Raw genomic sequence first — 115,343 nt, forward strand, 5'->3', positions numbered from 1 at the left:
AGCAAGGTATCCTTTGTTAGGCAGGTTGCATCTAGGGTTCGGACAGATCCTGAGATTGAGCTACTCATTTGTTTCGTATTTCTTTGTTCTTTAGAATAATCTAACTCTTCAGTTATACTTAGTTTTAGCTCTTCTACAAAGTTCGAGGATAGATGTTGACTTATTTTCTTTGGTGCAAATTTAAGAGCATTGTTTAATGCAGAAAATTGTTTTTGTAAGTTCTTCTCTATTTCAGGGTATTGTATTTTTAAGGCGTAGACGTTCCCAGATTCATTTTTAACCTTTATGACACAGCCAATTGATCCAAGTTCAACATGAGACGAAGCGATAGACAAGTTATTTGCATTGCAGACTTCATTTATTCTCTCTCTTAAATTTCTCTCAAGTGAGAGAAAAGGTAGTTGTGTTCTTGTTTTGTAATTAGCTTCATCCTTGTGTTGATTTAGAAACTGTCCAAGCTTTAGGTATAGTCCTTTTTCTCTTGTGAAAATTTCATATAATGAATTTAAAACTTTGTTTCTCTCGAGTGTATCATTTTGATCACTTATGTTGTTGATTTTTGATACACACTTGTAGAGATTAACGTAATTCTTCATGAAGATATCTTATCTCAATTATTGCTGTGTTTGACATTGAGATAATCTTAATTTCTTCTAGTAGTATTAGTATGTACTCAACTATTTTTGGAGACACTTTCGAAAGAGAGGAGAGCTCGGCTACTGTTGTTCTAAAAATACGACCTCTTCTTCTTTTCAGTTCATACAGTGTGTATAAGGCACTTACTTGCTCAGCATTATCTAATAGCCTAACAAAAGATATAAGCTCATTGTTTTTAAGTTCAAAAATTATTGAAAATAGCTTTATATCTTCAAGAAGTTTAAATGCCTTGATACAGGCGCTAACTTGAATGAAATTATCAGTTTGATTAGATAAGTGTTTTTGTAAGGCAATATCTTTTTTATGAAAAGTAAGCATACTCTTACTTCGGTTTTAATTTTTTTCACTCAACCTATTTCACATCTTTAGAATAAATTTAGAATAGATAGGTACTTATTTCTCCGATAGGAAGGCATTGGAGATTAAATGGAAGATGCAATGATAGATGAGTTTTTAATTGAAGCTGATGAGATGTTTGAACTCGCTGAGGTTGGACTTTTAAATATTGATAAAGGTGAGAGCTTTGATGTTAATTTTAATCAAATTTTTCGATCGTTTCATAACCTTAAAGGTGCTGCTGGAATGTTTGGTCTAGAGCTTTTGCAGGAACATATGCATAAGGTAGAAACTTTGTTTGAAAGTACACGCGATATAGGAAAGATTTCAAAAAAAGAAATTGATTTCTTTTTAGATGCTGTTGATGTTGCAAGAGATATTCTTAAGGGTGAAGATGTTGACTTTGTTGTAGTAGATAAATTATCAGATTTAGATCAAGAAGTTACTCTCTCAGTTCATGTGGATAAAATAAAAAAGGTTAAGGAAGCTGTTGAGCATTCTGTAATAAATAAGAATACACCTCTTGTTTTTATAGTTGATGATGAAGAAGAGATTGTTGAAATTCTCAGTTTCGCTCTAGAGAGTGAAGGTTACCGTGTCAAGGGATATACAAATGGTCACGATTTAGTTGAAGATTTAGAGGAAGATCCAGATCTTATTTTAAGTGATATTAAAATGCCTGAAATAGATGGGTTAAAGTTACTCAAAGAAGTTCATGCCGTCCACCCTGAGATACCTTTCATTTTCTTTAGTGGCTTTATTACTAAAGAAGTGATGATGGAGTCTCTTTCATATGGAGCCCAAGGGTTTTTAGAAAAGCCCATCGACCTTGAGTATGTAAAAAAAATGGCTCGCCTTGCAATTAATCGTTACCGTTCAAAAAAACTATTAGAAAAGAGCATAGACTATATTATGTATCAATTTTCAGACTTAGATAAATACCTTGAGGAGTCTGGCAAAGAAAATGTACGTAGAACACTTAAAACAGAATTGGAAATAATTCTAGAACAAAGAAAAAATCTTAAGAATGCAGCGTAAAGGAAGTTATGAAATATAAAATTGTTTGTGTAGATGATGAACTTGAAATTTTAGATATTTATTCGACTTGTTTAGATTCTAGTGAATTTGAAGTTGTTACTTTTTCTGAAGTGGATGAAGCTAAGGAATATGTAAAACTAAATGCTAATTCTATCATTTTTATTTTTTCAGACTTTAGAATGCCCGATCATGATGGTTTCTCTTTTCGTAGAGATATTCTCTCTTATGCAAGTGAAATACCCTTTGCTTTAATTACAGGTTTCTATGATAAAGAGATGGCAATGGAGGGGATGAACTTAAATATATGCACCTTCTTAAAAAAACCAATCGATTTTGATGAGATACATAAACTTATCTCAACTCTAGGGCAAAAGAGACTTTCAGTTTTAAATGAAGATTACGAAATGGTTACTTCATTTATTGAAGAATCGTATCCGATGTTAGATGAAATTGAGAATCTAATATTAAACCTTGAAAGTGACCCACATGATATCAATTCCCTTAATACGTATTTTAGATTGCTTCATACTATTAAAGGGACCTCTTCTTGCGTAGGCCTTCAATCAATCCCTGCATATACTCATCGATATGAGGATCTAGTCACGGCCTTAAAGAATGGCAATATTAAAGTATCTCAAAAAGTCATTAATACACTTCTTGTTGGTCTTGATGAACTTAAGTATATGTTTAACAGTATAAAATCCGGAGGGGAATTTGAGTTTGATGTCTCAGAGAAGCTCAAGGTTTTTGATGAGGATTTCTCGTCTGAAGAGACTATACTCGTCTCTAAAGATGATTCTTCTTCTTCTTCTTCTTCAAGTGCAGGGACCAAGGAGATAAGCAAGACAGAAGAAGAAAAAATTAATGTAAGTGTAGGAGTGTTAGATGAATTTATGGAGTTCAGTGGTGAATTAACTGTACTACGAAGTTCAGTACTTAAGAGTGCAATGAAGCTTGAAGCAAAGTATACGGGAGACCGTGATATAGAGGTTCTATCCGAAACTCTTGATGAAATGCATAAGGTTAGTTCTTTATTACAATTTCAAATCACAGAGCTACGTAAGGTGGATATGGAGTCCATCTATAAACCTTTAAAGCGTGTTATTCGTGATGCTTGTAAATCTTTAAATAAGGATATTGAACTCGTAACAGAAGGTGGTGCTCTTCGGATTGATACAAGTCTTTCTAAGGTTCTCAATGGTGCATTAATCCATTTGATTAGAAACGGTGTTGATCATGGTATTGAGATACCGGAAGTCCGAGTCAAGGCAGGTAAGGAGGCCCAGGGACTTATAACTATTAAGTCCTTTGAAGAAGGAGAGAATGTCATTGTTGAAATTGAAGATAATGGAAATGGGATGGATGTTTCTAGAATCAAGGCCAAGGCATTAGAGAATAATTTATTTACTCAGCAACAGCTAGATCGTATGAGTGATCAAAGAATCTTTTCGTTAATTTTTGAAAGTGGATTTAGTACTGCCGCAGAAGTAACTGACATAAGTGGAAGAGGTGTCGGTATGGATATGGTCAAAAGTTCTGTGACTAATGTTGGAGGAAAGATACATATAAACTCAAAACTAGGTGAAGGCTCTAAGTTTACTTTAGTTCTGCCAATCCCAAGAAGTGTTTTAATTATAAAATCTTTAATGGTCTCAGTTGGCGATCATAATTTTTGCCTAGCTTTAGAAGACGTCGATGAAGTTGTTAATTACTGTGGTGAAAAGGATGGAGAGATCATTCACAAGGTTGAGGGAGGCTCTATTTTACGACACCATGGAGAATTAATCCCTTTAGTTGGTGTAGATAAAATTTTAAATATTGAATCTAATGCGCAAACAAGTGAGATGAATATTGTTATCGTCAAAGGAGAGGGTTTTAAGTATGCAATAATCGTCGATGAAATCCATGATATAGAAGAAGTTGTTTGTAAGAAACTATCTAAGCATCTAAAAGGAATATCTTGCTTTCAAGGTGCTACTTTCGTTGGTGATGGAGAAATGGCGATGGTCTTAGACCTGTGCGGTTTTGCGGAGTATGCAAATATTAAATTGGATGTTGAAGAAGAATTTGAAGAAGAGTTCGTGAACTTTTCAACTGAGCAGGAGTTTATGCAATTTAACTTCAGTGAGAAGTCTAACTATGCAATTCCACTTGAAAAAGTCGTCCGCTTAGAGGAGTTCAAAGTAAGCAAGCTCGAATACACTGGTAAACTTGCGCTAATTAGATATCGTGATAACGTTTTACCAATTATTGATGTTGAAAAAAGATTAGGTTTTTGCCATTCACAAGATAATTTTAGAAATAATGAAGTTCTAAAAGTAATCGTTGTTTCTAAGGGAAGTTCTCAGTATGGATTCGTCGTAGACGATATTAAAGATATTGGAGTAACGGAAGAGGAAATTAACTTCTCTACTTCGGACAGAGACGGAATTAAAGGGACTGTCTATATTAATAATGTGACTGTAAATGTTCTAGATGTTGATCATATTATTGAGAACTATAAGAAGCCTGTTCTAAATGAAATTCTTAAGGATGCTGCTTAATCTTAAGCAGCATCCTTTGCGAAAACACCTTCTACAATTTTTAATTCAAAAGTCTCAACTCCTTTAGAGTCTTCTTTTGTCATTGCCTTTATAAAGTGTTTAACAAGTTCTGGGTCAAATTGTGAACCTGAAAATTCTTCTAGTTCACTAAATGCGACTTCGTATGGAAGGCCTTTTCTGTATGGTCTTGTTGAAGTCATAGCATCAAAGGTATCAGCGATTAATATTATTCGTGAAAAAAGGGGAATATTTTCTCCGGCAAGCCCATCAGGGTAACCTCTTCCATCATATCTTTCATGGTGGTGTTTGGCATATGTTGCTATATCTTGAAAATATTTAAAGTCTGTTAGAATTTCAGCAGTCATACTCGGGTGAGCTTTCATTTTAAGAAACTCTTCTTCTGTAAGTCTTGCGGGCTTCATTAGAACTGCATCAGGAACACCAATTTTTCCAATATCATGAAATAAAGCTGACATTTCTAACTCATACATCTCTTCAGGATTTAACCCTAGTTCCTGGCCAAGAGTTACACTATAGAATGCTACCCTCATACTATGACCGTAAGTATAATTATCCTTCGCATCTAGAGCACGCAGCATAGTTTTAACGGCCATCTCGCACATTTCTCTTTGTTGATCTCGCAACTCTCTAACTTGTTTAACAAGATCAAGCATCGCTACATTAGCGATTACATTTTGTAATGAAATGACGTTATCTTTCTTTTTTTCCATAATATAGCTCTTTGCTCGCATTGAGTTTATTTTATAGCGTGCTTATGAATTATCGTAATATTGAGTAAAAACCTTTAGATTTATCGGTGAGCTTCAAAGGTTTCAGTAGGTTAGGGTGGTCTTGTTATTTTATTTAGTGCCAAAGATTTGGGTCTACTTCTGAGAGTAGAATTTTACCTAACTATTCAAAATTAATGAAGCTTGTTAGACTTAAAGTATCGGAATTAGGTATTAAATTAGAAATAGGAAAATATGAAAAAAATCGTAGTCGTCTCATGTGAAGATGAAATCAAAAAGTACTTTTCAAGTCTCGAAAATAATTACATTTGTGAAGTTATTCCTTTTAACTATGAGCAAAGTCATGTTTTTGAAAACCTATTAAGTGACGATGAGGCGCTGATTATTCTTTCTATTCGTAAGTGGGAAGTTTTCAAAAGTTTTTTAGATAATAATCGAATGAGGATAAACGGTACAATTGTAATCGCTGGTGTAAGTACTGAGTTAGATCAAAAAGTTGTTAAAGACCTTTGCAAGGTTGATCGCTTTATAAAAGGAGTTATTAACACTGATCTCGATATAGAACTCAATTATCCATGGTTCAATCTACTTGTTAACCCTACATTTTCTGGAATAGACCAAGACGAATTAGAAGTCGTTGGTGCCAATATTGATACAATTGTCTCGAGCGCAATTGTTGAACTGGAAAGGCTTAAGACAATTCATGAAAAACTCGTACCTATTAGAGAAGAAAAATTTAAGGGCCTAAGTGCTATAAGTAAGTTTGGAGCTGGTGAAAGTGCTGGAGGGGAATTCTTTGATGTTCTTTCCAATGATAAGGAAGTACTTATGCTTGTTGCTCGTTCGCGGTCTTATCTTGTCTCTAGTATGATAATGGGACAATTTGACGAGCTTAGAAGTGTTCAAAATTTTAATAATGATAAAATTACTGAGTATATTGAAAACGTTCAAAATGAAATTGCACAGGCCAAGCTAAAAGAAGAGAAGAGAAAGTTAGACTTACTCTTTGTTCGAATAGATCTAAAGACTATGAAGGGGCAGGTCTGGCGTTCTGGCGGAAGTCTGCTGCTTAATGATGGAAAAGTTGTCACAGAGGAAAGTTTTACTTTGAATCGAAGCTCAAAATTAATGGTTCTTTCGAGTGGGTTATTAGAAAATTCTCCAGGTAAAGAAGCGTTAATTTCTACAGCAGTAGAAAAAAAATCTGAAACATCACGTGAAATATTAAATGAAGTCTTCTATACTCTAAGAAATGAGAAGAAAGGAATGTTCTTTTCACACGATGCAACTATGCTTGTTTTTGAGGTCGATAAAAATGCAATTCTTCAGATTTAGTATTATTTTCTTATTATTACAAACGAATGGTTTTTCAGCTGAAATGTTTAGTGACATGGAATGTTTGAATTCAAATTTTGATTCGACAGTAGAGCACAAGGCCATGCCTTTTGGACTTTCCAAAAATATTGTTACTGTATCAAAGAGTGAATGTCTTTTAACAATTGCTCACTCTAAACTCAAGTTTATAAAAAGTCATTGGACGATAGATGTCTGTAGAGGCCCTGTTCACATTAAAAAAACTTCAGGTGCTGTAGAAGTGCTAAAGCGTGAAAAAGGGTGTTTAGAAGGTTCAAGTGAGTATTGTAAAGAAGTGAAGAAGATTGAAACGATCTTACAAGATGATGGGTTAATTTTTGCAACTGGACAAAAAGAAGATATTTCAAATGAACATGGAAAAATTTATTGCTCGGTTTTACTTTTAAAGAGATATCTCGGAGATGGGATAATTTTTAATAGAGGAAGTGATTATCAAGGAATTCTACTCAACGGAGTTAATCAAAAAGCTTTAAATAAAGTTAATTCTGATGAATCTACTCCTGTTGAAGATGGTCCTGCTGAGTTTTAATTTATTTTACTGAATTTAGGGCCTGAGCTAGGTCCTGAATTAGGTCATCAACATTTTCTATACCAACAGACAAACGTATCAAGTTATCTTTAATTCCAAGCTGGAGTCTTGTTTCCTTAGGGATTGAAGCATGTGTCATTATGGCAGGATGCTCAATTAGACTTTCAACTCCTCCTAGACTTTCCGCAAGTGAGAATAGGTTTACTTTTTGAAGAAATTTCTTAGAAGTATTTAGATTTCCTTTTAAAAAGAAAGTAATCATTCCACCGGTGCCACTCATCTGTTTCTTTGCAATAGAGTGTTGTGGATGACTTTTTAATCCAGGGTAAAGTACTTTTTCAATTTGAGGGTGAGACTCTAACCACTTTGAAATTTTTAATGCATTCTTTTGATGTGCTTCCATCCTAATGGAAAGAGTTTTAATTCCCCTTAGCACTAACCAGGAATCAAATGGAGACTGGCATGGCCCAAGAGAGTTTTGGAGCTTCCAAAGTTTTTTGTAGAGAGTCGTATCATTTAATATGAGCGCTCCTCCAACAACATCGCTATGACCGTTAATATATTTAGTCATAGAGTGTAGAACAATATCTGCACCTAAGTTGAGAGGGTTTTGGAAGTAGGGACTCATGAAAGTGTTATCGACTAAGGTTTTCACTTTTGATTGCTTTGCTAGAGTTACAACTTTCTTAATGTCTGTAATTTTCAAAAGAGGATTAGTTGGAGTCTCAATCCAGAGTAAGCTTGGTTTGTGCTCTTTTATTTTGCTAGCTAATTCTTTTGTATCAGTAGTATCTACAAAGACAATTTTGTGTAGCTCGTGAAAAACTGTTGTGAAAAGACGATAAGTTCCACCATATACATCATCACCACATAGAATAGTCGATCCGGCCGGAAGAGCATGCATAACTAGCATTGCCGAAGAAATACCACTGGCCGTAACCAGGGCATATTTTCCATTTTCAAGAGCAGCTAAGCACTCTTCAAGTCTTGTTCTAGTTGGGTTATGTGAACGAGTATACTCATAGCCGGAATGCACTCCTGGACTAGACTGCACATATGTTGTCGTTTGATAAATAGGGGGCATTATTGCGCCCGTTTCTTTATCTGGATGTCCACCAACATGTATGCATTTAGATGCCTTGTCTAAGCTTTTGAGAATACTCTTTTTCACTAAATATTACCCTTTTTAGAAAAATATTGAAGAACATCGATTTCAGTTAGGATGTCTTTAAGTTTTCCGTTTTCTGTAATCAGGGCGACTTCTTTCTTAAGAAGTGCCTCTGCAACAGTTTCTAATAGTTCATTTTGATCAACAATTTGAAACTTTGAAGTTGAAGCTAGAGAGATATTATCATCTTTTGCAAACTCACCCATAAGCACAGGCTTAACAAGATTCTTTTCGGCAACTAGACCAACAATTTCTTGTGCAGAGTTGATAACAGGCAATTGCGATACACCGTTAGTATCCATTATATCGATTGCCTGACCAATAGTTGAAGTATCGTTTATTGTGAATATTGAACCTTTTTTTCCAATATCATTAAGTACATCCTTAATTTGAACGTTAAACGAAGCGTCCAGGTAACCATTGTCACTCATCCAATCATCATTGTAGATCTTCGAAGCATATCTATTTCCTGAGTCATGTAAAAGTATCAAAATTTTCTTCTTGGTCTTTTGCTTTTTAGCATATTTTAGAGCTCCGCAAATGGCCGCCCCAGCAGAACCTCCTGCGTAAATACCTTCTTCTTTGAGAAGTCTTCTAGTCATTAAAAAACTTTCCTTATCTCCAACAACTTCGAAGTCATCAATTACATCAAAGTCATAATTTCCAGGAATAAAATCTTCTCCAACACCTTCAAGAACATAGGACTTGGCTTCACAAATTTCACCTGTCTTCTTATAATGAGCTATAATTGATCCTTCACAATCAATTCCAACAATTTCTACATTAGGCATTTTCTCTTTAAAGTACTTTCCACAACCAGTTATTGTTCCACCTGTTCCTACTCCGGCCATAAATACGTCAAAATCTCCAGACGTCTGTTCGTACATTTCTGGAGCAGTCCAGTTGTAGTGAGTATTTCTATTATGAATATTGTCGTATTGGTTTACGTAGAATGAATTTGGTATAGTTTCAGCTAATCTCTTTGAAACACTATAGTAAGATCTTGGGTCATCTGGTTCAACATTTGTAGGACATACAACGACCTTTGCTCCAAAAGCTCTTAGGTTATCGATTTTTTCCTGAGATTGTTTATCAGCGAGCACAAAAATACACTTATATTTGTGAACAGCTGCCCACATAGCTAGACCGACACCTGTATTTCCAGAGGTACCTTCGATAATTGTTCCACCTGGCTTTAAATCACCTTCTTTAACGGCCTGATCAAGCATATATGCGCCAATTCTATCTTTAGTAGAACCACCAGGATTCATAAATTCTAGTTTTACATAAATATCTGAATCTACCTCATTGGCTAGACTATTTAATTTTACAATTGGGGTACCACCGATGGCCTCAACTACATTTGGTTTTGCACCTTTCATCATATTTTGCTCCTTAATTTAATACTTCTTTAATTTCAAATGTACTTGCAAGAGTTGCAAGTCGTGCGACAACGGTATACATCGCTTCTTTAGATTGGAAGTCGCTATTTTCTTTAATTTCACTAATGCAGAACTTTCTAAAAACCATTCCCTTAGAGTTAAGGTTTGAATCAGTTCCCTTGTCTTTATTTACTCTCATAAATCCACCAACACTCTTTCCATCTACTAAGTAGATTGCAACTTCTGCTGGCATATCATCATACTTGATCATTGTTTCAACACCTTCCTGGACTAGAAGAGATGTAAACTTTATTTTATTTTTTCCAATATCCATTTTGTTACGTGCTTTGCGGTTCATAGAGATTATTTCCTCACCTGAAGAGACAACACTAATTCCCATTCCATAAGTACCTTTGGATGCTTTTACAAATACTTTCTTTTCTTCACTTAATTGAGATTTTATTTCATCTACTGCACTTCCTAATCTTTCTAGTCCTTGCTTAGAAGAAAAATCGACATCCTCAACGGCTATAAACTTTGCTTGTAAAATGTCTGGATTAATAGAAAACTCTTTTGCAAACTCTTCAACAACTTTTTTGTAAAAAGCAAAGTGCTTATTCTTTTGTCGTGCGTACCATCCAATAAGCGGAGTAGGATTAATTGGGGTTTTGATTTGATTCCATTCAATATCTATCTTATCAGATTGATCATTATTGAGAATAGCAAAGTCTATCTCAGTATTTTCTGAGAAAAGGATTCCATCTTTAACAGTTACTTTATTTATTTCAAGATCAAAATTTGAGTGAGACACAAGTTCCAATTTATCTTGACCATTGAAGAGATTTTCATCAAAGCTTATAAAGACAACTTCGTAGCCTGCATCTCTAATGGCCTTCCCTAGTATTGCTAAATGATCGAGGTAGAAAAGGTTTTTAGTGTGTGACTCTGGTATAATTCCCACAGTCTTAGCTTGAGGTACAATCGACTTAATTACATTTTCAAAAATTGATGATGAAAAATCCAAATCTAGTGCACATAAATTATTAAAACCTGCAGGATACATATTGTGATCGACTGGAGCTAGTTTTGTTTTGCTCTCTCTTATATCGACACTTGAATAAAGAGGAGTAAAGGCCACTTCAAATTTTGAGTCCAAGTAATCGTTAATTCTATTCCAATGAGAAGTTGTGAATTTTTCAAATTCATCTTTTGTATTAATTTCAAATGACATCATTAACTCCTAGGCCGGAAGAAGTTTCCATCCACTGGCCAGGTCAGTTACATGGACCTTGGGTTCGGAAGATAAGATCTCGGAAAACTCGAGAACTTTTTTAAAGTTGTTGCCGGCAAACATTTTTAACTCATTTTCTCTGGTGAGCATAGTGGATTTAAGTGTTTTTAACTTAGACTCTTGAGGATGCCAATTATCAAGAAACGGTTTTAAGCACTTATTTACTGCAAGATAATTGTCACCATGCATAAAGTCTTTAGCTTCGGTAAATAAACTCATGGCCTCTCCAACTTTATGGTGTTCAGCTGATGAGACTAAGAACCAGTTTGAGAAGTCTTCTTTACCGAGTTCTTTTTGAAAATCTATTGCCGAAGTAAAGTGTTCACGACAGCGATATAATAGACTGACTGCGTCTATGAAGATGTCAACAAAGTCACCACCTGTGACTTTCTCTAGATAGCTAAGAAGTTTTTTTACTCCAGATGAAACGAGTTTTCCTAAGAATTTCTTTGGCGCCGATTCTCCTGAAACTTTCTTTCCAAGAAACTTAAAAATTTCTACAAAACTCTTATCAAAAAAGTGTTCAATTTTTCTTGTTGCGCCTAAGAAGTCTAAGAAGTGCTTACCTGGAGGAGTATCTAAAACAACTGTATCGTAATTTCCTGTTGCTAAGTGAAACTGAACTTCAAGAACTGCCATTATTTCATTCATTCCACCATAAGGTTTGGTCAGAACTTTGAGAATTCTATTGTCTAATTCTTTTTCGAGTCCTTCTGCCTTAGCGATACGCTCTAAAGTATGTGAAGGAGATAGTAGTAAAGCATCAAAAGTATTCTCAACATTATCTTCACTGAAGTTTTGAGTATCTATTTTCTTTAGAATTCCTGAGTCTGAATCTTGAAGCCCGAGAACTTGCTTGAGTCTCTTTGCTGGATCTATGGTAATTAGAAGAACTTTGAGTCCTTTTTCTGAGAGAGCTACAGCTCTAGAGGTCGCTAATGTTGTTTTTCCAACACCACCAGTTCCGCAAAAAATCTCAACTCTCTTATTGGGAATGCTCATATTAGCTCCTCTAAGTGTGAGTTTGAAAGCTCGGTCATAACAGCTTTAAAGTTTGGAGCGAGACAATGAGGAATCTTTTCTAAAATTTTCCCATTAAATTCATTAATAACTGATAGTTCTAAATCTTTCTTTGTTTGCAAAAAACTCGGCAATTCTTCGTCAGTGTTTAAGATAGGCGAGAGACAATCATTTGCAACTAGATGAGTATTTTCAAAATCTAATTTTTTCAAATGGTCAATTACTTCTATAGACTCATTAAGGGCCATTTTGGTTGGAAGTGAGATAATTAAATTCTTTAAAATATCTTTTCCATAAATAAAGTCATGCATTCTCTTGATGTCTTCAACGAGAAGACCTGAGCCAAAAATTTCTTTAAAGTTATGTGAGGACTCAAACATTGTCAAAGCGTGACCGCTTGAAGGTGAGTCTAATACAATTGTTAGGTTAGGATCAGACTCCAGTAGATCTATAATGTGGCCGAGTAAGATCATATGGCCTAGGCCTGGAATCATATTGAATAACGATTTAAAAAATGGAGTTTTCATTATCCAATTTGCAACAAGTTCTGAGTTTAGCTTCTTTCCCATGTAAGTTTTTGCAGACTCAATGAGATCAAAGTGAACAAATGGAATATCTAATTGAGTGCACAAGTCAGATTGGTTCTCCTGGTCAAAGCTATTGTATAGAACCTTGACCCCTCTTTGTGATAGTTTCTTTGCAAGTGAGAGCGCGACTGAAGTTTTACCGACACCGCCTTTACCAGTTACTATGTATAGACGGTGTGCCATATTAGAAAGTGTAGAAGGTGTTCATGAGAAGTTTAAAGTATGACCCTGTTACTTCTGGTTGATTATCTTGTTTCACGTCAAACGGATTGTGGAATGTGGCCATAACTCCAACAGTAAACTTATCATTTAACCTAAGATCAGCACCGGCCCCAAGATGAAATCCAAAAGTAATCTTTTCTTCTGACGGCATAAGTACGCCATTTACATTTCTTTTTACTTTTGGTTGATAAAATCCAAATCCACCCATTCCAAAAGGTGAGAAGTTATCAAAGTTAAACGTCTTGGCCTTAATTCCAAGAGCAAGTCCAGTTAACTTAGCATAGTTTCCCTGGTGGGAATGTTTTGATGAATGGAAGTTTGCTATAAAGTCGAACGAGTGACTAGCTGAATAGTTATAAAATAAATCCCATGTAATCTTGTCTTCGCCATGATCAGAAAAGTCTCCAGCTAGAAAGGTCTGTCCAATACCTATACCGATACTATGTTTTTTTAGCGGATTAGAATTTCTTGACTCAGGTATGGCCTTTTCTACTTTCTTAGCTTTCTTGTCTGAAGTGAGGCCTTTTATGGATTCATTTGCTTTTGAAGAAACACCTGTTGCTAAAAGAGCAACAGGTATTGTGTATATCAGAAATTTTTTAAACTTGTTTTGCATTTTAAGTCTCTAAACTATTGGGGGTTTAATGTACCCCCTTATATTAGTTTAAAGTACTTGGTGTTTCAATAGTTGAGTTTACTTCTGTGTTTTGAGTAAAAGCGTTTAGGCTTTCAGTTAAAGTAGGCTCAACAGTAGTTTCTACAGATGGAGTACCTTCTAGACCTCTGATGTGACCAGTGAAAGTCCCTTCTTCAGATCTAATAACTCTCTTAAGTAATTCAACATCACCAGCTCTAGTCGACTTTTTTTCTTGATCGAAAAGAAGTTGAATTTGAGTCATATAAGTAATGTCATTTTTAGTTTTGTTATCAATAACTTGAATTTCATTACCTTCTCTGATGATTTGTGCAATCTCTTCTAGAGTAACGTAACAGCTTTGGTGTGTGTCATAAAGCTTACGGTTTTGGTATCTCTTGATAATTCTTACGTCGTTCATCTTTTTTTTCCCCTATTTGATATGAGAGATTAGTCTCATTAAAAAACTGAATAACAATTTAACTTCTAGCATCATGAAACCCAAAAGAAACCATTTGTGTATATTTTTTCAATACTTTGCGTCAAAAAGGTTAGGTTAAGCTTAAGAACTTCGTATTTCCAGTTAGTTACCTCTAGTAACTAGGGAATGTCGCGATTCACATAATGCTTTGCTTCGGTTAACGAACAATGAAATAGCAAGCTTGTTAAAAGTGTGTCAATAGAAAATCGGGACAAAATTCTTACAGTGCATTATTTTTATGACTCTTGACGTATATTCAGTATCTTATAGGTTTTTAATCTTGAGGTGGCTTAAGTTTTTCTTAAGGTTGGAGTGACTGCGTCATAGAGTTTGCTGGAAAATTGTTCCGAAAATTACAACCTAAACAAAGCTTTAAGTATTTTCTTCTACTTTACGACAAGTACAGAGGGCTTTGAGAAAATTTAGTCCAAAACCCAAAAGGATAAACATGTTCAATAGAATTTTTTTGATTGTAACTCTTGTGGCATTAACATCATGTGCAAGTGTATCTAATTCAAAGAATGAAATATCTAAAGCTACAGACAGATCAAATGAGCATCGTGACGATGGTCAATCATTGGAAAAGTATCTGGCCAAAGCAATGGTCAATATTGATTCAATGTCCCAAGTAAAGAAGTCTCACCTTGCTGACGAGTTCTATATTAAAGGCTCTGATGCTGCTCTAAGAGGAGACAGTTTAAGTGCAGCACTATTTTTTGAAAAAGTACTGCAAATAAACGGTAAGGATGACTATGTCTCAAAGCGCTATGCCGTCGAGCTTATTAGATTAAATAAGTTGAGTGAAGCAAAAGTGATTTTACAAGACCTTTATAAAAGTGAAACAAGTGAAAATGTTGGATTGATTTTGGCCGGTGTACATACTGCTTTAAAAGAAAAGCGTGCGGCGCAAATCGTATACAATTCATTGCTAGAGAATTATCCAAAGTCTGAAGAAGCGTGTGTTTTTTTAGCCAAGTCATACTCTTTAGAATCAAAGTTTAAGAAGGCCTATAGATTATTATCAAAATGTGAGAAAGAAAATAAGGGCAAAGCTATTTACTCTTTTTATAGAGGAAAGATTGATCTTGCACGTGGACAAAGAAAGTCTGCTTTAAAGTATTTTAAAAAATCCCTGGCAATAGATGAAACATATCAACAATCGGCAATAGCTCTAGGTTCTATCTACGAAGAAGATCAGAAATATGATAAAGCTCTATTAGTATATGAAAAGTTTTTGAAAAAGACTCCACATTCTTATTCAATTCTTAAAAGCGTAATTCAAATATACTTCTCTCAAGGAAAGTACGACAAAGTTATTCCACATGCAGAAGCTCTTTCAAATATTGATCCTAGCGATTTAAACTTAAAAGTTCGTTTAGGAATTCTTTATGCAGATTCGAAAAAATATGAAGATGCAAAAGGTGTCTTTAAAGAGATTTTAACTGTAATTCCTCAGTCAGATAAAGTTCTTTATTACTTAGGTATGCTATATAAAGAAACTGATGAGTATGACAGTGCTGTAGGTTATTTTTCGAAAGTTCCAGAAGAGAGTTCTCTATTTCATGAGAGTAATTTGGAAATAGCAAGACTACTTCTTGTAGAGGCCGAAGAAGATGAAACAGGCGAAAGCGCAAAGAAATTTGTAAGCTTTGTTGAGCAGGCATCATCGAAAGGTGTTGATTTAAAAATAGCTCTCAAAGTTATGCTTGCAGGTCACTATGAAACCATCGGTAGAGTCCCGGCCGCAGTAGATGAAATGGAAGAAATTCAAAATGAAAAAGAGTTTTCAGAGTCACACGAATACTACTTAGCAGCATTGCATGAAAAGAATGGCGACTATAATAAGGCAAAAGATGTAATTGAAAAACTACTTAGTAAAAACCCTGAAAACCCTCATGCTCTTAACTTCTTAGGTTATACTCTTTTAGAAAAAGGTGACGACCTTGATAGGGCTTATATTCTTATAAAGAAAGCTGTGAGTTTAAAACCTAAAGATGGATATATTCGAGATAGTTTAGGCTGGTACTATTATAAAACGGGCAATTATGAAAAGGCCTTAGTTGAAATAAAAAAGGCGTGGTCTCTAGTTAAAACAGATGTTATTGTAACTAAGCACTTGGCCATGGTTTATAAGAAGTTAAAAAAATATGAACTGGCCAAAAAGTTTTATGTGGAGGCACTACGCAATTGCAAAGTCGATTCAGAAAGACAAGAAGTTATGAGAGACTTGAGTGGATTAGAGTCATTGCGACTACCTGCCTCTTCTCAGTAGTTCTTACTTCTTGTTCAACAATACCTAAAGTTAAAGAAGATGATCAACTTGAAAAGATTGTAAAGAATATCTGCGTGAACTCTGCTGGACGAGGTAGAGTGAAGATCTTTAATCAAACAACTCTATTTTCCTTTGAAACTGTAAATACACCTGAAAAATTTTGGAAAATGGCAGTAGATATACCTATCCATGGTGAAGAACTGCTTTCAATTGGTTGGGAAAATGCCGATAAGTCGCAAGTTCAGCTTAAGGGAGGATTTGCGAGAAGATTAATTAATAGTTCAAAAGCTGATGTACGCTCGAAGAAGTATAGTCATTTAATTAAGGGTTTCATGAAAGGCTGGGCGCAAGTTCTTCTGGCAAATGATTTAATTAGAAAGAATAAACCAAGCTTTGAATGTACGGACGGAAAGTGTTTATTTGGTAGTGGTAAATGGCTTACCGGTACTTCTCCAGGTCATTACTTTTTAGACTATGAAATTAGAGAAGGAGAATTACTTCGCTTTGACTTCTCAAACTTTAAAGAAGACTCGCCGCGCAGGGTGTCGATTACACCAGTGGGTCAAACTCTTGAAACTACACCATTTCAGATAGATTTATTTGTAAATACCTGTGAATAACGCTGTGCTCGTGACTCTTTTCCTTAATATCCTAGGAATTCATTAAATAATTTTGTATATATCATAAGTTAAATTGCTAGTTTTTGGTAAACCACTAAACAGAGGGAATTGACTATGATGAAGATAACTTCACTACTTGCGGCTTTGATCCTAACGACGGGATTTGTTAGCTGTACTAAAAAGAACAAAGATACAGGTAAAACGATTAACATCGCTGTTTCTGCACAAATTAAAGGGCTAGATCCAATTTATGCTAACGACCGTTACTCAAGTAATGAAGTTGGGCGTGTTTATGAAGGTCTACTTGAATACCATTACCTAAAAAGACCATATACTTTGGTTCCAAACTTAGCTGAGTCTATGCCAGTAGTTTCTGAAGATGGGCTAACTTATACTTTTAAAATTAAACAAGGTGTAATGTTTCATCACGATGCTGCTTTCCCTGATGGAAAAGGCAGAGAGCTAGTTGCAGAAGATTTTGTTTATTCAATTAAGAGATTAGCTGATCCAAAACTTCAAGGTCTTGGATGGTGGTTACTTGACGGAAAGATCAAAGGATTAAACGAGTGGAGAACAAAGTATGCTGATCTTCCAAGTGTTGATTATACGGAAGTTGTTGAAGGACTTAAGGCCCTTGATAAGTATACTTTAGAGTTTAAGCTAACTAAACCATTTCCACAGTTTCTATATTCTTTAGCAATGCCTTTCACATTTGCTGTAGCAAAAGAAGTTGTTGCAAAGTACGGTGAGGAATTCTTAAACCATCCTGTAGGAACGGGACCATTTATTCTTCCTCAATTTACTCAGACAAAGAAAATTACATATACAAAGAACCCTAATTTTAGAAAGAAATTATATCCTTCTGAAGCGAGTGAAGAGTTTAAGGCCGCAGGATTTTTAGCAGATGCTGGAAAAGAACTTCCACTTGCTGATAAAGTAGTTGTAAATGTAATCATTGAATCTCAACCTAGATGGCTTAACTTCCTAAAAGGTAAAGTTGATTACATTGCAATCCCAAAAGATAATTTTGATTCGGCAGTAACACCAGATAGAAATCTTTCTGACGACTACAAGAATAAAGGAATTGAGCTTTTAATTAATCCTTCTTTAGATGTAACGTACACTGCGTTTAATCATGACTTAAAACTTTTTAAGAATACTGATCTAAGAAGAGCAATCTCTATTGCTTATGATGTAGTTAAATCTAACGAGCTCTTCTACAATAATACTGCTCTTCCTGCGCAATCAGTAGTTCCTCCAGGTATTGCAGGAAATATTAAAGGTTATGTATCTCCTTATAGAGGACCAAATATTGAAGAAGCTAAGAAGCTTCTTGCTAAAGCTGGTTACCCTGAAGGTAAAGGACTTCCAGAGATAACTTATGACTGTCCTTCAAATACAGTATCTAGACAAATTGGAGAGTACTTCAAAAAGCAAATGGCTCAAATTGGAGTTAATATCAAAGTTGTAACTAACCCTTGGCCAGAGCTTCAAAAGAAGATCACTAAGAGACAAGTTATGCTATACGGTATTGCTTGGGGTGCTGATTATCCAGATGCTGAGAACTTCTTACAGCTTCTTTATGGACCAAATAAAGCTCCTGGAGCAAATGGTTCGGGGTATGATAATCCAGAATTCAATAAGCTTTATAAAACAGCTTCAATTATGCAAGATTCTCCAGAGAGAACTGCTCTTTATGAAAAAATGAATAGAATTGCAGCTGAAGAGTCTCCTTGGATTTATGGAGTACATAGACAGAACTTTACACTTAGACATTCTTATTTGAAGAATTACATGTCTACTGACTTTGAAACAGGTCAAGAGCAATATCTAAATGTTGATGTTGCAGCAAAAGCTAAAGCTTTAGAAAAATTATAAAATAATGGCCCTCCTTAATGGAGGGCTTTTTAACTTTTAGGTGGTTCACTCGTGAATTTGTGGCAATATATTTTAAGAAGACTGTTTTACATTATCCCGACTATTCTTGGGGTGGCTTTCATTATCTTCGTTATTTTTAACCTTGTAGCTCCGGACCCAGCTTTAATTATGCTAGGAAAACACGCCAGCGTTCAGCAGATACAAGAATTGAGAGAAGAGTTAGGTTTAAATAAACCAATGTGGGCCCAATATTTGGATATTGTAAAATCGGCTTTTACTTTTGATTTCGGTAGGTCCTGGACAACTAAGCAAGAAATTATATCGATGATTAAGCAAGGTGCAATACCTTCGATGACGTTATCTGTTCCTGCATTTGTATTATCTACAATTATATCAATTTCTATTTCTCTTGTGGTTTCTTTCTATAGAGGAAAATGGATTGATAAGTCAGTTGTATTTGGCTGTGTACTTTTAATGAGTGTAACTTCTTTAGCGTACATCCTCTTTGGTCAATGGCTATTTGCTTACAAGCTTGGATGGTTTGAGATCTCAGGTTATGAGTCAGGCTTTCCTGATTTTCTTCCGTATATCGTTTTACCTGTAATTATTTGGATTATCTTATCGATAGGTCCAGATGTTAGATTTTACCGAACGGTCATGCTAGATGAAATTTATCAAGACTATGTTCGTACAGCTAAGGCCAAGGGCCTCTCTGAAAGAGTTGTTCTTTTTAAGCATGTATTAAAGAATGCTATGATTCCAATTATTACTTTTGTTGTTATTCAAATACCATTTTTAATTTTAGGAGCACTCTTATTAGAAAGCTTTTTTAGTATTCCAGGTTTAGGTGGAATTACCCTAAATGGAGTTTATAACTCTGACTTTCCTGTAATTAAGGCAATGACAATATTAACTGCGATGGCCTATATCATTTTTAGTGTGATTACGGATGTCCTATACACTCTAGTAGACCCTAGAGTACGTCTTAAGTAGGAGATAGGATATGGCACAATCAAATGTACAACCAGTTGAGACAGTAATAATGACAAGTAATACAAAAGATAGAAAATCTAAATCACTATGGGATCACGCAGTTGATAATATGACTCGTGATAAATTAGCAATGACTTCGTTAATAGTTGTTGCTATCTATGCAGTTATAGCAACACTTTCTGCCATTGGTGTAATTGCCTCTGATTGGGCAGTTGAAGTTGGTCCATCTTACGCTGCTCCAAGTTCCGAGTTTTTATTTGGTACTGATATTTTTGGTAGAAGCGTTTTTACAAAAATGATTAAAGGTACTGAAGTGGCAATGTCTGTTGGACTTGTTGCTGCGATAATATCTGTTGTCATCGGAGTTACACTTGGTAGTATTGCAGGTTATTTCGGTGGAAAAATTGATGAGCTAATTGTTTGGTTCTATACTTGCTTTCAGTCTATTCCAACTATCATGTTACTAGTTGCACTTTCATTTGTTATGGGGAGAGGACTTGTTTCAATGTATGTCGCTTTAGGATTAACTTCTTGGGTTAACTTATGTCGCTTAATACGTGGTGAAGTTATGAGACATAAGAATAGAGATTATGTTCAAGCGGCCTCTGCACTTGGTGGTGGACATGCTAGAAAATTAATTAAGCATATTTTTCCAAATGTTTCTCACTTAGTAATAATCAATTTCTCTTTAATGTTTCAAACAGCAATTAAAACGGAAGTTATCCTCTCTTATTTAGGTCTTGGAGTACAAGGTAGACCAAGTTGGGGAACTATGATTGACGATGCTAAGCTTGAGCTTGCACGTGGAGTTTGGTGGCAGTTAGGAGCTGCAACTTTGGCCATGATGATTGTGGTACTTTCTCTAAATATCCTCGGTGATGCTCTTAGAGACGCACTTGATCCAAAGCTGAAGGGAAAATAAAATTAGAATACATGTTTTCAGTAGTTTAGCCTCCTTTTTGGGGGCTTTTTTATTTATTTTTTCTTAATTTAGCTTTAAGTAAATATACTTAATTTCCGAAAAGTATTACGTAAATGGGCCATTTTGCTCATAAAGGACGTAATATTTTGACAGTTGATTCAACAACTCTTACTGAAATTAGTTTTTCTGAACTAAAAGATATTAAATTATCTTATGGTGACCTGTATTGGAAAAAGAAAGATGGTAAGTGTATCCGACTTTTAAATGTGGGAGAAATTGTTGATATAAACAAGCTAGCAAAATTTGAGAAAGTAACAGCATTTTTGTATTTAGATTTAAAGTGTAATAGGTCATATATTGAACAGGGGGTGAAGATCCTAACTTCAATATTAAATAGCACTGACGAGAAAGAGAGGCTTGAATTAAGAAGAAGTTTTTTATCTCATTTATATCCTCTGTATTGGAGTGGTGAGAATGAGGGGGTCCTGCTTGATCTCGTTATGATCTTTCAAAATACTTTTTATTCTTTAGATGAATACTTTGGGAGAGAAATGGATGCCAAGGCGTTGTCATTTTACCAAAGATCATGTCTTGTTTCGACACTTATTACATTGAGTGCTCTTGTTTGTGGCTATACACACGGTGCTTTTCTCAAAGACTTGTATAATACTTGTTACTTTTTTGATTACTCGTATGCAATAACTGATCATAGTTCACTAGAGCTGGAGAAGATTGAAAATGCTAGAGTTAATCATCTTCCTTTTGGTCACGAAATAGAGATGGTTAGAAAATCAATAGAATCTTTCAATTACAAATATTCGCACACAAATCTTTCTAACTTAATTAGGTTTCATCATGAATTTTTAAATGGAGAGGGACTGGTTATAGGCTCTAACCAAGAAGAAATAGGGGAGTTAGAGAAGCTTGTGATTTTTATTGAGGCTTCTGTTGAATTTAATAAAACAGACTATCTAACCAGAGATGCGAGAGGGTTCTTAAAAAAGTTATTTTGTGAACTAGAGTATGACGAATGTGTTATCGAAGAGTCTCTGAAAGAATTATTAGGTAGGGACTTTGAGTCTATATCAACTAAGATGGAGAATGCCGCTTAAATGACTGATGTATTAAAAAAATACATTCTTAATTTATGTTCATCTGATCTTTCAGATCAAATGAATAGTATTCTTGAGCAACAAGAAGTAGAAATAGTTTCTAAGTTTGATGAGACTCAAAAATACGATTTTGTACTGATTGATAGTGATGATACGCAATTACCATGTACTTGTGCTGTGATCTTTATTGGTGAGCCAAAAAATAGAAGTCAGTTTTTTAAAAATAATGGGAAAGCGATAATATCTAAAGAAATGACTTCTGATACAATAGAGTCAATAATTTTTGATCGTCTCTTAGGGAATAGTTCAAGTCTTAGTTTAGAAAAAGCCTTTGATTCTGAAATTGATAGTTGTGGAAGTTTTAAGGTCACTGATCATCTTAATGGAGGTTATTATAGTGACTTGGTTGCTGCTAAGGCCGTGGTGAATGATTTTGACTTTCTTAGAGTTAGAAATAGTTTTTTTAACTTAGTAAATTTCTTTTCTGTGATCATTGACTCTAAGAAAGGACTATTTCCTGTAGATGTTGATTTTGGAATTTCGGACGAAAAATTTATTATCCAATCCCATTTCAATGTGATGGACTTTGGAGGGGAGTATTTATGGAGTTCTTTAAGCCCAAAAGGTGATAAGTTTCTTCATGATGCTGTTGAGTATGTAGATACTTTGGATTGCTATATTTTAGAGAAAACAGGAAGGCTTGTTGTTACTCTTGTGATTTCTAAAGATCCAAGTTCAATGAAGAATATCTTCTTGCATAATGTTAAATCTTTTAAACTAATGAATGTTGAAGACCTTGTTGGTGGTACAACAACGACTTCTGTAGAAGATCTTCCGGCTGATATTTCGTTAGCAGAGAAAACTCAACATATTTCAAAAGTAAAAAATATTCTAGAAGATGATCAAATGTCTGATGGGCACTTGGTCAACGTTACGAGAGTGGTAAAATTTCTCAAAAAAACAAGTTTCACACTTGATGATTTGTCGCTAGATAATTTCTCTACTTTAGTTAAGGGATATCCTAACGAGGCAGTTCTCGACTCGCTTACGATCAATGATAAAAAACTCATAATAGATTCTTTAAAAGATGAAGAGAAGTTCTCTAACTTAGAGTCTTCACTTGAAGAAGTTGAAAAAATTGCAGGACTTGATGAGTTTCTTGATTCTCTTGTTACAAAAATTGATGGGCTAAGCTTAGAGCAAGCAAATGAAATTGTTACACTAACTGAAAGCCAAGATGCTGATGAGGAGATGACGAGAGTCGGTGGCTGGAAAGAAGAAGAGGACAATCATAAAGAAGTGATTAAAGGATCTCCTGAGGATTTAGGAGAGGTTTCAACTATGGTTAAGGGTTCTAAAGAGGACTTAACTGAAGATAGAACTATTATTTCTGGATCACCTGAAAAGTCCAATAATGATTCCGTGACTATTAAGGGGACACCCGAAGATACGAATAAAGGAAAATTTACCCTTAAAAAGTTTGAGGGAGTAAATGAATGGAGCAGTAAGAAAGACGATATTATTTCTGGAATTAGGAAAAGGGCCGAAGAATTAAAGAATAAAGGTGCCTCTCTTTCAGATTTGGGGACTGAGTTAACGACCATCGTTAGTGAATCTTTAGATATTGATATAAAGGATTCTAGCTCAATCTCTAAAGGACTTTTTGAAAATGCTTCGGAAAAATTTGTTACTTCTGTGAAGCACGAAAGTAAGAGTGAGCAGGATAACTCTGAAGAGGTCGCTAAGTTACGGGCCGATTTAATAAAAAGAGATACTCAACTAGGGCGTATGATGAAGCTCATAGAGGGGATGAAAAAGGAACTTGTAAGCAAGAAGCAAGTGATATCCTCTCCAACCGACGATACATTCAATGTTGAACTTAATAAGCTAAAAGCTGAAGTTGATAAACGCGACAAGCAAATTGATCTACTGAAGAAGAACTTAGAAAATACTCACGGTGTTGTTGATAAAATAAATTCCATTACTGATCAGAATAATGAATTACTTGATACTGTTTCAGTTGAGCCAGATATTGTTAAAAATCTAGAAGATGAAGTAAAAAGGCTAACTTCGCAATTATCTTTGGCACAAGGAAGAATCGAAAGTATTTCTGAAAAAGCAGACTCGGAAAAAGAGATGGCCGACAGCAGATCTAATAATGAATCGAAGCTTTTTAGAGAAAAATTTATGAAGAGCCAAGAGATCATTAATAAATTTCAAGATGAGAATAAGTCCTTAGAGAAAGAGCTCTTTGAATTGAAGAGAGTAAAAGAAGAACTTGAAAATAAAGCAAATCTCCTTGCGAGTAATGATCATAGTGAAGAGTTAAAGGAAAAAGATCAAGCGTTAGCAGAACTATCCAAAGTATCTAAACAGAATGAAGATCGATATCGAGCAGCAGGGCTTAGAATTAAGCAATTAGAGCAAAAGAATAAATTCCTTACGGCCCAAGTTTCAGAAGCAACTAAAAAGGCAAAGAAGGGCTCTGGAGCAGGAGCAAAGGGTGCCGTAGATCCTAAGACTGCTCACAAAATTAAGCAACTTGAGAGACTGACTGAAAAGCTTAAGGGAAGTAGTGATAAGTTTGAAGAAGAGCTTACGGCAAAGAAGAAAGAGGTTCATCAGTCTAAATTAGAAAATAATACACTTAAGCTTAAAATCGATGAGTTAGAGAGAAAGATATCAAAACTTGATAAGCAAGCGGCCTAATAATAGTTATTTAATCCAAAAAAACAAATATTTCTAAATTTTTTCTTGTCATTTCTACTTCTAAGTATTAAAAATACAGGGGTCAGATTACTGAATATATGCCCAGGTGGTGAAATTGGTATACACGCTAGACTTAGGATCTAGTGCCTTTGGCGTGGAGGTTCAAGTCCTCTTCTGGGCACCATTTAAAAAAGCTCTTCTTCGGAAGAGCTTTTTTTTTGCCTTTTTTCTTTTAAATAGGGAATACTTTCCCCATGAAAATAATAAATAATCCTTATATAATAAAAAGATGAAAATATTTAAAGAAGACGGTTTCTCAATAGTTCAAGTCATGATCGCAGCAGGCATGATGGGTATAGTTTCACTTGGTATGATGAAAATGATGGAAAATCAGAGGAAGTCTACTAAGTCGATGAAAACTTCTATGGAAGTAGACTCATTTTATAATGAAGCAAAAACCTATTTCTCTAAAGATGGTTATTGTTCAAAGAACTTTGAAGGTGAAGTACTCAAAAGTGGTGATAAGTTCGAAATTATGGAACTTATTAAACCTAACGGTAAGACTCTGTACAAAGTTGGAGAAATTTATGGGAATAGAACTTTTAAGATCTCCAAAATCGATATTATTGACTTTGAAAAAGAAACAGATACTAGCGGAATAATGAAGCTTCAGTTCTCATTAACTAAAATGGGAGACTCGTATGGAGCAAAATCCTATAAGAGAATTTTAAAATTAGACACATCGCTAGATGAAAATAAGAAAGTTGTTAATTGCGCAACATTTGGCAGTTTAATTTCAGGAATTGCCGGTGGAAATTTAGAAGGTACGGAAAAAGTTGAGAATGTAGAGCAAGCAATTAAGGATATTCAAGCAGGAAAGTCTACGGAAGCTACCAAGAAAGTTGAAAAAACAATTGAGAGTAACCAACAGTTAAAAAATCTTCAAAACACAATTGACTCACTGAGAAAAGCTAATGAACTCATGGAGCAGAATCTCAACGAGTAAATTTAGCCTTGTTAAGGTTAATATTCCATTGTAGTTTTAAAAATAAACTGTAATCGATGGAAGCATATGAATTCGAAAAAAATTAGTCTTACTGGGATCAAGCCAACTGGGATGCCACATCTTGGAAACTACTTAGGCGCGATTAAGCCTGCATTAGAAATGGCCAACTCTGGACAATATGAAGCTTACTACTTTATAGCTGATTATCATTCTTTGACTTCTGTTCACAAAGCTCAGGAACTTAACGACTATATTTACGAAGTTGCCGCGTGCTGGCTAGCTTTAGGATTAGATCCTTCAAATGTAACTCTATATAAACAAAGTGATATCCCAGAGATCATGGAACTTAATTGGATTCTATCCTGCTTTAGCGCTAAAGGACTTATGAATAGGGCGCATGCTTATAAGGCCTTGTCGGCTGAAAATGAGTCAAAAGGTAGGGACACTGATCATGGAATTAATATGGGTCTCTATACATACCCAATATTAATGTCTAGTGACATTCTTTTCTTAAAGTCTGATTTTGTTCCTGTTGGAGCGGATCAGCTTCAGCATATTGAGATCGCAAGAGATTTAGCAAATGCTTTTAACCATGTTTATGGAGAAGTTTTTACTCTTCCTCAAGCAAAGGTTCAAGAAGGCGAGCTTGTGCCAGGTCTGGATGGACGAAAAATGAGTAAGAGTTACGATAATCATATTCCACTATTTCTAACTGAAAAAAAATTAAGAAAGATGATTAACAAAATCACTACAGATTCAAGTGAACCAAGTGAACCTAAAGATCCAGAGAACTCTTTGATTTTCGATTTTTATAAACTCTTTGCAACTGAGCAGCAAATTAAAGACTTATCAGACTGGTATAAGAGAGGAATTGGTTGGGGAGAAGCAAAGCTAGAGCTTTTCAATGTAATTAATGAAGAGCTTAAAGGTCCACGTGAAAAGTATAATGAATTAATGGCAGACAGGAAATTAATTGATGAAATCTTAGAGCAAGGAGCTGCTAAAGTTAGACCAAGAGCAAGTGAGTTTTTAAAAGAAGTAAAAAAAGCAATTGGTGTAATTTAAATAAGATGAAGAATATACCATTAAAAAAACTCGAAGATACATCTGTCTTCAGAAAAATAGCAATGGGAACTTGGAAGACAGCAAAGGACCCTTCTGTTTACGGAATTCTAGAAATAGATGTTACAGATACCCTGTTAAATTTAGAAGAGTATAGTAAGCTTCATGATATTAAAATTTCTCCAAGTCATTTAGTTGGAAAGGCCCTCGCATATTGTATGAAGCGACGACCTGAAATCAATGGAATGATAAGAGGAAGAAGAATCTGGCTAAGAGAGTCTGTAACTTTATTTTATCAGGTAAATATCCCTGGAGATGGAGCGGATAAAGTTTCAAAAGCAACGCTGTCTGGTTGTACAGTGGAAGACGCACAGGAAAAAACACTCAAGCAAATAGCACAAACTTTAAAAGAAAAAGCAGAACTTGTACGTAAGTTTAAAGATAAGGATATAGCAAAAAACTTAAATACTTTTAAGTATATTCCTTGGTGGTTTTCTCACATCTATCTAAATATTGCCTCATTCTTATTATATGGATTAAATTTGAATCTTTCATTTCTTGGCTTGCCACGAGATCCCTTTGGTTCTGTGATGATTACGAATGTTGGCAGTTTCGGAATAGATTTGGCCTTTGCACCTCTTTGTCCATATACGAGAGTTCCTCTGCTACTTTCGGTAGGAGCTGTTAGTGATAAAGTTTTAGCTGTAAATGGACAGCCTAAAATAAGAAAAGTTCTTCCTATAGGCGTTACCTTTGATCATAGATTGATTGATGGTGTACACGCATCTCAAATGGCCAAAGACTTTAAAGACTGCTTTGCAAGATCGAAAGAGCTTCTATTTAATTAATAATATTGTAAGTTGCTGTATTTATGAATTATCGCCACGTCTAAAATATGTAATTTTTTGGACTTATGTTATCATTTATTTAAATATCCTTAAAAGAGATGATAATGATAGAGAAGTTCTGCATACTACCATTTGTTCAATTAGAAATTCAGCCAAATGGAAATATATTTGTATGTTGTCATTCGAATACTCCTGAGATCCTAGGAAATCTTCATGAAGAAAACTTAGAAGAAATTTGGAATGGGCCTAAAGTTAAGGCCTTTCAAGATAAATTCTTATCAGGTAAGTATGATCAAATTTCACACTGTAAGGATTGCTTCTATTATGAACAACATAATATGGAATCTTGGAGAACCAAAGAGAATAAAAACTGGGCTAAATACTTAGAGGAAATAAATAGTGGCAAGGAAGTAAAATTAAAATTTCCTAAAAGCTTATCCATTAGAATATCCAATTTATGCAATTTTTCATGTCGCTCTTGTAAACCTTCTACTAGTACAGCTTGGTTTGCAGATGCAAAATTTTTAAACCCAAAAGGTAATTATAAAAAGCTAAATTGTACTCCCGCAGATAATCCTCTTTCAAAACAATTGGCGCCATATTGGTCGGAAATTGAACACTTATATTTTGCTGGAGGAGAACCATTATTAGAGAAAGATCACTATTTAATTATTGATGAGGTGATTAAATATAATAAATCAATCATGATAAATTATGATACGAATTTTAGTATTTTAGAATTTGGAAAATGGAATGTTTTAGATCAGTGGAATCAGTTAGAGAGTGTTGTTGTGTCTGGAAGCATTGATGGATTTGGACCTGTGGGTGAGTACATAAGAAAAGGACTTGATTGGCCTCTCTATATAAAGAATTGGAATCGAATAAAGAATGAATGTCCTAATGTACGTTTAAAATCTAATTTTACTTTATCGATATATAATATGTTTCATGTCTTAGACTTTATTGAGGAAATGCAAAGAATAGAGCTTTTTAATGGTCTTAATGAGCATGACTTCGAGATATCTCTGGTTGAAGAACCAAGCTGGATGTCACTACAGGCGCTTCCTTTAGAAGTTAAAAAAGAAGTGGAGTTTCGCTATAAAAATTTTATGAAAAATAATAGCTTTGGAAGAATCAATCAAGATCTTCAAAGTGCGCTGAATTATATGATGGCAGAAGATAAATCTCATCAATTAGGAGCTCTAAAAGGTTTTACAAAGAAATTAGACTTGCTAAGGTCAGAAGATTTTAATGAGCTATTTCGTGAAGAATCTCAAATATTATTTGGAAGTATATGACAAAGATATGTCCTCTACCCTGGCTGCATTTTAGTTGTAACGCTGATAGTTCATTGCGATTGTGTTGTAATGCAACAGGGGATAGAGATGTCATAGACAATAATGGCGATCCAGTTCTTCTCACAAGTAATCTCTCTTGGAAGAAAGTTTCAAATTACAATTTTTACAAGGACATTAGATCTAAGATGTTAAAGGGAGTCGTCCCTGAGCAGTGTAAGAATTGTTATAAACTTGATAATCATGGCGGTAAGTCTCCATTATCAATTTATGAAAAGCAATTTAAAGAGAGTATGTCTTCTCTATTAGACAGAACTCTCGAAAGTGGTGAGATTCTTTCTCCAAGTGATACTCCAGAGTATTGTGATTTAACTTATACCAATAGTTGCAATCTAAAGTGTCGAATGTGTACTCCTGAGTTATCAGCACCACTTCATAAAGAATGGAAGAGTTTGAATATAGATTTTAATGAAGATTTTTATGAAAATGCTAAAAACATATGGGACTTGAAATTACTAAAGTCTCTAGACTTTATTGAAAATACTTCTGTGCTTTTTATTCAAGGTGGAGAGCCTCTAATTAATAAAGATATATTTAACTACTTACAAGAGTTAATTGAGAAGAATAAGGCCTCTAAGATATACTTAAAGATCACAACTAATTTAACGATATTAAGTAATGATTGGATAAAAGTTCTATGTCAATTTAAAGGAGTTGCCTTTCATGTTTCTATTGAAGGAACTTCTGAATTAAATAATTATATCCGCTTTCCTTCTAAGCTAAATCAAATTGAAGAAAATATTGAAAAATTAATAAAACTGAAAAGAGTATATCCATTTTTTGTAAATATTCATACGGTTTTTCAGTTTATGAATATTCATAATATAGAATCATTTCTAAAGTACTTACAGAAGTGGAAAGGTCAATTGCCCATTATTCCTACGATGGGATATCTCAATGTGCCAGAATTCTATAATCCAAAGCATTTAGAGGAAGCTAAGAAAAATATGATCTTATCATCTTTAAGAAACTTTCTTAATGATAATAAAATTCTATATACTCAAGAAAGTGGAGAAGTTACGAAAGAGAACTTTGAAAACCTATTGGGCTGCATTGAACTTGCAAGTGAGAAGGGATGTCGTGAAATGGAAAAAAAGGCCCTTTACTATATTGAAGAACTTGATAAATTACGAGATCAATCATTTGTGAAGGTTTCTAATGGAAGGTAAATTCTTATGCCCTTTTCCGTGGATGCAAATTAGTACTGAGCCAGAAGGTTCAGTAAGGGCCTGTTGCTATGGAGACTCTGGGAAAACTCTAGGGCTCGATGTTAATTCGACATTTAAAATAAGTGACGCACAATTATTAGAAAAAAAAATAAATCACCCTGAGCTTGTGAAGCTAAGGAAATCGATGTTAAGTGGAGAGATTCCAAATTTTTGTAATGGGTGTAAAAGAAGAGAGGATGTTGGGGAGAATTCTCCTAGAAGAATTTTTTTGGATCATTATGAAAAGGAGTTTGAGATCCTCCTCGGCAAGACGAATTTGAACAGTGGGGAATTAGCAGTAGACGATATCTCTTTACTTGAATTAACACTAGGGAATACCTGTAATTTGAAGTGTAGGTCATGTTCTCCATATTTTAGTTCAACTCTTGAAAAAGAGTTTGAGCAGTTGGGGATAGATTTTTCAAAAGAAAATGTTCAGGAGATTCAGGCCTTTTGGAAGCAAGGTAAGTTAATCGATTCTCTTATTCTACTTTCTAGAGAAGTTCGTGAGTTAAAGTTTTTAGGTGGAGAACCATTAGTTACTCCAATACATAATCAACTTCTCTCTATACTTATTGAAAAGAATCTGTCTTCTAATATGTCTCTAACTTATAATACAAATTTAACCCTTATAAGCGATGATATTCTTTCTAAGTGGTCAAAGTTTAAGAGTATTAAGCTTGATATCTCTATTGACGGTGTAGGAGAGCTAAATGAATATCTACGCTTTCCTATGAAGTGGGAGAAGTTTGAAAAGAATTTAGAAAAAATTTTCAATGAAAAAGATGATTTAAATATTGAAGTGAGCTTCAATACAGTTTTCCAAGCTTACAATATACCTTTTATTATAGATCTTTTGGAATACTTGAAGCCTCTTTCAAAAAAGTGTCCAATTGTTCCGTACTTTATATATCTCGATTATCCTTACTACTTGAAGGGAGATGTCTTGAAAGTAAGTGTTTTGGAAGAGATAAAACAGAGATTAAGTCTGTATTATTCAAACAATGAAGAATTTTATAAAAATACCTTGTACGGAGAAAAGAATCTCTCTAATTTTTCACTTCTTTTTTCACTATTAGACTTATCGATTTTAGAAAATAGAACCGAAAACTATTTTGACTTTATAATGTTTACCAAGAAATTGGATAAATTAAGAAAACAAAATTATTTTCGATTCTTAAAGTGATTACTCACAAGTTTCCGTGTAAAGGTTTAGTTTCTTGTTAATTGATTTGCAGACTTTTTCCAATATTTCTGTTTTTTCATAATCTTCTAACTCTCTTTTTCCCGATGAGTTACATGGCATATTACGAACTAAGAAAGTTGCATAATTTATAATTAACCCTGAAGTCGCTATAACTGCCGCACTTATCTTGGTAATCGCTGGCTCAGGCGCCCAAGTACAAAGGGCCGTAACAGTTCCAAGTGTTAAAGTGCCCGCAGATAGAGCTGTAATTAAAGCATCTTTGGTCTCGCATTTCATGTTACTTTTTAATTGAAATTGCTTAAGTATCAAGGTGTCTTCCATTCCTGAAAAACAAAAATCTTCGCTAGCGAAACTAAGTTGTGAATAACTAAACAGAATAAAAAGTCCTATAATCATTTTCATTATCTCTCCCATGTTGATTATCATGTAGAGATAAAAGCAAATTATATGCCAAGAATTTGTTTCTTTTTTGGAACACTATTTGTGATAAGGGTGTCCAGTATGAATGGTTTGTGCCCTGTAAAGTTGCTCGACAATGAGAAGTCTTGCTAATTTGTGTGGATAAGTCATTGGAGATAAGGAGAGCCTTTCTTTAGCAAGTTCTAATACTTTTTGGCCATGTCCACTTGCGCCCCCAATAATAAGAACGATTTTCTCTGAACGCGTTTCGATTAATGAATAGAGCCACTTAGAAAAATCGACGCTATTTCTTAATTTACCATTTTCTGCCATGAGGATAGGGTAGCTCGGTGCTAGATCGTTGAGTTTTTTTAGAACTTCATTGGCCTCAAGTTCTAAGTTTTCACGCATGGACTTCAGCTCATGTATTTTAAGCTTTGGTCCAGTAATTCTTTTTAGATATTGTTCTTCAAGAGACTCAAGGTTCTTATCCTTATATTTTCCAATAACGATAAGATGAATATCTTTCATTAGAAATAGCTTTTTCCAGTAGCATCATCAGATTTCTCTTCATCATCTGAAGAGAAATAGTAAGAGTTTGGAATTTCTACTTCTTTCGCATTTTCCCACAAGTTATCTAGATCATATACATTTCTAGAAATGTCCAAGAAAACGTGAACGATAATATCTCCAAAATCTAGAAGAATCCAGTCATCACCTTTTTTAGAACCTTCTCTTGAGATAACTTCATAACCATGAGCTTTTAGTTGTTTTGAAATCTCATCGGCCATTGATTGGGCCATCGTTGGGTTAGTTGCAGAGCCTAATACGAAGAAGTCAGTTAGTGAGCTTGATTTAGTTACATCTAGAACCTTAAGGTTAATACCCTTGAAATTACCTAGTATCCAAGCAGCAGACATTGCTAGATTTAGAGGAAACTCTAAATTCTTATCTTCAAATATTTTGTTTATCTCTAATGTTATAAAATCAGTACTCATCTTCTATGCCTCGTAGTCTTCAAAAGTTTTTAACATCAATGATTTTAAAAGACCAACATTCTTTCCCGATACAGTAGAGACTGGGAGGACTTTTCTATCAATTTGAGTTTCAAAGAAATTTACGTATTTTTCAATTTCTTCATCGGTCATTGCATCGATCTTAGTTAAGCAAACTAATTCTTTTTTAGTTAAAAGATCTTCATTATATTTTCTTAATTCTTCCCTTATGACAACATACTGCTCAAAAGCTTCAAATTCATCTAGGCACCATGAAACATCAACCAGGTGTACAAATGCCTTAGTTCTCTCTAGGTGTTTTAGAAATTTAATTCCTAGTCCTTTTCCCTCTGATGCATCTTCAATAAGTCCTGGAATGTCGGCCACTACAAAAGAGTTATTCTCTCCCATTTTTACAACGCCTAGATTTGGTTCTAAGGTTGTGAAGGCATAGTCTGCAATCTTTGGTCTGGCTGCAGAGATTGCTGAAATCATTGTTGATTTACCGGCATTTGGGAGACCTATGAGAGCAATATCAGCAATGAGCTTGAGTTCAAGCTCTATTTCCATTTCTATACCAGGTTTTCCTGGAGTAAAGTTCTTTGGTGCTTGATTGGTAGAAGATTTGTAGTGAATATTTCCAATACCACCTCTTCCTCCTTCAGCTAGAAGAACTTTCTGATCATGTTCAGTTAAATCTGCGATTATCTCGCCTGTCTCAAGGTTTCTAATAATGGTTCCTACTGGAACATCTAGAATGAGATCTTCTGCATAACTTCCATGCATTTGCTTATTTCTACCGTCACCACCGTGGTCGGCCTTAAAAACTTTCTTAGATCTGTAGTCGACGAGCGTGTTAATACCATTGTTTGCTCTAAAGTAAACGCTTCCCCCATCTCCTCCGTCACCTCCATCAGGGCCACCGAGTGGGTAAAACTTCTCACGACGGAAACTGGAGTTACCTGAACCACCATTTCCACTAATTATCGTGATAATTACTTCGTCTATAAACCGCATTTTATTCCTTATAATAAAAAGGGAATCCCTAAGGATTCCCTTTTAATATGATTGAAAGAATTTTTCAATTAACCCTGTACAACTGATACGATTTTCTTTTTCTTGTTGTAGTAAGAAAATTTAACAGAACCTTCTGTTACCGCGAAAAGCGTACAGTCTTTACCTTCTTTTACACCTGGACCAGCATGAAACTTGTTTCCTGCTTGTCTGATGATGATGTTTCCAGAAACTACTCTTTCTCCACCAAATTTCTTAACCCCGTACATATTTGGGTTAGAATCACGTCCGTTACTTGTCGAACCACCGGCTTTTTTGTGTGCCATGACTTATTCTCCTAATTATAACTTATTTTAAAAATTTCTTTGCAGCTTTTGAATCAGTATCAATTTTTGTAACGTTTCCGTTTCCATCATTGATTTCTGTAATTAAAAGTGCTGTAAATTGCTGACGGTGACCCATCTTCTTTTGGTACATACCTGGCTTTCTTTTAAAAGCGATTACCTTTTTAGATTTGTCGTGCTTAATTACTTTTGCAGTAACTTTTGCTCCGCTTACAGTTGGAAGACCAACTACTGGTGTTTCACCACCGATAAAAAGAACTTTCTCTAATTCTACAGTTGAACCTGCTTCGTTAGTAAGTTTTTCAACATCAAGAATGTCTCCAGCTTGAACTTTATACTGGTGTCCTGAAATCTCAACAACTCCGTACATTAAATACTCCTAGTTTTCGACAAATTCAGGGGTTCTCTCAGGTCATCTGGAAAATCTTGTTACCCTAAACTTGGTCTCTTCTATTACGAACTAGAAGATTTATATATTTTTGGGCCTTATGTCAAGGAATATAGGGGAATTTGAAGCCTTTTAAGCTCTTCTAAATGTTAAAAATTTAAGCCAAAAATGGCCCTGCCGATAAGTAGTTAGCAAAGTTAACGGACGGGGGCGTCATGGAAAATGAATCAGTGAGAAAATTTACATACTTTCAGTACTTTAAGGGCATGGGCTTACCTGTCTATATTAAAGTAAATTTATCAAGTTTTAGCTCAGAGTTAGTAGATTTTTTAAAGTCCTTAAAATTTGATGAAATGGGCTCATCTGAGGTTGATGATCTCATTGAGTCATTTGATACGGACAAATTTGCTAAATTACTTACTCTAGAGGAAGCAACTCCTGGCATAATGCGCCAAATTGGCGATTATTCAGAGTCTGATCGCTTTGGAGCCGAAAGCATCTATCCTAAAGAGAATTATTCAGTTTATAGATTTAAAGGACTGGCCCTAATGCTCTACGGTCATTCTTTTAAAGAATGGCAAATGGGATGTTCAGATGGTTTTGGTTCTGAGAGATTTCATTTGAATTCTAAAATTATTATTCAACGCTATTTATCGTGGGCCCTTGCTCCTTTAGGAATTCTTGGCGTTTGGGGGGTTCCGGTTGAAGAGGGAATGGTTACGATGAAACCAAGGAGATCTGAGGGTGAAGTTGTGTTCATTGATATCTTTAAGAGATGGATTTATACCCAAGATGGTCACAAAAAACTTAAAAGCAATTTTAAATTCTTAAAGTTAGACTCTAGCCTGAAAGACAGATCTATAAAAATGAAAACAGATCATCTTATTCCAATGCTCACTGAGCATTGCACATATTTTGGATATGGTGGATTGTCAGTAGCAACTAGACAGATGATTCAAAATGTATCTCGTAATTATGAAGGATATATTTATCCTGTAGAAAGTTTCCAGCCTAGAACTGATTTAAGTCTCTAATTAGCCAACTTTAATTATTTTACTCAATTACTCCTCAGTGTTAGAATTATTTTCTAACACTTTGGAGCTAAGATGAATCCTTTAAATATTGATCCTATAATTTTCTCAATTGGTCCTGTCGCAGTAAGATGGTATGGCATGATGTATGTAATTGGCTTTGTCATCGCTAATATTTTATTAAAGGTTTTGGTACGTAGGGGCTTCTTTAAAATTCAAGAAGAGAAGATAGATTCAATGATAACGACAATGCTTATCTGCATGTTTCTAGGTGCTAGATTTGCTTATGTCTTTATATACAACTGGGACTACTACTCCCAAAATTTAACAGAACTCTTACATGTATGGCAGGGAGGACTTAGTTTTCACGGGGCCCTTGCTGGTCTGTTATTTGGAGGTTGGTACTTTGGGAAAAAGAATGGAGTATCGTGGGCCCAGGTAATGGATGCCACCGCCCTCGCGGGAACTCCTGGCTTATTTTTTGGTCGGATAGGTAATTTCATAAATGGTGAGCTCTATGGACGGGTGACTGATTCATCTTTTGGAATGGTATTTAATGGAGGAGGTCCTTACCCAAGACATCCTTCACAGTTATATGAAGGTTTTGCCGAAGGTTTATTACTCACATTGATTCTTTGGTTTATTATGACAAAAGTTAAAAGGCACGGTGTAATCGCATGTTCGTTTATTATAGGTTACGGATTTTTCAGATACTTTATTGAGTTTTTTAGAGAGGCCGATGCTCAACTTGGATATTATTTTGGAGAGACGACTACGATGGGACAAATCCTTTGTATCATAATGATTATTTCAGGATTTGTGGCAATGTTTTTGAACTCTAAAAGAAATGATCCTATTTAGGGAATTTTCCAATAAATTGATCACTGAACTTTTGCAGTAGGGGGACGTAGTCTCCCTTTTTTTCACTTATCTTCATGTAGGAAACATAATTTGGAAAACATGTAACAGTACATGCTCCGCTATAAATTATTCTCATTCCTTGTACATTTTCCCATATATAAACAGCATCGTTTTCTTGACGATGGTATTTTGTTTGTTTGCCGAATTTATTAATTAGAGATTGATGAAATAAATCGTGTAGAAAGTAAGTTGGAAATCTAGCATAAAAATCTAAAACAATATTCTTTTTCACTTGAATATAAACAGGAAAATTATAACGAGCATGAGTGATCATAAATCGTATAATCTTTATATCACCAGCATCTTCAATTAGCTCACCTTTACCTAGAGTTTTCTCTATCGAAGCGAGAGTATTATTCGGAGTAAAAGGCTCAAGTTTTTGAAGAGAGAAGTCGTAGTTTGGAGCTTCTATTTTTGCAAATGTGCTGTTTACAATACTGCCTGTTGCGGTAAGAATAATAGCTGTTAAAATTAATCTTATAATATTTATTTTTTTCAATTTGGCCTCTAGTAGAAAATCATTGGATTACCAAGGCTTAACATTAGTGTCGACATGAGTAACACTATGCTGATTGAAACCATTAGAAATGTTATTGGATGATTTAACATATTGAGTATTTTAGCAAATTTTTAAACATACTATGAGTAAAGGGGAAATAAATGCAGGAAGCATCAAAAAAAGAAGCGAAGCTGATTGGTATCGCAATGATTGCGGGATTAATAATAGGGCTTATTCTCTATTCTACAGGATACAGTGATTTAGCATCATATTTAAAACCTATCGGAACCATCTTTATTAGATTACTGAAAATGGTAATCATTCCTCTTGTCCTATCATCTATTTTTATGGCCATGTATAATTTAGGAACTCCTGAAGCCTTAGGTTCTATGGGAAGAAAAGCTGTTGGATACTATTTTGTAACAACTGCTTTCGCTGTTTTTTTAGGACTAATATTTGTTAACTTAATTAATCCTGGTGTTGGTATGGGAGCAGCTCTTCAAGACAAAGCTGGGCTAGATGGCCTGTCCGAAGTTATGGCACAAAAGGTTACTCAATCTAAGGGATTATATCAGACAATTATTGATGTATTAATAAATGCGATTCCAAGTAATCCATTTGAAGCAATGGCAACATCAACGGTATTACAAGTAATCGTATTCGCTATCATGTTTGGTATTGTTGCTCTTTATATGCCTAAGAAAGCAGCTCCAGTTGTTTCGTTTATGGAGAGTTTAGAAGCAATGACTTTAAAGCTTACTCATGTCGTGATGAAGCTAGCACCACTTGGTATTTTTGTTCTGATGATCGATATTATGGCAAAGACAGGTTTTGGAGCGATTGAATCTTTATCTAAGTATATGGCCACAGTTATTATTGGACTTGGATGCCATGCAATTTTACTTATGTTTATAGCTTCTTGGAGATTAAAGAAATCTCCACTGTTTATTCTTAAAAGTTTAAGTGCTCCATTACTGACTGCTTTTTCAACTTCTTCTTCTGCTGCTACACTTCCTATTACAATGACTACAGTTGAAGAGAATTTAGGAGTTAGAAAAGATACAGCTAAATTTGTGCTTCCTTTAGGTGCAACGATCAATATGGATGGTACTGCTCTGTACGAATCAGTGGCAGCAATTTTTATTGCTCAGGTTTATGGAATTAATTTAGATATTGGACAGCAGATCGTAATTTTCATGACAGCTTCTTTGGCGGCCATTGGTGCAGCTGCGATTCCTGGTGCAGGATTAATCACCATGAGTATTGTTCTTGGTGCAGTAGGGCTACCGATTGAAGGTATTGGACTTATTTTAGCAGTTGATAGAATACTTGATATGTTCCGTACAACAGTTAATGTTTTTGGTGATTGTGTGGGTACAATTGTAGTCGATTCAATGATGGACAAGTCTGAATTTTCAGATAGAGTAGATAAGCCAGTAATAGATGGTTAATTACCTAACTAAATAGTATTGGTATAATGGAAAAGTCTAACTAGATTGACTGAAAGAGCAATTAGTAAGACAATGTATAGAACAATTTCAGGGCCAGTAATGGCCCTTTATTAACGATAAATAAAGGATAAAGGAAGCATATGAAAGTTTGGAGACCGTTGGTTACGCAAATTTTTCTAGCAACAACTTTAATCTCTTGTTCAAATATAAGCACTGTGAATAAGAAAGCGGATGAGGCTTCGGTAGCGAAGGCTGAAGAACAAAACCTTTCTAAACATCGCTCTTGGATGAAGCAAGCTCAAGATTCTGTTGAAGACTATCATGGTAATGGTCACATGGTGGGAAGTGCCCAAATTGATCCTTCGGCCTACGAAGGAAAGACTTATTACTTATATGGCGCTGAACATTTAAAATTAGAAAATTACTATTTTGATATACCTGTTGTTTATAATGATGCAGTTAAAAAGTGGATGAATTACTTTTTAACAAGAGGTAGGGGATTTTTTGAAAGATACTCTGCTAGAGGCGGTAGATACGCGCCAGTTTTAGGGAAAATATTAGAGGATCATGGTCTTCCAAGAGATCTTATTTTTCTTGCTATGGCAGAATCTGGATTTCAAACTGGGGCTAAGTCTTGGGCCAGAGCAGTTGGTCCTTGGCAGTTTATGCCTTACACAGGAAAAAGATTTGGATTACAAATTGATTGGTATGTCGACGAAAGAAGAGACCCGATTAAAGCAACTATTGCAGCTTCTAAATATTTAAAAAGGCTCTATAGTGACTTTGGCTCTTGGGAGCTTGCAGCAGCAGCTTATAATGCTGGAGAAGGAAAGGTCGGTAGAGCAATTAGGCGTTATAAAACAGAGAATTTTTGGAATCTAAGAAAGGGAAGATACCTTAAACCAGAGACTAAGAATTATGTTCCAAAAATTATGGCACTTGCTATTATTGGAAAAAACTTAAAAACTTTTGGGTTTGATGAAATCAACTTTCACGATCCATTAGACTTTGAAGAAATTTCGGTTGCTGGTGGAATTGACTTAGTCAGTTTTGCGAAGGACTTAGGAATTGATTTTGAAGATGTTCAGTATTTAAACCCAGAGATCTTACGCTGGTTTACTCCACCTACAAAAGAGACATATACATTAAGGATTCCAGCAGGTCTAAAAGAAACATATGCTCAGTGTTGCTCTAATGTAAATTACTCTGCGGTTGCTTTTCAAAAGTACGAAGTAAGAGGAAGTAGATCTACTCTTAATGATGTTGCGAGAAAATTTAAAATTAAGAAATCTCCCTACGTTTTAGAGAGACTTAATGACTATAAGAGTAATAAGAGATTAAAGAAAGGTACTGTTGTAGTTCTTCCTTTTAGAGATGGACAATCTCGTAAGGATGAAATGTATGCAGATCTATATGAAAAGCCTAGAAAGGTTGTTGTAAGAAGAAAGAATTATAAAAAGAGAATTCGTGTTGCTAAGTCGAAGGGAAAGAAAATTGTAAACCCTTCTAGATGGTATACAGTTAAAAGAGGTGACTCTTTATGGTCTGTTGCACGAAAAACTCAAACAAATTTAGATACATTGATTGTTTCAAATCTTACAATTCTTAATCACCGGCAAATCAGGGCCGGTGATAAACTCATAATCAGATAATTTACATATCTCTATATAGGCCCGCATCAATTGCGGGCTTTTCTTTTTTGTGGCTGACAATAGCAAAATCTTCGATGTAGAATCCAATTACATACAGTAATAATCAATCATTCAACTCTTAGAGAATATTATGAGCTATTCAGATTTAAAGAAATTAAAAAAAGAAGAAGTTAAAACCACCAATAGAATAGATACCACTTCACTTGTCGTGGGTGGAGATGTATTTGCTCTTGCAACGCTTGAAGCACTTTTAAAAACGCATGCAAAAGAGGATATTCTCTTGCTTACTAAAGAAAATATTTCTCAGGATGGAGTGGGGATCAATGGCCCAGGTTCTTTAAGAGGTCAGTCTAATATCGACTATATGGAGAAGTTTTACTCTTATGCTGATATTGAAGTTACCCAAAAGAAATCAACTTACTATAAGGATTTAAAGTTTAAAGCGTTTGGCTCTAGAGGAAAGCACGAAAAGCTCTTATGGGGTGAAGAGTTCTTCACTAATCCAAGAGCAAGATATAGCAGCGAGAAAATCTTTACTTTTATGAATGATGAGAATTTTTTTGAAGATGTTTCAAAGGTAAAGCTCGAGCATATACCGAATAAGATATTTAAAGAGGACAACTTATGGGTAGTAGAGTGTACAAATGGTACACAGATATACTGCAAGAATCTCTATTGGTGCGAGTCTCCGTGGAAGTTTTATCAAGACTTTCCTAAAAAGGAGTCTCTTTCAAATGAGTTTGTTCAATTTGTTGAGGGAACCCAAACACCATGTGCGCTTCATATAAAATTAATTTTTGAAAAGGAGCTGACAAATAGACAAGAAACAATGCTTATCCCATTAAGTTACACTCATGAATGGGGACATTTTATTGGGGAATTTAAGAATGTTTGTGAAGAAAATAAAACACAAGAAGCAAATTTCTTAGCCTATATAGACGTTAATCATACAAATGAAGAAGATATTTCCAAAAAAATAAGATTATTAAAAAGAAATTTGGAAAAAATATTTCCTGCTTTTAAAGGAATTTCGTTTAAGGAATTTATCGTTTTAACAGAGAATACTGACAGTCTGAATTTTGACGATTCTTATAGTTTATCCACAGAGAAAGCTCTTGAGAATGTTTACTTCGTTAGTAGTAATGCTCCATTTATTGATTCTGCTCAAAATGAAAATAACTTTGGAGATTCCGTTTATGCTTTGTCGCATATGGCAAGAGGTTTGAAAGTTTTGTCAGAAATAAAGTTAATTTTATCTAAAGAAAAGTAAAAGTATGTGATTTAAGGGTGTTGACAAATATTTTTAAAGACACGAAAATCTAGATAACCGATTAATTTAATAATATTGCAAATTTTGCAGATTAATAAAACTGATTACACGAACTGTAATCTTAAAACTTCAAGGAGAAGATTGGATGAAAAAACAAATCCTAATCGCAACAGGTTTAGCAGTACTTTCTACAAGTGCATTCGCTTCAAAGGCAAGACTAGAGGCTCTAGGTCAAAATGACGATAGAGGTTCTTTCTATGTTGAAGATGCAAGAAACATCTTTAGAAATGCTTCAAAAGTTAACACTTTCAAAAACTACATCGTAACTGAATGGGGAACTGACAATGCAGCAGCTGATACTGCAGCAGCTCCACACGCAGAAGGTGGATTCTTCAGAGAAATGGGATCATTTGCTTACGGTCTTTACTTAGGTTCTGACATTGATTCTGAAAACGCGAACAGAACAAACTACCAAGCTCAAGATAATGATCTTGACCTATTCTTTGGTGGAGATATGGGTGTACAATGGGGAGCAAGACTTCACTATGCATCTGGGAAAAACGAAACTACTGGAACTTTCAAGAAAGAACACTCTAACCTAGGTCTTGGACTTGGTATGACAATGGGTGATATCGAAGCATATGCTAACATGATCCTTTCTGATGAGTCTAAAGGTGGAGCTTCTGCTGGTGATAAGTTTGAAGCAAATGGTTTAAACATTGGTGCAGCTTATAACTTCGCAGGAAATAAATTCTTCGTAGATTATGACAAGTCTGGATATGACAACACTGTATCTGCAGTTAAAACTGAAAATGAATTAACTACTTTAACAGTTGGTGTTGGTAGAATTCACGAAGTATCTTCAACTGCAAGATTAAATATGGATGTTGCTTATGTTGCTTCAACTGAAAAAGTTAAGCCAGCTTCTGCAACTTTCGGAGAAATTAAAAACTCTACTCTTCCTGTAACTTTAGGTTTTGAAGCAGACGCAACTTCTTGGTTAGTTCTTAGAGGATCTGTTTCTCAAAACGTATTCATCAATAACAGAGAAGTTAAAGGTGCAACTACAACTACTAACAATGTTAAGTCTACAAACACTAACACTACTGATGTAACTGCTGGTGCGACTCTTAACTTTGGTAAGCTTAAAGTTGACGGTTCAATCGGTACTACTGGTGCTTCAAGAACTGCAGCTACTGCAGCTGAGCAAGGTGTACTTTCTCTTGACAACATGATGACAAGAGTTGGTGTTCACTACTGGTTCTAATTTAAATTTTTTAACTTAAATTTAAATAGAAGGCCTCACTTATGTGAGGCCTTTTTTTTTGTTTTTAAAATAATTTATCAAAATTGTTTTGTTTATATTTGACATAAATTCTTTTAAACCTGACAATAATATTTGAATCACAAATTAAAAATAATAATCACACTTTTTCAGGAGAGTTTTGGATGAAAAAGATTTTAGGTTTTACAGCTGTTGCAACTATGGGATTGGTTTCAACAACTGCACTTGCTTCTAAGGCAAGAATTTTAGCGCTTGGTGAAGAGGTAGAAGACAATTACTTCATTGAAGATAATAGATCGATCTTTACTAATGCTGCTTACATTAATAATTACGCTGATACTCTAACTCTTGAATGGGGTGGAACGGGTGCTACTTCTGGTGGAACTCTTGATCAAGATGCTGACCCAAAAGCTATGGGTGGTTTTTTGAAGAAAACGGGTAACTTCACTTACGGATTGTATTTAGGAAATGAATCAAATGTTTCATCATTTTTAAGAATACTTGCTTCTCCAACAGGTACATACCTTTCTACTGCTGATAATCAGATTGATCTTTTCTTAGGTTCTGAAACAGCTTCAGGTATTAAGTGGGGAGCTAATTTTGTATATACAAAAGATAGTAATGAGCCGGCTACAGCTGGAGCAGCTGCTTACTCAGAAGATAACGCAATGGCGGTTAGACTTGGAGCACTTGCTGATCAGTGGGAAGGTTACGTAAATCTTTCATTGGATTCTAAGTCTGAAAAGAAGAATCTTACTGTTCCTTCTAAATTTGATGGAAAGTTTGGTCTTCAAGTTGGTGGATCATATAAAATCAGTGACTATAAGTTATACGCTTCATATAAAACATTTAGCTGGGACCAAACTGGTGGTAACCAGTCTGCCGGTGTAAAGTCAGAAGGTAAGTTTAATAGATTATTTGTTGGTGCTGGTAAGTCGCATAAGATCAATTCAACAGATACTGTATCAGTTCGTGCGTACTACGATGTTCTAAATGTTGAGATGAAGTACACTGCTGATAAATCAGAACTATCAAGAACAGCTCTTCCTGTAATCGCTACTTACGAAGCTAATGCAACTTCTTGGTTAACATTGAGAGGTTCTGTTTCGTATAACTTAGTTGGTCAGTCTGAATCTAAGAGACTTTCTAAAGTTGTAAATGGTACTTACAGTAATGGTGCTGCTGTTGTTGATACACTTAAAGGGCTAGCTTTAGCATCTTATAATGGTTCAATGACTGATGGTAAAACTACTATTTCAAATGGAACTGCAGTAAATGCTGGGGCATCATTACTATTTGGTGATCTTACTATCGACGGTTTCATTGGAACTACTGCAGCTTCAAGAGCAGCAACAACTTCTGCTAAGCAAGGTGTTCTAGCTTTAGATAACCTACTTACAAGAGTTGGGATGACTTATAACTTCTAATAGTTATATTTAAAAAATTCTTTAATTGGAAAGGTCACATGGATGTGGCCTTTCTTATTTGTACTTTATCTGTCTAATGGCTTCAAATCCAGCCGCTGTTACAATACTTGCTAAATTTAAAGATCTGATATTTTCATTAAGAATTGGAAAGGCAACACTACGCTCATCGTATTCTTCTAAGAGTTCTTCGCTAAGCCCGGTACTTTCAGCTCCAAAAATCAAGTAACAATCTGACTTAATTTCTGTTTCAAAAATATTCTTTTGAGATTTCTTAGTAAAGAAGTGTAACTTGTCTTGAGAGGGCTTCTCCGTCTTTATAAACTCTTCAAAAGACATATACTCTGTCAGAGTTATATCTTTCCAGTAATCGAGTCCAGCCCGTCTTACGGCCTTCTCATCTATATCAAATCCTAGTGGATGGATGAGGATGAGTTGGGCATTTAGTGCGAGACATGTTCTACCAATTGAGCCAGTATTCCCAGGTATTTCAGGACAAACGAGAACAATTTTAAAGTTAGTTTTTTTCATAGTTTGAGAAAAAGCGCCCACGATATGTGAGCGCTTAGTGTATTTAAGAATTTTTTAGAAAATCAACAAGTGTTCTAATAATTAAACCAGATGCACCTTTAGCTGGACAGTATGCTTTGTGTCCTTGGCTATCTCCAATTCCTGCAATGTCTAAATGTGCCCAAGGGATATCATTTTTAACAAAGTTTGATAGAAAAGCCGCCGCTTTAGATGATCCACCAAAGCTTGAACCACCAATATTTTTAAGATCAGCAATAGGAGATTTCATATCTTCATGGAATTCCTTAATGATTGGAAGTTCCCACATATACTCATCTGTAGTCTTTGCAGATTTAAGAATTTTATCCGTTAGCTTCTTGTTATTACCCATAATTCCACAAACCTGATTACCAAGAGAAACTAATACGGCCCCTGTAAGAGTTGCAGAGTCAATAATAGCATCAGGCTTTTGATCACAAGCGTAGTCAAGACAGTCGGCAAGAACTAGTCTACCTTCGGCATCAGTGTTTAGGATCTCAACAGACATTCCGTTTCTTCCTTTTACTATTGAGTCTGGCATAGTTGCATGCTCATTTACAGCGTTATCAGTCATACCTAGGATACAAGTAACTTTAACATTAAGCCCTAATTTTGCTACTGCTCTAAAAGCCGCATAAACAGTCGAAGATCCTGCCATATCAAATTTCATATTCATCATTGAGCCACCTGGCTTTAATGAGTATCCACCTGTATCAAAAACAAGACCTTTTCCAACTAGAGCAATATGTTTCGTGTTCTTAGTAACTTTACTAGGAGTGTAAGTTAGGTGAACAAGTTGAGGCTCATATGCAGAACCAGCATTTACAGAAAGAAATAGACCCATTTTCTCTTTCTTTAATTCAGCTTTTCCAAGAACTTTAGATTTTACACCCTTAACGCCTTTAATATCGGCCAGAACTTGTTTAGCGTACACAGTACTTCTTAGAATGTTTGGAGCTTCGTTAACGAAGTCTCTTGCAACACCAATTGATTCAGTAACTATTAATGTAGAATCTAAAACACTTTGAAGTTTCTTAGCTGAAGTCTTTTTGATTGAACTATCAAGTATAACGTCTTTGAGTTTAGATTCATTCTTTTTAGAAAGATGGCGATCGAACTTATAAGAAGCAAGCTCCATCCCTTCTACAAGAGCGTTTAGAGACTCTTCACTTTTTGACTTTAAGACAAATCCGTCAAATTGTATTGCAACTTCTTTGTGAGTAGCTTGGAGCATAGTCGTAATTTTCGCTGCTTCATTTCTTAGGCCTTCAAAGTCTAGCTTAGTTTTATCTCCAAGACCGTAAGCTAGAACAGTAGTTCCATTGTCTAAGTGAAAAGTGAACTTATCGCCAAGAGATCCGGTGAAGTTACTAGATGTCTTAATAGATTCAAACTTTGCTTTAACGTCTTTAGACCAGTGTGTATTGGCGAGAACTTGTTGCTCTTTTGCTTTTCCTTTTGCTGGGATTGTCTTTTGAAACGCAGAAATGAGGACTAGATTTGAGCTAGAAAACTCTTTTGCTGCGAGATTTAGAGTAAATTTCATTAAAATCTCCTTTATTTTTAAAGATCTATTTAAGATCGATTAGTTGTTTATTAAAGTACGGCGAGTTAAACTATCATGATCCTAAAGAATTGCCAAAATACTAAGGAAATATTCAACCAACTATGTTTAAACTCATTCAACGGTACTTAACGGCCAACTTTATCGCTCCTTTCGTATTAAGCACATTCTTCTTTGTGGCCTTTTTACTTACTTTTCAGCTCTTTCGAATTATCAAAATAGTAATAAGTAAGGGTGTTGAATGGACCGTTGTCATGGAGCTTGTTGGCCATATTGCAATTTCTTTTATACCAATGGCCGTACCATTATCTTGTCTGTTTGCAACAATCTACACGTTAAATAAACTAAGTGATGACTCTGAAATTGTTGCTATGCGTTCTTTTGGTGTAACAAAGTTTAAACTATTTCTTCCATTTTTAATATCAGGCCTATTTATCGGCGCTTGTATTTTTTCTCTTAATAATAAAGTTATACCGGCGTCAAAAACACAATTTAAAAATACGATTATAAGACTAACTTCTACAGGGGTATTAACTGATATAAAATCAGGTCAATTTTTCACAGAAGTTCCCGGTGTAACCCTCTTTGCCGACGAAGTTGAAGAAAAGGGAAAGATGATGAAGCATGTCTTCATTCAAAAGAGTAAAAAGGGGAATCTTGCTGAACAAGTTGTTCATGCCAAAGAGGGAAGCCTAATCAAGATTTTAGATGAAAAATGGGGAGTTCCAAGCGTCCGTTTACATCTTAAAGACGGTGTTATCATAAAAAGATTTGAAGGGCAGGATGGAGAAATTGAGAAAATTCTTTTTAAAGATTACGACTTTCCGCTAACAAGTGGTGGTGCCATCACAGAATTTGTAACTAAAGACGGGATGAAGACTAACTCTGAGCTTAAAAATTCAATTAGAGATTCGGCCACTAAGTCTAAAGAATTAAAACTTACTAAAAGACAAACTATGCAAGCGTCAGCAAAGACTCAGCTTGAGTATTGGTCACGAATAAATACTCCTATACAGTGTGTACTTTTTATCTTTTTGGGATTTGTTTTTGGTATAAAACACGGACGAGGTAAAACTAAGAATACCTCTGGTAGAGCATTAAGTTTTTTACTTTCTTATTACGCGGTATTTTTCTTTGGAGTTAGTTTGTCTAGAAAGGGGATTCTAGACCCGATGATAACTACGTTCTCTCCAACTGTTGTTTCAATAGGTCTAGGAATTTATTTATACAGGAAACTAGATTGGGCCAGTTAAATGTCTTGTTCGTATTCTGACGAAGTGATGGCCTTCCCATTCTTTTTATAAATAAATAATGGAAGCTTAAAGTCTTTAGCACTTTCTTGAGGAAATACAAGAGACTTAACACCAGATCGAGTAGTAATAGTTAATGGGTCATTATTTAAGAATACTCTGGCAACATTGATATTACCCAAGAATATCCTAATAAGATCACCTCTAATAAGTAATGTTCTTCCTTGTTTAAGAACAAACTTCTTGATGGCATTATCATCAGATTTGTAGGTAATCCATGTATCTCCATCTACTGCATTAATGAATACATTTTGTTTTCCAGCAATTAATGAACTCTTAATATTATCTGGTAAATGTTGCAATTCAGTCTTGTCTGCAGAAACTGAATAGAGGGGAAGTGAAAGAGGTCTAAGTTCAACTTTCTTTTCTTTCTCTTCTTTCTTTTCTTCTTCTTGAATTTTTGGTTCTACTTTCTCAGCAACCTTTATTTCTTCTTTCTTTGGCCCTTGAGCTTTCTCAACTTTCACAGGAGCTGGTTTTACTTCAGGAGCAGTTTCGGCCTTAACTTCTACAGCTTGAGCTTCAACTTGGGGCTTTTTTGTTTCCGTTAGAGGTGTTTCTTCACTTACTTCTTGAGGCATGACATTTACTAGAGGCGTCTGGGCAACCTCATCAACTTCTTGCGCCTGCTGAGTAAGTATTTGTTCCTTATTAGTCTCAGAGCTTGAATTAATAGCAATTGTGACAACAATGATCAGCGCTAGAAAAACACCTGCAATAGTTAAATACTGAGAAGGAATCTCATTTGAAGAAGATTCCTCTGTAGGCTCATGTTCTCTTGTTGGAGTAGGTGAGTGGCTTTCAACTGCCGTAACCTCGGGAGTTACACCATAAGCTTCATTAAGAAGTTGTAGGCAGTCATTAGTATTTAAGTTAACAGTTTTTGAATAATTTTTTACGAACCCTATAACATAGGCCTTACTTGGTAAGTCATTAAATCTATTTGCTTCTAAGTGCTCAAGTATAGTCGTACTAATTTTTGTATGTTGGGAGATCACTTTAAGAGAAAGCTTTCTCTCTTCACGAGCAGCTTTAAGCACTTCACCAATTGTTAGGGCTTCAGAAAGTTCGACAGGAGTTTCAACTAACTCCTCATGCTCTGTCTCAGATGCATTTTGGATAACTTCCTGATCTTTAATGTCTTCTCTATGTTCTGTACTCATATTCATACTTATTAAAATGAAGGACTGTTATAAATATTCTTCGCCTTTTTTTCTTTTTTGCGAATTATATCGTTTTCCTTGTTCTCTATAATTTTTTGGTTCTTAATCTCATTTAATTTTAGAGTGGCCATAGAAGAAAATCTAGTAGCGGAAAAACGTTCTATAAGCTCTTGAAATTTTAATGTTGCAGCAGCGTAGTCCTTAAGCTCTAAAAGGGTTAATGCTTGCATATATGCCGGCTCTGGGTTTTCAAAACACTTTCCTTTAGTTGACTCAGTAAACCACTTTAGAGCTGAACTATAACGATATTCCTTGAAATAAATGAGTCCTAACTCATAACTTGCAGGACAGTAGTCTTGGTTTTGAGTATTTGATAAGAGTAGTTGTTCCTTAGCCTTTGTAGTATTTCCCATTTTCAGATAAATCAGTGCAATATTATAATGTGTTCTGTACTGGTGGATATAAGTCAGGTTCTTTAGGACTTCTTGGTATTGTTCAAGAGCAAGCTTGTAGTTCTTTTCTTCGAAATATAGAGAACCAAGGTTAACTCTAGCGTCAGATCCATTCTCATCTAACTCAATAGCTTTTTTTAAGTGTTCAAAAGCTAATTCCTTTTGTTTTAAAAAATAGTAGGTCATTCCCAGATTATTATGAACTTTTGGATCATTTGGATTGAGTGCTTTTGATTCCAATAGTAGTTTTAATGCCTGTCTATAATCCTTACTAATTAACATGGCCGTTCCATGCGAGTAGTATAGATCAGCTTTTTTCTCGTCGGTAGTTTTGCTCAATCTTTGGTTACTGCTACTACAAGATGTGAGTAAAATTGTTAACAAAATAATTAGTGAAAAATTCCATTTCATCTTTAAAACTCCATTTAGTGCAATATGAAAAATCGCATCTTTCATAGTGTACAGTTATACCGCATGGAAATCAACAAACTCTAATAGTGGTAAAGGTCTCAAAGTGTCGAGTACCAGGAAAAAGATCAAAGATTGTGGCATTTAAAATTTCAAAATTTAAATCTAAACTTTTGAGGTCTCGAATAGCTGAGCTGACCTCGCAATTGATCATAAAAATGTAATTTGGACTTAGTTTTTCGATCACTTCTTGCAAGTTCTTCATCCCAGACCTTGGTGGATCTAAAATTATAGATCGTTCTTTATTAGCTTTGGCCTCTTTTTGAATTTTACTAATGGCATCTTTAGAATAAAGGTTAATCTCTTTGAACGTTTGATGGTTTCCAAATGTGGGGGATGATGGGGGAAAGCCGTCTATGACTAATGTTTCATACTCTGTAAGCTCTTTTGATAAATTACCGCCACCTCCAAAGAGATCTAGCAGTAGATGCTCGCTAGGAACATACTTTCTAACTTCAGAGTGTAAATGAGCTTTCATTTTCTCATTCATTTGTTCATTTACTTGGCTAAAACCTCCATGGGCATAATTCTTATTAATATTTAGTTCAACTTTTCCGTCGTAATCATAAATTTCAATATGGCCTGTGTTCTTTTCAAATTTTGTGAGTTTTTCCCAAGCGTTGTCTTGGTAAATCTCCTTTACTTTATTAGAAACTGCTTGGTTTGCTATCTTACAATTCTCAATTTTTACAATTTGTGATTTAAGGGGATCAACCAAACCTAGCTCCATAGTCTCATTATTGTAGTGTAGCTGGAGTCTATTTCTGTATCCAAATCGTTCAGGTGCGCAGATGACTTCTACTTCTGCTTTAATTTGAGGCAGGTATGAAAAAAGTTTTTTTGCCGTAGTCTTCTTTATTGCTATTTCATTTTCGTAGTCTGTGTGAAGGAAATGACATCCTGCGCACTGATTGAAGTGCTCACACTCTGCTTTGATTCGTCGCTCTGAAGCCACTGTTAGTGAAGACTTCTCTAATAATCTTGAGAATATCAGTCGCCCTTTTTTCTTACTTTTAATAGGGTCGATATACCCCTCTTCGCCAGGAAGAACTTTTTCAATAAAAGCGACTTGGTCACCACTTTTACTAATTCCTTGGCCTAAAGGGTCAATATGATCAATTTTGAACTTTATTTTTTCCATAATATCCAATCGGTAAAAAGTAACTTATAAAATAAATACAACTTTAGTATTATCATGGTCTTATGGGAAAACTATCACAAAAAATTCCATTTTTATTAGAATTCTTTTTTAATGGAATTTTTATATTCTTATATTCTCTCAGAACGATTAATAAGTTGCCTTCTGCTTGGAATCTAGAAATTGTTAATAATATCATTTTATATATGGCCTATGTTGTACCTGCCGTATTGATGGTTAACGTCATTGCGAATTTCTCTAACTCGAGAGGGCTTGAGGACTTCCTGAGAAGATATATTTTTTCCATTGTTGTTTTCGTTCCCATGATTATTACGTGGGGAGATATTGAATTTGCATTTTGGCTTGCCTCTGTACATCTATTGTCCTCGGTTTTGGCCCTGTACGATGATAATGAAGAAGACACTAAGCGTGAGAAATTAAATAGGGATGGGAACTTATTCCAAGGATTGCGCTTAAGACCTGCTCAATTAGTACTACTTTCTTTCACAGGTGTTATTTTCTTAGGAACATTTTTGCTAATGCTTCCTTTTTCTTCAATTGATGGGAAAAGTATCTCCTTTATAGACGGCTTTTTTATGGCCACATCTGCTACATGTGTAACCGGCCTAGGAACTCTCTCATTACAAGATAACTTCTCTCTTTTTGGACAAGTAGTAATTCTGTGTTTGATTCAGATTGGTGGTCTTTCGATAATGACGCTTTACTCTTCAATGGCCATCTTGTTAGGTCGATCTATGCGAATGAAAGATCGTATTATTATGCAAGACTTGTTAGATGTTTCTTCTTTAGAAGAACTCTTTGCCATGATTGTCAATATTATCAAATATACTTTCTTGATTGAGCTATGGGGTGGGATTGTTCTTACTATTGCTTTTACTTTTGAGGGATTTGAATTTTCTAAAGCAATTTATTATGGATTCTTTCATAGTATTTCTGCTTTTTGCAATGCGGGATTTAGTTTATTCAACAACTCCCTTGAAAGTTACGCGACTTCACCACTTATTCATGGAACCATTGCGATATTGATCACACTAGGTGGACTTGGTTTTATTGTTTTAAAAGAGCTTAAAGAAGTTGTTACTAGTGGTAAGAAACTAGTTAGACTTGGTCTTCACTCTAAAATCGTTATTGTAACTTCAATTGTGCTTACGGTTTCAGGTGCATTATTCATTTTCTTTGGAGAGTTTTTGAATTCAATAGATTCCTATACTCTATGGGAAAAAATTCAAGTATCCGTATTCCAGTCTGTTACTCTGAGGACTGCAGGATTTAATTCAATACCTCTGACAAACTTAAATAAATACACCATCTATATGATGACATTATTTATGTTTATTGGTGGAAGTCCTGGTTCAACAGCTGGTGGTGTTAAAACGACTACTTTGGCAATTCTTTTTTATTCAATTAAGTCGACACTGATTGGAGAAAAGAAAGTAACGGTTCTAGATCGTAGAATTCCATCACCAATGGTTGTTCGTGCAACGGCACTGATGTTTATTTCTATCTTAATAACGAGTACATTTATTTTAATAATAATGAAAATTGAGCCTGAACAATCCTTTCTACCAATCTTCTTTGAAGTGATAAGTGCTTCTGGAACGGTTGGGTTAACGTTAGGAATAACTCCGTATCTCTCTGTTATGGGTAAGCTTGCCATTTCTATTTTGATGCTTATTGGAAGAATTGGTCCATTGACTTTGATTCTGGCCATTGGGCAAAGAAATAGAGATACCGGAAAGTTTGACTATCCTGACGGAAGAATTATGATTGGTTAAAGGCCCTGGAAATAGTTTAACAAGGAATATTTATGATTGTTGCAGTCATCGGACTTGGAACATTTGGTGCCAAAACAGCTGTTCGCTTATTTGAAAAAGGGGCAGAGGTTATTGCTATTGATAAGAATGATGAGCTAGTCGATAAGATTAAAGATCGTGTTACTCATGCTGTTTCCTTAGATGTAACAGATGAAAGGTCTTTGAGATCAGTAAATATTTCGGACGTAGATGTCGCAGTTGTTGCAATTGGTGACCATATTGAAATGAGTATTCTTGCAGTGACAATGCTTCGAAGATTAGGTGTGGGGAGAGTTATTGCTCGGGCAACTTCAACGCTTCATGAACATGTTCTTCAAGAAATTGGTGCATCTGAAATTATAAAAGTTGAAGAAGAAATGGGAGAGATTATAGCATCTAAGATTGTTGCTCCCCACGTTATGCAAAGATATAACTTCTCCGCAGGATATTCGATTGTAGAATTAAAGCTAGGGAAGAATTTTGAAGGTAAGACCATTGTAGAGAGTAAGATTCGTCAAAATTACAATTTAAATATTGTAGCTCTACAAAAGAAGATTCCATATATTGCTGAAGATGGAAAGTCGGCATATAGGGTTGAAATAAATGATTGTCCAATGCCTATGGATGTAATCGAATCAGATGACATTATTGTTTTAGTTGGAAGTGAAAAGAACTTTAATAAGCTTTTTGCTGACTTGGTAGAGGGGTAGAGAGTGAATTTATCACTAAAAAATAGGGTTGCAGCAAGTTTTATCATCGCCTGCTTTGTGGTTCTTGTAGTTGGCTTTACAGTTTTCTTTCACTTAAATTCTTTAAATAAAGAAATTGAATCGATTACAGTGAAGTCTAATAGAGTTTCACTTCTAACGGATGAAATTAGAATTTCTGCAGTATCCATTTTGAAATATCAAAGACGTATTCTTTCAAATAAGACATCTCCTGAGCTTGTGGAAAAGTTAGTTAACTTGTGTGATAGTTTTACTTCTCAGTTAAAGACGCTAGACTCGCTATACCGGGATGCAGATGTTAAGAGGGTTGTTGCTCAAATGCAATCCTATGTCGATTCATTGAAAGTTGTCTTAGGTAAGGCCTCTCTTTTCCATCGAGATAATATAGGGATGGCTTCAATTGGAGATTTGGCAGATAAGATCTTAGATGCCTTTAGTGAATTTCAAGATATACAATACTTTCAGTCAGTTGAAAGAGATGAAAAGATTAAGAAAATTATTAAAGAAACTAAGAGAAATATGATGATAACTCTTATTATTTCTTTTTTAGGTACAATTATTTTAGGACTGGTAGTTCCTGGGAAAATTGCCCTGCCATTTAAAAAAATTAAGGATGCGATCAGAGAGCTGCAAGATTGTAATTTTGATGTATCTATTTATTATTCTCAAGATGATGAAATTGGTGAAATCGCTCGTGAGATGAATAAGATGATTCACTCATTTAAAGTTTTTGAAGAACTAAGAACAGATAGAATTTCTCTAGAGAATAGAAAATTTGATGCTCTAGCAAACCTAGTGAAGAAACCAGTTCTTCTTGCAAATGCGAATAGCCAAATTATTTATATGAATTCTCACTTGTACTCACTACTCCAAGTTCAGTCTGAAGACGTTATTGGTAAGGTTATGACAGATACCTTAATCCCTGAAGCAATTATTTCGACTTATCAACTGGCTATTAAGCGTAGAAGTAAGATTGAAAATGCGGACATTGTTATTCCTCCAAAGAAAATTAAAGAGCTTGAAGTTGATGCTGAGGGAGCTGTTGCTCTTGAAGAGGAAGCGGATGGTCAAGAAGAAGTTGAACATGAAGTTGCCGTCAATATCTTTCAAGGATATGGAAATGTTATTCCAATCAGAGGAAAGGAAAGTTCTATGGATTACTATCTAATGGTTCTCTCAGAGGATGTTCACGTATAAAATCAAATGCTTGAAGCATTGCGCATTTCATGAGGACATATTTAATTAAAATGTCCTCTGAAGTCTTCCTAAATGCCTAAAAATTGGTTAGTATATGGTGTTTTTACATAACTATTTAAGGCACTATAAATGGATCAGAAGTTCATCAGAAATTTTTCAATCATTGCTCATATCGATCATGGCAAATCAACTCTAGCAGATAGACTCCTTGAAGAAACTAAAACAGTTACTCAAAGAGAGACTAAAGATCGCTTGCTTGATAATATGGATATTGAAAGAGAGCGTGGAATTACAATTAAGGCACAAACTGTAAGGCTTACTTATCCTGCTGCTGATGGAAATACTTACTATCTAAATCTAATCGATACTCCAGGTCATGTTGATTTCGCATATGAAGTTTCAAGATCTCTCGCTTCTTGTGATGGTGCACTACTAGTTGTAGATGCTTCCCAAGGTGTTGAGGCCCAAACTTTGGCAAATGTTTATATGGCCATGGAAAATAACTTAGAAATCTTTCCAGTTTTAAATAAGATTGATCTTCCTCATGCTGACGTAGATAAAGTGAAGCAAGAAATTGAAGATATCGTTGGTATTGATGCAATGGATGCAGATGAGGTTTCTGCAAAGTCTGGAATTGGAATTAAAGAATTATTGGAAACAATTATTAAGAAAGTTCCGGCTCCAACTGGAAATCCTAATAACGATTTACAGGCCCTAATTTTTGATTCGTGGTTTGATCCATATCAAGGAGTGGTTGTTCTTGTAAGAATTATGGAAGGAACTTTAAAGAAAAAAGATAAAATTTTCTTGAAGTTCTCTAATCAAGAATATGAAGTCATCAAGATGGGCGTTAATGAGCCTTTTTTCAAAGAAGTTCCACAGCTTGAAGCAGGTGAAGTTGGAATGCTTATTTGTGGAATTAAGACCGTTCGAGATGTAAAAATTGGCGATACAGTAGTTCATGCAAAGAAGAAAGACACGCCTAATCTTCCGGGCTATTCAGAAGTAAAGCCAATGGTTTTTTGCGGGATATTCCCTGTTGATTCAGTTGATTATGAAGATCTTAAAGAGTCTTTAGAGAAGCTCGCTTTAAATGATTCGTCATTTACTTATGAACCTGAAACTTCTGGAGCTCTTGGGTTTGGTTATAGATGTGGTTTTTTAGGTCTTCTTCATATGAGTATTATTCAAGAAAGGCTTGAAAGAGAATTTGAACTCAATCTTATTTCTACTGCGCCTTCAGTGGCCTATAAAGTTACTATGCCTGGTGGCGATATCATTGATGTTGAAAACCCTGCGGACCTACCAGAAGTTGGATTATTTGAGTCTATTGATGAACCTCTTGTAAAGATATCTATTCACCTACCAAATGAATTCGTTGGTAGAATTATTAAACTATGTGAAGAGAGAAGAGGTATTCAAACAGGTTTAAATTATATAACAGAAGAAAGAGTTCAAATAACCTATGATCTACCACTAAGTGAAATGGTTTTTGATTTTTATGACAAGTTAAAAGGAATGTCTAAGGGTTACGCCTCAATGGATTATGAGTTTAAAGGTTATGAACCTTCAAACTTAGTTAAAGTTGATATTTTATTAAATTCTGAAAAAGTAGATGCTCTATCTCTTATCTGTCATCGTGATAGTGCTTACAATAAAGGTAAGCAACTTGTAGAGAGATTAAGAAAAATAATTGATAGACAGCAATTCGATATTGCAATTCAAGCCGCAATTGGGGCCAAGATTATTTCTAGAGAAACTGTTAAGGCCTTAAGAAAGAACGTTTTAGCAAAATGTTACGGTGGGGATATTTCAAGAAAGAGAAAACTTCTTGAGAAGCAAAAAGCAGGTAAGAAGAGAATGAAAATGGTTGGAAGCGTTGAGATTCCACAAGAAGCCTTTCTTGCTGTACTTAAGGTAGATGATTAGTATGATTGAAAAAGTGATGGAACACTTAAATAAGGCCCTCGATATTTATAGTGTTGGTGAACACTATGAGACGATGCTTGAGGCGAAGAATCAATACTTTGGCTTAACTGGTCAAGTTTTTGAAGAAGATACTGATTATGAAAGTAGAATGTCTGCATTCAACGATTGGTATCTTTTACAATACGTATCTGAAAATGGCTGTCCGATTTGGAACTACGTTAGAGAATATGAAGTTGAAGAGTCAGTATCTAAGGCCATGCGAACTATAAAGCATTCTATTTATGAGTACGTAGGTCGAAACCTACGTAAACAGCATGTTCTTATGGATATAGTTCATGGACGTAAAATAAAGTTATCTAAAAGGGCCGTAATACCTTCACTTTTAAAAGATGATCTATTCATTGGCAGAGTCATCGAAACAGAGGGGGAGTACTTTACTCTTTCAGGGCTTTGCTTATTGCCTGGTGAAGTAAAAGGTATTTTAAAGAAGCAAGGCAAGAAAGTTAGACTTCTCAATGATCAGAAAAAAGAGATGGAGTTTCTTCTTTTAGTTGAATCTTTAAAAACAAAGTGGGTCAGATATGGCCACTTAGATGCAAAAACAATTTTTGTATTTAATTAATCTTTGCTATCTTCGAGACCTTCAAATTCACTTGTTTCACTTAAGTCATGTTTCTTACTAAAGAGGTAAGGAAAGATTCCAATTAAGTTTGAACAAACAATAATTATAAAATAGAGATTAAATAACGATGCTCCACCTTTTATATTAACGAGTTTAAATAACTCATCAAATATCAAGTGTCCTACTCCAAGTCCTGCCGGCGAAATAGGAACAGCAATTGAAATTAGTCCAATCGGTATAAATGTAAAAAGTTGTCCGATAGGGACTGAAACTTCTAGAAATGGCTCAGTTACTAGCCAGAATACCCAAATATTTCCATATTGGAGCACTAGGCTAATAAGAATGGCTAAGATAATAGACTTTTTATTTTTACCAATTAACCAAACTTGTTCAAATGTTTTCTTAAGCTTTGCTCCAATGACTGGAACTTTCTCACAAAGAAATAGGATGAGCTCTCTCGGTTTTTTTGGAAGAAAAAGTGAAACGAGAAATACTAGTGAACCCAAAAATAATATTGCATTAAAAGGAAGCAGTGTTTTCATCTTAGGTGAAAGTGCAATCATTTCTTGATAATTTACTAAAGTAAAAATACCAGTAAGAAAAATAAGACCAACTAAACCTAAGATTCTATCGATAAATACGGACATAACTAAAAATGTTTTTGGAAGCTTAGGGTCAAGATCTTTTGCATAGACTAATTTGATCAGATCTCCAGTTACTGCACCAGGTAAAAAGGTATTGAAAAATTGGCCAATCCACGTGAGTCCAATAAGCTTTCTATAGGGAAGATACTCTTTAGATTTTGTTTTTAAGATTAATCTCCACCTAACACTAGATAAGCTCACTTGAAAGATAAATAGTAAACTTGCATAGATCCAATTGTTAGAATCACTTATGAGTCGTTTCACTAATGTGAGATCTAGTTTTCCACTATTAATTAGCCATCCAATTAAGATTGCGGCTATGAGAAATTTTGCCAAAGTTTTTAGCATATTAAGGTCCGTTCTTTTTGCGGTGCGAATAATTATTTTTACTTCTATATTTAATGAAATTAATGCTATTGTAAAGCGTTTAAAATTGGAGAAAAATTATGAAAGTAACAGTAATTGGAACGGGTTATGTTGGCCTTGTAAGTGGAACTTGTTTTGCTGAAATAGGTCACGAAGTAACTTGTATTGATATAGACCCTAAGAAGATTGAAATATTAAATAATGGGAAGTCCCCAATTTATGAACCAGGACTTGAAGAGCTTCTTCAAAGAAATATGAAGTCTGGTAGATTAAAATTTTCAACTAACTATGACTCAGTCCCTAGTGCAAAGAGTATTTTCCTCGCAGTTGGTACTCCGTCTAGTGATGATGGTTCAGCTAACCTGACTTACCTAAGAGAAGCAGCTTTATCAGTTGCTAAGGAAATGAGTGAAGAAGCAATTATTGTAATTAAGTCAACTGTACCAGTTGGTACATGTGAGATGATTAAAAACCTTGTAAAAGAAAGCACTCAGAAGTCATTTCATATTGTTAATAATCCAGAATTCCTAAAAGAAGGAACTGCGGTTGATGACTTCATGAGACCAGATAGAGTTGTAATTGGTCATGCCGATCAATATGCAGCGGATGCTATGAGTGAACTCTATGCACCTCTTGTTAAGCAAGGTAACCCAATTTATATGATGTCTAATTTGTCGGCGGAGATGACGAAGTATGCGGCTAACTGCTTTTTGGCCACAAAGATTTCTTTCATCAATGAAATTGCAAAATTATGTGACCTGGCCGGTGCAGACGTGAATGAAGTTAGAAAGGGAATTGGAAGTGATTCTCGAATTGGACACAAGTTCTTATACCCAGGACCAGGATATGGTGGAAGTTGTTTTCCTAAAGACGTTAAGGCTTTAATGCATACAGCGAGAGAGTTTGGAATGAACTTGAAAGTCGTTGAGGCCACTGAAGAAGTGAATGAAGAACAAAAGAAGAGAATGTTCGAAAAGATAGTTAGTCATTACGGGAGTGATCTTTCTGGAAAAATTTTCACTTTCTGGGGAGTTGCATTTAAGGCCAATACAGATGATGTGAGAGAAACAAGTGCAATTACCATGTCTAAAGAATTAGCTAATGCTGGCGCAATTATTCATTATTATGATCCTGAAGCATCAGAGAACTTTGAAGCACTTATAAATTCAGTTGAAGGTATGCAAGGAAAAACTAAGAGCTTCAGCAATAAGTATGATGCTTTAAATGGTAGTGATGGTCTAGTGACAATGACTGAGTGGAGAGAATTTACGAACCCTGACTTTTCAGAGATCGAAGCAAGGCTTAATAAGTCTGTAATTTTTGATAGTAGAAATCTCTATGATACTCAAAAAGTATTAGCTTTAGGATTTGATTACTACGCTATCGGAAAAAAAATAAAATAAGTTAAGGTCGAGTTTATGAAAGTAGCAATTATTCAAATGACTTCTAAACTCGACTATAAAGAAAATCTTTCAAAGATTGAGAGTATGCTAGATACAGTTTCAAGTGAAAATATTGAAGCTGTATTCTTACCAGAGTGTTTCTATAGTATGTCCAATGGGCAAAGTCCAAGCCCTCACTTAATTGAAGATGAGAATTTACACTACCAAAATATAAAAAATCTTTCTATAAAGTACAAAATGGCCTTTATAGGAGGATCAGTTGCTACTAGAATTGGCGATAGTATTGTAAATCGTTCTTATAACTTTGATGCTGAAGGTAACGAGTTAGGTCGCTATGATAAAATTCATCTCTTTTCATGTAATATACAAAGAGGTGATATTAAAAAGAAAATCAATGAAGGTGATATTTATACGCCTGGAACTGCTTCTAAACTAATTAACTTAAAACAATTGGCCATTGGCCTAGGGATTTGCTTCGATCTGCGCTATAGTGAAATGGCATTGGCCTATCGTAAACAAGGAGCAAACCTTCTTACTTATGCTTCAGCTTTTACCGTGCCGACAGGAAAGGCCCACTGGCATACATTAGTTAGGGCCAGAGCAATTGAATCTCAATGCTTTGTTATTGCTTCTGCTCAATGGGGCGCAAATAATGACAAAATTCAAACCTACGGCCATTCACTAATTGTTGACCCTTGGGGAGAGATACTTATTGATGCTGAACAAGGAGAGTCTATTCATACCTGTGAGCTTGACCTTGATAAAGTAGACCTTTCACGATCACAGGTTATTATGGGCCGTGAGTAACCTTCTATTAAATGTAAAGAAGCAGTTTGATTTTGATGAGATACGTTTGCTCTATCAAAATCCAGATGATCTTTCTTTGGCCTTTCCAAGTGCCAGCTTTCCAGTCGATGAATCTCAGTGGAATAAGTGGATGGCTAACGCTGATTCGGAAAATTACTCATTAACTTTCTATCTTGATGATATTCCAATTTCTCATTTATCTTTAAAAAGTTATAAAGAAAGTCCTGGGCTATGTTATTTATGCTTCTTCATTGTGGATAGTGAATATAGAGCAAAGGGCTACGCAAAAGAAGCAATGTCTTTAACATATGACTTTATAAGATCAGTACTAAAAAAGAATGAAGTTTGGCTTATTGTGGATCCAAATAATACTTCAGCCTATTCACTTTATAGAAAAGAAGGTTTTAAAATAGTTGATAAGAAACTAGCAGGACTAAGACTCAAGAAAAAAATCTAATTTAATAAATTTACTTCTTTGAAAATCATAAAATGATGGGCCTTATTACATAGGCCCCTCTATTTATGAGAAGTATGGATTATCACCTGACTGGTGATCTGTAAGATCAACAACTTCTTCAATTTCTGAAAAGTTCTGCTTAATTAGCTTTTCAATTCCATCTTTTAGAGTAGCACTTGAGCTTGTACAACCTTGGCATCCTCCACTTAGCTTAACAAATAGCTTCCCATTATCTATATCAATAACTTCTACATTTCCACCGTGGGCAGCTAGGGCAGGACGAATTTGATCATCAAACAGTGCTTCAACTTTTCTTATCATTTAAATCTCCAGTTTTACTCTTTTTACTATCTAATTTTTTTTATGGCCAATAAATATAGAGGAGTTGTCTAAGTTACCGTTATTTCTTGTTTAAAGAGATCATTTCAAGCTGGGAAACTGCACTATAGATAGCGTGTTCTACTCTTAAGCAGCTATGGCTAATTTTTATTGGACGAAAACCTGCTTCTGTTAACTTTTGTTCTTCTTTAGCTGTCCACCCTCTTTCAGGTCCGATTGCAATTAATGGATTATCTAGCTGTCCTTTAAAATCGAGAAAACTACTCTGTGAGTTTAATGAAAGAAAGAATTTATTCTTTTGTGATTCAAACTTTTGCAGGTTTAAGTATGTCTCTAACTCAAAGTCCGGTAGATTGAAGTAGGTCTTAGATTGAGCAAGACCATCTATTAGATACTCTTGATAAGTATCATTCTCATAAATCTTAGAGCTAGCGTAGCTCTTTTGTGAAAGGTTGGCCCTAAATAACGAAAATGATTTGGCGCCAAAGGTTGTAGAGTGTTCTAATACTTTTTTAATAGTTTGAGGTCTACTAAGTCCAACTAAAAGATTGAACCAGGGCCTACTCGCAGGAAGCTCAGACTGAATCTTTATTTTTATTCTAGAAGAACTAATCTCTTCAATGAGCGCTTCAAAAATTCCAGTATTTAGAATTGTCACTTTTAGAATATCCCCAACAGAGGACTTTAGGTGGGTTTGAATATGCCCCAATCTCTTACTATCTGAGAAAATAATGGTCTCATTATCAGAAATTTCATGTTGAAAAAAGCAGATACTGTTCATATTGATTACTTCTTTTAGTGTAAATAGTAAGTTAGTTAAAGTATTTATCACGTAGTTTGTACTTAGCAAAGTATGACAACTGCAGTAGATATTGCCCCGATATTTAGTGAAAAAGATAGTATATTACTCTTCTTGGCCCCTCCTGGTTGGGGAAAAACGACCTTAATATTAGATTTCTATGAGAAGTTTGATGGTTCGGTCGTATTTATCTCCCCGCTGAGAGCTCTTGCTGAAGAATTCTATAAAAGAGCAATTTCTTTAAAAAATGTTTATAGCGCTAGTGACTCGGAGGGTATTAGCAAATTCAAAAAAAAGAAGAAGTCTATGCTGATACTTACAGCAGAGAAGTTATCTGACGAAATTATTAATGAGTCGTTAAAAAAGAAAGTTCTGTTTATTTTTGATGAGTTTCATTTGTTTTATTACTGGGGAGATACGTTTAGACCATTATTGCTGGAAAAGCTTATGGCGGTAGCAAATATTGAGGCGAGGGTTCTTGCTCTTAGCGCAACTATGTCTGATTATTTATTATCTAGGTGGAAAGAAGATTTTTCAGTGGCCATGAGTAATTGTTTTCTTTTAAACCTTGGAAACCAGTACTTACTGAATAGACCAGAAAAGATATATCGTATGAGTATGTTTAGTGATGGTTTTTTTAATAGACGTCTAATTAGATGTATTGATGATGATAGTACTCGTGGAACCATCTTAGTTTTTTGCCGATATCGCAAGGATGTAGAGCTTTGGACTGAATTTTGTCAAAGAAGGAAGATAAATGCGCTTGGATGTGTAGGTGGGCAAGTCGATACTTTTTTGGAGAAATTGGCGAAGAACCCAAGGCCAAGAGTTATTGTGACAACTTCCGCTTTAAGTCATGGAGTAAACTTACCAATTGTTTCTAGAGTTTTTATTACTTACCCCGTTAATAATGAGGATTTCTGGGTTCAAATGGTGGGCAGAGGTGGGCGAGATGGCTCGAGCTATGAGCTCTATGATATGGAAAGAATTAAAATAAAGGATTTAAATAAAATGCTTTTTAGGAATTTTCTAAAAATGATGGTAATTTCAATTAGGGATATAATATATACCTGCTTAATAGGAAGAGTTTAGTGCAAACAAAAGTTGAAGGAATAGTACTTTCTAAAACACCATTTCAAGATAGACATCTTGTGTGCAGACTCCTTTTAAGAAATGGGGAGAAGATCTCGGCCATTTTTTATGGAGGTCAAGGTGGAGGAAGTAAAAAGAAAAGCTCATTTTTAGAAGTAGGTCATTTAATTAAGGTTGAAATAACGAGAGCTAAAACAACTGCTCAAATTTTCTCTATTAAAGAGTGGTCTCTCTCTTGGAATCATAATCAAATTAGAAAGAATCATAAAGCATTTTATATGCTTTGTTTCTTTCTTGAGTTGGCCGATAAACTCGTTGTTGAAGCTGATCTTTTTAATGGTCAATATGATGAAGGGGTTAATGAGGAAAATATATTTAAAGTTTTGAGCAATGGAATTTTTTATTTAGAAAAGAATGCATCTACTAAGGATGAGTTTTATACAGACCTCTTTGTATATATATCTAAAATTTTGATTCAAGAGGGAATTTTCCCAGAAAGAAACCACTGTGTTTTATCTGGAGAAGAGTTAATTTCCATTGAAAGAATGTCACTACTTGATGAACAAGGAGGATTTGCAGATTCAAGTTGTGTAAATCAAGAGTCTCTTGATGTCAGGATTAATCCCGAATCGACAAGAGAGTTATGGAATATTCTCTGTGTTGTTGCTCTGACAAAGTATGGCGAGATGGAAAAGGTTGGGGAAGTTCCAAAGTCTTTTGCTGTTAGATTAATTGATTATTTATTTTACCAGATAAGTGTTGAAAAGAATGAATTTAAATCTATGAGTTTAGTTATTTAAACATTCTAGAGAAGTGAGAATTTTTTTTATTTCTTTACCATGTCTCTTATTTTGTTCCCAAGTCATTAGAGTATTTATATTAAATAGGTTGCCGTTACAATTAAAGAAGTAGCTCTTTTCAAGAAATAAGTCTTTCTCTATAGTATAAGAATATCCAATTGAGTGAACTTCATTGATGTTCTTCCACTTTGAAATACGATACCCTGAAAACCGTACAAATTTACCATTATTCTTTTTAAGCCATTTAAGACGACCACTCTTATAGCTATCTTGATTTTCACTTAAGTTCTTCTTGTCAAAAGAGAAGTTTTTTACTGACGAGTTATTGATTGAAATAACTGGGCGACGCCCATCTTTAACAGGGCCAAATAAAGTTAATGGCGTAGAAAGAAAATTGTAAGCAAACTGCCAATTAGATGGGTAGTGTAAAGAGATTTTATCATTCTTAAGGTTGAATTTTTTTTCCAATGAATAAGCATTATTTATATTCAAAATAAACCCCGTGATAACAAGAGCTTTAAAAATAAAGCTAAGGTTTTTTTGTAGAGAATGTAAATAAAATGAATTCAATATATTTTCCTATTCAATAAATCAGTCACTATTTATTCGGAATATTGCATAAAATAGTTAAAGAATTTTGAGGTTTAATTCGAAAAAAAAACATAGTGAAGTGCTTTAATTTCATTTGTTTATAAAGAAAATCTTTAGAGAGAGGATATCAAAATCTGGTTAAAATTATTTCTTTTATTCATTCTATCAAGCGCAACTTTTTCACAAGTTGATGATCTGTTTCAAGAATCAATGGATAAGTTTGAAAAATATTGTGTTGACCAAAATGATGAGATCAGACTCGATGTCTTTGTAAAAGATGAAATGTATTCTTGTAAAACAGAGTTTGAATATATTCAAAAAGAATTTGAGGCCCGTGAATCCTTAATGTCACAGCATCCAGAGATATATGAGCAATATCAAAATTGTATTAAGAATAAAGACGCTTCAAAAGTAAGTGACTTTGCTGAGAGTGTTGAAGATATTGCTGAAAAGGTCAGTTGCCTCGCAGAAGAAAAGAAAGATTTTGAAAAAGATTGTTCAAAAGCATGGCAGTGTAACAAGTTTAGAGCAGTACTAGATGTCATTGAGGTCTTACCTGGACCAATAGAGCGTCCAGTAGAAAGATATATTCAATCTGAAGCAAGACAAAAAGGGCTCTCTTCTGATTGTCTCTCGGATGATAAGTCCAATTGTATGGAGGACTTTGTAAATGCTTTAATGGATAATTTGTGGTCGTCTGCTACTAGTATCTTAAATCTTGCAAAAAGTGGATTTAAGTCTCTTTTTAATATGGATAAGTTCTTTAGTGATGAAGCGGATAAGCAGAAAGTAAAAATGAACCAGACCGTAGAAGATGTAGAGACTTTTCTAGATTCTCCTGGAAAGTGGATTTCAAACTTCTTAGACAAATTGAAAAGTGGTGTTGATAAATGGGTTCGATCATCTGTCTTTTGTCAGGAGTGGGAATATAATAGTGACATTCGTGAACGTGGAGGAGTTGTTGATTCAAGCTCTGGAGCACTAAGGACTTGTACTAAACCTCTAGATAATTATGATTGTATTGATTGCGATGATAAAATTAATGCTACTTGTATCGCTCTGGGGGGGCTTACTGCGGAGCTTGGTGTTGCTTTCTTTACTGCCGGAATAGGTACTGCTGCAAATTTTGCAGCAAGAGCTGGAGCAAAAAGTTTGGCCATCGTTTCAGCTAAAGTTGGTACAAAGATAAAAGCTGTTGCACCTAGTTTTTCTAAAGGAAGTAAGGCGAAGGTTGCTCAAACATCTAGAGCAGCTGCTCTGATGTCCAAGGGAATATCTAAGTCTACAGAAATGGCAAAACTTATGTATTCAGTATCAAGTGCTAAGGCAAAAAAGTTTAAGGCCAGGGCAGATGCTTTAAGCTTAGCTGTAAAGAATACAAAAGTAGTAAAGGTGACTGCTCTTGTTATTGAAAAAGGGAATGTTCCTGCCAGAATAAGCGAGAAGATCGGAGAAAAGGGAGCCTTGTTAGCTGCTAAAGTCACTTCGAAAGTTGGAAAAGGAACTGTGAAAAAGGAAGCAGACCTTTTACTTAAGGCATCTAAAAAATCTAAAACCTCATCTAAAGCTAAAGACTTTGTCGATGAAAGAACACATGGGAAAAAGAGAGTCGTTGGTCATACAGCCAAAGGAAAGAAGCATTATGATAGAGGGGAGAAAGCTACATCTGGAGGAGAGACTCTAGGATCTAGTAATTCGCACTCTGATCATGGTGCTCATTCTAATAATAAAAGTAGTGATAGTAGTGGAAGAGGAAGTCGTGAGAGAGTTTCTAGAGAGAAACCTCGTAAAGATGATAATCTAACTAGAGAGAAAACTGAAAGAGAAAGAGTCACCCTTGATAAAAAGAAGAGTGAAGATGCCAAAAGTTTAACAGAAAAGAAAAATCGTGAAGATGAAAGAGTCGCTATTGAAAAGAAAAAGAAAGAAGATGAAAGAATAGCTGCTGAGAAGAAAAAGAAAGAAGAACATCACGAAGAAGAAAATGATAAGAAAAATGGAAAAACCAGTATTGTAAAGGTTGCAGCATCTGTTGTTGCTGTAGACTTGGCTGCAAAGGGAGTGAATATATCTCGTGAAGAAGCTCAGCAAGAGATAGAAAGATTGAAGGAAAAGCGCTTAAGAAAGAACGATAAGTTTTCTAATAATTTAAATTCAGCGAAAGAAGTTCTTGGAATAGATGATAAGACAAGTTCTCCTACTGATATCACTAGAAAGGCCGATGCTTTAACAAAGATGTATTCGAATGCGAATAAGGAAACGATTGTATCGAGTATCCAAAAAGCAAATCCTAATATGAGTCGTAGAGATGCAGAAAATGCTTTCTCTCAAAGAAGAAATAACGTTATAAAAGCAAGAGATTATATTAATACCGAAGCTGCAGTTGAAAGCACTAGTGTTGCTAAACGTGAGAAGGTTGATAAGTTAAGAAATCAGCTAGAGCAAATTAAGACTCAAGGGAAAATTAGTTCTCTTAATACTGAAATTGAAGATTTGAAAAAGCAAAGCCTAAAAATTAATGAAGATGTGCAATCTGAGATAGGCGACACTAGAGAAGTTGTAGCAAATAGGGCCGCCACACCTTCAAGCTCTACTCGTGCCCCAATTGAATCTTCTAGGACTTCATTGGCTGCACCTTCTAGTGGTAGAGCAGTATCAAGTGCAGCATCAGCAAACACTTCTTCTGCTTCAGCATCAAGTTCTTCTGAGAGTATAGGAAGTGAGCACTCTGGAGAAAACTCTACTCATGAAAGTAATCATCAAGGAAGTGTTGCTGTTGACTCTCTTGAGGGAGCAGAGAATTTAAATGAAATAGATTCTCTTCATGATGCAACAGATGAATTAGTTGTTGAAAGTGATCTCACTGAACTAAAAGTTGAGGATGAAAGTGTAGCGCGTAAGAAAAGCTCTAACTTAAAAAATTTACTTAATCTGATATCAAAAAATAAAATGAAAATAGAAAAGAATGTTACTCTAGATTTGGATGTGTCTAAAGTTAAGGCCCAGAGTGAACAAATAAAATCCAAGTTAATAAAGTTAAAATTACTATCTATAAAAAAATCTTTAGCGCAAAAGAAGGTGACCTACACAACTGGAAAAGGAAGACTTGAAGTTTATCATTTTGATGATGAAGTATTTCCAATAGTTGTTTCAGAAAAAGGGGAATTAGAGCTTCTAAATAATACGGAGTCACAAGTGATCATTCAAAGCTCAATTGACACGATCGAATAAATTGTACGAAATGTGACTTATTCTGCTAGTATGGCAGGATGAGAGAATTAATTTTTAAGAAGCTATTACCCTATATAATCCCATACAGAACCAAAATTATAGGAGCATTTTTGCTCTCCTTTGCAATTGCTGGTCTTGGTGGAGCGCAAATCAGATTGGTTAAGCCAATATTTGATTCTGGATTAGGGGAGTATTCTACTTTAGAGGATGTTCTTAAGCTTGCGGGTCTTTTGGTTGGAATAGGACTTTTGCACTTCCCATCGAGATTCTTTCATTTTTACTGGTTGCGTTATATATCTGATAGAGCGACGTTAAAAATCAGAGAAGATATTTTTCAAAAGCTTCAATCGCTTCCAGTCTCGTACTTTGCTAAGAAAAAGCAAGGAGAGCTAATTTCTAGCATCTTAAATGATACTCAAATCTTTTCTTATGGTTTTAAGGCATCTATCGATGTGATTCGTGAGTCGTTAAAAGCAATAGTCTACCTTTCAATGGCCTTTTGGAGTGATTGGCAACTAACGCTTGTAATTTTCATTATTGCACCATTTCTGGCCCTCATCTTTTCTAAAAGTGGAAAGTCGGTAAGGAAAAATCAGTCTAGTGTTCAAGAAGAGCAAGCTCAATTAACTCACAATATCTCAGAAGGGATTCTTGCTCAAAAAATTACCAAAGCATTTAATCTTCAGAACTTTGTCAATACAAGATTCAGTAAGGCACAAGAGCGATTTTTTGGAGCCCAGATGAGAACAACTTTTATAGAAGAGTTTGCTCATCCTCTTGTAGAAATAGTCGGTACTTTTGCTTTTGCTGGCCTGATAGTTTTTGCTCATTACAGGCTACAAAATGGAACGACTATTGGAGCATTTATCTCTTTTGCTACAGCTCTTGCTCTATTTATGGATCCTTTAAGAAAATTTTCTCAAGCCAATATCAAACTCTCTCAAGCCAGTGCGGCATCGGACAGGATCTTCGAATTACTTGATTCTGATAATGAGCCAGATTTTGGTCAGCACGAATTAGATGGATTGAAAGATTCTATTGAAGTTAAAGGTCTTACTTTTTCTTATGGAGAAGGTAATGTAATTGAAAATTTAGATGTTTCCATAAAGAAAGGTCAAAAAATAGCGTTAGTTGGTCTTTCTGGGTCAGGTAAGTCGACTTTGATTAATCTTCTCCTGGGGCTTTACACAGTAGAGAAAGGAAAAATATTTATTGATGGTAAAGACATTAATGATATTAAATTAAAGTCTCTAAGAAATCTCTTTGGACTTGTTAGTCAGGATATTTTCTTGTTTCACGACTCAATTCGTGAAAATTTGACTGTTGGTACAGAGTTTAGTGAGGATCAGATTAACAAGGCTTTAGATGTTGCTTACGCTAATGAATTTGTAGAAAAACTACCTGAAAAAGATCTAACAATTATTGGGGACAGAGGAGCAAGGTTATCTGGTGGGCAACAGCAAAGAATAACAATTGCAAGAGCGTTCCTACAAGATACCGAAATATTATTATTTGATGAAGCGACTTCGGCTTTAGATAATGAATCTGAAAAACTAGTCCAAAAGGCACTAGACACAATTGGCGGAAATAAGACTGTTATTGCAGTGGCCCATAGGTTGTCTACAATTCAAAACTTTGACCAGATATATGTACTTCATGAAGGAAAATTAGTTGAAAGAGGAACTCACTCTGAACTAATTCAAAACTCTGGAGAATATGCCAAACTTTACGAGCTGAGTCAGGCCTAGACCCTTCGTAATATTTAGACACTTTTCAAAAGCTAGGGTAAACTGTCTCCAGTTTATCCATAGTTATTTGCAGGAGTTTATAGGTGTCAGAAAGTAATCTAAAATCGATGAATGATTTAGTTAGTCTTTGTAAAAGAAGAGGGTTTATTTTTCAATCTTCTGAAATTTATGGAGGACTTGGCTCGTGCTGGGATTATGCTCCTTATGGTATTCAATTAAAGAATAATATTAAAGAAAGATGGTGGAAAGCGATGACTTTCCGTGATGATGTCGTAGGAATAGATGCCTCTATTTTTATGCACCCATTAGTATGGAAAGCGTCAGGTCATGTTGATGGTTTCAATGATCCAATGGTTGATTGTAAAAATTGTAAAGAAAGATATAGAGAAGATCAGATTGATACAACTAAACCTTGTGCTAAATGTGGCTCATCTGATTCATTTACTGAACCACGTGACTTTAATCTAATGTTTTCAACACAAATGGGGGCAGTTGCTGACAGCTCATCAAAAGTTTATCTAAGACCTGAAACTGCTCAAGGTATATTTGTTAACTTTTTAAATGTTCAACAGACGATGAGAAAGAAGTTACCTTTTGGTATCGCTCAAATAGGAAAAGCATTTAGAAATGAAATTACACCAGGTAACTTTATTTTTAGAACAAGAGAGTTCGAACAAATGGAGATGCAATTTTTCATAAAGCCTGGAACTCAAATGGATGCCATGGAGAAATGGAAAGAAATTCGCTGGCAATGGCACCTTGATAATGGAATTAGAGAGGAAATGCTTAGATGGGAACCACATGGTCCAGATAACCTTGCTCACTATGCTGATGCGGCAACAGATATTGAATATAAGTTTCCAATTGGTTGGGGAGAAATGGAAGGGATTCATTCTCGAACTGACTTTGATCTTAAGCAACACGAAGAATACTCAAAGAAGAATTTAAAATACCTTGATACTGAAGATGGAAATAAAAAATATCTTCCTTATGTTTTAGAGACTTCTGTTGGTTGTGATAGATCATTACTTGCTGTTCTTTGTGATGCGTATAGAGTTGAAAATGAAGGTGACAAAGAGAACGAAAGAGTTGTCTTAAAGTTTCACCCTAGACTGGCTCCTGTTAAGGTTGCTGTTCTGCCTTTAGTTAAGAAAGAAAAGTTAGATGTTCCGGCTAGAAAGTTGTTTGAAGAGATTCAAAGAAATTATCAAGCGGAATATGATGTAGCAGGCTCTATTGGTAAGAGGTATAGAAGACAGGATGAGATCGGTACACCTCTTTGTGTAACTTTTGATTTTGATACACTTGATGACAACGCTGTTACTGTTCGAGATAGAGATACGATGGTTCAAGAAAGAATTGGATTAGATCAATTGAATACGTATCTTCGTGATAAATTAGGTTTTTAAATTTGAGGTGACTTAGTCACCTCTTTTTTTATTTGGATTCCACCCAGGGAGGGTATTGTGGCCAATGTAAAGAAGTGGGTTTATAGCTTTAATTCTAATAAAACAGAAGGGAACCAGGGAATGAAAGACCTTCTCGGTGGTAAAGGTGCTAACCTTGCTGAGATGTCTTCGCTTGGTCTAAGTGTTCCTCCTGGATTTACTGTTACGACTCAAGCGTGTCTTGATTTTGTATCCAATGCTAATTCACTTAATGATGAAATAAAGAAGCAAGTTCTAGATGCATTATCACTAGTTGAAAAGGAAAGTGGTAAAAAGTTTGGAGATAGTAATAACCCTCTGCTCTTTTCGGTTCGATCTGGCGCAAGAGTTTCGATGCCAGGAATGATGGACACGGTTTTAAATCTTGGATTAAATGATGAGTCTGTCTTGGGCCTTGGTAAGCTCACTGGAAATCCTCGCTTTGCTTGGGACTCCTATAGAAGATTTATCCAAATGTATGCAAATGTTGTAATGGGCTTTAATGTGGCCTTATTGGAGTCAACTCTAGAAGATCTAAAAGAAGCGAGAGAGGTTGAAGAGGACACTCAGTTAACGGCTCAAGATTTACAGGATCTCGTATCTGTTTATAAAACGATTATCTTAGAAGAGACAGGGATTGGTTTTCCTACAGACCCTATGGATCAATTATGGAGAGCTATTGCTGCTGTTTTTAGTTCTTGGAATAATCCTCGTGCAATTAAGTATAGAGAAATTAATGAAATCTCTCACGAATGGGGAACTGCCGTAAATGTTCAGTCTATGGTTTTTGGAAATATGGGAGAGGACTGTGCTACGGGAGTTTGCTTTACTAGAGATCCAAGTACAGGTGAGAAGAAATTCTTTGGTGAGTTTTTAATAAATGCTCAAGGTGAAGATGTTGTTGCAGGGATTAGAACTCCACAGCCCATAAATGATTTATCTAAGAATGAATCTAATAAAACTCTTACAACTCTTGAGCAGGCAATGCCGAAAGTTTTTGGCGAGTTAGTTGAAGTCTACACTAGGCTTGAAGAGCATTATAAAGATATGCAAGATATAGAGTTTACAATTGAAAAAGATAAACTATTTATTCTTCAGACTAGAAACGGAAAAAGAACGGCCGCTGCAGGTATAAAAATTGCGGTTGACCTTGTGGAAGAAGGTATTCTTACTAAGAAAGAAGCTCTACTTAAAATGAATCCAGAAGATCTTAATCAATTATTACATCCTAGACTCGATCCTTGTGTAGCTAAAAATATAATCGCGACAGGTTTACCCGCTTCTCCAGGAGCAGGTAGCGGTCAAATTGCTTTTTCTTCGGAAAAAGCACATACCATGAACGAAAATGGTGAAAAAGTTTTACTAGTAAGACAAGAGACAAGCCCAGAAGATATCGCTGGAATGGTTGCTTCGCAAGGAATCCTAACCGCTAGAGGAGGAATGACTTCTCACGCTGCTGTTGTTGCTAGGGGGATGGGAAAACCGTGTGTTGCTGGATGTTCTCAGCTGGCCATTAGCTATGCTAATTCGACTTTAACAGTCAATGGTAAGGTTTATAGAGAAGGGGACTGGATAACTATAGATGGCGCTACCGGTGAAGTGATTGAAGGAAAAGTTCCTACTATTTCAGCAACAATTTCTGAAGACTTTTCAACATTTATGAAATGGGCGGATGAAGTTAGAAAGTTAGATATTAGAACCAATGCAGATAATCCTCAAGACAGTAAAACTGCAATTTCTTTTGGAGCACAAGGGATTGGCCTATGTAGAACAGAGCATATGTTCTTTGAACCTGAAAGAATTCTGGCCGTTAGAGAAATGATTTACGCTGATAATGTAGCAAGTAGAAAGAAGGCCTTAGATAAACTTCTCCCATTTCAAAGAGAAGATTTTATCGGCATCTTTAATGAGATGAATGGTCTTCCTGTTAATATTCGTCTACTTGATCCTCCTCTTCATGAGTTCTTACCACATACTGCACAAGACAAGCTTCAGTTGGCAGATTACTTAGGAATTGATGTAGATCTAGTTGAGGATAGATGTGAGAAGTTACATGAGTTTAACCCAATGCTAGGGCACAGAGGGTGTCGTCTAGGAGTTACTTTTCCTGAAATTTATAGAATGCAAACGAGAGCAATTATAGAAGCTGCTCTAGAATGCTCTAAAAATGGAATTAAAGTTCTTCCAGAAATAATGATTCCTTTAATTTCCTTATCTGGAGAGCTGGTAATTTTAAAAGATGAATGTTTAGATGAAATCAAAAAGGTATTTGAAGAAAAGCAAAGCGAAATTAAGTATAAGTTAGGAACAATGATTGAATTGCCTCGTGCTGCAATAACCGCTGGAGAAATAGCTCCTCACGCTGATTTCTTTTCATTCGGTACAAATGATCTAACACAGACAACCTATGGTCTCTCTAGAGATGATGCTGGTAAGTTCTTACCTGAATATGTTGGAAAAGGACTAATGCCTCTTGATCCATTTGTTTCAATTGATAGAGACGGAGTTGGTTTTCTTGTAAAGCACGCCTGCATAGAAGGTAAAAAGACCAATCCTAATATTCATCTAGGAATCTGTGGTGAACATGGTGGAGAGCCTCGCTCGATTCAGTTTTGTCACGATATCGGACTTGATTATGTAAGCTGCTCTCCTTTTAGAGTACCGATCGCAAGATTGGCAGCGGCCCAGGCGGCATTAAAGTAATGAAAGTAATTGAACAAGTTATAGAGAAGTTAATGAAGCAGCAGCATTTTGATAATATTGCTGTTGGAGTTATTGACTTTAAAAAGAAAAAAATTGAAACAATAGAGTGGCATGAAAATTACTTCGTTAACTCTCGTTACGAAAGATTCTATTATGACTTGGCCTCTTTGACTAAACCGCTAACTTTAGCCGCTACATATTTACTAGATCCCTCAAAGTTTACAGATGAAATGAAGCTGCTTTTAAACCATAGGGCCGGATTAACTTCTGGAGGAAGAATTTCATCGAGAGATTGGAGAAGTTATATAAATAGCTTTAAGATCGTTGAATCTCCAACACTTTACTCTGACTACTCGGCCTTAAGGGCAATGCTCGAGATTGAAAAAGTTTATAAAAGAGATCTCTATTCTATCTCTTCATTCTATTGGGATAGTGAGCTTTTACATTGGACTGACTTGAAAGATACAGACTTATGCTCTAGTACAGGAATGAGAAGAAAGAAAGTTATTAACGGTGCTGTCCACGATGACAATGCTTACTACTTAGGTGAGAAGGTTTCTCATGCGGGTCTATTCTCTACTATTGATGGTATTTGCCAGAGCTTAATTAAGCTCAATGATAAAACTTCCATGTTAGAAGTTATGGATCAGGCACTTGAGGAAAAATCTGACCGATTTGTAAATGGTTGGGATACTGTGACAGATCTAGAAAACTCTCTCGCAGGAAGTGGCTGTTCTTCAAAAACATTTGGACATTTGGGATTCACAGGAACTTCAATTTGGATTGATTGTGAAAAACAAAGAGGTGCTGTTATTTTATCTAATGCGACGAAAAGCTACTGGTATGACAGAAAAGGCCTTACCATGCTTCGCAAAGAAATTGGTCAAGCTATCTGGAGTATGTAAAAACGGATAGTTGGCTATGTTTTGAATTAGTCTTGAATATTAAAGAATATTAGTTAGTTATCCGAAAAGTCTTCTGAAATGGAGGATTTCTCATGTATAAAAAGCTAACCTTATCTCTTGCAATGACGATTGCTGGAGCAGGCTGTTCTCATCAAAGCACTTTCTATTCTGTAAAAAAGAAAGAACTAAATTATATTAGTCGCTACCCAGCAGCTTCTAGTGAATCATGTAAGAATGTTGTTGAATCTTTTTTTAAAACATCTTTTAAAACTAAGAGAACACTTTTAACTGAAGCCACAAATAATATAGAAGAGACCGAAAGAATAGGTGTTCTAAATGCGATCGAAAGTATTCACTTTGTAGATTATAATTACACTGTTAAAGAAATTAACGAAGTTTATCAAGGTCATAAGAAGCTTTCTAATGTGGAATACCCATATGCCTTTAATAAGGGAAGAAGAAGCGCTCGAGAGGCCATGGGAAGAGTTGGAAATTTCTTTAGAGGCCGCAGAGCAGAAGCTGTAGCACCTCAATGGGATGAAGCTGCTTTTGAAAATTACTTAGAAGCCAGAAAGTTCTTAATTACAAATAATCCTGAATATAATTTAGAAAGCTTTAAAGAAGTTCATCGAATTATGATGAAAGATGGCATTGAAGAGATTACAGAAGCTCAGCTTGGAAAAATGAGAGTTGTACCACTTATAGGAAATGAAAAATCTAGAGGCGTCACTAAAGATGCACTGGAGAATATAAAGAATAATGTATATCTAGATTTTAATATTACTTCTGGTGTCACTACTGATGGAGTAGCAAGGTATAAAGGGGAGATTGTTTATCCTACTCCTGGAAATATCAAAGATGAAGCTCTAGAGAGAATTGAAGAGACACATCCTGAAGTTTTTGAATTAGTAAAAGCATTTAAGGCCGGAGATCGAAACTTTAGTGAGAGTGATCTGATGCCAAGATTGATTGAGGCCTTAACTGAAGAAAGGTTCTCTTGGTTTGAATCGTCTAGAAGAGCATTAGGAAACTTAAGTAGTGAAGAGAAAATTAATGACTATATAGATCTTGTTGTTGATTTTCAAAGACAAATGGTTTCAATCCACCCATTTAGAAATGGAAATGGAAGAACAACTAGAGAATTCATTTTAAATTATGCTTTAATCAAAGAAGGACTACCTCCATCGAGAATTGCTGACCCTAATATGGATTTATACTCGCCAATTGAAGTTTGGACAGAACAAGTCGTTAAGGGGATGGAGTCAACTAATAGCTTATATGAAGATATCACTGCCCGTTTGGAGCTTAATCTTCCAATAGAGAACTCACCTGAGCTTTTTTCACCATATATACCAAGAGCTTCTAGTATTGATCACAAGAAGTATAGCTCTTCAAAGGTTGGAGAGAATGCGAGAGTTGCTGATGTTAATCCTAGACAGTATATGGAGTTTGTCTCATATATGCTTGAAGAAGATCCATTGTTAATGGATGAAATAGTTAAGAATCCGCACAATACTTTACTAGGAATTAATAAGAAATATGAAGACTTTTTTAAAACTGTAAAAGTCGATTTTACTCACAAGAAAGAAGGTCTTCAAGAAGTTAATTTATCATTCGTAGATAGAGATTTTAAGGCAACTTTTGGACAAGGTGCCTACCTCAATAAAGCAGATTGGGACTCTAAGATGAATCTATGGTACCAGGACTCTGTCGTATGGAGGGGATTGGCCTATCGTAGAGAAGTTGAAGAGTCAGAAGTTATAAATATCTTCACGAAGATTCACTCTCAAATGACTTCCAATAATGTAGCTAAGCAATTGCGTGGAAATATGTCTCAAGAAGATATGAAAAAAGTAGTAGAGAAAGATTTTGATCGCTATAACGATGATCTCTTTGGTGGAGGTCTTGTTCAAATGGCTAAAGATCACTCTGAAACTGGGCCTCAATACGGCACTAGCTATGGATATTCCACTTCAAAAGATAGAAAGGTTGGAAAGGCCTTTGCTATGGGTGCAATGCAATTTTCGATTACAGATGATGCTGGAAAGCAAGTTCAAGTGACCTACGGTATGCAAAATGATGCAGATGTAATAGAGAAGTTAAAAGATCAACTAAAAGGAAGAGTATTGATTGGTGTTCAAAGGGCGAATAAAGATGTTGATCTTGGTAGGCTTAAGCAAGTAAGGTCTGATTTTTCTTATAAGTATGGAAGACAGCAAGAAGTCATGGGAATTGGCGCTGCCGATCCTGATTCTGTAATGGTTGTTCAGATCCTAAAAGAAGATGGAGACATTGCTATGTCTTATTTTAGAAATCCAAATAAACCAAATGAATTATGGTTAGTTCGTGACCCTAAAATATCCGACATTTCAGAAGTATCTGAAGATATGGTCGAGAGAAAGATCACCTTAAGATAGAGATTTATAATATTATTTTTCTTGTGTATAATAAAAGCGACTTACAATATTGTAAGTCGCTTTTTTTTATGGAAGAAAAATGAATCTAATAAATCGAATTACTGGCAGTGAGCTAAAAGTAAATAAAAATAAAATCAAAAAGATTTTTCTATATAGAATTTGCGGAACAGGAATGGGGGCAAGTGCATGCCTTTTAAGAGAGAAAGGTTATGAAGTAGAAGGTGGCGATACTACATTCTATCCTCCTATGAGTAATTACCTCGAATCTACTGGCATTCCTTTGCATGATCTAAATGATTTCGACATGGACTATCTTAGGCAGTTTGATCTGATTGTTGTAGGAAACGTAGTTCCAAGAGAAAGTGACGAAGCAAAACATATTGAAGAGCTCGGAGTTGCATTTACAAGCTTCCCAGCAGCACTTGGAGCTCTTGTCCTTGATGATGTAAATGTTGTTGGTGTAGCAGGAACTCATGGAAAAACAACAACAACATATTTGATGACTCAAGTATTCGAGAAGCTAGGTTTTAATCCAGGTTATTTTATTGGAGGAGTACTTGAAGGACGTAACTCTTCGAGCTTGGGTGATGGGAAATATTTCTTCATTGAGTCTGATGAATATGACAGTGCTTATTTTGAAAAAATATCTAAGTTTAGATTGTATTCTTTAAACCATATGATTCTAACTTCTTTAGAGTTTGACCATGCAGACATTTTTAATGATATAGAAGATATAAAGAATGAATTTAGACATGTTTTTGAAAGCTTCTCTGGAAAAATATTTTATGATCAATCCTATGACGCTTCTCGCGATCTTGTTTCTGAATACGAGGAGAAAGTTGGTGAATCGAATTTCTTTCCTTACAATGAAGAGATTGTAAAAATTGGAAATATCTCTTCTGCTGGGACTGAGTTTAGAGTTGCTTGGGAAAACTCAGAGCTGTCTTTTTCAACGAATTTAGTTGGGACACATAATATTTTAAATCTTTGCTCTGTAATTCTCTTTGCGCTTAGTGAGGGCATTGAGTATGAAAAAGTAAGAAAGTCTGTTGAGAGTTTAACTCTAGTTCGTAGAAGACAAGAAGTAAGAGGAAAATATAAAGGAGCTGTTGTTATTGATGACTTTGCTCATCACCCTAGGGCCGTTGCTCTAACAACTGAAGGAATTAAAAACCTTTACCCTAATAAGTCTGTTAAGGTTGTAATCGAGCCAAACTCTGCAACAGCTAGAAGTAGTATCTTTCAAAAAGAGTTTGCCACGGCCCTTGAGATTGCCGATTATGTAATTTTCTCAAAACCTGTAAGACCTACCAGTGTTAAGGGTACAAAGGACCTAGACGGTGATCTAATAATCTCTCATTTAAAGGATAAAGGTGTTGGTGGAGTCGTAGTAAAAGATCTTGAGCAACTCAGAGTAGAAATAGATAGAATTGTAGATGAGAACACTATCTTACTAGTTTTATCAAACGGTACTTGTTTGGGACTATGGCAGTCTACATTTATTGATGAAATCTCTTAATAAGTTTCTCCTTTCATGGTTCTTTGTAGGTGGTGCCCTTGCGTCAACTTCTACAATTTCTTCACAAGTATTTAGTAGTGATATTTCTGATAAGAAGCTTGTTAGAGAGTACTTAAAGAAATTAGATTCTTTTTCTAAGTCTCAATGTAAAGGTGGTGTAGAAGAAAAATTTTGGGAAAAGTATAAAGAGTTTAAAGGAAATGGAAATTTTATACCCTTGCTACCAGATCAATCTCTAGATAAGAAAACTGTAAATAAATTTATTCCTGAATTACAGAACAAAAAGAAATGGATTTCTTCGAAGATTGTATCTCTTAAGTCAAAGAAGAATTTTAAACTAGAATACGCTAAAATTAAAAATCTAGAAAAAGGCTTAGATGATCTCTTATTATTAAAGAGAGATTTCTATTTAGAGCAAGATTTAGATAAGAAAACGAAAATACGAAATAAGTCTAAATATCAATATTTAGCTTATAGAGAAGAGTTAAAGTCTTATATTGAATCATTAGATTTTTTGGTCTCTTATCGATTTCCTATTGACCACCTAGAATTAAGATTAACTTACGATAAATATAAAACATCCTTAGATCTCGAAGGAAAGCGCAAGTCTAATGAAGTATATTTTTATAGAAAAATCGTTCAAGATGGAGCTCAAAATCCCGATCATAAAAAAAGTGATAGGTTCTTAAGAGCAACACTAGATACTCTCTATCTTGGTCTTTCTAAACAATCTGACTTTGTTGAAGAAAATATTCGTTTTGATTTGGCCGCAACTTTTGATGCTATTGAATGGCATCTTAAAAGTGGTGTTAAGTATCAGCTAACTAGGTTGGGAGAGTGGCACGATAGAGTTGAAAGGGCTTTAAGTTTCTATACAATGCTAAGAGATGGAAAGATAAGTGAAAGCGGACACTCCTTTTCTACAAGTAATCTTTTGGAACGTAGGTCAAAGGCACGTTATGTTCTAAAAGATCACGTGTTAAAAAAAGAAGCACAGGCCTATAAGTATTGGATGAATCAGCCTGATATATTACAGGCCATATACGTCATAGATACTATCTTGTTTAATGAAGTAGGTGGTATTGATGGAAGAGATATGCTTGAAAGAAGAGATGTTGCTCAAGTTGTAATTAATCGTTACTACGATAAAATCTATAATGGAATTTCAGAAAAAGAATCTCTCTACCCATACTTAGAACTTGAAAAAGAGACTATTGCATCAAACCCGTGGCTAAATGTTATGCTTAAGGAAGGTGAATTTTCATTTACGTATTTCTTCATTCCAGGAAATTTGAGAATTTTCTGTCCTGATAAAACAAGAATGGGTAAGTTTCTTAGAAGAGAGAATATCTCCATCGCTTTATCATTACTTAAGAGACCGAATACAGAGTTTGAAGCTGTGCGCTACTTCTCTAGAGCTTCAATGCTTGGACGCATCGATATGTCAGATATCTGGACTGACTTTAAGACCTTAGAGGAGAGACCAGGAAAAAAGGTGAGCCGATCAAATTACCTTGCAAAAAAGTATGCTAAGGGTGAGTACACCTTTCATTATGACTTTACGACAGCAAGGGGGGAGAACTTCCAAGTAATTAAAATTGGAAAAAAGGTTTATGTCGCAGATAGAATTGGTAAACACTTCTATAAATATAGAAATCCACACTACTTTCGTTATTTTAAAACAGTTCAATAAATACTAATATTTTCATTGTTAATCACTATTTCTATAAGTATAGTTTCTCTTTAGTAGTGTATTATTTGTTTAATAAAATCTATTTATATGGAGATAAAATATGTTAAAAGATTATGTTTTTACATCTGAATCAGTAACTGAGGGGCACCCTGATAAAATGGCCGATCAAATTTCTGATGCAGTTGTTGATGCAATGTTTGCTCAAGACCCACAATCGAGAATAGCTTGTGAGACTATGATTTCAACTGGAATGGTTGTTCTAGCTGGAGAGATTACTTCAAAAGCTAATATCGATTTCCAAGAAGTTGTTAGAAATAAAATTAGAGAAATTGGTTATGATCATTCTGATAAAGGTTTTGACTGTAATACTTGTTCTGTAATGGTTGCACTTGATAAGCAGTCTCCAGATATCGCCCAGGGTGTTAATGTTGGAGAAGGAACTTTTACTGAGCAAGGTGCTGGTGATCAAGGTTTAATGTTTGGATACGCAATTAATGAATCTGATAATTTTATGCCGTTAACTATTGATCTTTCTCACAAGTTAGCAATGAGACTTTCTGAAGTAAGAAAAGATGGAACGTTACCCCTTTTAAGAGCTGATGGTAAAACTCAGGTTTCTGCGCAATATGTAGATGGAAAGATTACGAGGCTAGATGCTATCGTTATTTCTACTCAACATGCAGCTGAGATGACTTTAAAGCAAATTCAAGAAGGATTAAGAGAAGAAGTAATTAATAAGATTATTCCTTCGCACCTGATTGATAACAATACAAATATTTACTTAAACCCAACTGGAAAATTTGTTATCGGTGGACCAATGGGTGACTGTGGATTAACAGGTAGAAAAATTATTGTTGATACTTACGGTGGTCATGGTGCTCACGGTGGTGGGGCTTTCTCTGGTAAGGATCCTTCAAAAGTAGACCGTTCCGCTGCTTATGCAACTAGACAGATCGCTAAGCACGTTGTTGCTGCAGGTCTAGCTGATAGAGCTTTAGTTCAGGTTGCTTATGCAATTGGTGTTGCTAGACCAATGTCACTATTGGTTGATTGCTACGGAACTGAAAAAGTTGATATTAACAAAATTAATGCTGCAGTTAATGAAATCTTTGATATGACTCCTAAGTCTATCATTGAAAGACTAGACCTATTGAGACCAATCTATTCTGAAACTGCTGCTTACGGACATTTTGGTCGTGAAACAGCAACTTCTTTCCCGTGGGAAAAGCTAACTCACTTAGATCAACTAAAAGGTCTATTCTAGTTTTTAATTAAATTATTATTAAAGAAGGCCAGTCGATAGACTGGCTTTTTTTTTGTCTGTCGACTATCATTACTTATGGATTTAACCTTCTTTATAATTAAATATATTCCTTTTTGGTCAGTTCCTTCAATAATTATTGCTGGGTACTTCTGTTATCTTTATTGGGTTAAGGATATTAGGTTAATTGCTGTCGCATTTGGAATGACTGCTTTTATTTCATTTCTTAGTTTGGGTTATTGGGTTATGTCTGGTGGTCCAAATCAATCAGTTCAACAAATTCTTGAATTTCAAAAGCAAGATATGTAAAAAATAACCTCTCAAATGTAAGAATTCTTTAGCTTTAGGTAACTATTTCCAGGGTGTTGAGAAATTGACACTGTCTCTTAAAACGGCTACGATTTTCGTACCTAAAGTTTTGAAAAAAACTATCTAGGTTACTAAGGAGACGGTGTTTGAACGAATTTCAATTTCTACATGATTCATATGACACAGAAAATTCTAGTCCAAATTTACCCGAAATCTACCTCGTTGAAGATGATTTGATTTTTGGTAAGACCCTCAAAAAATTTTTACAAAAGAAATTAAATCTTACTGTTAACTACTTTAATGATCCTGCAAGCGCTATTGAAGCAATTGATGGGAATGTAGGCAGTGATAAGTTTATACTTATAACCGATATCACATTTGATGACGGAGGTGCAGATGGCCTTCTTTTAATTGATATTCTAAAAGATAAAGGTCATAAATTCATACCGATTGTGATGACTGGTTTTGCATCTATTGAAACTGCAATCACTGCAACTAAGAAAGGTGTATTCCACTATCTAACTAAACCATTTGAGTTAGATGTTTTGACGAGTCTTGTAATTAAGGCATGTGTCTCTAAGCTAGGTTTAAAGGAAGAAGATTTCAAAGCGACTTCGAAAGTTGAATTGAATCAAAAGTCTTCAAAGCTTAATCAATCTCTTAAAATAGAATCTCCTACAGAAGAAGATATGTTTTGTGGAATGATTGGACGATCCAGTAAGATGAAGCTTGTTTTTGAGAGAATTCAAAAAGTTGCACAGTCAGGATCAACTGTATTTATTAATGGTCCATCGGGAACAGGTAAAGAGTTAATTGCTAATGCTATTCATTCACTATCTTTAAGAAAAGATAACTCAATGGTTTCTGTAAACTGTGGTGCTATTCCTGGAGAGCTACTAGAAAGTGAACTCTTTGGTCATGAGAAAGGGGCCTTCACTGGTGCAATATCAAGTCGTAAAGGGCGCTTTGAACTTGCTGACAAAGGTTCAATTTTTTTAGATGAAATAGGAGATATGCCTCTACTTCTACAGGTGAAGTTATTAAGGGTTCTACAGGGACGAGTGATTGAAAGGGTTGGTAGTACAACTACAACTCCGGTTGATGTAAGAATTATCACAGCTACGCATAGAAACCTTGAAAAACATGTTGAAGAAGGAAACTTTAGAGAAGACCTTTATTATAGATTAAATGTAATTCCGATTAAGGTTCCATCTCTTTGTGAAAGAAGAGAAGATATACCGTTATTAATTTCCTACTTCTTGTCGCGATTTGTAAGTGCAGATGGAAGAAATAATATTGAATTTGATGATGAAGCTTTAGAGTTACTATTGTCATATGATTGGCCAGGTAACGTAAGGGAGCTTGAGAACTTAATGGAGAGGCTTGTGATTCTTCGTGGAGGAAGTGTCATTAGAGCAACTGATCTTCCAATTAAGTTTTTAGAAAGAGCTCCTCACTATATGAATTCTTATGACAGCTTAATAACTCTTCCTGAATCAGGAATAGATTTGAAACAGACACTTTCTAATATCGAAGACTCTTTAATTCTTCAGGCGCTTGAACAAACTTCTGGTAATAAAAATCAGGCCTCAAAACTTCTTTCAATGAATAGAACAACATTGATCGAAAAGATGAAGAAAAAACAGATCGATCTCCACTAATACCAAACCAAAATTCTTTTATACTGTAGTTTTTAGCTAGGGCATTTTGACACTAAAATGCCCTAGAAGCCCATTAACACGTTACATTTTCTTACTGTCATAATTTTGAGCGGAAAAATTAGCCTATTGGAAAAAATTTCCTTTCATTTTTTTCTAAAACGGGTAAAATGTTGGTGTGTGCTGGGGTTAGATGTTTAGGATGAACTTTTAATCAGACCAACACGGTAGCATTAACTTTGAAACAGGAAGTTTCGTCCATTATGCAAGCCATTAAGAACAAAATTTTGACGCTAGTAATTCTTATCTCAAGTCTAAATGTGAGTGCAGGAATTATTACGCAAGAAAAAGGTTCAACTCATCTGAGATGGAATATCTTTTCACCAAAAGATCTAATAACGATACAAAAGAAAGACAACAAGGTTTTTTTGAAGACACTTAATAGAGAACTCTATTCAGACCTAGAAAAAGCAATTAAGGATTTTGATCCAGATCGTAAATATATTAATACTGTTACTACGATTGGTCCAAATGACATGAGTAATGCTTCGAAAATCGTAGTTGAACTTAAGTCATCTGATGTAGAGCTATTTAGCTTCTATAAAGAAAGAGATAAGAAATTAGTTATCGACTTCTGGAGAGAGGATACTAGTGATGATACGCCTATTTCAGAAATTAAACCTAAGGCAAAGGTAAACACTAGCGCAGCAGTAGCAGTAAAAGCTAAAAAGACTAAACCTGTTGCGAAAAAGAGTGTACCAAAGAGTACCCCTCTACAAAAAGCTATCGTAAATAATAAAGACTCTGATTACCGCGATTTTAGATATGGAGCTTCTTTCTTATGGGACTACTCACCAATTGCACCAGAGTTAAAGAAGGTAATTAATTTAGAGAGAAAAACACCTGAGTACTTCTTTGAAATAAAAAATAGAGAAGTATCAAAAGGTGAAGAAGAAGCACATATGCAACTTACCATTAATCTTTTCAGAAAGAAGAAGTGGGGACTTATGTACAAGTCTATAAAGTTGTATGAAAAGAAATTTGGAACTGAGAAAAATGCTGATATTAACGAATTCATGAAGGCCAATGCAATTTTAAGAGAAAACTTTGCAAAAGGTAACTTCGAGCCAGTTAAAATGAGCATTAATATGTTCGAAAATATTATTGAAATCAGTAAGAACTATGAATTAAGAAGAGGTATCTATAAGTATTTGATTCCTTACTATATTCAGGCCAACGATAATATTAAAGTTCTTGAATTAACAAAGAAGTATTATGTAGATTCGAAAGAAAATTTTGACTACGAAGAGTCTAACTATGCAGCGGAAGGAATTCTCTATAGTCTTGCAAATTTAAAGCAGATTGAAAAAGTACAAGAACTACTTAAAGAGAAGACGATTCAAAAAATATTACCAAAACAAGTAATGCTTGCTTATGAAATCTATACTTACATTTCATTAGAGCAATCTGAAGAAGTTATTAAACTATATGAACAAAGAAAAGCAGGACTTGTTAAGCCAATACACTCTGTTATTCTATTTAATGTTGCTGAATCTTATTTTAGAAATGCAAAATATGACAATGCAATATCACTTTATGATGAATACTTAAAAGACAACTCTTTTAACACTAAGAGCTCTCACGCAAGAATTAGAATTGCGCAGTCATGGGAGGTTCAAGGTAAAGATTTTAAAGAAACGGAAAATCTTTATAAGAATACAATCAATAGATCTCAAGATTCAGAAATTGGTTTTGAAGCAAGAATTAGATATGTTGCACTTAGAAATTTAAGAAAAAAGAATGTTACTGAACTAGATAGAGAGACAAAAGTCTTCTTACAAGCAGGTATTGAGCAGTCTGAACTTAATGATGATCTTAAAAAATTACTATGGTTAGTAAGGTTAAGAACATTTATTGTTGAAGCTAAGTTTGATGAAGCCCTAGCGTATCTAAATGCTCTACCTCTTAAATCAATGGTTCCAACAGATAGAAGAGTATTTGAAAGTGATGGAGCGGAGATAGTATACGGTCTAATTAGTACAAACTTTAAAAAGGGACAGTACGCTGACGTAATAAAGGCTTGGGAAATCTATAAAGATAGGTTTATTGATAAAGTTGCTAATGATCCTCAGATGAATTTCTATGTCGCTAACTCATACATGAAGCTAGGACTTTTTAAAGGATTTGATAAGGTTTACGAGAGATTCTCAAAACAAGGTCTAGAAGTTGCGAAGACCTTTCCAATTTGGGTTTCTAGGACGAATAATGCAAATAATGACTCTCTACTTGCTGAACTTCAAATTATTAGAAATATAAAAATGAAGAACTGGTCTCTTGTTAGAAAAGATATTGCTTTTGTTGAAAAAAACAAGGTTGAGCTTAAGAAACTTGAGTTCTACAAAGGTATAGTTGCTCACAGAACAGGTGCATGGAAAGTTGGTTCAAAGGCCTTTGAGAAATTTCTTGCAAGTGGAAATGAACAATCAGTATCTGACCCTAAAGAAGTTGCAGAACTCATTAAGGCATACACAGATTGCTTATACGAGTTAGGAGACACAAAGAAGTACCAAAGAGTAGCTAATGCACTTTTAAAAGATAGCGCTAGTCTAAAAAAGAGGAATCCATATATGGATTCTGTTAGAGAAAAAGTATCATATCTTAATATTGAGCTATTGGCAGGCGATGAAACGGCCGAGAGCTTCTTATTAATGGAAGCGAAAATAAATTCTTTTAAAAAGGAATTTGAGAAGTCTATATATTCTGGAAGACTTAATTACTTATTGGGTCTTTCACTTTTAAATAATCAAAAAGATACAGAAGGTAAGAAAGTTCTTGAAGAGCTCATTGGTCAGGATGGCGTAGATGAGCATATTAAGGACCTTGCAAGAAGTGAATTGAGTATGTTGAAAATTAAGAATAGAACTTTATAATTTTATGTCCAACGGATTGGACAATCATTGACAGGAGGTCAAATGGAAACAGTAAAGGTAGAGCTTTTTGGAAGAGACCCAAAAGTTACAAAGGCAATTTCAGTTGCTAGAAACATTTCGGTCACTAAAGCTCCAGTGCTCGTTGTAGGTGAGACAGGTGTAGGTAAAAGAGCGCTTAGTCGTTATATTCATGCTAACTCTACAAGAGCAAATAATACGTACCTATGTGTCGATTGTTCAAATGATGCCCAAACAGTAGAAAATCTTATTCTTGGTTATAGAGAAGAAGAGACTGGTCACTTTAAAAAGGGTGTACTAGAGGCAGCTAATTCTGGAACAGTTGTATTTGCAAATATTGACTGTCTTGAAGATGATTTTCAAAAAAGACTTCACAAGATCTTAAATGAACTTGAAGACTATGATATTGACGTAAGAATCATTGCTACAACTACTAAGAATTTATCTAAGCTCGTTGGATCAGGAAGATTCTATAGAGGGCTTTATACATTCATTTCATCAAATGCTATCTCTTTAACTCCTCTTAGAGAAAGAGTTACAGATCTTGAAGAAATCGCAAGACACTTTGTTCAGGAATTTTCTGAAGCTCAAGTTACAGTTGATACTACAGCAATGGATAAAATTCTAGGTCACTACTGGACTCATAATGTTAATGAATTAAGAACAGTTTTAGAAAATGCTATTGAAAATAACTCAACAGGTGTTCTTACTGAAGCAGATCTTGAAATTGGTGAGAAGAAAGCTGTAAGTATGATGAGTGAAGATGATTCTGATGGAATCAGATTAATGTCACTAAAAGAAGCTGAAAAACTTTTAATTAAGAAAGCTCTTATTCATACAAGTGAAAATAGAACACAAGCTGCTAAGATTTTAGGAGTATCTATTAGAACTTTAAGAAATAAGATTAATGAATATAGAAGTAATGGTTCAGCATATTTTGTTAATTTAAGATAATTCCAAACGTTTAAGGAGTTAGTATGAATCTAGAGAATAAAACAATTCAAGCATTAGCTGCATCACTGAACTTCAGACAGATGCGACAAGAGATTATTTCTTCTAATGTTGCTAACGCAGAGACACCAGGTTACAAGGCCAAGAAAATTGACTTTGAATCTGCTCTTGCTAGAGCTCTAGATGTAGATGGCAAAATGCAGATGAATACAACAGATGAAAGACACTTCGATGTAGGAAATGGTGGTTTTAATAATTTGAAACCTGAAATTTACGATGATCCAAATGGTGTTGTCAGTGATGATGGAAATACTGTTGATAGAGATGCTGAGCTAGCTAAGATGGCCGAAAATAAAATTTTATATGACGCATCCATACAGCTTTTAAATAAGAAAATTGGTCTTATGAAATATGCAGTTGGTTCAAGTAACTAGGGAGATTAAATGGATTTGTTAACATCTTTAAAAATAAGTTCATCAGGATTATCCGCTAACAAAAAGCGAATGGCCGCGATTTCCTCTAATATTGCTAATACTGAAACAACTAGGACTGCCGAAGGTGGCCCTTATAGAAGAAAAGAAGTTGTTTTTGGCTCTGAACCAGCGAGAGAAACTTTCTCTGAGATTTTAGAGGGAGAAATTGATGAAAAGGCACAAACTGTTCAAGCAACAGAGGTGATAAGTACTAACAGACCTCCGATCCTAAAGTACAATCCGTCTCACCCTGATGCGAATGAACAAGGCTATGTGGCCATGCCGAATATCAATGTAATGGAAGAAATGGCAAATATGATATCGGCCTCAAGAGCTTATGAGGCCAATATCAATGCAATGAATACGACTAAGAATATGGCCATGAAGGCCCTAGAAATTGGTCGAAACTAAGGAGATAGATTATGCCAGTACAGAATGTAGGATCTATGCAAAGTATACTTAATAACTATAGTGCAAAAGATTGGACTAAGAGCGCTGAGCTCGATGCTGCAAAATCTATCAACTTTAATGAACTATCTTTTGATGAAGTCAAAGGACCTCATTCAAAGGAAACTTTTGGAGAGATGTTGGCAAGTTCAGTCTCTCAAGTGAATGGATTACAACAAGAAGCTAACGTTGCCATTCAAAAATTAGTAACAGGTGAGTCTAAGAATTTACATGAGACTATGTTAGCAGTAGAGAAGGCCGATATCGCCTTTAAGACAATGAACCAGATTAGAACAAAGGTTATTGATGCTTATAAAGAAATCATGAGAATGCAAGTTTAATTAGTTGGGGGCAACAAGCTTACTCAGGAAGAGTTGGCTAATTTATCAGGAGGATTCCGTTGCAAGATTTTTTAGAAAAGATCATAAGGAATTTCACAGAATTTTTTAATAGCTTAGATGCTAGTAAGAAAATAGGACTTGTTACAATAGCTTCGTTTATTGTTGCGTGTTTTATTGGAATAGTTATTTGGGCCTCGAAGACTCGTTTAGATGTTCTTTACACAGATCTAAATAGAGAGGACTCGAAAAAGATAGCTGTACTACTAGAAGAGAAGAAGATTCCATACGAAATGTCTAATGATGGTAAAACAATTAGTATTCCAGAAGACTTAATAAACAAATGGAGACTTGAGATCGCAACTCTTGGAGTGAATTTCTCTGGTTCTGTTGGGTATGAAGTTTTTGATAAGCAATCATTTGGAACAACATCTTTTGTACAAAAAGTTAATAAGCAAAGAGCACTAGAAGGTGAGCTTATTAAAACGATTAAGTATATTAGAGGTGTTAAAAGAGCTCGTGTTCACTTGTCGATTCCAGAATCAAGTCCTTTTGTTTCTGAAAAGAAAGCACCAACAGCGTCAGTTGTTGTTGATTTAGAAAGAGGGGTAACTCTTACAACTAACGAAATTAAAGGTATTGCTTCACTTGTTGCCAGTTCAATTGATGGAATGAGAAATGAAAATGTTGTGATCCTAGATGATAGAGGTAAGAAGTTATCTGAAAATATTGGTGACCAAATGACGGCCTATACTGCTAATAGAATGGCATTAGAAGCTAAAGTGAATAGACAGTATGAAAAACAAATTGAAGAGATCTTAGCTAAGGTTGTTGGTCAAGGTAAGGTTATCGCAAAAGTTACTGTTAATCTTGATTTTACTGAATCAATATCTACTAAAACTGAATTTGATTCAGAAAATAAAGCCGTTCTTTCTGAAGTTTCAAATAATCAAAAACTAAAGGGATCTAGACCTTCTCCACAGGGAATCCCTGGAGCTAGATCAAATCTTCCAGGTGAGCAACCTCAGCCAGGAATTCCAGAAACAAGTAATAATGTAGATAAATCATTAACGACTAGAAACTATAATGTACCTTCTAAAGTAACTAAGTCTAAAAATCCAACGGCAGGAATTAGAAAAGTAAGTGCTGCTGTAATGATTGATGGAAGAAGAGTTCAAGTAAAAGGTGCTGATGGAGTCATGTCGTCTCAGTATGAAAGATGGTCAGAGGCAGACTTAGCAAACTTCTCAGCAATTGTTTCATCTACTTTAGGAATTGATGCCAAAAGAGGTGATCAAATCGTTATTAAGAATATGGAGTTTGCGCAAGAGGACATGGCATCTATTGAAGCTCTAATGAGAGAAAAGGCCAATAGAGAGTTAATTAAGAATATTGTTAAATACTTAACAGTTGGTTTAGCGATTACATTATTCTTCTTCTTAGTTGTTAGACCTTTCATTCAGTGGATTACAGATAATACTGTTGAAACTGTTGAAGATTTCTTACCTAAGACTCTTGAAGAACTTGAAAAGGTGCAGGCAAATCAAAAGTTACCTGGACTTGAAGATGCATTACCGCAAATTGAAGAGAAGCTAAACCCTGAAAAGATTGAAGGGAATATGTTGAGAGAGAAAATTATTTCACTGGTTGAAGGTAACCCTGCCAAGGCAGCACAAGTTATTCACGAAATAATTCACTCTCAAGAATCAGATAAACAGATTGCTTAGTAAAAGGGATAGAGCATGTCAGAACAAGGTTTAGAACCAGATGTAGAGTATTCGTTATTATCAGGACAAGATAAGGCCGCAATCTTATTAAGTTCGCTAGGTGTAACAACTACTCAGTTAATTTTCTCTCATATGCGTGACAATGACGTTAAGAGAATGATTAATGCGATGTCTTCTATTAAGAAAGCATCTATTTGGATGATAAAAAGAGTTCTTGAAGAGTTCTACTCTCACTTAAACGAAGAAAATGACTTACTCTTTTCAGAAAACAGAGGGAGAGATTTTATAATCAATGCTCTTGGTGAAGATAGAGCAAAGCAACTTCTTGGTCAAATTGTTGATGTTGGAACTTCAAATACTCTAGAGTCTTTAGAACTTGTGGATACTAGAACTCTAGCTAACTTCTTGATTAATGAGCATCCGCAAACAATTGCTCTGATTATTGCTCACTTAAATGCTGAGAGAAAAGTAGATGTTTTGAGAAGACTTCCTGAAGGACTACAGGCCGAAGTTGTATTGAGAGTGTCTAACTTAGATTATGTATCTCCTGAACTTATTGCACAACTTGATGATGTACTTAAAACAGAACTTAGTACTCTTGGGTCGATTGATACTAATCAACTTGGTGGTGTTGAGCCAATTGCAGATATGCTTAACCTTATGGATAAGAACTCTGAGAAAAATATCATGGGTAGAGTTGAAGAGAAAGATCCTGAACTTGCTGAAGAGATTCGTAAGCTTATGTTCGTATTTGAAGACCTTGTTTACGTTGATGATAAAGGTATTCAATCTCTTCTTAAAGAGGTTGATCAACAAAAACTTGTTATTGCACTTAAGACAGCGCCTGAAGAGATTAGGGCAAAGTTATTTAAAAATATGTCAAATAGGGCCGCAGGGCTTCTGCAAGAAGATCTTGATGCGCTTGGACCAACAAAGCTTTCGGATGTTGAGAAAGCTCAAGCTGAAATTGTTCAGAAGTGTAAGGAACTTGAGTCTCAAGGTAAAGCATTTATCTCTAGAGGTGGAGATGGAGATGCTCTTGTTTAATAGAAAAAGGCTATAGGGGGAATTGTGGCAAATAATAATGAACTATTTGGTGAAGTATCAGAATATGAGTTTCACGCATTTTCTCCTAATGATGATGTTTCTGGAAAAGCAAGAAATTTTGAATTTAAAGAGATTGGTCAATTAACACCTGCGCAAACAAATAATTTAGAAGTTGCTATTAAGACTGAAAGAGTTAATGCTGAAAAGTCCGACTTTCAGATATCTCCAATTGTTAAAGAGCATAGAGGTATTAATAAGCAAGTTCTTAAAGAACGCGAAGTTAGAATTGAAGAAGAAGTTAAAAGAAGAGTTGCTGCAATTCAAGAAAATGCTTATAAGGCAGGATTTGAAGAAGGTGTTCAAAACGGAAGAGATGAAGTTTTTGCACAAAATAAACTTGCTTCTGAAGAAAAATTACAGAATCTTACAAATATGATTGTCGAAGTGCTACACACACGCTCAGAGATCCTACTCACACAAAAGAAACAGATCTATGGTCTTGTTAGGAATCTAACAAAGTGGATTGTTTTAAGAGAACTTAAGGACGATGGACAATATATTGAGAATCTACTTGAAAAATTGATCACAGAAATTCAAACCAAATCAAACCTTCTCATTCATGTTGATCAGAAGTCTTTTGAACAAATGCCTGATGTTCTTCAGACTGTTCAAGAGAAGCTAGGTGAACTCCACAATGTTAGAGTTGAAATTGATTATGATATCGAAGGTCCAGGAATCGTCCTAGAGTGTGATAAGGGAATCTTAAATGGTTCTATTAATCAACAGATGAAAAGTTTAGATAAGCTATTTGAACCTGTTGGTCTTCTGCAGGATGAGGTTATGACTTACTCAGAAGTTCAAAATCCAGAAACAGCTAGTTTAGATAAAGTTGTTGAGAACTTAGTACAGGATGACGATAGTGACTCAGAAGAATCCTAACGAACTCGATTTATTATCTATTCATAAAGCCTATGAATACTCAACTCCTTACCAGAAGGTAGGGAAGATTCATTCTAGTAAAGGTATGCTCTATGAAGTTAATCTATCCAGAGCAGTTATAGGAAGTAATGTAGAATTTGTTACTGAATATGGTGAGAAATGCTTCGGAGAAGTCGTTGCAATCAATGGTCATAAGTGTATGGCCATGCCTTATGATGAGATATCAGGTATCAACTCAGAGACTAAAGTCTATTTAAAAGACTTAACAACAACAATCAAATTATCTCAAAATATGCTTGGAAGAGTTATTGATTTTCAAGGGAATCCTATTGACGGCAAAGGTCCGATTGAAGATATAGAAGAGACTCGTTCCATTTATGGTGTTGCCTTAAACCCTCTTGATAGACCACCAATAAGTGAGCCTCTAGATACAGGAGTTCATGCTATAAACTGTTTTATGACTGCTGGTAAAGGACAGAGATTGGCGATTATGGCCGGTTCAGGTGTTGGTAAGTCAGTAACACTGGGGATGATTGCTCAAAACTCCAGTGCTGATGTAAATGTTATTGCGCTAATTGGAGAACGGGGTAGAGAAGTCTTGGAATTTATCGAGTCTGATCTTGGACCTGAAGGTATCAAGAAGTCTGTCATCGTTGTCGCTACGTCTGATACTTCGCCTTTAATTAGAATGAAGGCTGCCTATGTATCAACAACGATATCCGAATACTTTAGAGATAAGAATAATGATGTATTATTGATGATGGACTCTATTACTCGTTTTGCGATGGCCCAAAGAGAAATATCACTATCAGCAGGTGAACCACCTGGTCAAAAAGGTTACACACCTTCTGTTTTTGCTCAACTACCAAAGTTGATGGAAAGGGCCGGTACTAAATCTAACTCTGGAACAATAACTGGTATCTATACAGTACTTGTTGAGGGGGGAGATATGGATGAGCCAATTGCTGATGCGGTTAGAGCGATTGCAGATGGACATATTATTCTTAGCCGAGACTTGGCTTCAAGAAACCAGTTTCCTGCCATTGATGTTCTTCAGTCTCTTTCAAGGGTCATGAATAAAGTTACATCAAACGAGCACAAAATCGTAGCATCACATTTAAGAGACCTATTATCAGCTTATAAAGAGAATGAAGACCTTATTAATGTTGGCGCCTATGCAAGAGGATCAAATCCTAAGGTAGATAAAGCTATGGTTATTTATGATGAACTCATGGCCTTACTCAAGCAATTTCAAGGAATGAGTGACTACCTTTCAATTGAAGAGTTATATGATCGTATGGTCGAGCTTGCACGTACAGCTGAAAATACTATTAACCCTCCGGTGGAAGGTTAATAAATGAAAGGGTTCAAATTTAAATTGAATGGATTACTAAAAGTTAGAGAGTTTAAAGAGAGAACTTTAAAGGTTGAACTTGGGGAGATTCTTAAGCAAATAAATGGGGCAGAAGAAGAAATTCTTAAATTAAAGAAAGATATTCAAGAAACTTACGAAGCACAGGAAACATTTATGGCAGACCCTTCAGCAGGAGAAATGATAAAGTTCTTTCCTAAGTTTATTGAAACTAAAAATTCAGCAATCGATAATCAAGAGAACCTAATATACGCATTGAAAAAGAAATTTGATTCCAAACAAAAAGAACTTGCCACTGCAAGAGGTGAGGTTAAGGTAATTGAGAATCTAAAAGAGAAGAAACAAACAGAATATAAAAAGAAACTAGAGAAGAAACATCAAGAAAATGTGGACGAGTTAGTTCAAATTAGACGTATTCTTAAGGGGAATAGCTAATGAAATTATTATTAATATTTATTCTTATGATTTGTAACATCAGTTCTATCGCCCAAGATAAGAAAGAAGATAAGCTTTCTTTTACAAAAGAAGAATTTCGAAAAGCAGTTATGGATGAAGTTGAAAAAAGTTTAAAGAAAATTGGTCGCTCTAAGATGACTGAATTTTCTGCTCAATTGCTTACTAAAGAAGAGCAGCTAGAAAAAAGAGAGCTAGAGTTACAGAAAAAAGCTCAATCATTAAAAATCAACGAGAAGTCTTTTTTAAAAAGAGTTCAAAGTTTTAATGAGAAACAAGAGAAATTTATTTCTTGTCTTGATAATGTAGATTCAAAAGAGGCCAAAAGAATTGATCATATGGTTGATGTTGTCTCTGGAATGAGGCCTCAAAATGCAGCTGATGTACTGTCAGTACAAGAATCTTCCCTTTCTGTTCAAATATTAGGAAGGCTTGAAGCTGCTAAGGTATCGAAAATATTCAATTTGATGGATAAGGAAGTTTCTGCCCGGCTTCAAAAACAGTACATGACTATGAAAAGATAGATACACTGCGCAATATAGGTTGAGCAAAAATATAGGAACTAATGCAATTTAACACAGACTTACTACAATCACTTCTCATTAGCACACCGTCATCGAAGACGGCAGCTGATAGTACTGTTTCTACGGAAGCGGCTTCAGGAGAGTTTCTATCTCTGCTGACGGAAGCGAAAGAGTTAGCTAAAAGTGGTGCTATTACTCCTAATGAATTCTTAGAGTCTCTTAGTGACGAGTCACTTGAACTTGATCCAAATCAAAAGAAAGCATTGGCAAAGTCTTTTATGGACTTCATGCCTAGTGAAGACTTATCCACAGAGCAGAGTGTAAAAGTAGAAGAGACTACTATTAAGAATGGGCCTTTAGGTTTAAAAGCTCTTTTAGGAACACAAGCTGAAGTTAAGTCTATAGAAAAGCCGATTCAAAATACAATCGAAATAAAGGGACAGAACTTCTCGAATTCAAATGTGGAAGTAGAAGAAGTTGTTGATCCAAAAATTGCGAATGGAAAGTTGATCTCATTAAAAAATATTAATGGATCAAAGCCAGCTCAGATGCCAATTCAAAGCGCACAAGATTTTGTTATGCAAAATCAAGCTATGGGAAAAGTTGTTAATGCTGAACAGATGAGTAATGCTAGGCAGTCATTTTTTCCAAATTCTAAAAGTGCAATTTCTGCTTTTGGTAAAGAGCAAGAAACCATAAATAAAAGTGTCTTTGCTGGGAAAAACCCATTTATTAACTCTCAAGAAACTTCTTCTGTTATGGGGAATGTCACAGATACGGAATCAGCTTTATTTAGCGCCGTAGAAAGTACTGAAGGGGCTGAGTATTTAGGAAGTAAAGTTCTTGATTTTGGTGCAACAAAAGCAACAATGGGTCTGAACTCAGCAACTACATCAGTAGCTACTAATGTAATGGATCTTAGTTCAATAAATATTCAAAACACAGAACAATTAATTGATAAAATTTCTGAATATATTACAACTTCTAGGCTAGAGAATCAGGATAGTGTTGAACTACTAGTAAAGCATGATTCTCTTGGTCAGTTTAAAGTAAGTGCTTCAAAAGGTGAGCTTCCTAATCAAGTTAACTTAGAAATAAATGCAGCATCTGATAAGGCGAAGGCATTTTTTCAAGATAATGAAGTAGAAATGATTAAGAGCTTGTCGAAATCTGGTGTAAAATTAGGAGAGGTTAAAGTCGCTTTAACAAGTGACTCTTCTTTCCAATCATCTTCTAATAAAAATGATGGAAGCTCAAACCAGAATAATAACGGATTTAACTCTAGCAAGAATCCACAATTTGCATCTTCTAATCACCAAGAAAGTGGAAGAGAGAGAAGGCAAGAACTGTGGAATATGTATAGAGAAAGACTTGGTGCTTAATGGCTGAAATAGGTAGACCACAACAAGCAAACCCATTCAATGGAATTGCATTAAAAAAAAGTAGCTCTAAGAAAAAGGCTAAGGCTATTGGTGAAAAGCTAAACGATATGGCCGGAATAAGACCAGAGCAAAAGTTTGTTGATGCTAAAGAACATAATAAGTTAGGAAAAGATGGTTTTCTTAAACTTTTGTCACATCAGCTTGCTAATCAAGATCCTTTAAAGCCAATGGATCAGAAACAATTCGCCGCTGACCTTGCTCAGTTTTCACAGCTTGAGCAACTTACAAATATGAATAAGAAAATGGAAGGCATGCAAAAGAATGATGGCACTGAAAATAAATTCATGGCCGCAAGCTTCATAGGTAAGGAAGTTACTTCTTCTGGGACTTCAATTTCTTATGACGGAGAAGGTAGAACAGTAAACCTTCCTTTTCACTTAGATAAACCTGCTCGTAATTTAATGGTCAGAGTTTACGATACAAAGAATCAATTGATTGCTCAAATTGAAAAAGAATCTCTAGGGCAAGGTAGCCAAAATGTAATCTGGGATGGTTTACAGTTAGATGGTACCGTAGCAGTAAAAGACAATTATAGAATTGATGTTACTGCCTATGATGAAGAAATGAATAAGTTCAAAGGAAAAACTAAGTCAACTGGACTTGTAACAGGTGTTCATTTTGATAATGGTGAAGCAGTGCTTGAAGTAGATAATACTAAGAAGGTTTACTTAAGAGACGTAGATAACTTTAGTCTTCCTAATGGTAAATCTAGCGGTGCGCTAAAAAATATGCCGGGCTTGAAAAAGAATGCTGCGCAAGCCTATAATAAAATAGAGTCACAAATAAACTAAGTGAAGGTTAATGACAAAAGGTAATATCAACAACATTCTTATCCCAAATGTATCGAAGATTCCTTCGAACAAAAAGGTTAATGTTGATAACCGCATTGACGGAGCAAAGTCTGGTGAAGAGTTTAAGGCCCTTCTTCAAGATCAAGTAACTCAAACAAAGAAAGAACATGGTATTCACCTATCAACTCACGCGGCAAAGAGATTGCACGAGAGAAATTTAACAATGGATTCAGATGAGTTCTTTAAGTTAAAAGATGCCATGGTGAAGTTAAAAGATAAGGGTGGTCAGGATTCATTAGTAATAACTGATAAAGCCGCTTATATAGTGGATGTTCCGAACAATAAAATTGTTACGGCCATCGATAAAGGTAGTATTTTAGATAACGTTTTTACCAAGATTGATTCTACGGTAATCGTTTAATATTTTGATGTGATGTTTGGCTGGTCCTTTCCGGAAGCCTTGTGTTTAGCCTGTAGTTGTTAAACGCCATTCGCAAAATATATTTTGTACTTAAGGTCTAGGAGGGACTTACATGGGAATTTTACGTTCTTTTAACATTGGTGTAACTGGTTTAAATGCTGTTGGTCAAGGTATGGGTGTTATTGGTGATAACATCGCTAATGCTGGTACTAACGGTTTCAAGTCTTCAAGAGCAGAATTTCAAGACGTGCTCGCAACTTCTCTAAAAGGTATTGACGGTGGTGATCAGTTTGGTGCTGGTGTAAAGCTTGCTCATATTAAGCCTCTCATGAGTCAAGGTGATGTCGCGCGTACGGATAATATTACAGATTTAGCTGTAAACGGTGATGGTTTCTTTAGAGTCGATGCTCCATTTGGACCAGGCTTTACAAGAGATGGGTCTTTTCACTTCAATAAAGAAGGTGAACTGGTAAATTCAGATGGTTTCAAAGTAATAGGTTTTAAGGCCGATGAAACAGGAAAAATTACGACAAAAGAAGGACCGGTTAAGTTAGGTAGTACAACGATTCCTGCTCAAGCAACAGAGAAGTTGAACGTAACAATGAATTTAGATTCAAGAGCAGAAATAAAAGAATTCGATATAAATGATCCAGATGCAACATCAAACTTTGCTAACTCCGTTACTGTTTTTGATAATGTTGGTACGGCAAGACTCGTAACTCTTTATTACAACAAAACAGGTGATAACACTTGGACATATAGAGCACTAGTTGATGGTGCAGACGCTGAGGGTGGAGTTCCTGGGAAGTTTACTCAGATGGCCCAAGGTAATGTTGTTTTTAATAATAAAGGACAATTACAAGAAGAAGTTGTTGGAAGTAATTCATTCAACTTTAATAAAGGTGCAGCGCCTGATCAGCAAATTAAGTTCAACTTTGGTGAGTCTATCGTTGAAGGTGGAGAAGGTATTGGAGCTTCAACTCAGTACGGATCTAACTCAGCAGTTTCAAGACATACTCAAGATGGATATAGTGCTGCAACACTAGCTTCAATGTCATTTAATGATGAAGGTATTCTAACAGCGGTGTATGACAATGGTGAATCAAGAGATATTTCTCAAATTGCTGTTGCTAAATTTGAAAACAATGAAAGTTTATTTAAAGTAGGTAGAAACCTTTTTAAAGAATCAAGAAAGTCCGGTCAGGCTGCCATGGGGAAACCAGGTGAGTCTGGACGTGGTGAAGTCTTATCTAAGTCTCTTGAGCTTTCAAATGTTGATATTGCCAATGAGTTCGTTGGGTTGATGACAGCTCAAAGAAACTTTCAGGCAAACGCTAAGACTCTGACAACAGCAGATCAGATGTTACAAGATGTTCTTAATATTAAAAGGTAATAAGTAATCTCTCCAAAATTCAAGGAAGGTGTTTATACACTTTCCTTGAATTTATTTTTATTATGAATTTTTTTAAAAAACCATTTTCTATATTTATTCTCATAATGGCATCAGCTTATGGTGCTGAATGTTCGACCATTGACTTAGATAAAGGAAATGGATCGATGGCAAATATCCCACCGCTTAATCAACATTACACAAATACTTGTTATGCACATGCAGGTGCAGTGATGTTAGACGCTTGGCTGCATTCTCATGGTGGAGATAGAACGAAACTAACATCTCCTTTGGCAACGGCCGTTTTTAATAATGGAGATATGATGTCTATGGGATTGGGGAATATTTCTTGTGCTGCCATTGACTCTATTGATGATTATGGTAGATGTGAAAAGAATGGATTTGATGATAAAGTATGGAATGATTTTAAGTTCTTTGACCCTATTTCTCCTTCTCAAAGGGCCACGGATATCATGAAGTTACTTGGAGAGTTGTACGTAAAGCCACCAAGAAAAAGATTTTCAAGCAAGAGTAATGGTTTTTCTCAAAATAGAAAACTTCGTAAATGGAAAAAAGAAAATAAGATTCGAGCTCAAAAAATTTACTGCTCAATGGATAGTTTATCACTAGGTACTTTTTCTAATGTAAGCTTAGAAAGTCTTGAAGACGCAATGGCTTCAATTAGTAAAGAAACATATTATAAGAAAATGATTCAAACCCTCTGTGGTAATAAAATAGAGGATATATCTGATGATATTCCTAGTTGCAATAGTTCAAAAAGAATTTTACATGCAGAGGATCGTACTCCTAAGAACTTCAAAAAGAAGATTCATGAAATTCTAGAAAGTGATAATCCTCAACCAATTGGAGTGGGATATTGTGGAAACTTGCTATACAAAGGAAAGGATTTTAGAGGATTTAAAAAGGGAGTCTTAGGATTTGTCTCTTTAGATGTTTTAACAGGTAGCGATTGTGGTTTACATGAATCTGTAGTTATCGGTCGTAAGATGGTTAATGGAAGATGCCAATTAAAGATAAGAAATAGTTGGGGCGCTGATGCAACATACCCTCGCTGGGAAAGTGACAATAATGGAAATGTTTGGGTTGATGAAGAAACATTTACACAAAATATGGGGAGCTTGACCTATCTTGAATAAATTATTAATTACCCTATTTTTGACAAATATTTGCTTTGCTACTGAATCAAGATTTTTTAGCGATGAAAGTGGAAAGAGCTATGAATTCTTTGTTAATAAAGAAGAAAAGATATTTCTCTCCGTTAGCTGTAAGAGAGGTTGCTTAGCAAAAGAAGCATTAACACAAGTTACTACAAAAGGAGTTAACCCTCTTTTAGGCCAAGTTCCGGGACTTATTCTATGCATGGATCAAGTTCAAGGAGAGTCCGTTACTCTTAAGAATAAACGAGGTGGTGAATCAAGCTTTTGTCGATTTAAAGACGGAAGCATGACGGAAAGCTCTAGGCTATATATTCACGCACTGAAGAACGATCAAAAAAAGAAATAAGTTTAAGCTACTTTAAAATTTGACTAGAAATCTTTAAGTCTCCATCAATTTTATGCTCTATCTTTAAATTAAGAATCTTTGCCATTAGAGGATAAAGGTCGATATTTCTAAAAGATTCGCAGACGTGACCTTTCTTAAAGGCAGGTCCTTTTGCATATAAAATTGAATGCATATCTTTTCCTTCAAATTGAGACCATCCATGATTTCCTTTTGGTATAGAGGAAGTCTCTGTTGATATAGACCAGTCTCTATTTGCTAAACAGACAAAATCTCCAATTCGAGAATTGGTATTAAAGTTTAACTTCTTAGGAGTTTTTTTATTCTCGTAGCATTTAAAGTGATCAGCTTCATTGTTAATTTTTCGAACAGTTTGGGAAATATTCTTTTGCTTCTCATCCTTTCTATAGAAGTGAACAAGAGGTCCCTTTCCAACAGTTTTAAAGGTAGAAATAAGTTTCTTGGTACTCTCTGTTTTGCCAATCAGTTCGACATTCTTCTTTGATAATTCTGCCATACCATGGTCTGAAACAATGATAATATTTAGTGGCAACTTAAGCTTTTCAAGCTTCGTTACTAGCTGCTTTATACTATTGTCTACTTTGTGAACGGCCTGTTTTGTTTGTTCTGAGTTAGGGCCGAACTTGTGGCCAGCACTATCTACATCATGAAAGTAGAGAGTCGCAAAGTGAGGTCTTATTTCCTCTTTCATGCTAAACCACTCGACTATAGTGTCTATTCTTTTTTGATGACTGGTTCCATGATTATACTTTAGGTAGTAACTTGGTAGTATGGAGTTAAATTTGGCCTCTGAGCCTGGCCAGAAGTAAGTTGCCGACTTAAGTCCTTGTTCTTCAGCAAGTGTCCAGAAGGGCTTAGCTTTGTAAAAGTCTGAATTAGTCACAGCATTAGAATCTCTTAATGAGTAACTAGAACCAAGGTCAGGGGCATAGAATTGATTACCCACAATTCCGTGGTTCATCGGGTATCTTCCTGTGACTAATGAGAGATGATTTGGAAAAGTTTTAGTAGGAAAGGAAGGAATTAATGACTCAATTGAACTCCCATCACTTTTGAATCTTGTTAAAAACTCAGGTTTATAAAGTTCTGTGTAGTCCCATCTGTATCCATCAATTGAGATAAGTAGTATGTATGGAGCGTCTTTCTTATTCTTTTGACTATTTGTTGTGAAGTAGTCCTTTGTCGATGAACAAGATGAAAGTAAAAGTAGTGAAAGTATAATAAGAATTGAGTGCATATTTATTCCAATATTGTTTTTTTGAAATTATAGCGATTTTAAGGGAAAGAAGTCCAAAAAAAAGGTCACTTTAATGTGACCTTTTAATTTTAAGATAATTTAAGGAGAATCCTACTTACCATCATTTCCAATGGCCTCTACTGGGCATGCTTCTAGGGCCGAATTACATGCCTCTAGCTCTTCAGCGTTAGTAGGTTGCTTCTTTACATAAGCGTGACCATCGTCATCATTCATCTCAAAGAAATCTTCAGCTTCCATAATACAAGCATCACAGGCAATACATTGATCATCTACGTAGAATAGACCATCAACATTTAAATCCCATTTTGCACTCTTGTCTGCCATTTCTTTGTCTCCTGCTTTTTATTCTATTGTAATACACCGTAGTCAACAATTTTAACTGAAGCCTCAAGGTTCTTTAGCACTTCTTGTTTCATCTTTCTTCCAAGAATATTTTTAAGAGAATTATTACTCTCTTCAATTTCTTTGTCAGAAGTAACTACCTTATTATCAAATTTTGACGTCTTTACAACAACAACGTTAGTCGCTCTATCAAATGTATATGTTTCTGATTGATCGAGCCCTTTAGAGAATATTGATTTTAAATCAGTCGACTCGAGCAGTACTTGTCCTTTAGATCCATCAATTTTGTTTAATTCGTTAGAGCTTTCAACTTTAAGGCCGTATTTAGACTTCAAGGTAGTAAGCGCCTTTTTATTTGTAATCGACTTCGAAACTTCCTCTGTAACTTTTGCTACAAGTTCATTTAGTTCAGTATTTTTAAGTTTTCTGATCATTTCTTGAGCTAGTTTCGTTTCGTGCTCTTCTAGTTTTGCTTCTTTAGCTTCTTTTCTATCTTCAACAAGAATGATGTGGTAACCATAGCTAGTTTTTACAGGAGAAGAGATTGTCCCTGGCTTTAGGCTAAAAGCGATCTTTTCGAACTCTGGAACCATTCTTCCTCTAGAGAACCAACCTAAGTCTCCACCATTCTCTAGTCCAGAAGGATCTTCAGTATTTTTCTTAGCAAGTCTTTCAAAGTTCTTTACTGTTAATGATTTCTTTAAATCTGTAATCTTCTTAAGTTGCTGCATCTCAGTTGTTGAGTCAGTCTTTAAGAGGATATGACGTGCTTTCACTTGTTCTTTTTGATCTAGAGAAGATTTTCTTTCATTAAATAGAGAAAGAACCTTTGCTTTATTAGATTCATCACTTAGAAATGTTGTCGTCTCTTCTTTAGATACATCTAACTTTCTTCTAATCGCTTCTTTATTGATCTCTACGATAGTTGTTGTAAGCTTCTGCTTTCTAAATTCGTTTATATCTTTAAAATATTGATTCGAAATAGGCATCGTGCTTGAAATTGCATCAGTATTGAAGCCTCTTACTTGATTAAGCATATCTTTTTCAAAGTCTTGTGGATTAAGTCTGTTTGCTGCAAGAATTCTCTTATAAAGATCGACGCTAAAAACACCATTAACTAGAAAAGGCTTAAATTTCTTTATTTCGTCCTTAACTTCTGCTGTGCTAGGCATTACTCCCAATTCATCTCCAAGAATTAGAGTCAACTTACCTTGAACTAAATTTCTAAGTGCATTTTGCTTAAGACCAAATTGCTTTATTTGAGCATTAGTAAGGTCTTTTCCTCCAGTGATTCCACGATAGAACTCAAGTTGACGGTTGTACTCTCTTTGGTAGTCTTCAACTTTAATAGGCTCGTCACCAACTTTAGCTACTGCGTTTGGACTTCCAGTAAAACTCTGGTAACCGGTAAACATGAACGAAATAACGATGAATCCTATAAAAACCGTTACAAACATGCTTGATGTTTTCTTTTGAAATGTTTCATTTTCAGACATAGTGCAAAATCCTCTGTGATTAATTATATCTATTTTTTTGATGCTATTATTCCACGGACTGATTAAATCCGTAAAGATTATTGGCAGTTGGAAGCTAATTAGTTACTCTTTTATATAGCATTAAGCAAAATTTAGGACTAGGGGATGGGCCAAGTGCGATTTGGAGAAGGAGAAGGACAGAAAATTAAGGTAATTCTTAATATTCTGGTCTGTGCAATAGCTTTATACAGGGTGTCAACTCGAGACTTCGAAAAACAAGAAACAAGTGCGTTTGAAAATATCATGATTGATTTCTTCGCGCCTATGCAAAAAAGTGTAACTTTTGTGCACAATAGTTTTAATTCAGTCTTTGATAATTACATCGCAAATGTGAACGCTTCTAAAGAAAATGCAAAACTGCAAATGGTTATGTCAGATTTAAAAAGCCAAATCTTTTCTTACAAAGAAATGGAGCTTGAAAATATTAGACTAAAGGGACTTCTCGATTTTGGTGAAGATCTTCCTTATAAAAAAGTCTTGGCCCAAGTAGTTGCTAGAGATGCCTCGAGTGACTTTAGAGTTCTTCGTATAAATAAAGGTCTCTCTGATGGTTTAAAGCTTCAGGCAACTGTAGTCACAGGTTCAGGCTTAGTAGGGTTTGTTTATAGATTAACCGATCACTTTGCAGATGTTCTCACTATCTTAGACCCTAACAATAGAGTTGATTCTCTAGTTAAGAGAATTAGGGCCCATGGAATCATTGAAGGTGATAGTGATCTGAGATGTCTGATGAAGTATGTAAATAGAACTGAGCCAATCATTTTGAATGATGAAGTTCTAACATCTGGTCTTGGAAATCTATATCCTAAAGGTATTTTGATTGGGAAGGTTTCAAAGATTGAAAGACAGTCCTATGGAATGACCCAAGAAATAGAAATCTCTCCTGTAGTGAATTTCGGAAAGCTGGAAGAGGTCATTGTTCTTGTTTCAGAGGGTGATAAGAAGAAAGATCTAGAATGGGAAGCGCTAGATAGTAATGCTGAGGAGAAGAACAAATGAAGAGACAATTTAAGGACCTAATTGTTCCATTATTTATAACATTATTGATTCTCACAATTCTTGAAATCATATCTACGTCTTTATTACCTGCTTTTGGTGCTCAGAAGTATATTATCCCTTTCAATATTTTGATTGTTCTATACTTAGGCTTTAAATTAGAAACTCCATACCTTGCAGTATTAATACTTATAGTTCAGTACTTTCATTCATTCTTTTCAATTGAAGGGTGGGAGCTTGGTACCATTGCAGGGATTTTTATTTGTATTATTATTTCTTACTTAAGAGATGTTCTGCACTTTTCTTCTGCTGCAATTACAATTGCTGTTACACAAGTCTTCCAAGTTGTATGGTTCTTACTTGTGTCTTCACTATTTTATCTTAAAACAAATAACTTTACTTTCTTAGTGGAGAAAATGTGGAGATTTTTACCAGAGAGTATTGCTATCTCTCTCATGGCTCCATTCTTCTTTAGTATCTTTGATAGAATATGGGGAACTAGTGGGGATGGAATGTTAGGTGAGGATATTTAATGTTTGGTGAAGATGACATTGTTCGTTCCCATAAAGGTCGAGCGGACTTAATATTTAATATAGTCCTAGCTTGCTTTCTTATTATACTTATACGTTTGTGGTATCTACAAATTCATAAAGGTGATGAGTTCTATAAGTATTCTGTTCAAAATAGACTTCGTAAGGAAGTGGTTAAAGCGCCTCGTGGAATGATTTTTTCACGTAATAATAAATTACTTGTTCATAATACACCTCGTTTTGATGCGATAATTGTTCCTCAGTATTTAACGAACAAAAAACAAACATTAAAGAAATTGTCTTTAATTCTTAATATGTCTGAAAAAAGTATTCTTAATGTATTAAGAAAGAATTCATATCAAGCAAGATATCGACCAATTATTATAAAGAAGAATATCTCTAGAAAGGAAGTTGCAATAATAGAAACAGAGAACTCTAAAATGCCAGGAGTAAGTGTTCAAACTTTTATCTCTAGAGAATACTCCGAAAAAGAAGTTGGAAGCCATGCTCTTGGATATATCTCGGAGATTTCTCAACAACAAATACCTACCTACAGAGAAAGAGATAATTTCAACTATAGAATAGGCGACTTTATTGGGCAGGCAGGAATTGAAAAGAACTTGGATCTAAACCTTAGAGGTACTGATGGTTATCAATTCATGGAAGTTGATGCCAGAGGTAGAATGAAGCGTTTAATTAAGGGGAAAAACCTATTCGCTGGAATTGAGAATAAGAGTGCAATTCCAGGTGATAATATTCGCCTAACAATAGATCGTGATATGCAAAGAACAGCGTATAACTCTTTGGAAGGCAAGGTCGGTAGTGTTGTTGCGGTAGACGTAAACTCGGGAGAAATCTTAGCAATGATTTCTAGACCTAGTTTTGATCCTTCAGAGTTCTCAAAAGGATTAACAGCAAAGTATTGGAAGAAGCTAAGTAATGATGAGTTTAAGCCAATGACGGATAGAACTATTCAGGAGCATTATTCTCCAGGATCAACATTTAAAACCTTTACGGCCCTAGCAGCTTTAGAAGAAGGGATTGTCACTGCAAATCAAGAAATTAGTTGTCCACCTACTTTTAGATTAGGAAGAAGAGTTTATCACGACTGGAAAAGAGGAGGACATGGATTAACTGATGTTTACAAATCATTAAGAAGATCTGTTGATGTTTACTTCTATAAAATAGCCACCAAATTAGACATTGATATTTTAAGTGGATATGCAAAGCAATTTGGTTTTGGAACTAAAACAGGAATAGCACTACCGCGTGAGATTCCTGGCTTGATTCCAACTAAAGAATGGAAACTAAAAAAAGATGGAATACCTTGGCAAAAAGGTGAGACTGTCTCTTGCGTTATTGGACAGTCCTATGTTTTAGCTACGCCACTTCAATTGGCATTGGCCTATGCATCTATTGCTAATGGGGGGAAGCTATATCGTCCTTATCTAATCAAGGAAATTTTCTCAAGTGATGGAACTATTCTTGAAAAGTTCGAACCTCACATTGTGAGTGAATCTACTATTAAAAAAGAGAACTTAGAACATGTAAAAAAAGGATTATATCAAGTTGTTAATCATCCAAAGGGAACTGCTTGGTGGCATAGAGGAAGAGGAATAAGAATGGCCGGGAAAACTGGAACTTCCCAAGTACGTAGTATGTCTAAAAAAGAATTGTTCTCTAAGTGTAAAGACATGCCTTATAAAGACAGGCATCATGGTATATTTGTTGGATTTGCTCCCTTTGATAATCCAAAAATTGCCGTTGCTGCTGTTGTTGAGCATGGATGCTCTGGTTCTGGAGCAGCTGCACCTGTTGTAAAGAATGTAGTGACTACATTTATGAAAAAATATGAAAAAAAGTTATTCGAAAAATATGAACAAGAAGATAAGGCCTACGCGCTTAAGCTTTATTTAGAAGATAAGAAACGAAGAGAAAAACTGAAGGCCGAAGCCGCAACGGATGAGGAAGCTTCAGATGACGAAGATTAATTGGATTTAATATGAATACAACAGCAATAATTGAAGCACTTAAGAAGTATGACTTCAGCTTTTTTGGAATATGTGGAGCAATTTTTTTAATGGGAGTTGTAAACCTATACTCTGCAACTCATGCTTCATCTTCTGCGCACATGGCCAGTTTATATAAAGTTCAAATAGGTTGGTATGCAGTCTCACTACTAGGGGGTGTAGTAATTAGTTTTATTCAGCCTAAGAACTTCTTTAGGTTCTCTTGGCTTATATATGGTGTGAATGTATTTCTCCTAATTTTAGTTCTCTTTTTGGGGCATAAAGGTATGGGAGCGCAAAGATGGCTAGTGGTAGGACCTGTTAGAATTCAACCATCTGAACTTATGAAGATGTCTGTCATTTTAGTACTTGCTAGATGGTATGCTAAAACTGATCCAGATAAAGCAATTGGATTTAGAGAATTAATGATTCCTTTTGTTATTGCTTTCATTCCAGCATTACTAACTATACTAGAACCTGACTTGGGAACAGGTTTACTTATTCTGTTAATTTTCTTTGTTGTCACGTTTTATAGAAAGCTAAAGTGGAAAACGATAATGGTCTTAGGAGTCATTGGTATAATAAGCGGTGGTGTGATGTACCAGTTCGGCTTAAAAGAGTATCAAAGAAAGAGAATCTTAACCTTTATTAATCCAACAGCAGACGCAAAGGGTTCTGGTTATAATGCTATTCAATCTAAAATCGCAATCGGATCAGGAAAAGTAATAGGTAAAGGGTTTAAAAAGTCTTCACAGGCGTCTTTGAATTACTTGCCCGAGAATCACACAGACTTTGTCTTTTCAATTTTTAATGAAGAGCATGGCTTTGTTGGTTCACTATTTTTAATTTCACTCTTTCTTGTCCTATTTTACAGATTCATTTGGTTGGCACAGTCAGTGCCCCGGATCTTTGAATCCATCGTAGTCATTGGGATAATGTCGATTTTCTTTTGGCATACCTTTATAAATATGGGGATGGTTACTGGTATAATGCCTATTGTTGGTTTACCTCTTCCGCTCATGAGTTATGGAGGTTCTAGTTTACTTACTTTTGGCTTCTGTTGCGGTATTGCAACTTCTATCAGTAATTCTAGAAACTTGTTCTAACTATCTGAAAGTATTACCTCTTTTACCTTTTATTTAAGGTTCTAAGAGGTAATGTCCGATAAAATTACTATGAATTTAACAAAATCTTTGTTGCTCTCTATTTTTATTTCCATAGTTGCTGCTTGCTCGACTCAATCACTTGTCGAGACTTCTTATAGAGCTCCTAGCTCGATAACAGAAGAGAATTCTTGCACTAAGATTGCATCTGAATTTATTGCTAATGAGCAAGTTAACAAAGAAATTGCAAATATTACGGGAATTAAATATCTCACTCAAAAATTCTCAGAGATTAAGCATTTAGATAAATCAAACTTCTATGCAATGCAATTGAGAATGATGTTGGTGGGACAGAACAAAGGAAAAGTAGTAGAGACTGTTCCCTTATCTAAACTTAAGCCTATTCATCCAATAAATCGTGGTGCTTCAATTGAGAAAACTAAAGCTAGATCTTTAAATATTGATGAGTATATTTCTAAAAACGGATTACCTAAGGTTTTTAATGTCGACATTCAAGAGGAGACTATTAAATCTAGAATGTTAATGAGGGCCATTAAAAATGATGAAGGTGAATATATTGTCTTCGATGGTAACGGTCGTCTCTTTGCCCTAAGAGATTATTTTGAAAGTCGTAACCTCACTTCAATGCCAATTGAAGTTGAAGTTTACCAAATGGACTACTCTAAGATAAAGCATTTGGTCGAAATTCGTAGAAAATCAGTTTATGAAACAGGTGAAGATGTAAGTGAATTTCGCGCTAAGCTTTACAGGCAAGATCTATCAGAGCAAGAGATAGATGAGGGAATTCATTCTTTAAAGGAAAGCTTTAAGCACTATACAAAAATGGCAGAGAGAACTAAAGATCGTGATGCTCGAATTTCTTTTACAGCTCTTGCAAGTGAAATGAACTCTAAGGCCAGAGAACTTGAAAATGTAAAGATTTGGAGAGAAAAAGGCTACTCTGATGCTTTTAGAGAAGGATTTAGTGAATCCCAGATAAATGATATGGTGGCAAAGAAAGTACCTTTAGGCTTTTCAAATCAACAATTTGAACAGGCCAAGCTTGAATTGATTGATGCTCTTAGAACTGAGAATATTGGTCAGGGGCATATTGTCTTAGATGGTTCATCAACAACTTTCTACTCTAATAACCCTTCCAAGAAGTTAGGACACCACTTTAAAAATACTGGTCTATTTAAGAGTGATTATGATTTTAAACTTTATTCAAAGAAATTCGCAGAAGATATGCGTGAAAAAGGATATAGCTGGAAGGCCCACGAAGCTCACTTTAAAGCTAGATGGATTAATAAAGAGTATGAAGCAATTCGTGAATTTAGCAAGAAGTGGTCTAAGAAGTTGAATAAAAAGGTGACTGTAATAGGTGTGGATGAGGAAATATCAGAGCCACTCGAACATGGCTCCTTTATTATAAATCTTAATGAAAACTAAACTCTGCTCGCAATCCAAAGTGATCTGAAATAGGATTTTCTGTAAAAGTTTTCCTAACGTTCTCTAATTTTAGAAATTCTTCTTGATAGAAAATATAATCAAGCTTGCTATTAAAAGGAGCATCTGTAAGCGGATTTTCGCTACAGAAGGTACATCCTATCTGATCTTTTCTAGCACTTTCTCTAAAGCCTAGGTCATATAACGGCCTGTAGAACTCATCATCCTGATCTTGATTAAAGTCTCCAGTAAGTAATACAGGTCTGTCAGAGAAGTGATTTCTAATCTTATCTATCACGAAATTTAACTGATCAACTCTTTCATGTTTTCGATCTTCAAAGGGTGAGAAGTGAACATTAATAACATAGATTTCTTTTTCATTAGATAATCTTATTTTTGAGACTATCATTATTCTCTTACCAAAAATTTTTTTAGAATGAGGTAGCGTATAGGCTAACTTCTTTCCAACTTGTTCATAGGTTGAAGCAATAGCAAGCCCTTCTCGCATAATAATTGTATTATTAGTTTTATAGTAATGTACGTTTAGTTCTTCATTTTCTATAAATACATTGAATAAGCTTTTGCCACCGATACTCTTCCAAGCTTCCTGGAAAGTCATAATTTCAGCTTTTTCTGTATCAATATTTTGAATAAGAGAGTCTAGTCGCGACTCGTAGGACTTAGTGTAGTGCCATAGGTTCTGAGTACTAATGGTGAAGTTAGTGGCAAAGCATGCCGTAATATTAGCGAGTACTATCAATAGTATTTTAGACATTTTTTCTTCCTGAATAAGTCATTAAAAATTGTTTCAAAATAGGGAGTTCTTGTCAAAGTCTTCAAATGACGCGCATGGCATGATTGTTGCTCTTATATAAGTATAAATAATCAAAATACGTAATTATAAGGGGTTAGTGATGATGAATTCGATTAAACTTTGTTCACTTGTTATTTTATTATTCACACAAATGAGCAGTTTTGCTTCGAATGATACGCCAACTCGTTTAAATCAGGTTAGAAATAGCTTATGGGTCTTTGGAGTTGATAACTCTGTAAGTGAAGCACCAGAAGTGGTTGAGCATTCTTTATTGGGTCTTGCCGATGAGGTAGAGCCTGAAACTGTAGAGCAATTTGAGCCAGAAGTTCCTGAAGAGCTGCAGATGGCCATTTTTAAGGTTGAGTCTTAAACTTGACTCCTTAAGACGTACGTAGTTATATAGTCTTATTAACATACTACTGATGTGTATGTTGTAGGATGACAATGAAAAGAGTTTCTAATATTGGTGGTCTATTAAAAAGACTTTACCGTATGTACAATTCACAATTATTACAGGTGCTGGAATCAAAAGGGTTCACAGACTTGCGTCCTAGCTTTCTAGAAGTATTACTCTATATTTGCGAAAATGAAGGTCCATCTATCAAAGATATTGGATCAGGTTGTGGTCTAAAAAAGCAGACTATGACAAGTCATCTTAATGAGCTTGAAAAAAGAGGATATATATTTAGACAAGTAAACTCATCTGATAAGAGAGAGCAAAAAATCTACCTTACAGAATATGGCGAGAAGTTTAAATTAAACCTTTTTGAATGCCTTACTAATATCGAAAATGAGTATTCTATTTTAGTAGGTGAAGTTGAAATGGATAGAATCGAGCACGTTCTAGAAAACTATCATACGAGGCTTACTACAAATCAAATCCAGAGAAAAGCTTCTCAGGCATTTCAAAACTTAACTCTAGATTTCTAGTTAGGCCCTCTTTACAGAGTTTTGATTTTCAAGATTTGGCCAAAATCTATATCCACCAGAGACATTATTTAAATTGAAAAAACCTTTCTTAATTAACATTTCACAGGCCTGAATTGATCTTAAGCCTTGTTCAGAAAAAATAAGAATAGGTGTAGTCTTACTTTGCAGCTCCGCATATCTCGTATTTAAATCTTCTAGGGAAATCTTTATACATCCATCAAGCTTTATAGGAGCTTGATAACTTTCATTAGAAACATCTAGTATAATATAGTCGAGGTCTGGATTATTATAAATCTCTAGGGCCTTTTGTGGACTAAGGTCATTATAAGGCCTACCCATTAGAATATTTGAATCATCAATATACTCACCGTTCTTTACTCTGATTAAGTGATTACGTTGCAAAGAAAGTGAAAACTCTAACTTCTCATCTATTCTTGAAATGTTTTTCTCGATATTGCTAAGTCTATTATTCATAAACTCAAGCATTTGAAATAATTTTAAATCCATAGATACCTCTAAGAGAATTATATAAAAATACAAAACTCTGGGGAATCGGGCAAAGAAGTACTTGAGTAAAAAGCTCTATCTAAAAGACAGGATAGAAGTTTCCAAAGTTAATATGACCTGTAATAACAGTAGTAAGGTAGCAAGAAGTAAAGAAAATTGACCCTTCGAATACTCCATAGCCAATTTCCGCATTTCCTTCTTCAGATAATTGCTCTTTCATATGTGTTGCAAAATCATCTTGAAGTTTAAAGATAAAAATCAAACCACTTCTGAAAATAGGAATAATTATTAAAGAAAGAAGAATCTTTAAGATTACTTGGATAGAATACCATTTAATATTTGAGAGTTCGTGGTTAAAAGACGAAGTAATTATAAATGTCCAGCCCCAAATAAACCCTAAGTAAGAAAGACCTACGGCTAGATTCTTTTGAACAAGTAGTCTGTTAAATGAAAGTTTAGAAATTAATGAATAGGTCTTTGTTGAAAAACCAATTAGAACCATTGCTAATAACCACAAAAATAGCAGAACAATAATAGAAGACTTTGAAACTGAAGTGACACTTTTAATGATAAAAGCTACAGCTGTCGAATTCGCAAACGATATAAGAGCATAAGACATGTTCTTTCTTTTTATGATCTCATCATGATACTCAAAATTATAAAGAACAATGCTTTCTATAATATAGACTGAAATTAGGTATATAAAACTGACCAGTATCGCATGAATAAAAAAGTCGATAAGAACTAAGTAGAATTTGTCAGACATTGTAAAATAGAATTCTGAAAAAATGATCCCAATACCAATTAATCTTGAAAAAAGGTGAATTGTGTCTGAAGAATTTTTAGATGGAAAAAAACGTTTAAATATTTGAGTTCGAGAAGACGGATATAAGAAGCCGTGAGCATATTTATAAACAAAGAGTATCCCACAAAGAAATAAAGTAAATACCATTCTTAAAATTAATTTATCAAATAATTCATTCATACTTGTTTACTCGTTATTTATTAGACCATTTCGGTATGTATAAAAATTCATTCCATCTTTTTAGTAGATCCGATTGAATGACTTCTTTTCGTTGTTCTTCTTTCTTCTTTAAGCGCTCTTGTGTGAGATACCCATCGGTTCCAAATTCTTTATTTTCACCGTAGTAAGACTTGTCATGACCTAAGAATGTTTGGGCAGTTTCATAAAATTTCTCGGTGGCCGTAAAATCCTTCCAATTGAAGTAGTTTGGAAAATGTCTATAGGCCCTATGGAAGAACCATATTCTTTCTCCGGAATTTTGAATCTCCCAGTGACCATATGAAGGATCTCCTATATAGAGTATTCCCGGCGGCATTGGAATAACACTTTCGGTATTTTGTCTTTCACCTCTTCGAAATATAGACATACCTAAGTTCCCAAGATTCTTTGACCAAAAGGCATATGAGGTTCTAACAATTATTGTTTCAGGGTGCTTAAATCCATGAACAACCTTATATTTTTGAAAGTAGGTTTTTATGAGAAAGCCCGTTTGAAAACTTTCTAAAAGAATAATAGATAGGGGAGAACCGTAGAAGAAACTAGAGAAAACTCTTTCATTCGGGATATACGGTGCCTTCTTTTCAGAAGGAGAAAAGCTCTTTGAGAGTCCCAGATATATGAGAATTAGTAATATATAAACTGAAATCTTATTCATTCTTTTCTAGCTTGAGGTTTAAATCATTATCCCTCAAGCATTTTAAAGATACAAGCTTACTGTTTGGTAAGCTCGTGAATTTTTGTCATTTGTGACTCAGTTAGTAAACTTGTGTCACAATGGAGTCTATTTATGGAATGAGCATTTGAGAATTTAGTAAATAAGTCCGTAGCTTTATTAATATTAAAGTACTCCTTGCCTTCATTACCAAATGTTTTTCTTACAACTTTCATTGAGTACTTATTATGACCATCTTCCGCACTGTAGTACTTAGATAATCTTCCCTTTGAAGAGCAGCGAATATACTCAATTCCTTCATTTTCAAGGTAGTTTTGAACAATTTCTAGCTGCTTTACTTGAGAATTATTAAAAGATTCAAATATTTTTTGCGGTATTTTATTTTTTACAATTGATTGAGCGTAAGGGTTATTACTCTTTCTCATAATTTTCATTAAGTGATGGTCATCGTGCTCAATATATTCTTCGATATCCGCAGGAATAGTGTATTCCCCTTTTGATGTTTCGAAGTATTTAAATAGGAGCTGCTCAAGACAAACCGCTCTATAATGGAAGTAAACCATTACGAACATATGATATCTACTTAGTAAAAAGTCATCAAAAGTAACAACTGCTCTTTCTGAAATCCCTAGGTAGGCTTTCTTATCAATGATAGCTGGCTCTAGGTTATCGAGTAGCCAGTCAAGGTCATAAGAACCATAACTAACACCACAGAAGTAGCTATCTCTTAGTAAGTAATCCATTCTGTCACAATCAAGCTCACTTGAGACTAATTGGTGGAGGAGGATAAAGTAATCAATTCCATCAATAGTGAAATAGCTGGCTTCGTCAGTATCACCACGAATTAAATCTGCGATGAACTTCCTTTCAACTCCAAAAGACTTTTCAACATCTGCAAATGATTCTGCAAAGGAACTATCCGCGATGGCCTTAATTGTGTAATCTTCGTGAGTGGCCTGTCTATTTGAGCTCTTATCTTTTTCACTGAGAAAACGAGGAGGTATTTTTAATTCATTTAAGCTAGGCATCACCGACTCTGTGGAGTGAGAAAGAGGAGCGTGTCCAATATCATGTAGAAGGCAAGCGAGCTTAAAAGTTTCTTTTATTCTAAGAATATCTTTAGTGTAAGAGCGTCCTTTAAATAATTTATCAAAGGCCTTGTCTCCAATATTCATAACTCCAATTGAATGGATGAACCTGGTGTGAGTGGCCCCAGGGAATACATATTCTGAAAAACCAAGTTGTTTAATATTTCTTAGTCGTTGGAAGAATTCATGCTGAATTATTGCAATTTCTTCATCTAAAATATGTATTGAACCGTGTACAGGATCTCTAACTTCCATAACTACCCTTACTAATTTTTTTCTAGTTTTTCTTGATTATCTTCTAGCCACTGCATTATATCTGAAGATTCAAACATAGCTTTATTGTCAATGTATAAGCATGGAACTGTTCTTCTACCTGTGTCTTGAACTAATCTCTCATAGCACTTTTGATCTTCTTGAATATTACAAAGGTCAACTTTTACATTCAACTTATTAATTGTGCCAAGAACATACTGACAAAATGGACAGGCATCATAATAAAATAATTCTAACTTTTGATACATTTTATACCTTTAAAATAAAAAAAGCCCCGATCTCGGGGCCATTGTTAAGATTTTTATTTCTATTCTTCTTCGTCTTTATCAAGGCCTTTGGCGTAGAGAACATCTTCATCAAGAATTTCCTCTTCTTCGTCTTCAGGTTTGTCAAAAGCGTCGTTATAACCCCAACCGTAACCAAATGCACCTGTTTCATCGTCTTTCTCATCGTCTGGATTATATTCGTCCAGTGAGTTTGAATCATTAGTTGTTTTAACTTCTTTTTCTGACTCAAGATCAATATCAGGAGTGTCGCTTACGACAACAACTTGATCAGCTTTCTTTTCTTCTTCAATTTCCTTAACAAAAGTTTCTTCAGATTCTTTTAAGTCTTCGTTAAGTTCTAATTGGTGCTCTCTTTTATATTTTTCGATGGCCTCTTCTTTAGTCATCTTCTTTGGAGAGTTATCTACAGGCGCTTTTTTAGCTACTTTCTTTGTCGCTTTCTTTGCTGCTTTTTTAGCTACTTTCTTTGTCGCCTTCTTCGCTGCTTTTTTAGCTACTTTCTTTGTCGCTTTCTTTGCTGCTTTTTTAGCTACTTTCTTTGTCGCCTTCTTCGCTGCTTTTTTAGCTACTTTCTTCGTCGCTTTCTTTGCTGCTTTTTTAGTTACTTTCTTTGTCGCTTTCTTCGCTGCTTTTTTAGCTACTTTCTTTGTCGCTTTCTTCGCTGCTTTTTTAGCTACTTTCTTCGTCGCTTTCTTCGCTGCTTTTTTAGCTACTTTCTTTGTCGCTTTCTTTGTCGCTTTCTTT

General features: G+C 35.1%; 105 protein-coding genes, 1 tRNA gene and 1 pseudogene (2 of these 107 cut by a window edge). 71 read left to right on the forward strand and 36 right to left on the reverse strand.

Going from position 1 to position 115,343, the window contains the following annotated elements:
• Together DPQ89_RS08535 and DPQ89_RS08540 are read right to left on the reverse strand one after the other, a co-directional pair.
• A protein-coding gene (locus DPQ89_RS08535; RefSeq protein ID WP_127716517.1) for an AarF/UbiB family protein crosses the window boundary here: on the reverse strand, positions 1–596 show its start. The gene continues 892 nt to the left of window position 1, outside the view; 596 of the gene's 1,488 nt are visible here — the first part of the coding sequence; the start codon lies at positions 594–596; its stop codon lies beyond the left edge, outside the window.
• Positions 580–975, reverse strand: coding sequence for a hypothetical protein (locus DPQ89_RS08540; RefSeq protein WP_127716518.1), 396 nt, complete (start codon positions 973–975; stop codon positions 580–582). Before DPQ89_RS08540 ends, DPQ89_RS08535 begins: the two co-directional genes overlap by 17 nt.
• A 108-nt stretch (positions 976–1,083) precedes the next feature.
• Between DPQ89_RS08540 and DPQ89_RS08545 the strand changes: the two genes are divergently transcribed.
• Both DPQ89_RS08545 and DPQ89_RS08550 read left to right on the forward strand, forming a co-directional pair.
• Positions 1,084–2,031, forward strand: a complete 948-nt coding sequence (locus DPQ89_RS08545) for a response regulator (RefSeq protein ID WP_127716519.1) — start codon at positions 1,084–1,086, stop codon at positions 2,029–2,031.
• An 8-nt stretch (positions 2,032–2,039) separates the two neighbouring features.
• Positions 2,040–4,574 carry a chemotaxis protein CheW gene (locus DPQ89_RS08550; protein ID WP_127716520.1) on the forward strand — a complete coding sequence of 845 codons (2,535 nt, stop codon included), beginning with the start codon at positions 2,040–2,042 and terminating at the stop codon, positions 4,572–4,574.
• A gap of 2 nt (positions 4,575–4,576) precedes the next feature.
• Here DPQ89_RS08550 and DPQ89_RS08555 read toward each other — a convergent pair whose 3' ends face one another.
• Positions 4,577–5,305, reverse strand: coding sequence for an HD-GYP domain-containing protein (locus DPQ89_RS08555; RefSeq protein ID WP_164848321.1), 729 nt, complete (start codon positions 5,303–5,305; stop codon positions 4,577–4,579).
• Between the two features lie 252 nt (positions 5,306–5,557).
• Here DPQ89_RS08555 and DPQ89_RS08560 point away from each other — a divergent pair, with 252 nt between their 5' ends.
• Together DPQ89_RS08560 and DPQ89_RS08565 are read left to right on the forward strand one after the other, a co-directional pair.
• A complete protein-coding gene (locus tag DPQ89_RS08560) occupies positions 5,558–6,658 on the forward strand; it encodes a hypothetical protein (protein WP_127716522.1) in 1,101 nt (366 codons plus the stop codon).
• A complete protein-coding gene (locus DPQ89_RS08565) occupies positions 6,639–7,226 on the forward strand; it encodes a hypothetical protein (protein WP_127716523.1) in 588 nt (195 codons plus the stop codon). The genes DPQ89_RS08560 and DPQ89_RS08565 overlap by 20 nt, the downstream gene beginning before the upstream one ends.
• Before the next feature lies 1 nt (position 7,227).
• On the opposite strand, the gene DPQ89_RS08570 is transcribed toward DPQ89_RS08565, so the two are convergent.
• From DPQ89_RS08570 to DPQ89_RS08600, 7 genes are read right to left on the reverse strand one after another with little or no spacing between them, the layout of a single operon-like run.
• Complete coding sequence (locus tag DPQ89_RS08570; RefSeq protein ID WP_206611151.1) at positions 7,228–8,397, reverse strand: PLP-dependent aspartate aminotransferase family protein; 1,170 nt, start codon at positions 8,395–8,397, stop codon at positions 7,228–7,230.
• Positions 8,397–9,779, reverse strand: a complete 1,383-nt coding sequence (locus tag DPQ89_RS08575) for a pyridoxal-phosphate dependent enzyme (protein WP_127716524.1) — start codon at positions 9,777–9,779, stop codon at positions 8,397–8,399. The genes DPQ89_RS08570 and DPQ89_RS08575 overlap by 1 nt, the downstream gene beginning before the upstream one ends.
• A 10-nt stretch (positions 9,780–9,789) precedes the next feature.
• Positions 9,790–11,007 (reverse strand): glutamate--cysteine ligase, encoded by a 1,218-nt coding sequence (gshA, locus tag DPQ89_RS08580; protein WP_164848322.1) that lies wholly within the window; start codon positions 11,005–11,007, stop codon positions 9,790–9,792.
• Positions 11,008–11,016: 9 nt separating this feature from the next.
• On the reverse strand, positions 11,017–12,069 hold the full coding sequence (locus tag DPQ89_RS08585; protein WP_127716526.1) for an ArsA-related P-loop ATPase: 1,053 nt from the start codon (positions 12,067–12,069) through the stop codon (positions 11,017–11,019).
• On the reverse strand, positions 12,066–12,857 hold the full coding sequence (locus DPQ89_RS08590; protein WP_127716527.1) for an ArsA-related P-loop ATPase: 792 nt from the start codon (positions 12,855–12,857) through the stop codon (positions 12,066–12,068). Before DPQ89_RS08590 ends, DPQ89_RS08585 begins: the two co-directional genes overlap by 4 nt.
• 1 nt (position 12,858) lies before the next feature.
• Positions 12,859–13,512, reverse strand: coding sequence for an outer membrane beta-barrel protein (locus DPQ89_RS08595; protein ID WP_127716528.1), 654 nt, complete (start codon positions 13,510–13,512; stop codon positions 12,859–12,861).
• A 43-nt stretch (positions 13,513–13,555) separates the two neighbouring features.
• Positions 13,556–13,951, reverse strand: a complete 396-nt coding sequence (locus DPQ89_RS08600) for a polyhydroxyalkanoate synthesis regulator DNA-binding domain-containing protein (protein WP_127716529.1) — start codon at positions 13,949–13,951, stop codon at positions 13,556–13,558.
• Between the two features lie 508 nt (positions 13,952–14,459).
• Between DPQ89_RS08600 and DPQ89_RS08605 the strand changes: the two genes are divergently transcribed.
• From DPQ89_RS08605 to DPQ89_RS08670, 14 genes are all read left to right on the forward strand, one after another.
• A complete protein-coding gene (locus tag DPQ89_RS08605) occupies positions 14,460–16,283 on the forward strand; it encodes a tetratricopeptide repeat protein (protein ID WP_127716530.1) in 1,824 nt (607 codons plus the stop codon).
• Positions 16,199–16,903 (forward strand): hypothetical protein, encoded by a 705-nt coding sequence (locus DPQ89_RS08610; protein WP_127716531.1) that lies wholly within the window; start codon positions 16,199–16,201, stop codon positions 16,901–16,903. Before DPQ89_RS08605 ends, DPQ89_RS08610 begins: the two co-directional genes overlap by 85 nt.
• A gap of 114 nt (positions 16,904–17,017) precedes the next feature.
• Positions 17,018–18,781, forward strand: a complete 1,764-nt coding sequence (locus DPQ89_RS08615; protein WP_127716532.1) for an ABC transporter substrate-binding protein — start codon at positions 17,018–17,020, stop codon at positions 18,779–18,781.
• 51 nt (positions 18,782–18,832) lie between these two features.
• On the forward strand, positions 18,833–19,774 hold the full coding sequence (locus DPQ89_RS08620) for an ABC transporter permease (RefSeq protein ID WP_127716533.1): 942 nt from the start codon (positions 18,833–18,835) through the stop codon (positions 19,772–19,774).
• A gap of 10 nt (positions 19,775–19,784) precedes the next feature.
• Entirely contained in the window at positions 19,785–20,696 is a 912-nt protein-coding gene (locus tag DPQ89_RS08625) for an ABC transporter permease (RefSeq protein WP_127716534.1), read from the forward strand.
• A 146-nt stretch (positions 20,697–20,842) separates the two neighbouring features.
• Positions 20,843–21,808, forward strand: a complete 966-nt coding sequence (locus DPQ89_RS08630; RefSeq protein WP_127716535.1) for a hypothetical protein — start codon at positions 20,843–20,845, stop codon at positions 21,806–21,808.
• The gene (locus DPQ89_RS08635; protein WP_127716536.1) at positions 21,809–24,517 is read left to right on the forward strand and encodes a hypothetical protein; all 2,709 of its coding nucleotides are present in this window, start codon (positions 21,809–21,811) and stop codon (positions 24,515–24,517) included.
• 100 nt (positions 24,518–24,617) lie between these two features.
• A tRNA-Leu gene (locus tag DPQ89_RS08640) sits at positions 24,618–24,701 on the forward strand.
• A 105-nt stretch (positions 24,702–24,806) separates the two neighbouring features.
• Positions 24,807–25,523: a hypothetical protein gene (locus DPQ89_RS08645; RefSeq protein WP_127716537.1), complete on the forward strand. Its 717-nt coding sequence runs from the start codon at positions 24,807–24,809 to the stop codon at positions 25,521–25,523.
• 66 nt (positions 25,524–25,589) lie between these two features.
• Positions 25,590–26,588, forward strand: a complete 999-nt coding sequence (locus DPQ89_RS08650; protein WP_127716538.1) for a tryptophan--tRNA ligase — start codon at positions 25,590–25,592, stop codon at positions 26,586–26,588.
• 5 nt (positions 26,589–26,593) lie between these two features.
• Entirely contained in the window at positions 26,594–27,433 is an 840-nt protein-coding gene (locus DPQ89_RS08655) for a 2-oxo acid dehydrogenase subunit E2 (protein WP_127716539.1), read from the forward strand.
• Between the two features lie 104 nt (positions 27,434–27,537).
• Positions 27,538–28,731: a twitch domain-containing radical SAM protein gene (locus DPQ89_RS08660; RefSeq protein ID WP_164848323.1), complete on the forward strand. Its 1,194-nt coding sequence runs from the start codon at positions 27,538–27,540 to the stop codon at positions 28,729–28,731.
• Positions 28,728–29,957 carry a twitch domain-containing radical SAM protein gene (locus DPQ89_RS08665; protein ID WP_127716541.1) on the forward strand — a complete coding sequence of 410 codons (1,230 nt, stop codon included), beginning with the start codon at positions 28,728–28,730 and terminating at the stop codon, positions 29,955–29,957. The genes DPQ89_RS08660 and DPQ89_RS08665 overlap by 4 nt, the downstream gene beginning before the upstream one ends.
• Positions 29,947–31,182 carry a twitch domain-containing radical SAM protein gene (locus DPQ89_RS08670; RefSeq protein WP_127716542.1) on the forward strand — a complete coding sequence of 412 codons (1,236 nt, stop codon included), beginning with the start codon at positions 29,947–29,949 and terminating at the stop codon, positions 31,180–31,182. The genes DPQ89_RS08665 and DPQ89_RS08670 overlap by 11 nt, the downstream gene beginning before the upstream one ends.
• Here the strand turns inward: DPQ89_RS08670 and DPQ89_RS08675 are convergent, their stop codons facing one another.
• From DPQ89_RS08675 to rplU, 6 genes and pseudogenes are all read right to left on the reverse strand, one after another.
• On the reverse strand, positions 31,183–31,605 hold the full coding sequence (locus DPQ89_RS08675; RefSeq protein ID WP_127716543.1) for a hypothetical protein: 423 nt from the start codon (positions 31,603–31,605) through the stop codon (positions 31,183–31,185).
• Between the two features lie 75 nt (positions 31,606–31,680).
• On the reverse strand, positions 31,681–32,133 hold the full coding sequence (locus tag DPQ89_RS08680; protein ID WP_127716544.1) for a 23S rRNA (pseudouridine(1915)-N(3))-methyltransferase RlmH: 453 nt from the start codon (positions 32,131–32,133) through the stop codon (positions 31,681–31,683).
• Positions 32,133–32,600, reverse strand: coding sequence for a ribosome silencing factor (rsfS, locus tag DPQ89_RS08685; protein ID WP_127716545.1), 468 nt, complete (start codon positions 32,598–32,600; stop codon positions 32,133–32,135). Before rsfS ends, DPQ89_RS08680 begins: the two co-directional genes overlap by 1 nt.
• A gap of 3 nt (positions 32,601–32,603) precedes the next feature.
• The gene (obgE, locus tag DPQ89_RS08690; protein ID WP_127716546.1) at positions 32,604–33,614 is read right to left on the reverse strand and encodes a GTPase ObgE; all 1,011 of its coding nucleotides are present in this window, start codon (positions 33,612–33,614) and stop codon (positions 32,604–32,606) included.
• Positions 33,615–33,682: 68 nt separating this feature from the next.
• Positions 33,683–33,937 (reverse strand): 50S ribosomal protein L27, encoded by a 255-nt coding sequence (gene rpmA, locus DPQ89_RS08695; RefSeq protein WP_127716547.1) that lies wholly within the window; start codon positions 33,935–33,937, stop codon positions 33,683–33,685.
• A gap of 88 nt (positions 33,938–34,025) precedes the next feature.
• Positions 34,026–34,325, reverse strand: a pseudogene (gene rplU / locus DPQ89_RS08700) (50S ribosomal protein L21); the annotation flags it as partial.
• Positions 34,326–34,558: 233 nt separating this feature from the next.
• On the opposite strand from rplU, the gene DPQ89_RS08705 reads away from it, so the two are divergent.
• Together DPQ89_RS08705 and lgt are read left to right on the forward strand one after the other, a co-directional pair.
• Positions 34,559–35,377 (forward strand): hypothetical protein, encoded by an 819-nt coding sequence (locus DPQ89_RS08705; protein ID WP_127716549.1) that lies wholly within the window; start codon positions 34,559–34,561, stop codon positions 35,375–35,377.
• Between the two features lie 72 nt (positions 35,378–35,449).
• Positions 35,450–36,235, forward strand: a complete 786-nt coding sequence (lgt, locus tag DPQ89_RS08710; RefSeq protein WP_127716550.1) for a prolipoprotein diacylglyceryl transferase — start codon at positions 35,450–35,452, stop codon at positions 36,233–36,235.
• Here the strand turns inward: lgt and DPQ89_RS08715 are convergent.
• Positions 36,228–36,794, reverse strand: a complete 567-nt coding sequence (locus DPQ89_RS08715; protein ID WP_127716551.1) for a hypothetical protein — start codon at positions 36,792–36,794, stop codon at positions 36,228–36,230. The genes lgt and DPQ89_RS08715 overlap by 8 nt on opposite strands.
• 161 nt (positions 36,795–36,955) lie before the next feature.
• Here DPQ89_RS08715 and DPQ89_RS08720 point away from each other — a divergent pair, with 161 nt between their 5' ends.
• The 5 genes from DPQ89_RS08720 (at position 36,956) to DPQ89_RS08740 (ending at position 43,879) form a co-directional block, all read left to right on the forward strand.
• Complete coding sequence (locus DPQ89_RS08720) at positions 36,956–38,245, forward strand: dicarboxylate/amino acid:cation symporter (protein ID WP_127716552.1); 1,290 nt, start codon at positions 36,956–36,958, stop codon at positions 38,243–38,245.
• A gap of 140 nt (positions 38,246–38,385) precedes the next feature.
• Positions 38,386–39,897, forward strand: a complete 1,512-nt coding sequence (locus tag DPQ89_RS08725) for a lytic transglycosylase domain-containing protein (protein WP_127716553.1) — start codon at positions 38,386–38,388, stop codon at positions 39,895–39,897.
• Between the two features lie 130 nt (positions 39,898–40,027).
• Positions 40,028–41,167 carry a hypothetical protein gene (locus DPQ89_RS08730; RefSeq protein WP_127716554.1) on the forward strand — a complete coding sequence of 380 codons (1,140 nt, stop codon included), beginning with the start codon at positions 40,028–40,030 and terminating at the stop codon, positions 41,165–41,167.
• A gap of 145 nt (positions 41,168–41,312) precedes the next feature.
• A complete protein-coding gene (locus DPQ89_RS08735) occupies positions 41,313–42,434 on the forward strand; it encodes a hypothetical protein (protein WP_127716555.1) in 1,122 nt (373 codons plus the stop codon).
• Between the two features lie 182 nt (positions 42,435–42,616).
• Positions 42,617–43,879: a hypothetical protein gene (locus tag DPQ89_RS08740; RefSeq protein WP_127716556.1), complete on the forward strand. Its 1,263-nt coding sequence runs from the start codon at positions 42,617–42,619 to the stop codon at positions 43,877–43,879.
• A 54-nt stretch (positions 43,880–43,933) separates the two neighbouring features.
• Here the strand turns inward: DPQ89_RS08740 and DPQ89_RS08745 are convergent, their stop codons facing one another.
• Positions 43,934–44,407 (reverse strand): tRNA (cytidine(34)-2'-O)-methyltransferase, encoded by a 474-nt coding sequence (locus tag DPQ89_RS08745; protein ID WP_127716557.1) that lies wholly within the window; start codon positions 44,405–44,407, stop codon positions 43,934–43,936.
• Between the two features lie 43 nt (positions 44,408–44,450).
• Positions 44,451–45,971, reverse strand: a complete 1,521-nt coding sequence (locus DPQ89_RS08750) for a leucyl aminopeptidase (RefSeq protein WP_127716558.1) — start codon at positions 45,969–45,971, stop codon at positions 44,451–44,453.
• A gap of 122 nt (positions 45,972–46,093) precedes the next feature.
• Here DPQ89_RS08750 and DPQ89_RS08755 point away from each other — a divergent pair, with 122 nt between their 5' ends.
• On the forward strand, positions 46,094–47,242 hold the full coding sequence (locus tag DPQ89_RS08755) for an LptF/LptG family permease (RefSeq protein WP_127716559.1): 1,149 nt from the start codon (positions 46,094–46,096) through the stop codon (positions 47,240–47,242).
• On the opposite strand, the gene DPQ89_RS08760 is transcribed toward DPQ89_RS08755, so the two are convergent.
• Genes DPQ89_RS08760 through DPQ89_RS08770 form a run of 3 tightly spaced genes read right to left on the reverse strand, consistent with a single transcriptional unit; the run spans position 47,239 to position 50,523 of the window.
• Positions 47,239–48,462: a RodZ family helix-turn-helix domain-containing protein gene (locus DPQ89_RS08760; protein WP_164848324.1), complete on the reverse strand. Its 1,224-nt coding sequence runs from the start codon at positions 48,460–48,462 to the stop codon at positions 47,239–47,241. The two genes, DPQ89_RS08755 and DPQ89_RS08760, sit on opposite strands and share 4 nt — an antisense overlap.
• Positions 48,463–48,473: 11 nt before the next feature.
• The gene (locus DPQ89_RS08765; RefSeq protein WP_127716561.1) at positions 48,474–49,370 is read right to left on the reverse strand and encodes a tetratricopeptide repeat protein; all 897 of its coding nucleotides are present in this window, start codon (positions 49,368–49,370) and stop codon (positions 48,474–48,476) included.
• 25 nt (positions 49,371–49,395) lie between these two features.
• The gene (locus DPQ89_RS08770) at positions 49,396–50,523 is read right to left on the reverse strand and encodes a hypothetical protein (RefSeq protein ID WP_127716562.1); all 1,128 of its coding nucleotides are present in this window, start codon (positions 50,521–50,523) and stop codon (positions 49,396–49,398) included.
• 62 nt (positions 50,524–50,585) lie between these two features.
• Here DPQ89_RS08770 and DPQ89_RS08775 point away from each other — a divergent pair, with 62 nt between their 5' ends.
• From DPQ89_RS08775 to DPQ89_RS08795, 5 genes are all read left to right on the forward strand, one after another.
• Positions 50,586–52,316: a TrkH family potassium uptake protein gene (locus tag DPQ89_RS08775; protein ID WP_127716563.1), complete on the forward strand. Its 1,731-nt coding sequence runs from the start codon at positions 50,586–50,588 to the stop codon at positions 52,314–52,316.
• Between the two features lie 32 nt (positions 52,317–52,348).
• Complete coding sequence (locus tag DPQ89_RS08780) at positions 52,349–53,044, forward strand: TrkA family potassium uptake protein (RefSeq protein ID WP_127716564.1); 696 nt, start codon at positions 52,349–52,351, stop codon at positions 53,042–53,044.
• 3 nt (positions 53,045–53,047) lie between these two features.
• Positions 53,048–54,259: a HAMP domain-containing protein gene (locus DPQ89_RS08785; protein WP_127716565.1), complete on the forward strand. Its 1,212-nt coding sequence runs from the start codon at positions 53,048–53,050 to the stop codon at positions 54,257–54,259.
• Positions 54,260–54,388: 129 nt separating this feature from the next.
• Positions 54,389–56,188, forward strand: coding sequence for a translation elongation factor 4 (lepA, locus tag DPQ89_RS08790; protein WP_127716566.1), 1,800 nt, complete (start codon positions 54,389–54,391; stop codon positions 56,186–56,188).
• Between the two features lies 1 nt (position 56,189).
• Positions 56,190–56,810, forward strand: coding sequence for a hypothetical protein (locus DPQ89_RS08795; RefSeq protein ID WP_127716567.1), 621 nt, complete (start codon positions 56,190–56,192; stop codon positions 56,808–56,810).
• Here DPQ89_RS08795 and DPQ89_RS08800 read toward each other — a convergent pair.
• On the reverse strand, positions 56,807–57,802 hold the full coding sequence (locus DPQ89_RS08800; RefSeq protein ID WP_127716568.1) for a lysylphosphatidylglycerol synthase transmembrane domain-containing protein: 996 nt from the start codon (positions 57,800–57,802) through the stop codon (positions 56,807–56,809). The genes DPQ89_RS08795 and DPQ89_RS08800 overlap by 4 nt on opposite strands.
• Positions 57,803–57,900: 98 nt before the next feature.
• Between DPQ89_RS08800 and DPQ89_RS08805 the strand changes: the two genes are divergently transcribed.
• The 3 genes from DPQ89_RS08805 to DPQ89_RS08815 are packed head-to-tail and all read left to right on the forward strand — an operon-like array spanning position 57,901 to position 60,487.
• Positions 57,901–59,223 (forward strand): UDP-glucose/GDP-mannose dehydrogenase family protein, encoded by a 1,323-nt coding sequence (locus tag DPQ89_RS08805; protein ID WP_127716569.1) that lies wholly within the window; start codon positions 57,901–57,903, stop codon positions 59,221–59,223.
• A 15-nt stretch (positions 59,224–59,238) separates the two neighbouring features.
• On the forward strand, positions 59,239–60,030 hold the full coding sequence (locus DPQ89_RS08810) for a nitrilase-related carbon-nitrogen hydrolase (RefSeq protein WP_127716570.1): 792 nt from the start codon (positions 59,239–59,241) through the stop codon (positions 60,028–60,030).
• Positions 60,023–60,487, forward strand: coding sequence for a GNAT family N-acetyltransferase (locus DPQ89_RS08815; protein WP_127716571.1), 465 nt, complete (start codon positions 60,023–60,025; stop codon positions 60,485–60,487). The genes DPQ89_RS08810 and DPQ89_RS08815 overlap by 8 nt, the downstream gene beginning before the upstream one ends.
• A 63-nt stretch (positions 60,488–60,550) precedes the next feature.
• On the opposite strand, the gene DPQ89_RS08820 is transcribed toward DPQ89_RS08815, so the two are convergent.
• Together DPQ89_RS08820 and DPQ89_RS08825 are read right to left on the reverse strand one after the other, a co-directional pair.
• The gene (locus tag DPQ89_RS08820; protein ID WP_127716572.1) at positions 60,551–60,808 is read right to left on the reverse strand and encodes a NifU family protein; all 258 of its coding nucleotides are present in this window, start codon (positions 60,806–60,808) and stop codon (positions 60,551–60,553) included.
• A gap of 79 nt (positions 60,809–60,887) precedes the next feature.
• Positions 60,888–61,607: an RsmE family RNA methyltransferase gene (locus tag DPQ89_RS08825; protein WP_127716573.1), complete on the reverse strand. Its 720-nt coding sequence runs from the start codon at positions 61,605–61,607 to the stop codon at positions 60,888–60,890.
• Positions 61,608–61,679: 72 nt separating this feature from the next.
• Here DPQ89_RS08825 and DPQ89_RS08830 point away from each other — a divergent pair, with 72 nt between their 5' ends.
• Positions 61,680–62,717: a DEAD/DEAH box helicase gene (locus DPQ89_RS08830; RefSeq protein WP_127716574.1), complete on the forward strand. Its 1,038-nt coding sequence runs from the start codon at positions 61,680–61,682 to the stop codon at positions 62,715–62,717.
• Positions 62,717–63,517 (forward strand): DNA repair protein RecO, encoded by an 801-nt coding sequence (locus DPQ89_RS08835; RefSeq protein ID WP_164848325.1) that lies wholly within the window; start codon positions 62,717–62,719, stop codon positions 63,515–63,517. Before DPQ89_RS08830 ends, DPQ89_RS08835 begins: the two co-directional genes overlap by 1 nt.
• Here the strand turns inward: DPQ89_RS08835 and DPQ89_RS08840 are convergent.
• Positions 63,506–64,087: a hypothetical protein gene (locus DPQ89_RS08840; protein WP_127716576.1), complete on the reverse strand. Its 582-nt coding sequence runs from the start codon at positions 64,085–64,087 to the stop codon at positions 63,506–63,508. The genes DPQ89_RS08835 and DPQ89_RS08840 overlap by 12 nt on opposite strands.
• A gap of 231 nt (positions 64,088–64,318) precedes the next feature.
• Between DPQ89_RS08840 and DPQ89_RS08845 the strand changes: the two genes are divergently transcribed.
• From DPQ89_RS08845 to DPQ89_RS08980, 28 genes are all read left to right on the forward strand, one after another.
• Positions 64,319–67,339 (forward strand): hypothetical protein, encoded by a 3,021-nt coding sequence (locus tag DPQ89_RS08845; protein WP_127716577.1) that lies wholly within the window; start codon positions 64,319–64,321, stop codon positions 67,337–67,339.
• Between the two features lie 38 nt (positions 67,340–67,377).
• Positions 67,378–69,087 carry an ABC transporter ATP-binding protein gene (locus tag DPQ89_RS08850; RefSeq protein WP_127716578.1) on the forward strand — a complete coding sequence of 570 codons (1,710 nt, stop codon included), beginning with the start codon at positions 67,378–67,380 and terminating at the stop codon, positions 69,085–69,087.
• A gap of 83 nt (positions 69,088–69,170) precedes the next feature.
• Complete coding sequence (locus DPQ89_RS08855) at positions 69,171–70,496, forward strand: glycine--tRNA ligase (protein WP_164848326.1); 1,326 nt, start codon at positions 69,171–69,173, stop codon at positions 70,494–70,496.
• A gap of 57 nt (positions 70,497–70,553) precedes the next feature.
• Entirely contained in the window at positions 70,554–73,217 is a 2,664-nt protein-coding gene (gene ppdK / locus DPQ89_RS08860; protein ID WP_127716579.1) for a pyruvate, phosphate dikinase, read from the forward strand.
• Positions 73,217–74,122 (forward strand): serine hydrolase domain-containing protein, encoded by a 906-nt coding sequence (locus tag DPQ89_RS08865; protein ID WP_127716580.1) that lies wholly within the window; start codon positions 73,217–73,219, stop codon positions 74,120–74,122. The genes ppdK and DPQ89_RS08865 overlap by 1 nt, the downstream gene beginning before the upstream one ends.
• A gap of 92 nt (positions 74,123–74,214) precedes the next feature.
• Positions 74,215–76,539 carry a Fic family protein gene (locus DPQ89_RS08870; protein ID WP_127716581.1) on the forward strand — a complete coding sequence of 775 codons (2,325 nt, stop codon included), beginning with the start codon at positions 74,215–74,217 and terminating at the stop codon, positions 76,537–76,539.
• 79 nt (positions 76,540–76,618) lie between these two features.
• A complete protein-coding gene (gene murC, locus DPQ89_RS08875; RefSeq protein ID WP_127716582.1) occupies positions 76,619–78,058 on the forward strand; it encodes a UDP-N-acetylmuramate--L-alanine ligase in 1,440 nt (479 codons plus the stop codon).
• Complete coding sequence (locus DPQ89_RS08880; RefSeq protein WP_127716583.1) at positions 78,045–79,751, forward strand: hypothetical protein; 1,707 nt, start codon at positions 78,045–78,047, stop codon at positions 79,749–79,751. The genes murC and DPQ89_RS08880 overlap by 14 nt, the downstream gene beginning before the upstream one ends.
• Positions 79,752–79,851: 100 nt before the next feature.
• Complete coding sequence (gene metK / locus DPQ89_RS08885) at positions 79,852–81,015, forward strand: methionine adenosyltransferase (protein WP_127716584.1); 1,164 nt, start codon at positions 79,852–79,854, stop codon at positions 81,013–81,015.
• Positions 81,016–81,090: 75 nt separating this feature from the next.
• Complete coding sequence (locus tag DPQ89_RS08890) at positions 81,091–81,321, forward strand: hypothetical protein (RefSeq protein WP_127716585.1); 231 nt, start codon at positions 81,091–81,093, stop codon at positions 81,319–81,321.
• A 146-nt stretch (positions 81,322–81,467) separates the two neighbouring features.
• On the forward strand, positions 81,468–82,982 hold the full coding sequence (locus DPQ89_RS08895; protein ID WP_206611153.1) for a sigma-54 dependent transcriptional regulator: 1,515 nt from the start codon (positions 81,468–81,470) through the stop codon (positions 82,980–82,982).
• Between the two features lie 260 nt (positions 82,983–83,242).
• Complete coding sequence (locus tag DPQ89_RS08900) at positions 83,243–85,909, forward strand: hypothetical protein (RefSeq protein WP_127716586.1); 2,667 nt, start codon at positions 83,243–83,245, stop codon at positions 85,907–85,909.
• Positions 85,910–85,951: 42 nt separating this feature from the next.
• Positions 85,952–86,881 (forward strand): sigma-54 dependent transcriptional regulator, encoded by a 930-nt coding sequence (locus DPQ89_RS08905; RefSeq protein ID WP_127716587.1) that lies wholly within the window; start codon positions 85,952–85,954, stop codon positions 86,879–86,881.
• A gap of 23 nt (positions 86,882–86,904) precedes the next feature.
• Positions 86,905–87,312, forward strand: a complete 408-nt coding sequence (gene flgB, locus DPQ89_RS08910; RefSeq protein WP_127716588.1) for a flagellar basal body rod protein FlgB — start codon at positions 86,905–86,907, stop codon at positions 87,310–87,312.
• A gap of 9 nt (positions 87,313–87,321) precedes the next feature.
• Positions 87,322–87,762 carry a flagellar basal body rod protein FlgC gene (gene flgC / locus DPQ89_RS08915; RefSeq protein WP_127716589.1) on the forward strand — a complete coding sequence of 147 codons (441 nt, stop codon included), beginning with the start codon at positions 87,322–87,324 and terminating at the stop codon, positions 87,760–87,762.
• Between the two features lie 11 nt (positions 87,763–87,773).
• Positions 87,774–88,139, forward strand: coding sequence for a flagellar hook-basal body complex protein FliE (gene fliE / locus DPQ89_RS08920; RefSeq protein ID WP_127716590.1), 366 nt, complete (start codon positions 87,774–87,776; stop codon positions 88,137–88,139).
• A gap of 59 nt (positions 88,140–88,198) precedes the next feature.
• Positions 88,199–89,863, forward strand: a complete 1,665-nt coding sequence (gene fliF, locus DPQ89_RS08925) for a flagellar basal-body MS-ring/collar protein FliF (protein WP_164848327.1) — start codon at positions 88,199–88,201, stop codon at positions 89,861–89,863.
• A gap of 15 nt (positions 89,864–89,878) precedes the next feature.
• Positions 89,879–90,910 (forward strand): flagellar motor switch protein FliG, encoded by a 1,032-nt coding sequence (gene fliG, locus DPQ89_RS08930; protein ID WP_127716592.1) that lies wholly within the window; start codon positions 89,879–89,881, stop codon positions 90,908–90,910.
• 24 nt (positions 90,911–90,934) lie between these two features.
• Positions 90,935–91,849 (forward strand): FliH/SctL family protein, encoded by a 915-nt coding sequence (locus DPQ89_RS08935; protein ID WP_127716593.1) that lies wholly within the window; start codon positions 90,935–90,937, stop codon positions 91,847–91,849.
• Positions 91,830–93,203, forward strand: a complete 1,374-nt coding sequence (locus DPQ89_RS08940) for a FliI/YscN family ATPase (RefSeq protein ID WP_241558817.1) — start codon at positions 91,830–91,832, stop codon at positions 93,201–93,203. Before DPQ89_RS08935 ends, DPQ89_RS08940 begins: the two co-directional genes overlap by 20 nt.
• 3 nt (positions 93,204–93,206) lie before the next feature.
• The gene (gene fliJ, locus DPQ89_RS08945; protein WP_127716595.1) at positions 93,207–93,656 is read left to right on the forward strand and encodes a flagellar export protein FliJ; all 450 of its coding nucleotides are present in this window, start codon (positions 93,207–93,209) and stop codon (positions 93,654–93,656) included.
• Positions 93,656–94,198: a MotE family protein gene (locus tag DPQ89_RS08950; protein WP_127716596.1), complete on the forward strand. Its 543-nt coding sequence runs from the start codon at positions 93,656–93,658 to the stop codon at positions 94,196–94,198. Before fliJ ends, DPQ89_RS08950 begins: the two co-directional genes overlap by 1 nt.
• A gap of 41 nt (positions 94,199–94,239) precedes the next feature.
• Positions 94,240–95,580: a hypothetical protein gene (locus DPQ89_RS08955; protein WP_127716597.1), complete on the forward strand. Its 1,341-nt coding sequence runs from the start codon at positions 94,240–94,242 to the stop codon at positions 95,578–95,580.
• Positions 95,580–96,431: a flagellar hook assembly protein FlgD gene (locus DPQ89_RS08960; protein WP_127716598.1), complete on the forward strand. Its 852-nt coding sequence runs from the start codon at positions 95,580–95,582 to the stop codon at positions 96,429–96,431. The genes DPQ89_RS08955 and DPQ89_RS08960 overlap by 1 nt, the downstream gene beginning before the upstream one ends.
• A 10-nt stretch (positions 96,432–96,441) precedes the next feature.
• The gene (locus DPQ89_RS08965; protein ID WP_127716599.1) at positions 96,442–96,852 is read left to right on the forward strand and encodes a TIGR02530 family flagellar biosynthesis protein; all 411 of its coding nucleotides are present in this window, start codon (positions 96,442–96,444) and stop codon (positions 96,850–96,852) included.
• 112 nt (positions 96,853–96,964) lie between these two features.
• Positions 96,965–98,245: a flagellar hook protein FlgE gene (locus DPQ89_RS08970; protein ID WP_127716600.1), complete on the forward strand. Its 1,281-nt coding sequence runs from the start codon at positions 96,965–96,967 to the stop codon at positions 98,243–98,245.
• A gap of 62 nt (positions 98,246–98,307) precedes the next feature.
• On the forward strand, positions 98,308–99,399 hold the full coding sequence (locus DPQ89_RS08975) for a hypothetical protein (protein ID WP_127716601.1): 1,092 nt from the start codon (positions 98,308–98,310) through the stop codon (positions 99,397–99,399).
• Positions 99,392–99,766: a hypothetical protein gene (locus DPQ89_RS08980; RefSeq protein WP_127716602.1), complete on the forward strand. Its 375-nt coding sequence runs from the start codon at positions 99,392–99,394 to the stop codon at positions 99,764–99,766. The genes DPQ89_RS08975 and DPQ89_RS08980 overlap by 8 nt, the downstream gene beginning before the upstream one ends.
• 7 nt (positions 99,767–99,773) lie before the next feature.
• On the opposite strand, the gene DPQ89_RS08985 is transcribed toward DPQ89_RS08980, so the two are convergent.
• From DPQ89_RS08985 to DPQ89_RS08995, 3 genes are all read right to left on the reverse strand, one after another.
• The gene (locus DPQ89_RS08985; protein WP_127716603.1) at positions 99,774–101,021 is read right to left on the reverse strand and encodes an ectonucleotide pyrophosphatase/phosphodiesterase; all 1,248 of its coding nucleotides are present in this window, start codon (positions 101,019–101,021) and stop codon (positions 99,774–99,776) included.
• Between the two features lie 111 nt (positions 101,022–101,132).
• A complete protein-coding gene (locus DPQ89_RS08990; RefSeq protein WP_127716604.1) occupies positions 101,133–101,366 on the reverse strand; it encodes a ferredoxin in 234 nt (77 codons plus the stop codon).
• A 23-nt stretch (positions 101,367–101,389) separates the two neighbouring features.
• The gene (locus tag DPQ89_RS08995) at positions 101,390–102,880 is read right to left on the reverse strand and encodes a SurA N-terminal domain-containing protein (RefSeq protein ID WP_127716605.1); all 1,491 of its coding nucleotides are present in this window, start codon (positions 102,878–102,880) and stop codon (positions 101,390–101,392) included.
• Between the two features lie 153 nt (positions 102,881–103,033).
• Between DPQ89_RS08995 and mreC the strand changes: the two genes are divergently transcribed.
• The 5 genes from mreC (at position 103,034) to DPQ89_RS09020 (ending at position 109,006) form a co-directional block, all read left to right on the forward strand.
• Complete coding sequence (gene mreC, locus DPQ89_RS09000; RefSeq protein ID WP_164848328.1) at positions 103,034–103,918, forward strand: rod shape-determining protein MreC; 885 nt, start codon at positions 103,034–103,036, stop codon at positions 103,916–103,918.
• Complete coding sequence (locus tag DPQ89_RS09005; RefSeq protein ID WP_127716607.1) at positions 103,915–104,448, forward strand: hypothetical protein; 534 nt, start codon at positions 103,915–103,917, stop codon at positions 104,446–104,448. The genes mreC and DPQ89_RS09005 overlap by 4 nt, the downstream gene beginning before the upstream one ends.
• Positions 104,448–106,436, forward strand: a complete 1,989-nt coding sequence (gene mrdA / locus DPQ89_RS09010) for a penicillin-binding protein 2 (protein WP_127716608.1) — start codon at positions 104,448–104,450, stop codon at positions 106,434–106,436. Before DPQ89_RS09005 ends, mrdA begins: the two co-directional genes overlap by 1 nt.
• Positions 106,437–106,447: 11 nt before the next feature.
• Positions 106,448–107,560: a rod shape-determining protein RodA gene (gene rodA / locus DPQ89_RS09015; RefSeq protein WP_127716609.1), complete on the forward strand. Its 1,113-nt coding sequence runs from the start codon at positions 106,448–106,450 to the stop codon at positions 107,558–107,560.
• A gap of 69 nt (positions 107,561–107,629) precedes the next feature.
• Entirely contained in the window at positions 107,630–109,006 is a 1,377-nt protein-coding gene (locus DPQ89_RS09020) for a hypothetical protein (RefSeq protein ID WP_127716610.1), read from the forward strand.
• On the opposite strand, the gene DPQ89_RS09025 is transcribed toward DPQ89_RS09020, so the two are convergent.
• A complete protein-coding gene (locus DPQ89_RS09025) occupies positions 108,993–109,778 on the reverse strand; it encodes an endonuclease/exonuclease/phosphatase family protein (protein WP_127716611.1) in 786 nt (261 codons plus the stop codon). The genes DPQ89_RS09020 and DPQ89_RS09025 overlap by 14 nt on opposite strands.
• A 139-nt stretch (positions 109,779–109,917) precedes the next feature.
• On the opposite strand from DPQ89_RS09025, the gene DPQ89_RS09030 reads away from it, so the two are divergent.
• Positions 109,918–110,187, forward strand: a complete 270-nt coding sequence (locus DPQ89_RS09030; protein ID WP_127716612.1) for a hypothetical protein — start codon at positions 109,918–109,920, stop codon at positions 110,185–110,187.
• 74 nt (positions 110,188–110,261) lie between these two features.
• Positions 110,262–110,747, forward strand: coding sequence for a MarR family winged helix-turn-helix transcriptional regulator (locus DPQ89_RS09035; protein WP_164848329.1), 486 nt, complete (start codon positions 110,262–110,264; stop codon positions 110,745–110,747).
• Here DPQ89_RS09035 and DPQ89_RS09040 read toward each other — a convergent pair whose 3' ends face one another.
• The 6 genes from DPQ89_RS09040 to DPQ89_RS09065 all read right to left on the reverse strand — a co-directional run.
• The gene (locus DPQ89_RS09040) at positions 110,748–111,254 is read right to left on the reverse strand and encodes a rhodanese-like domain-containing protein (protein WP_127716614.1); all 507 of its coding nucleotides are present in this window, start codon (positions 111,252–111,254) and stop codon (positions 110,748–110,750) included.
• A 79-nt stretch (positions 111,255–111,333) separates the two neighbouring features.
• Positions 111,334–112,239 carry a hypothetical protein gene (locus DPQ89_RS09045; RefSeq protein ID WP_127716615.1) on the reverse strand — a complete coding sequence of 302 codons (906 nt, stop codon included), beginning with the start codon at positions 112,237–112,239 and terminating at the stop codon, positions 111,334–111,336.
• Between the two features lie 13 nt (positions 112,240–112,252).
• Positions 112,253–112,933 carry a hypothetical protein gene (locus tag DPQ89_RS09050; protein ID WP_127716616.1) on the reverse strand — a complete coding sequence of 227 codons (681 nt, stop codon included), beginning with the start codon at positions 112,931–112,933 and terminating at the stop codon, positions 112,253–112,255.
• Positions 112,934–112,989: 56 nt separating this feature from the next.
• Positions 112,990–114,294 (reverse strand): HD domain-containing protein, encoded by a 1,305-nt coding sequence (locus tag DPQ89_RS09055; RefSeq protein ID WP_127716617.1) that lies wholly within the window; start codon positions 114,292–114,294, stop codon positions 112,990–112,992.
• Positions 114,295–114,305: 11 nt separating this feature from the next.
• Entirely contained in the window at positions 114,306–114,560 is a 255-nt protein-coding gene (locus DPQ89_RS09060) for a glutathione S-transferase N-terminal domain-containing protein (protein WP_127716618.1), read from the reverse strand.
• Positions 114,561–114,619: 59 nt separating this feature from the next.
• A protein-coding gene (locus tag DPQ89_RS09065) for a histone protein (RefSeq protein WP_127716619.1) crosses the window boundary here: on the reverse strand, positions 114,620–115,343 show its 3' portion. Its footprint extends 245 nt past the window's final position; 724 of the gene's 969 nt are visible here — the last part of the coding sequence; its start codon lies beyond the right edge, outside the window; it ends in the stop codon at positions 114,620–114,622.

The organism is Halobacteriovorax sp. HLS (assembly GCF_004006665.1).
In the GTDB taxonomy this organism is placed as follows: domain Bacteria; phylum Bdellovibrionota; class Bacteriovoracia; order Bacteriovoracales; family Bacteriovoracaceae; genus Halobacteriovorax.

Bases quoted from the DNA above. Each gene is read 5' to 3' on its own strand.
- fliG (WP_127716592.1), top strand. From the start codon at position 89,879: ATGTCAGAACAAGGTTTAGAACCAGATGTAGAGTATTCGTTATTATCA.
- DPQ89_RS08665 (WP_127716541.1), top strand. From the start codon at position 28,728: ATGACAAAGATATGTCCTCTACCCTGGCTGCATTTTAGTTGTAACGCT.
- DPQ89_RS08540 (WP_127716518.1), bottom strand. From the start codon at position 975: ATGCTTACTTTTCATAAAAAAGATATTGCCTTACAAAAACACTTATCT.
- DPQ89_RS08960 (WP_127716598.1), top strand. From the start codon at position 95,580: ATGGCTGAAATAGGTAGACCACAACAAGCAAACCCATTCAATGGAATT.
- DPQ89_RS08680 (WP_127716544.1), bottom strand. From the start codon at position 32,133: ATGAAAGATATTCATCTTATCGTTATTGGAAAATATAAGGATAAGAAC.
- DPQ89_RS08890 (WP_127716585.1), top strand. From the start codon at position 81,091: ATGGATTTAACCTTCTTTATAATTAAATATATTCCTTTTTGGTCAGTT.
- DPQ89_RS08575 (WP_127716524.1), bottom strand. From the start codon at position 9,779: ATGATGAAAGGTGCAAAACCAAATGTAGTTGAGGCCATCGGTGGTACC.
- DPQ89_RS08705 (WP_127716549.1), top strand. From the start codon at position 34,559: ATGGAAAATGAATCAGTGAGAAAATTTACATACTTTCAGTACTTTAAG.
- DPQ89_RS08845 (WP_127716577.1), top strand. From the start codon at position 64,319: ATGGATAAGTTTGAAAAATATTGTGTTGACCAAAATGATGAGATCAGA.
- DPQ89_RS08595 (WP_127716528.1), bottom strand. From the start codon at position 13,512: ATGCAAAACAAGTTTAAAAAATTTCTGATATACACAATACCTGTTGCT.
- DPQ89_RS09050 (WP_127716616.1), bottom strand. From the start codon at position 112,933: ATGAATAAGATTTCAGTTTATATATTACTAATTCTCATATATCTGGGA.
- DPQ89_RS08750 (WP_127716558.1), bottom strand. From the start codon at position 45,971: ATGAAATTTACTCTAAATCTCGCAGCAAAAGAGTTTTCTAGCTCAAAT.
- DPQ89_RS08625 (WP_127716534.1), top strand. From the start codon at position 19,785: ATGGCACAATCAAATGTACAACCAGTTGAGACAGTAATAATGACAAGT.
- DPQ89_RS09020 (WP_127716610.1), top strand. From the start codon at position 107,630: ATGAATTTAACAAAATCTTTGTTGCTCTCTATTTTTATTTCCATAGTT.
- DPQ89_RS08720 (WP_127716552.1), top strand. From the start codon at position 36,956: ATGCAGGAAGCATCAAAAAAAGAAGCGAAGCTGATTGGTATCGCAATG.
- DPQ89_RS08725 (WP_127716553.1), top strand. From the start codon at position 38,386: ATGAAAGTTTGGAGACCGTTGGTTACGCAAATTTTTCTAGCAACAACT.
- rpmA (WP_127716547.1), bottom strand. From the start codon at position 33,937: ATGGCACACAAAAAAGCCGGTGGTTCGACAAGTAACGGACGTGATTCT.
- DPQ89_RS08735 (WP_127716555.1), top strand. From the start codon at position 41,313: ATGAAAAAACAAATCCTAATCGCAACAGGTTTAGCAGTACTTTCTACA.
- DPQ89_RS09045 (WP_127716615.1), bottom strand. From the start codon at position 112,239: ATGAATGAATTATTTGATAAATTAATTTTAAGAATGGTATTTACTTTA.
- DPQ89_RS08645 (WP_127716537.1), top strand. From the start codon at position 24,807: ATGAAAATATTTAAAGAAGACGGTTTCTCAATAGTTCAAGTCATGATC.
- flgC (WP_127716589.1), top strand. From the start codon at position 87,322: ATGGATTTGTTAACATCTTTAAAAATAAGTTCATCAGGATTATCCGCT.
- DPQ89_RS08545 (WP_127716519.1), top strand. From the start codon at position 1,084: ATGGAAGATGCAATGATAGATGAGTTTTTAATTGAAGCTGATGAGATG.
- DPQ89_RS09030 (WP_127716612.1), top strand. From the start codon at position 109,918: ATGATGAATTCGATTAAACTTTGTTCACTTGTTATTTTATTATTCACA.
- DPQ89_RS08755 (WP_127716559.1), top strand. From the start codon at position 46,094: ATGTTTAAACTCATTCAACGGTACTTAACGGCCAACTTTATCGCTCCT.
- rodA (WP_127716609.1), top strand. From the start codon at position 106,448: ATGAATACAACAGCAATAATTGAAGCACTTAAGAAGTATGACTTCAGC.
- flgB (WP_127716588.1), top strand. From the start codon at position 86,905: ATGAATCTAGAGAATAAAACAATTCAAGCATTAGCTGCATCACTGAAC.
- DPQ89_RS08850 (WP_127716578.1), top strand. From the start codon at position 67,378: ATGAGAGAATTAATTTTTAAGAAGCTATTACCCTATATAATCCCATAC.
- DPQ89_RS08955 (WP_127716597.1), top strand. From the start codon at position 94,240: ATGCAATTTAACACAGACTTACTACAATCACTTCTCATTAGCACACCG.
- DPQ89_RS08655 (WP_127716539.1), top strand. From the start codon at position 26,594: ATGAAGAATATACCATTAAAAAAACTCGAAGATACATCTGTCTTCAGA.
- DPQ89_RS08985 (WP_127716603.1), bottom strand. From the start codon at position 101,021: ATGCACTCAATTCTTATTATACTTTCACTACTTTTACTTTCATCTTGT.
- DPQ89_RS09040 (WP_127716614.1), bottom strand. From the start codon at position 111,254: ATGGATTTAAAATTATTTCAAATGCTTGAGTTTATGAATAATAGACTT.
- DPQ89_RS09060 (WP_127716618.1), bottom strand. From the start codon at position 114,560: ATGTATCAAAAGTTAGAATTATTTTATTATGATGCCTGTCCATTTTGT.
- DPQ89_RS08880 (WP_127716583.1), top strand. From the start codon at position 78,045: ATGAAATCTCTTAATAAGTTTCTCCTTTCATGGTTCTTTGTAGGTGGT.
- DPQ89_RS08660 (WP_164848323.1), top strand. From the start codon at position 27,538: ATGATAGAGAAGTTCTGCATACTACCATTTGTTCAATTAGAAATTCAG.
- DPQ89_RS08975 (WP_127716601.1), top strand. From the start codon at position 98,308: ATGAATTTTTTTAAAAAACCATTTTCTATATTTATTCTCATAATGGCA.
- DPQ89_RS08615 (WP_127716532.1), top strand. From the start codon at position 17,018: ATGATGAAGATAACTTCACTACTTGCGGCTTTGATCCTAACGACGGGA.
- DPQ89_RS08865 (WP_127716580.1), top strand. From the start codon at position 73,217: ATGAAAGTAATTGAACAAGTTATAGAGAAGTTAATGAAGCAGCAGCAT.
- DPQ89_RS09005 (WP_127716607.1), top strand. From the start codon at position 103,915: ATGAAGAGACAATTTAAGGACCTAATTGTTCCATTATTTATAACATTA.
- DPQ89_RS08565 (WP_127716523.1), top strand. From the start codon at position 6,639: ATGCAATTCTTCAGATTTAGTATTATTTTCTTATTATTACAAACGAAT.
- murC (WP_127716582.1), top strand. From the start codon at position 76,619: ATGAATCTAATAAATCGAATTACTGGCAGTGAGCTAAAAGTAAATAAA.
- DPQ89_RS08820 (WP_127716572.1), bottom strand. From the start codon at position 60,808: ATGATAAGAAAAGTTGAAGCACTGTTTGATGATCAAATTCGTCCTGCC.
- DPQ89_RS08550 (WP_127716520.1), top strand. From the start codon at position 2,040: ATGAAATATAAAATTGTTTGTGTAGATGATGAACTTGAAATTTTAGAT.
- obgE (WP_127716546.1), bottom strand. From the start codon at position 33,614: ATGCGGTTTATAGACGAAGTAATTATCACGATAATTAGTGGAAATGGT.
- DPQ89_RS08770 (WP_127716562.1), bottom strand. From the start codon at position 50,523: ATGGAAAAAATAAAGTTCAAAATTGATCATATTGACCCTTTAGGCCAA.
- DPQ89_RS08810 (WP_127716570.1), top strand. From the start codon at position 59,239: ATGAAAGTAGCAATTATTCAAATGACTTCTAAACTCGACTATAAAGAA.
- DPQ89_RS08900 (WP_127716586.1), top strand. From the start codon at position 83,243: ATGCAAGCCATTAAGAACAAAATTTTGACGCTAGTAATTCTTATCTCA.
- fliJ (WP_127716595.1), top strand. From the start codon at position 93,207: ATGAAAGGGTTCAAATTTAAATTGAATGGATTACTAAAAGTTAGAGAG.
- DPQ89_RS08805 (WP_127716569.1), top strand. From the start codon at position 57,901: ATGAAAGTAACAGTAATTGGAACGGGTTATGTTGGCCTTGTAAGTGGA.
- rsfS (WP_127716545.1), bottom strand. From the start codon at position 32,600: ATGAGTACTGATTTTATAACATTAGAGATAAACAAAATATTTGAAGAT.
- DPQ89_RS08905 (WP_127716587.1), top strand. From the start codon at position 85,952: ATGGAAACAGTAAAGGTAGAGCTTTTTGGAAGAGACCCAAAAGTTACA.
- metK (WP_127716584.1), top strand. From the start codon at position 79,852: ATGTTAAAAGATTATGTTTTTACATCTGAATCAGTAACTGAGGGGCAC.
- DPQ89_RS08745 (WP_127716557.1), bottom strand. From the start codon at position 44,407: ATGAAAAAAACTAACTTTAAAATTGTTCTCGTTTGTCCTGAAATACCT.
- DPQ89_RS08765 (WP_127716561.1), bottom strand. From the start codon at position 49,370: ATGAAAGATGCGATTTTTCATATTGCACTAAATGGAGTTTTAAAGATG.
- DPQ89_RS08870 (WP_127716581.1), top strand. From the start codon at position 74,215: ATGTATAAAAAGCTAACCTTATCTCTTGCAATGACGATTGCTGGAGCA.
- lgt (WP_127716550.1), top strand. From the start codon at position 35,450: ATGAATCCTTTAAATATTGATCCTATAATTTTCTCAATTGGTCCTGTC.
- DPQ89_RS08605 (WP_127716530.1), top strand. From the start codon at position 14,460: ATGTTCAATAGAATTTTTTTGATTGTAACTCTTGTGGCATTAACATCA.
- mrdA (WP_127716608.1), top strand. From the start codon at position 104,448: ATGTTTGGTGAAGATGACATTGTTCGTTCCCATAAAGGTCGAGCGGAC.
- DPQ89_RS08600 (WP_127716529.1), bottom strand. From the start codon at position 13,951: ATGAACGACGTAAGAATTATCAAGAGATACCAAAACCGTAAGCTTTAT.
- DPQ89_RS08775 (WP_127716563.1), top strand. From the start codon at position 50,586: ATGGGAAAACTATCACAAAAAATTCCATTTTTATTAGAATTCTTTTTT.
- DPQ89_RS08650 (WP_127716538.1), top strand. From the start codon at position 25,590: ATGAATTCGAAAAAAATTAGTCTTACTGGGATCAAGCCAACTGGGATG.
- fliE (WP_127716590.1), top strand. From the start codon at position 87,774: ATGCCAGTACAGAATGTAGGATCTATGCAAAGTATACTTAATAACTAT.
- DPQ89_RS08825 (WP_127716573.1), bottom strand. From the start codon at position 61,607: ATGAACAGTATCTGCTTTTTTCAACATGAAATTTCTGATAATGAGACC.
- DPQ89_RS08830 (WP_127716574.1), top strand. From the start codon at position 61,680: ATGACAACTGCAGTAGATATTGCCCCGATATTTAGTGAAAAAGATAGT.
- DPQ89_RS08560 (WP_127716522.1), top strand. From the start codon at position 5,558: ATGAAAAAAATCGTAGTCGTCTCATGTGAAGATGAAATCAAAAAGTAC.
- DPQ89_RS08950 (WP_127716596.1), top strand. From the start codon at position 93,656: ATGAAATTATTATTAATATTTATTCTTATGATTTGTAACATCAGTTCT.
- DPQ89_RS08675 (WP_127716543.1), bottom strand. From the start codon at position 31,605: ATGAAAATGATTATAGGACTTTTTATTCTGTTTAGTTATTCACAACTT.
- DPQ89_RS08730 (WP_127716554.1), top strand. From the start codon at position 40,028: ATGAGCTATTCAGATTTAAAGAAATTAAAAAAAGAAGAAGTTAAAACC.
- DPQ89_RS08585 (WP_127716526.1), bottom strand. From the start codon at position 12,069: ATGAGCATTCCCAATAAGAGAGTTGAGATTTTTTGCGGAACTGGTGGT.
- DPQ89_RS08590 (WP_127716527.1), bottom strand. From the start codon at position 12,857: ATGGCACACCGTCTATACATAGTAACTGGTAAAGGCGGTGTCGGTAAA.
- DPQ89_RS08970 (WP_127716600.1), top strand. From the start codon at position 96,965: ATGGGAATTTTACGTTCTTTTAACATTGGTGTAACTGGTTTAAATGCT.
- DPQ89_RS08760 (WP_164848324.1), bottom strand. From the start codon at position 48,462: ATGAGTACAGAACATAGAGAAGACATTAAAGATCAGGAAGTTATCCAA.
- DPQ89_RS09035 (WP_164848329.1), top strand. From the start codon at position 110,262: ATGAAAAGAGTTTCTAATATTGGTGGTCTATTAAAAAGACTTTACCGT.
- DPQ89_RS08800 (WP_127716568.1), bottom strand. From the start codon at position 57,802: ATGCTAAAAACTTTGGCAAAATTTCTCATAGCCGCAATCTTAATTGGA.
- DPQ89_RS08635 (WP_127716536.1), top strand. From the start codon at position 21,809: ATGACTGATGTATTAAAAAAATACATTCTTAATTTATGTTCATCTGAT.
- lepA (WP_127716566.1), top strand. From the start codon at position 54,389: ATGGATCAGAAGTTCATCAGAAATTTTTCAATCATTGCTCATATCGAT.
- DPQ89_RS08670 (WP_127716542.1), top strand. From the start codon at position 29,947: ATGGAAGGTAAATTCTTATGCCCTTTTCCGTGGATGCAAATTAGTACT.
- gshA (WP_164848322.1), bottom strand. From the start codon at position 11,007: ATGTCATTTGAAATTAATACAAAAGATGAATTTGAAAAATTCACAACT.
- DPQ89_RS09055 (WP_127716617.1), bottom strand. From the start codon at position 114,294: ATGGAAGTTAGAGATCCTGTACACGGTTCAATACATATTTTAGATGAA.
- DPQ89_RS08990 (WP_127716604.1), bottom strand. From the start codon at position 101,366: ATGGCAGACAAGAGTGCAAAATGGGATTTAAATGTTGATGGTCTATTC.
- DPQ89_RS08780 (WP_127716564.1), top strand. From the start codon at position 52,349: ATGATTGTTGCAGTCATCGGACTTGGAACATTTGGTGCCAAAACAGCT.
- DPQ89_RS08795 (WP_127716567.1), top strand. From the start codon at position 56,190: ATGATTGAAAAAGTGATGGAACACTTAAATAAGGCCCTCGATATTTAT.
- DPQ89_RS09025 (WP_127716611.1), bottom strand. From the start codon at position 109,778: ATGTCTAAAATACTATTGATAGTACTCGCTAATATTACGGCATGCTTT.
- DPQ89_RS08995 (WP_127716605.1), bottom strand. From the start codon at position 102,880: ATGTCTGAAAATGAAACATTTCAAAAGAAAACATCAAGCATGTTTGTA.
- DPQ89_RS08555 (WP_164848321.1), bottom strand. From the start codon at position 5,305: ATGGAAAAAAAGAAAGATAACGTCATTTCATTACAAAATGTAATCGCT.
- DPQ89_RS08965 (WP_127716599.1), top strand. From the start codon at position 96,442: ATGACAAAAGGTAATATCAACAACATTCTTATCCCAAATGTATCGAAG.
- DPQ89_RS08740 (WP_127716556.1), top strand. From the start codon at position 42,617: ATGAAAAAGATTTTAGGTTTTACAGCTGTTGCAACTATGGGATTGGTT.